Here is an 86815-nt window from a genome sequence, read left to right on the forward strand (position 1 = left end):
CGGACAACCCTACCAACCCACGTGCATGTCTATAAAAAACACCCTCCAGCCAAGTCAAAAGTTTTTGTTTCCACCTTGCCTCTAATAGACCCATTTCGATAGGAACTGTAGGCCAAAGGTCACCCACTTCAAAAATGTATGGCCTGCCAAATAAAAATTTATTGAACAAAGCAACTACTCCTGTAGACAAAGGCGTAGTCATGACATAACAAAGGTCAATCTTTCGATGTGAGAATGATTCTTTGGTAGCCAAAATCATAAATTTAATAAATGCTTTACTACGTGTACTGAAATTCATTTCATTGCTATAGGCCACAGGCAAATAGATCACATCAATTCCTTCTACAAGCTTTCTTGCACGATGCTTCTGATTATGCGCCGTAATCATAGTTACAGAAAAACCGTTGTCCACCAATTCCTTCGCCAGATAATAGGATCGCAAACTCCCTCCTTCTTCGGGCCTCCTAAAGTACTGATGAATATATAATACCCTCAATGAATGTTTATTTCCTTAAAGAATTTATTAAATTAGTCGCTACTGCTTGAATGTCTTCAACAAACTAAATTACTTCGTGTATGAGCGAAAAGCTAACTGTCAGATTAAAAACCCTACATTGTTATCAAAACGATGAAGAACAATTTGACGATATTTTCCTGAAGTTTAATGGAAAGAAAGTTTGGCCAAAGGACAAAAAACATGAAGACGTCAGAATCAATACCAAGCATGCATTAGAGGTAGACCTTCCTGATCTCACCCCAAACAAAGAGGTTGCCGTCGAAGTCTGGGATCATGATGTAATTTCCCCAAATGACCTTTTGGGAACGGCATTCTTTGTTCCTGACAAACCAGGTGGACCATATACAGTAGATATGCGTCCTATTAATGATAAAGAAACAGCACGATACAGTATAGATTGGGAAATTCTCAAATGAGAATAGCAGCATGCCCACAAATAGGATTTTAACTTTTTAAAGATAGCGCTTTGAAATTTATCTGCTTCTTAATAGTTCTTTGTGGTTCAATAACTATGTCTTTTGCACAACAAGATTGGCATAGTCTATACAACCAAAGCATTGAGGATTACAATAACTACAATCTAACAGCAGCAAAAACAAATTGTCTCCAGGCTTTAGATTTACTCACTCAAGCTGAATCCGTCAATCATCCAAATGTGGCACCTATTCTTAGGCAACTCGCCTTGATTTGTTATGATGAAGGAACTTTTGAAGAAGGGCTGAATTATGCTCAACAGGAAAAAGAACTGCTCATCAAACTGCAAAAAAATAAAGACAATAATTATGCAATTACGCTGTACAATATAGGATTACTGTATTCTGCCAATGGAGATTTTGAACTCGCTCAGGCGAATTTAAAAGAAGCAAAAGCACTGCTCCTGCAATTCCATACCAAAGAAGATTTAGAAATTGCGGAAGTAGATGGCAATCTGGCTATTACTCATTATTATTTGATGAATTGGGAGGCATGTGATCCTTTGTTCAAATCTGCGTTAGCCATCATGGAACGATCCGAACAGCAGTCTCCTGAATATGCCAACATATTGTATACCTACGGAGATTATTGCCTCGTCAGTGGACAGCCAAGTGAAGCGATTGAAGCTCTACTTCCTTTAGATGAAGCGTATAAGGATCAAGGGTCATCGGAACAGTTGGCAAGTATAGAAGTAAAAATTGCAACCGCCTATGAGGAAAACAGCGAGATGTCTCAAGCTGTAGGGTTCTATGAATCAGCGATTGCTATTTTTGAAAACTTAAGTGCTACAGACCATGAAGATTATTTGATTGCACTGAACAATCTCTCCCTACTTTATCAACGGGCCGGACAACTGAATAAAGCAGAGCAGTTAATGTCAGAAGTAGTTGCCAAAAACACTGATGCCCAAGACCCTGCGTACCTCATTGCCATGGCCAATCTGGGTAATATTTATTATATGAACCAGCGAACCAAACAGGCTCAATCTACCTATGATAAAATCATTGAGACGGCAGACCTCACGGCTCCTAATGCGATGAAGCCATACCTCCTCGCAATGACTGGGACCGCGCTCATCCAGATCGACCAAGGTTTATATACGGAAGCGCTAGAGACCAGTGAAAAAGCCATAAGTCAGGCAGGAAGCAACGCTCCTCAAATGGTTTCTTTGCTAAAATCTAAAGCCTCTGCACAAGTCGCATTGGGACAATACACTGAGGCCGAAACCACATTGAATCAGATTTTGCCTTTGACTTTACATCATCAGAATGAGAATAGCGATGTCAAAGCCAGATTGGCTTCTCTTTATACTATAATGAACCAATTACCAAAAGCCGAAAAATTATACACAGAAATAAAACCGTTTTATGAAAAGCAGGCTCTAACAGCTGAAATGGAGTATGTTTATTTTCTAGGAAACTACGCAGCTTTCTTGCAAGCCAATAGTGATTTTGTTTTGGCTGAAGAAATGCTGATTAAGGTATTAGATACCAAAAACAGGCTCTTTGGAGATCAAAGTCCAACTTATCTTTCTTCATTAGAGAACCTTGGTGTACTCTATCTTACATTAGGAAAATATTCTAAATCAAAAGACATTTTACAGGATGTCTATATAGCCAAATCAGCTTCTGGAGACATAGATGATGTATCAAAAGCTTATACGCTAAATAATCTTGGAATAATCAATAGAGCTATGGGTGATTTTGGAGTAGCAGAAGAGTTCTTCTTAAAGTCACTTTCCCTCTACGAATCTAGTTTAGGAACAGCACATATATACTTTGCCAATACTTCCAACGAGCTAGGGATGTTATATATGAAAATGGGAAATACAAAAGCTGCCCGAGTTTCCTTACAGACAGCGCTTTCGACTTTTGACAAAGCATATGGCAAGAATCACATTGATTATGTTTCGGCATTAGAAAATCTAGCTTCTTTGAATTATATGGAGGGAGATATCGAAACGAGCCAACAACAACTGGAAGAAGCGCTAGCTATAGACAAAATCATATTAGGCATAGAGCACCCGCTATATTCAAAAACGCTACACAATTTAGCTTCGATTCTTGAAGAACTAGAAGAGTATGAAAAAGCCTCCGAACTATATGAGGAGTCTCTGGATATTGCAGAAAGTAACTTCGGAAAAGAACACCCTTCGTACGCTAACACCCTTTACAATTTGGCTGTTCTAAAGCAAGAGCAAGAAAAATTCGAAGAGGCCAAAGGGCTTTTTCAGGAGGTCGTCGATCTAAGGTCTGCCCTACTCAATAGCAGCCATCCAGATATCGCCTATTCGCATTATGGACTCGCGTCAATCAAACAAAAAACTGAAGATTACATTGGAGCGCAAAGGGATTACCGCATTGCAATTCAATCTTTTCTGGAGAGCATTAACAATTATTTCCCGTCCTTAAGTGAAGAAGAGAAAAGTGCTTTTTATGCCAAAATAAAACCTGTATTCGAAGCATATCAGGATTTTGCTGTCGAATTTGTTTTTCACCAAAGAGGAGATCAGGAGGTTATGAATCAAATGTTGGCTGACCTTTATGATCTTCAACTTCAAACCAAGGCATTACTATTAAATGCGAGTAACAAGATTAGAAATACAATCATGAACAGCGGTGATGCCACGTTGATAGCAAAGTTCAATGAGTGGCAAGCAGCCAAAGAAGAATTAGTAAAAAGTTTAAACCTCACAAAAGACGAATTAGAAAGAAATAATATCGACATAGGCGCTTTGCAAGCAAATACCAATACACTTGAAAAGGAAATATCTAAAATGTCTACCGCTTTTGCTGGTGAGTATGATCAACAAAAAATCCAATGGACGGATGTACAGTCAAATGTAGGTGAAAAGGAAAAGGCCATAGAAATATTACGCATAAAGAAAAACACCAAAAACGATTCTATCTATTATGCAGCGCTTATTCTTTCAGGCGTAACCGGCACATATCCTCAATTGGTAGTTGTAGAAGATGGTGTAAATATGGAAGGCAAGTATTTCAAGCAATATAAAAACATGATCGTGTACAAGGTAGAAAACCCAAGATCTTATGGACAGTTCTGGGGAGCTATCGATGAACAACTATCTGATACCAAGCGGGCCTATCTTTCCTCTGATGGAGTATACAATAAGATAAATATCAACACACTTTATGACGTCAAAAAGAAAGAATATGTGTTTGACAAATATGCCATCGATTTATTAAGTAATACAAAGGAATTGACAGAACGTAGTAGTTCTAGTCAAGCCCCTCAAGCCAGTAGAGCTTCGATTTTTGGATTTCCTGACTATGAACTAGGTGGTGAAGCAGTGGCCAGCACTGGCTCTTCAGAAAGGGGTTTCGAATCTGGTATATCTGCGTTGCCAGGTACCCTTGAGGAAATCAACAATATCGTAAAAACACTTGATCAAAATTTTTGGAAATATGAAAAATTTGAGGCTGCTGAAGCCAATGAGGTCAACGTAAAAAAAGTCAACAATCCGAAACTATTACATATCGCTACTCACGGATTTTTCATGTCCGATATGACTATCAAAGCAGATGCAAATGAAGGCATTCAAACTCAGGAAGCTAGATACAACCCTCTGCTTCGGTCTGGCTTGTTGCTGGCCGGTGCATCCAAAACTTTTCAAGGCCTACCGTTGCCATATGACGAAGACGGGATTCTAACTGCCTATGAGGCCATGAACTTAAATTTAGATGAAACAGAGCTTGTTGTCATGTCAGCTTGTGAAACTGGCTTGGGTGAAGTGAAAAATGGTGAAGGAGTCTATGGATTACAGAGAGCCTTCATTGTGGCTGGCGCAGACAATTTGATCATGAGCCTCTGGAAAGTGAACGACGAAACAACCCAAAAATTAATGTCTAGATTTTATAGCAACTGGCTAGGAGGAGACACAAAAAAAGATGCTTTCAGACAGGCCATAAAATCGCTTAAAAAAGAATACAAACAGCCCTACTATTGGGGCGCATTTGTCATACTAGGGAACTAATGCTATGAGAATATTATTTACCCTTTGTTCGCTCTTGTTGTCGTATGGTTTGACAATACACGAGAGTTATGCTCAGGAATCCACACCCACTACCACAATTGACTCACTTGAATACTACAAAAGTACGAGTAAGATTGTGGGAAACATAAATAGTGAAGCCACTGAATACGCACCTTCTATTTCTGCAGATGGTAAGGTGATGATTTTTGAATCCAATCAGTCTGGACCCTATAAACTATACGAAGCCCTGCTGGATGAAGAAAGGCATTGGGGCAAGCCAATTCCAGTCGATAGCGTGAATAATTATGGAAACGACAATGATTTGATCGGCGGCCCAAACATTAGCTTCGATGGAAACACAATGTATTTTTTCAGCTCCTTTTCAGGTGGTGTTGGAGCAGATGACATATACTATTCTACAAGAGAAGAATTTGGCTGGTCAAGTCCCATCAATATTGGAGAGCCAATTAATACACCTGGATTCGATGGGTTTCCTTCTATTTCTTCCAATGGAAAGACACTTTATTTTGTAAGAGTAAATGATGCAGGGCCTCAAGATGAAGAGCTAAGAGAGCAAACCGAAGGACAAACCTGTTATTCAATTTACAAAAGTGAAAAAAATAAGGATGGAGAATGGTCTACTCCTTCAAAACTACCTTATCCTATCAATAAGGATTGTGAAAAAGCACCAAGAATAATGGCCGATAACCGGACATTAATTTTCTCTTCTAATCGACCAGGAGGGCTAGGCAAATACGACCTTTATCAATCATTCTTAGACGATGCCGGAGACTGGACTACACCTGTACCATTAGCTTATGTCAATTCAGATTTGAATGATCAATTTCCTTGTATTGCCGCACAAGGCGACAAGATGTACTATATCAACAATAATGATATCTACGAGGTTGACATTCCACCAAGCTATCAGCAGTTTAGAAATAACGTCATTCAAGGGTACGTAGAAAATGGTCAAACAAATGAAGGACTGGCCACAGAAATAATTGTACGAGATGCTTTCACATCAGAAGAACTTATGTTTTTAAATAGCAATGCCAAAGACGGAAAATTTAGTTTAGTCCTGGCGGTAGGTGGAAGTTACAACGTAGAATTTCGCAGAGAAGGCTTTACGACTTACGCCACACAATATGACCTCACCGCAATCGACGAGTATCGTGAAATCGATTACAACGTAAAGCTGTATGAAAGTGCCAAGCTCAACCTAAACATTTACGATGTAGAAATATTCGAACCAATATTAGCTTCTGTCAAAGTTAAAATCGAAGGTGAAAGAAGCATGCTTATGGACCTTGAGAGCGACCCTCTATCTGGGCAATTGGAATTGGAGCTTCCTTTGGGTAGTGTCTATGAGGTGATTATAGATAAAGAGAATTTTCAAAGTGAGTACTTTGTATTCGATGCGTCTGGCCTTATGATGTATCCGTCTTTTGAAAAGGATATTGAACTGATCCCTAAGAAGAAAGAACTTGCCATAAATGTTGCCGATTTAACTAATAACTCCAAAGTAAGATCACGGGTAAGAATTCGGAATAGGAATAGAGATGAAACGATCATCGTAGAAGGCAATGAGACTGTTGGTCTTCGTGTCGGTGACCGCTACGAGATAGAAGCCACCAGTGATCAGGGATATGCCTACAGCACCACCGTTCTGGATGTCACTGAAGATGGCATAGTCAACAGTGAAGGAGAAGCTGAAATTACAGCTGCCATTGACATGAAACTCCAACCTTTATTGGTTGGTGCAAATTTGACATTAAAGGATATTTTATTTGAGTCAAATTCTGATCAGTTAAGTGAGAATTCTTACGATGAACTACTCCGGGTGGTAGGGCTTATGTATGCCAACCCAACTATGGCCGTAGAAATTTCTGCTCATACAGATGATGTGGGATCTGCCAGCTACAACCAATTGTTGTCCAAAAGAAGAGCGAAAAGCGTGGTAGAATTCTTGCAGGAAAATGAAATTGAGGGAGAGCGTTTCACTCCTGTTGGATATGGGGAAGCACAGCCACTCGTAGCTAACGATACAGATGAAGGAAGAGCTAAGAATAGAAGAGTTGTTTTGAAAATATTGAAAATTTAAGCGGACTATGAAAAAGTTATTATTCTATTCTGTTTTGTCGATTTGCCTGTTGGGCCTCTATCATACTTCAGAAGCTCAAAAAAGGGTCAAGTATGAAGACTTATTGCCTGGCATCCTTAATAGTGAACCAGGCGTAGGTGTGGCCAACCTTGAAAATCTCGTAAAAGAAGACCCTGAAAATCCAAGTATGTATCTTCAGCTAGGTCTGATTTACTACAAACGCTTCGAAGAAAGTGATCCTATCACGGGGTATAAAAAAGCCATGGCGAACATTAAGTTGGCTAAAGATGCTTTTGATAATTGCGAAAGATTTATCACTGAAAAAGATGTAAAAAAGAACAAAGAAGAATATATCAATTTCGCTATGTATGATGACAGAGGAAAGTTTTCTGTCTCATTAGACTCTATCCGGAAAAACATATTGGAATCCCGGCAAGATATGGATGCATTTGAAGTTAATATGCCAGGCATCTATGAAGACTTTACCCGTAGCTATACGCATTATTCCAAAGCCAATAGAACATTCACTGGGATCATCAGTCAACACCGATCAATCAAAGACCTGTACTTATTATATGATGATCAAATGGCTCAAAGCTTCGAAGAAATCAAATCCAATTATTTAGAAAGTTTGAAGTTTTTCAACTCCTACAAAGAGAAGATTATTGGATATGACATTGGATATAATCAGCGCTTCAAAATTGATACCATCAGTATATATAAACTGGATGGTCTGGCCGTTGAAATTAACTTCTTAGAGCAAGAAGAAATTCCCATATGGGACTATGCCAAATGGGTGGACGATACAAAAGCTTACATTAATGAGCACATCTCAGCTCTAAGGCTAATGATGATTGAGAATGAAAAAATGACATCTAGCAAGATTAATAAAGTAGCTGAAGATGTAGCAAATGGCCATTTAGAACCTCTTCATATTGACAAAGAATTTTTGTTCACGCTCCGAAAATATGACCTCAATTCTGTAGTAGAACCACTCTTTTTGTACAATGAAAAAAAGCATGAACTGCTCATTCAGGAAGAGCTCAATAAATTTTCAGAAGAAACTATGAAGATTGCAGCTGAACGTCAAATCAGTCATTATGGGTATTTGCTAAGTTCTATTAGGAAGTCTGACACTCTCTTACAACATGTAGAAACCCGTAATACAGATTTTTCTTATCAAAAATATAAAGGATTCTTGGATGACTATTATTCCGGTATGTCTGGGCTCAACCTTATGATTGAGCGTGAAAAAACTACGAATCAAGAGCAATTCGAGGATTATTTGGCTAGTGTTCGAAAGTTATTGGAAGAAAAATATAAACCGGACTCTTTAGAGAACACTGTCAAATATCGAAGAATTTCTATTCCAAATTTTGTAAGTATTCCTAATCTGGATTCATTGAAACCCTCTGAACGAGTGACAATGCAAAAAACCATCAATTTGGATGGTTCGGCATACTTAGGCGGAGTATATATGAATAATAAATCGAATTTGATAACCGCATATGTTTGTAGAGTTGAGTCCAATAACTCTGTCCGATGGTACAAAGATTTTTCTTTGCAGATGGATAGTATAAAAGCGGATTCTCATACCGTTTTGTCAGCTATGGTAGGCGGACAAGCAGGTTGTACTTTCGTGCTTAACGGTACGCATCATGAAAATGGCGCTAAAATGAACACCCTATTCAGTTATAGCGAAGAAGGTGAACAACTCATGGTTAGAAATTTGATCATTGATGACTTCCCCAGAATCATTGAGTTTGAAGAGCAGACCAATACTTTTTTAATTGGATTTAATGGTCGTGACTTGGCCAAGGATAAATCCACTACCAGTCAAGTCGTTTTAGCCAATTACAATGTCATTGGAGACTTGCTCTGGAAATATTCGAAAGAGCTAGTCGGTGATTTGGTTGGAGTAGTGGCTCTAGAAGATGGTTACTTGATCAATGGAAATTATTCCAGATATCAAGACAACGCTGGAAAATTCTCTAGAGTAGAAAATGGCTACGCTTCCTACCTCATTAAAGTAAATAACTCTGGTCAATGGTCAAACGAAAGAATGCTCTCCACATCAATTCCCTATAATACGACTCATTTTCTGAAGTCAGGAGAACATTCTATTCACGTCATTGGAAGCAAAAATCTCTTCCAGGATCAATATGAATTGGAACATGATCGCCTGGTTCACTTTATAGTAAATCGGGATCTGGATATTGTGAGCGGCCCTTCTTTATAACTTCTATCTAATGAGTTCAAAACTGTGTGTCAAGTCAATCGCTGAATCAAGCGAAGCCGCCACACTACAGTAATTCTTAACAGCCAGATCAATGACTTTATCCGCTTCCTTTTCTGTTAAATCTGGGGAAGTGATTATATACTTGATGTGAATTTTGGTAAACTTTTTTGGGTGACTCTCCGCTCTTTCCCCTGTTGTTTCTGATTTCAGATCCACAAAAGTCCTTCGTTTCTTTTTAATCATTGAAACAATGTCTACTGCCGCACATCCTGCAACAGCCGAAAGTAAAAGATCCATAGGAGATTGATCTTTCTTTTCATCTTGAGGATACATATCCATAGCCACGGTGTTTCCGGCCTGATTAGTAGCTTCAAACTCGTTATCTGCTTTATATCTAAGTGAAGAAGTCATAATGATCTGTTTTTTTATAAAGGTAGTTAGAAACAAAAAAGGTTACCTTGGAACACTATTCAAATATTTCGAATTATGATGAGAATCAGCCCAAAAGGTGATCCAATACATCTTTGGCTTGTGCCGTTTCCAAACGTGGTCCAAATTGAGAAACTACTTTGGAAGAAGCCAAACTCGCTAATTTCCCCGCTTCAGCATAAGAATGTCCGTTGGTAATACCAAACATAAAAGCTCCAGCAAACATGTCACCTGCCCCATTAGTATCTATTGCATTGACTTCATAAGATTCAATATCAATGAAGGTATCTCCATCAAATATGGTTGCACCATTCTTACCTAACGTAATCGCAAATCTGTTCGCCACCTTTTTCAATGCCTCACGAGCTTCAAGCAGATTGTCGGTGTCTGTATAGAGCATAGCCTCTTCTTCATTGCAAAACAATAAATCCACTCCTTCTCCAACTACCTCTTCCATTTCCTTTTTGAAGAACTTGACCATACTTGGATCTGAAAATGAAAGCGCCACTTTCACTCCATTGGCTCTTGCAATTTCCATCCCTTTGAGCATAGCTTCTCTCCCAGAAGGTGAAGGGACCAAATAGCCCTCTGAGTAGATATATTCAGATTGTTTAATTGCCTCTTCGTCAATTTCAGCCACGGAAAAATCAGAAGTAATTCCCAAAAATGTATTCATCGTGCGCTCTGCATCAGGAGTAGTCATAACCAAGCACTTCCCAGTGATGCCATCAGGTGCCGTATCTTTCGTCAACTTAGTATCCACATCATTGGTTGCAAGATCTTTCAAGAAGAACTGTCCAAATTCATCATTAGACACTTTACAAGAATAGTAGCATTTACCACCAAACTGACTCGCAGCCACCACAGTATTGGCAGCAGATCCGCCACCCTTCATCATATTCTCATTGATGTCTATGGCACCAATTAGTTTGTTCTGGCGATCTTCTTCCACCAAAGTCATCAATCCTTTCTCTACATTGTGATCAAGTAGAAATTTCTCATCTACTTCAAACACCAAATCTACCAAGGCATTACCTATGCCATATACATCGTACTTCATATCAAATTGTTTCTAATTAAAGGGTGGAATTTGCTTGGCGCAAAGAGAATGAAAATTCAATTAATTGCACAGGAACTTAAAATACTTTTTTTTTGCGCTCTGCCTTCATTATCAGGCAATTATTGAATTAAAAATCAGAGAAACGTGAGTACGGAAAGACGAACCAAAGTATTAGAGGTTTTAAAATCGGCAGAAGTAGGAACTAGTCTACTTGTGAAAGGATGGGTAAGAACCAAAAGACAAAACAAGAATGTGGCATTTATTGCACTTAATGACGGTTCGACGATCAATAATTTGCAATTGGTGGCAGACCCTAATGAAATTTCAGAGGATCTACTCAAGCTTGTGACTACAGGAGCCTGTGTAGCAGCCAAAGGAGAAATCGTGGCTTCTCAAGGATCAGGGCAATCTGTTGAAATGCATGTAAAAGAGTTGGAAGTTTTGGGTGAAGCTGATCCTGAAAAATATCCACTCCAACCAAAAAAGCATTCTTTAGAATTTTTGAGAGAGATTGCCTATTTGCGCCCAAGGACAAACACCTTTGGGGCAGTCTATAGAATTCGACATGCGATGATTTTCGCAGTGCACAAATTCTTCAATGATAAAGGCTTCTTGAATATTCATACACCAATCATTACTGCTTCTGATGCCGAAGGAGCAGGGGAGACTTTTAGAGTGACTTCTTTGGATATGGATAATCTTCCAAAAACGGAAGAAGGTGCCATTGATTACAAGCAAGACTTCTTTGACAAAGAAACAAACTTGACGGTATCTGGTCAATTGGAAGGTGAGCTGGCTGCCATGGCCTTGGGACAAATTTATACTTTTGGTCCTACCTTCAGAGCAGAGAATTCAAATACGACTCGTCACTTGGCGGAGTTTTGGATGATCGAACCAGAGATGGCATTTTTCGATGCGGATGACAATGCTGATCTGGCTGAAGAGATGTTACAATATCTCGTTCAATACGCATTAGACAACTGTGGTGATGATTTGAAATTCTTGCATGACAGAGAAGTGGAAGAAAACAAAAACAAGAAAGAAATCGAACGTCCTGATTTGTATTTGATGGACCGGTTGAAATTTGTTGTTGATAATAAATTTGAGCGCGTTACTTATACTGAGGCGATTAACATCTTGAGAAACTCTAAACCAAACAAGAAGAAGAAATTTAAATACTTGATTGATGCCTGGGGCGCTGACTTACAGTCTGAGCATGAAAGATACTTGGTAGAAAAGCACTTCAAAAAGCCTGTAATTCTCACCGATTACCCTAAGGATATCAAGGCCTTCTACATGCGTCAAAACGACGATGGCAAGACAGTGGCGGCCATGGACATTTTATTCCCAGGAATTGGGGAGATCATTGGTGGTTCTCAGCGTGAAGAGCGGTTGGAAAAACTAGAACAACGCATGGACGAAATGGGTGTGCCGAAAGAAGAACTTTGGTGGTATCTAGATACACGAAAATTCGGCTCTGCGCCACATAGTGGATACGGATTAGGATTTGAAAGAATGATCCTTTTTGTGACGGGTATGACAAATATTAGAGATGTCATTCCTTTCCCAAGAACTCCTGGTAACGCGGAATTTTAAACATCCACTGATTAATTCTAGGCAGCTCCTAACAACAAGCAGCCTAGAATCTTAGTAACTTTAGAAGACATTTAACCCAAAACATCATGTCATTTCTATTTGAAGATTTCAAAGGCTGGAAGGCGCTTTGTGAAAAAGAGAATCTAGCATTGTTTGAACCTGTAATCAACTATGAAATTGATCAGAAGGGAGCTCAAGAAGATGCGATATGGACAGGATTGGCACAAGCCTATCAGGTAATGAAGGAAGCCGTGGAAACAGGTCTGACGGAAGATATGTCCTCACATTCGGGAATGATCAAGAATGGCGCGAAAAAGGTGGCTCAAAACAAAACGGTGGTTCTTTCTAAAGAATTTCAGACATTGATTTCGAGTGCATTAGCTGCCAAGGAAGTAAACTCTTGCATGGGTCGAGTAGTGGCAGCACCAACAGCAGGAGCCTCTGGTATTCTGCCCGGTGTGCTCACCACTATGCAAAAAATACATGGCATTGATGATCGTAAAATTCATGAAGCTTTGCTAATCAGCGCTGGAATTGCACTTATACTTGAACAAAAGGCTTCATTAGCGGGTGCTGTAGGGGGTTGCCAAGCAGAAACAGGAAGCGCTGCGGCTATGGCTTCAGGAAGTATTGTTTATTGTCTTGGAGGGAGCATAGATCAAGTGTTCAATGCTGTTGCTGTGACCTTGCAGTGCATGCTTGGGTTAGTATGCGATCCAGTAGCTGGACTGGTAGAAGTACCATGTGTAGTTCGAAACGCTAGTGCAGCAGCAATAGCTAATTCCTCCGCTCAGATTGCACTATCAGATGTGGATAGTGTCATACCTGTCGATGAATGTGCTGAAGCCATGGGTGAAGTAGGGCAGAGCATGGAAACTCGATATAAGGAAACCGCACTCGGTGGGCTTGCAGCCACAAGTACTGGGCAAGCCATATCTAAGAGAGTTTTGATCCAAGATATTGATATGCTGGACGAGGATTAGTTTCATCATACTCAAATCATAAAAAAGAGGCTGTCAAAAAAGCCTTAAATCCCATAGAGCTGTCACATTGAGGCTCTCGAAATGTCTGCTCAAGTTTAGCAGCAAGGCTTCGAGACCCTCAGCCTGACAGTTTAAAGGGGCTTTTGAAACAGCCTCTATTTTAACTATTTATCTATTAACCTCCCAGCACTTCATTCTCAGTAACTGGAGTAGGGAATGCATCAATTACATTATCTCCTGCTCGATCCAGTGGAATTTCATCCATTCTACCGAATCTTCTCAAGTCAACCCATCTATGGCCTTCACCAAAAAGAGAATATCTTCTTTGAATGAGCAGTTCATTTTCCAATGCAGCATCTGTAGTAGCACCAGCATAATCAGCTAATCCAGCAGCATTTCTTACTACATTAAGAGCCGAAACAGCTTCAGTATTATTTGTTCCAATATTTGCTTCAGCGTAAAGAAGAACCAATTCCTCGTTTCTCAACAGTGCCACGGGATCAGTATTACTAGAATATAATCTAACCTGATAATCAGCAGACAAACCATCAAATGTAACTGTGATTGGGTTGTCATCTGCATCCAAGAATAAACCGACTTTTGCGTCAATTCTTGTGTCCCCAGCTTCAGCTTGAGCTACCCAAGTATCATGTGCCATAAATTCGTTAGCACTTTGATTAGGGATGTAATACAGTTGATTCAGAATGTCATTACCAGTCGCTCCATAAATGTGGTAAACCCCTCTATTCAAATTTCCGGTAAGGTCAAGAAAAGAATTACCCAACAGCGTAAGGGCTAAAGATTTATTGCCTTGATAAATCGCAATTCTTGAAGCAATAGCTCTATTGAATCTAGCAAATCCTGAAGGTGTAAAAAATATGTCATCTGCAGGAATATCTTCATTTGAAGAATCTCCGTAACCAGAACTTAATGGAAAGGCAAAAGAAGTTCCAGCAGCTGCCAATTCATCATTCGCATCATTTAGCAAAGTCATAATAGACGCTAAAGCATCTGTATAAGATACTATAGGTCCTAAATTGGACTTATCTGAAACTTCCACACGGATTCCATTATCATATTGTCTATTCGCAACCATCAACAGAGCATAGGCTCTCAATGTTTGGGCAAAGCCAACATATCCACTGGCTTCGCTATCGGATAAACCTGCAGCAGAATTGATTGTCGCTTTCTCTAATAAATTGGTCGACTGAACAATCTTATACCATGCAGCATATGATCTTGTGGTTAAAAATCCATTGTTATCAAGAGGTCCTTTTAGTATTTCCTGAGTAAAACGTGGATCAATACCAGTTAAATCATAATAATCTCGGCCTAGTATGCTGGTGGTTTGGTAATGAAAATGCAAATCATTTCTCATCACCGCTTCTAATCCAACTGCCAATAAGTCTAAATCTGCTTTTGATGCGCCTTCTTCAAAGCTCTCAAATGTCGGTGCATTTGGGTTTGGTACTTCGTCAAGATTACACGAGACCGACCAAATCAATGCACTCAATATGAATAATCTATTTATTATTTTTTTCATGATTTTGTAGTCTTAATTTTAGAAGGTTACGTTCAAGTGGAAATTATAGAACCTTGATGCTGGATAGGGAGTCACCTCCACATTGTTTGCTAAAACATTATTTCCAAAGTTTGACGACTCAGGGTCATAACTGTTGTAGTCAAAAATGTTGATCAAGTTTCTTCCAGAGAAACCTACTTTTATTTTATTAATCTGCGGAATCAAGTTTTTTGGTAATGTATAGAACACACCTACTTCTCTCAATCTGAAGTAACCTGCATCTTCAATTACAGGAGCCGGATTAGCAAATGCTTGACTAGACCTATAATCTCCATTGTTCAAAATTCCTTCAGGGTCAAGTCCAGTGTCTTCATAATCCCATGTAGTTCCAGCTAAATCATAAAGCAATGTTGTCAAATTGATCGCATCGCCACCTTGTTTCCAATGTAATAAGAAAGTGAAGTCAAAATTCTTCCAACTTATTTGATTGAATAAAGACATTTGAAAATCAGCCTCGGCATCGCCATAAACAGCGAATCCATCACCATCTGGATCTATGGCCGCTATTTCATCAGCCGTTTTTCCATCAGTGATATATGTACCCACAATTTGAGTCGCCGACTTACCTTCCTGGATTCTCATCGTACCTAAAGAAGCTGCAAAACCTCCAGTGTTAAATGCAGGAACATCAAGTTTTGTCACTTTAGATCTATTTCTCCACCATTTTAAACTGGCATTCCAATTCAATTCGGATGACTGGATAATTGCAGCATCCAAACCAAGTTCTATTCCTTTATTCTCCAATTCAGCAGCATTATCTACTCTATTAGTAAATCCAGTAGAAGTAGGAACGTTTACTTGAAGAAGTACATCTTCCATTTTCTTGTTATAGAACGTTGCATCCAAACCAAACCTGTTATTGAATAATCCTAAATCAAGACCAAATTCAAGTTCCTTTTGTCTTTCTGGTCCTACTGCAGTATTACCTTCAAGGTTTGCTGGGCTAAGGCCAGAAACTCCGCCAATCAACTGTGGATTCATCAAAGTAAATCTGTCATTGAAATTCGCGAATCTTCCAGACTCTCCATAAGCAACACGAGGTTTGATATTACTAATCGCATCTACCGACCAAAAATCGAACTCATGAATGTTTAAAGCCAAACTTGCTTTTGGATAGTAATACATTTTATTGGCATCTCCATTATTCGTTGATTTATCACCTCTGATTCCAACTGTACCTATGATTTTATCATCAAAGTTTATTTCTTCCTGAACGAAAAATCCTTTATCCTGCTGTGGTCTAATAATTTGTTGAGTACCAACATTAGTAGACTGACCTAAATTTGTCTGAGATCCATTAAGTCCAGTAGAAGTAGTAATTACAGTATTTCTGTCAAAGTCCTGGACGAAAGCTCCTGCCTGAGTAGTAAAGCTTAAGCCATTATCCATATACAATGAATGAACTAAGGTAGAAGTCAAATTATAATTTGTATTGATCGTAGTACCTGATATGGAAGCTCCTCTCAATGAGGTAGGACTGCTGAAGTATGAAAGAGACTGTGGAAATATACTCGTCGTTCTCAAAGTATATTGATCAAGGCCTCCTTGAAGTACCAATTTCAATTGATTGTTCTTCTGAGACAACAACTTGATATTAGCGGTTGCACCGCCGATATATCTGTTTACTTCTTCTCTGTTTGTAGTAATTGCTATTGTTTCAAGAGCATTTGAACCAGCTCCTCCTGCAGGATATGCTCCATTTACCGGAGATAAATTCTCCCATGGGTAAGTGAAAGCTAAGGCATAGCCTACTGTCCTGTTTTGGTTACCATTATTAAAAAACCCTCTGTCTGAAGTAGAATTGATGTAGTTGTTGGTTAAATAAATATCCAACCAATCATTAAACTTCTGGCCAATATTCAACCTAAAAGATCCTTTCTCATAACCTGTGTTGTCAACCAAACCAGGTTCATTTTTATAGGTAACACCTGCGAAATAATCTGTATTCCCTTGGCCACCAGAAATTGAAAGTCGTGTGGTATTAGAAACTCTTGTGTTTCCAAAAATCTCCTTCTCATAATCTCTCAAAGTGCCATTTGTAACCGCATCAGCTGCTGCTTGCCCGCCTATGGCTCCGGCTGTAGCTGGAGTCCAGGCTCTAAGGCCCAATAGCTGAGTCGCCTGTCTCAAACCTACAGTTTGACTAAGGTTAACAACAGTTTTTCCCGCTTTACCTCTTTTAGTAGTAATGATAACCACACCACCTGCTGCTCTTGAACCATAAATGGCTGCGGCAGATGCTCCTTTTAGAATCTCGATGTTTTCAATATCCTCCGGATCAATATCAGCAATTCTGTTTGTTGCATCATCTTGGTTGGTAGATGGGTTTCCACCACCAGCAGCTTCACTTACAATATTGTTTCCCATCGAAACTGTCGAGTTATCAACGTACACACCATCCACGATAAACAGAGGTTGTTGATCTCCAAATATGGAAGTTACCCCTCTTAGTCTCATAGATATACCTCCTCCTGGAGCACCAGAATTAGCACGGATATCAGCGCCTTTAAACTTACCATAAAGCGCACCATCCATATTAGACTGATTTGTAATTCCAGTCAAAGTTTTAGCAGATACTGTTGCCACAGAACTTGCCAAATTGGACCGCTTTACAGAAGTAGCCAATCCCGTTACAACCACCTCATCAAGGCTAGTCACATCTTCAGTAAGTGATACATCAATGGTACTGGCCGTTCCAATCGTAGCCTCTGTTGTACTATATCCAACAAACGAAAACATCAATATTGATCCTTCACTTGCTTCAAGACGGTAATTCCCGTCCAAGTCGGTCAATGCACCTATGGCAGATCCCTTAACTATTACATTCACCCCCACGAGTGGCTCGCCGGATGAACCGTCTGTTACTGTACCCGAAACTGTTTTTTGGGCAAAAGCAACAGAAACCGATAACATTAACATTATGGTTAATGCAGAGTAAACTTTTTTCATAAAGTTTGGTTTTAGAGTTTAAAAAAATTCCCAACTAACGTCTGTTAGCTATTGAAAAACAACCACTCTATATCTAGCCACTAACTCTATGAGGGTCAACTGCCTGAATTGTCTTTTATAGACTTTTTAGGTAGAATTGATGAAAAAAATAGAAATAAGTATAAGGGTATCCTATACTTGAGTAATAGAATTATATTTTGCCATTTTGGCTTTTGCAAATATAATATGCTGTATTTATTGAAATTTTATGCTAAATCTGGCTGATATCGTAGTTCCTAAATAGCCAAATTGATTGACCTCCCAAGCATACTTAAACCGCCCGCCTAAATTGGTAATTGGATCACCCTTTGGGTCGACTTCATCGGGATAAACATTAAATAGATTATTTATTGTAAGGCCAAAAGTTGCTGAATTACTTAGCCGATAATTCACATTCAAATCAGTAACAATCTTTGCAGAAAAAATCTGATCTTTGGATTCATCCTCAGCATGTCTCCAAATGACTTCACCAAATCTTGAAAACTGAAGGCCAGTAGAAAACTTCCCTAATCTATAATCCAATCCCAAATGAAATTTACTTGCTGGACGAGCAGATATAATTCGGGCCTGCTCTTTCCTATTAAATATTTCATTACCTGCTTCAGCTATCGGTTTTGGTGTCCTAATAGCACTTTCTATTGCAGTTGAATTTAGGTTGGCAGCCAAACTGATATCCAACATTCCTTGACCAACTAAAATTTCTCTAAGCGTCGCTACTCCATCAATACCTCTTGTTCTGGTATCCGCGGCATTAATGAAAAATTTCAGACTAGTCACCTGGTAAGAACTCAGCGTATCTTCGAGTGCAGTCAACGTATTAGGGTCTCCATCAGAGCCGATTTCATTTGTAAATAATATCCGATTATTGACACGAATATCATAGTAGTCTAATGTCACATCCAATTTAGAAATAGGTTGAAATGCTACTCCAATAGAAAAATTTAGTGAATTCTCTTCGGTCAAATTTGGGACTTCAAGTTCTCGAATGACAGGGCTATTATTGCTAAATGTTCCTTGATTGGATATGGTTCCATCTGAAACCAAGGTTTGCACATTACTAAGATAAATCTGATGTAATGATGGCGCACGAAAACCTGTACTTGCTGATGCTCTCAATGCTACCAAATCTCCAAAAGGCTTAAATCTAGAATTTATTTTCCAAGTAAAATTCTTTCCAAAGTCGTCATAATTTTCAAATCTCGCAGCTCCTCCAATGAGGAATACTTCATTGTCATATTCTAGATCTGTATAGACCCCAACATTGTACCGATTTTCATCAACTTCATCTGTCGGTCTAATTCCTGGAAATGAAATAGAACCATTTCCCGCATAAGATGCTGATTCACCTGCAAATGCCTGAAACCTTTCCGTTCGAAACTCAGAGCCAAATCCAATATTCCAGTTATTCATTCGCTTGAATAAATCTATATTATTTACAAAATTTTTAAAATCATAACCGCCAGCTTCAAAACGTGTAGGACTTTGCCGTCCCAAAGCAGGGTTCATGGTTTGACCAATATGATAAGCAACGGTATTGGCTCCAGAAACAGCACTAATATCCACAGCCCAATCCCGAATTTTACTTCGGACTCCTAATCCAAAGGTATGGTCCTTAATGTCAGTTTCGAAAGTTGGATGAAATCCGTTATAAACCTCATCATCTTTATGAAATATATGGTCTGGATCGGGTTCCCAATAAGGCGTTCTATACAACGCGAAACTTGTCCCTTTCCTCAATGTTATTCCTCCAAAAGAATAAAGATTAGAGTTGTCGTTTATAGGAATATCAGCATTGTAAAACACATCAAAAGTAGACATATCAGGCTGTCCAACAATCATTCCTAAATCTGGATTGTCAGCTACCCAGTCTTCAAAATTCTCATCATTCAAAAACTCATCCTTGCCTGGTTTGCCTGCTCTGTTCGTATATTCTTGTTCTTTGAAAGAAGTCGTAACATTCAAAAAGCCCTTACCAAACAAGTCGAAACCGGTATTCGCACTCAACCCATAGTGCAAACCATCGCCTTGGGTTGTGATCCCGGAAAAAGCATTGATGCTTGTCTCTTCTGTATCTTCTTTTAAGATAATATTAATGACTCCAGCAATAGCATCTGAACCATACTGCGCAGAAGCCCCATCCCTTAAAATTTCTACACGCTCCACCGCTCCAATTGGAATACTCTGCATGTCAACTCCCACTTCACCCTTACCTGGTGTATCATTGATATAAACCAACGCGCTAGGATTCTTCCGTTTGCCATTAATGAGGACAAGTGTACGCGATGGGCCCAAGCCTCTCAGATCTGCCGGGTTGAAATGAGCCGTCGCATCAGAGATTGTCTGTTGAGAGGCATTGAAGGACTGCATCTTGAAGTTGATCATTTGATCCAGAGTAAGTTGCCCTGTGGCTTCTAATTCCTGACCTGAAATGTTGTCAATGGGCACTGGGGAATCTAAAACCGATCTCGGGTTAAACCTGGTACCCACTACTACAACATCATTTAGACTTTGAAGATCCGTCTTCATCCCAACGGTCAGCTTATTCATGGTAGGTTCTACATCGACCTTGATGGTCTCAAATCCAACATATGATATTAACAATTTGGCTGTTTGACCCGGAATGGTCAACTCAAAATCACCCTCTATGTCCGAAATGATACCAATATTGGAACCACTGACTCTAATGGAGACTCCTGCAAGTGGCGAACCATCTTCTTCATTTAAAATTTGACCTGCTACCTTAAAATGTCGCAATGTTCCACTTGGAACAGCTCCATGATTTGAATTTTTGTAGACATTGATTGTATTGTTGATTTGCTTGAATTTGAGCTGACTTTTTTCGGAAATCTTCAGGAGAAGCTCCGAAAGTGGTATGTTTTTCTCGAGGTTGCTAATTTTTACATCGGGGTCGATATCTCTCTGATCAAAAGCAAACCGAAAATCAGTGCTTTTTTCAATGAGTTGGAATGCTTGCTCAATAGAAACCTCCTTCAGAATTATACTGACTTTGGTCTTTTTGATATTATCGTACTTGCTTCCATCGCCAGGTGCGCCAAATACAGAGTAAGAAAATACCAAACCAAGAAAGACAATTCTAGTAAAGGTTTTTATCATAGGCTGGGTTTTACTTGAACATGATTTCTACCTTTTTTTGCTCCATTCTATAATCAAAGTTTTTGGTTAGCTTCATTCCTTCTAAAATCATCTCAAGGGACTGATTTTCAAATGACCCAGTATACTTCCATTCTTTTGAGGGATTTACATTACTCACAATGTTAACGCCAAACCATCGTTCCAGTCTGCTTTTCACTTCCTGATAATTTGCATCCTGAAACTTGATTAGGCCGTTTTTCCACCCTACTATTTCATCGGAGTCAAAGGTTGATTTTGAAATACTTTTCGATTCTGAAGAATAGTGGAGTTGCTCCCCTGGAGACAGAAAAAATTCCTTTTCTAATCCTGTTGAGGTCACTTTGACTTTTCCTTCAGCGAGTGCAACACCAAGCTCCTTCTCATTAGCGTAAGCACGAACATTAAAAGCTGTACCAATTGCAGTGGTCGACAGTCCTTTGGAATTAACCACAAATGGTTTTTCCGGATTTTTTGTCACTTCGAAATACGCCTCACCTTTCAAATCAATAATTCGCTTGCTCCCTTTGAATTCTCGAACATAACTAATGGAGCTTTCAGCATTCAAATAAACTTTACTTCCATCTGGCAGAAAATGAGTTGACTTCTGGCCACTTGGATTGATTTTCACAATTCGTTGAGGTTGGTTTAGGGTTTGCAATTCGGGGAAAATCAAATAGGTCAATCCTGCAAAAACAACAAGAAGAGCAATAGCTGCCGCTAATTTTGTAAAGAAATGGCTCCTAGATTCCTGAGCCCTTTCTTCTCCAGTTTCAGCTTTAATTTCAGTAAGTATCGACTCTAGCCTGGTCTCATCTGTAGCCTCTTTAGCATCCAGATAATTCCAATCATTTTCAATATCTCCCAAAATTTTTTCTTCCCCTTCTTTAGAATTCATCCATGCCACAAACTCCTCAGCTTCTTCCTGAGATAGTTGGCCCGCTTTAAAAGCTCGATACTTGTTTAAAAAATCCAATCGCTTGATAGTTTACATATTTAATACAGACAAGCCCTCAACAGCACCTATTCTGTATTCAATTTTTTATGAAAATTTTGAAAGGTTGGTTTTTAAGGATTTGATGGCCTTATTCATTTGATTTTCTACTGTGCTTTCAGCAATTCCTAACTTTTGCGCAATCTCCTTTACAGTCATACCTGAATCTCTTCTCAATAGAAAAATTTGTTTTCTCTTCGGTGGCAAGTCTTCTATCTTACTTTTAGCTATTTGTTCTAAATCTGCAAAAATGACCTTGCTCTCCGTTTCATTAGTTATAAGCTCAGAATGTTCGATTTGATTACGATATTGTTTTCGGCTGGCTTCTTTTTTTATTCTATTGAAAATATGATTTTTTGCAATAGTGATCAAAAAAGCATTGAACGAAAGTTTCGGGTTTATCGTATCTCGTTTATTCCATATTTTCAAAAAAACTTCTTGTACGATTTCTTCAGATTCGGCATGCGACTGGGTGTATTTGTATGAAAAGTTATACAGCTTTTTAGCATACAAATGGAAGAGTGTAGTAAAGGATTGGTGACAACCTCCCTTTAGTTTTTTTACCAGTTTTTGTTCTCCTAGGATGGGCACAGCCTATCAATTTTTTGGGTTAGCCCCGCAAAATAGAGAATTTTTTGTTAAACAAAATGTATTATTGATGAATTTGCCTCAGTAGCCACTATACAGCAGCTGCCCGGAATCACTCATATAATCCAACTTACTTTTCAGGATAATTAATGCCGTACCACTTGCTAAGCTTCTTCTTTGGCACTTCTTCTACCTCTATCGTTAAGTAAAGGTTCTCAATAGGTTTTTCGCGAATCGTCTTGGTTTCAGCAATTTTATCGATCACATCAAAACCCTCTACCACCTGACCAAAAACTGTGTAGGTATCGTCTAAATGTGGAGCACCGCCGATCTTGGTGTAAGCATCTATTCGGTCTTGGCTAATATCTTTCCTTACAGATAAACCCAGCTCCGACTCCACCAACGAAGCTTTGCTCATGACCAGTTTGTTCATGCCATCAAAGTCTCTTTTCTCTTGTAGGGCAATGAGTTCTTCTCGTAGCGCAAGATGCTTATCGTTTTGTAACATCTTTCCTATTCCAGCATTCAGTTTTTGCTGATCTAGCGTCAGCTCATTCTTCGTCCATTTTTTGCCCTGCACAATGTAGAACTGGCACCAACTCGATGCTTTTTCTGGATTTACTCTATCCCCTTGTCGGGCAGCTGCTAAAGCGCCTTTTACATGAAACAATCTGGAATCAAACTCTGCAGGAATTCTGTCGGTCTTCTTAGGAGCATTCGGCTTCATATCGATTCCTCCTCCCTGAATCATAAATTCTTTGATCACGCGATGCCAGGTAGTACTATCGTATGCACCTTCTCTGATCAACTTCAGAAAATTGTCTCTATGCAAAGGTGTTTCGTCATAAAGCACAGCTTTCATATCACCGAGGGACGTATGAATGGTTACTAAAAAGTCCTTCTTGCCTTCCGTTTTTGTGTATTTCTTGACAGTAAAAGCCGGTTGATCCTGAGCGCATGCACCTAGAACCATGGCAATCGTAAGCACAAATATTAAGTGTCTTTTTAAAATCATTTTATTCCGCTTGATGTTTTCTAATATCGTTTAAAATCTCTTGACCGCCGTTTTCTAAAATATACTCTCCCAGTGTCTCTCCTACTTTTAGTGCAGCATTAGTGGTGGAACAGCAAGATTTTTCTACTGTAGTTTTTCCGTCCAAACTGATAATACCACCGGAAAGCGTGAGCACGTTATCTTGAATTGTCGCAAGACCAAATACAGGGATACTACAGCCCCCGTCCATTTTTTTTAGAAAAGATCGCTCGGCTATCAAGCATTTCTCACTTGGTTCGTGATTCACTGCTTGACGAACGATATCCTTTTTCTCTTGATCTAATGATTCATTCACTTCTATGGCTATACTGCCTTGTCCAACAGCAGGAACGAACTTCTCTGGGTCAAATTCATGCACAATCATTTCGTCGAACTCCATACGATGTGCGCCAGCATAAGCCAGCCACAGTGCATCACATGCCCCGTCCTTCATCTTCTGAACCCTCGTCTGAAGATTGCCGCGTACAGGCACTGTTTTGACGTGAGGATAAAATTTTTGCAGGAAGGCCAATCTTCGAGTAGAAGAAGTTCCAAGTACCAAGTCTTTTTGCTCCAAGTCGATGGATTTGTGACTGACCAGGACATCGTGCGATTTTTCGCGTTCGCCAAAAGCTATCAGTTCAAACCCGTCCGGTAATGTAGACTGCATGTCCTTCGCACTATGAACGGCAATGTCTATTCGACCATCTCTGAGTTGTTCTTCAATCTCCTCAGTGAATACGCCTTTACTTCCGATTTTAGCTATGGTGACATCCAGAATTTTATCACCTTTAGTTTCTATAGTAATAATCTCTGAATCTACGCCTTGCTTCTTCAGCAAGTCCTGGACATGATAGGCCTGCCACAAAGCCAACTTACTTCCCCTCGTTCCGATCTTTATTTTCATGCTGCTGTCATGATTCTGCCGACTGTAAGCGACAGGTCCAAAAATAATATTTTCACATTAGCGTTGCGCTCCAGGTGATAATGCGCTTTGCTAAATTCTTCACTAATTTTCTCAAGTTTTTGGGTCGTAAGGGCTTTGCCAAATTTTACGGCAAAATCTTTTTCCGAATCGTTCAGTTTTTCCTTTTCATCTACCAAATACTCAGACACGACTGCCTGTCGCATCATATTCAGTGCGTATTGTAGAAAAAGCTTCTGGGCTGTTTTGCTTAGCTTATTGAAAGAATCATTCGTACTATTCAATGAAGTGAAATCTTTCACCCAACACTGACGCATCCAATCCCGAAACATGACATGTGCATCGTCTTCTGTACTATCAATGTTTTCTACTGCTGCTTGTAAGCTTCCCTCTGCCAATGCAGCAATTTTCTTTGCCTTTCCTGCTTCTACTCCTTTCTTCTCAATCAGATACTGCTCCAACTCATCGTCACTAAAAGAAGGTACCTTAAACAATTGGCATCTTGAAAGAATTGTAGTGAGTAGTCTTTCATATTCACAAGTGACCAATAGAAATAGTGTCTTTTCAGCAGGTTCTTCCAAAATTTTAAGAATCCCGTTGGCTGCAGACACATTCATGTACTCAGGCAACCAGATGATCATGACCTTATACTCCGCCTCAAATGACTTTAGAGTTAAGGACTTAATAATATTTCTACTTTCTTCTTTGGAGATATTGGCCTGCTTGTTTTCTGCACCATAGTGCTCGCTCCAATCCACCAGACTTCCATACTTATTGGCACTCAAAAAAGCCCGCCATTCTTTGAGGTAACTTGAACTGACAACGTTTTTTCCTGTGACGCTCTTGGTAGAACTCACCGGAAATACAAATTGCAAATCAGGATGAACCAGCTTGTCCATTTTAGTGCACGATTCACATGTTCCACAGGAATCATTGTCAGAAGGATTTTTGCAATTTATGTACGTCGCATAGGCCAAGGCTAAAGCCAAATTCGCCGAACCTTCTTGCCCATAAAAGAGCTGGGCATGCGCCACATGGTTACCTTTGATAGCATGTATCAATTGCTGTTTGGCTTCGCTAAGTCCGGGAATATCTGCAAATCTCATGACTATTTTTTGGTCGAGCGGTCAAAGATAGTTTTTAATATCTTTTCGTCCTCGTTGGTCTCTTTGATATTCTTTCGTGCCCAAACTTTTCTAGCTGTTTCTATCGCTTTTTCAAATTTGTGAGTCACCAATTTCTCTCCTCCACCCCACGAAAACGAAGGAACATAAGTTGGCGGAAATCCACTTCCAAATACATTCGAACAAACCCCAATGGTAGTGCCGGTATTCAGCGCAGTATTAATGGCTGTCTTTGAATGATCTCCTATAAACAGACCGCAAAATTGAAGACCCGTTTTCATCAATGCATTAGTTTCAAAATCATAGGCCTTTACCTCTTCATAGTTGTTTTTGAGGTTGGAATTATTCGTGTCTGCACCGAGGTTACACCATTCGCCAACTACTGCATTGCCCAGATAGCCATCATGGGCCTTATTGGAGTTGCCATAAACAATAGAATTTGACACTTCTCCACCAATCTTACAATTGGGCCCAATAGTTACCCCTTCTCGAATCTTGGCGTTCATGTTTATTCTGGAGTTTTCACCCAGGCCAAATGGCCCTCTGATAGTAGCTCCTTCTTGTACAATACTATTTTTAGCCAAATAGATCGGCCCCTCCTCCGCATTCAGAACTGCTGCCTTTATATCTACCCCTTCTTCTAAGAACACCTGATCACCATACACAATGGTATGCTTATCGTTTATTTTTTGAGATGCTCTTCCTTTGGTCAGCAATTCAAAATCATTTCTCAATTGTTCCTTATTACTTGAGAAAAGATCCCAACTTCTATTAATTACGGTGAAAGACTTTTGGTACTCCACTGGATGATACCCTTTCACGTTGATTGCAGGGTCAATAGGGTCAAAAGAACCTTTTGCTGCTATGAATATATCGCCGTTTTTTAGAAGTTCGTTTTTCTTGAGTGAACGAATAGCATCCATCAAAACTAAATCTGGGCAAACCGCTCCATTAATAATCAACTGAATTTCTTCTGACGGCTTTGGGTACTTCCCCGTCAGTTCTGTGACAGCCAGAAATGTTACGGATTGATCAAAATGCTTTTCCCACTTTTCACGGATCGTTAAGATACCGACACGTAAATCCGCAACTGGACGCGTAAGTGTAAATGGGAATAGCTTAGTCCTATGCTCGGATAGGTCTGCTAAGGCGATGTTCATGGGCTAGAAATAAAAAAGTCTTCAGGAACAAATATCCTGAAGACTTCAATCTTTTTACCCGAAAGGGGAAATTATTTTTTCTTGTATCTTTTGTTGAATTTCTCAACTCTACCGGCAGTATCCACAAATAGTTTCTTACCAGTGTAGAATGGGTGTGAGGCAGAACTAACTTCAATCTTTACGACTGGGTACTCATTGCCATCTTCCCATTTGATTGTTTCATCAGAGCCCATAGTAGACTTGGTGATGAATTTAAAATCACTTGAAGTGTCCCAAAAAACTACTTCTTTGTATTCTGGATGAATATCTTTTTTCATGTTTTTATCATTTGTGCGCCATGGTTTTTGCCATAGTGCTTTTCTGTTAAAATTTTCGCCTATTAACGAAAAGGATTGCAAAATTAGCAATAAATATATTACTTACAAAACAGACCCAAAACAAGTTATACGGCCACGATTATCTGAAAATTATTCCATGAGGCACTTGCTTATCCCTCTCTTACTTATTCAGCCATTTAATCCTCCCACATCTGCACAGACCTTGGATACGGCCAAGCTGGATTCGTTCATGGTGTATATGAACAAGCAATACAGTAATACTGAGCTATTCGATCATTATACCGATTCTATCTACCAACTTCTGCAAGGGAGTCCTTACCAAAAACAAAAGGCAGCTGCGGCCAAATTTAGAGGTATGTCGTTTTATGCACGCACCTTGTACGACAGTAGTTTGGCCTACTTCCAGGAGGGGCTTCAACTCAATCGTCAAATGAGGGATTCGCTCGAAGCTGCCAAATGCTTGATTAACATCGCAGGCGCTTATTCGAGCTTGTACCAATTTGAAGACGGCATAACCTATGCGCTAGAAGCACGAAGTATTTTTGAACTCATTCAAGATGACAAGGGCATCAATCATGTCAATAATCTGCTTGGTTCTTTTCACTATTATAAAAAAGAATACAAAGAAGCTTTACAATATTTCAAAACCAACTACACCAACAATACACTCAGAGGAGACACCGCAGAAATAGTGGTAGCACTCAATAACATGGGTGCCACCTATGAGATATTGGAGCAACCCGACTCTACCATATATTGCGCCAAGCAAGTGCTGAATCTAGGAGAAACCTTTAAACTAATAAACCCTGGCTATACTTATCAAACGCTGGGACTGGCCTATTACAAAAATGAAAACTTTCATGAAGCCATTGAGCATTTTGAACGAGCCAAATCACTATACGAAGAAAAGGACAAAACCTTCCTTGTAGCAGATATTTACTACTATCTGGCACGTAGCTATCAAGCCACTGCCCAATGGACAAAAGCCAAGCCCCTTTTGCAAAAAAGTATTGCTCATGCACAGCAAACTAATAATTTAAACGCCGAAAAGGAAGCACTCAAAGTGTTGTCCGAAATCCAGCACCAAACGGGACAGTCGGGATTGGCCTATGAAAACCTGGAGCGATATCTCGTGCTCAACGACTCGGTACTCAACGAGGCCAATCAGCGCAACATCACCGAAATGCGAACCAAGTACGAAACAGAATCTAAGGATCGGCAGCTCAAGCTCCAAGACTTGGAAATTCGTGAGCAAACGGCAGTATTACAAAACAGAAAATTGACCATTGGGGTGATGACCATTGGGCTAACGCTTTTGGTGCTGGGTGGCTATATGTTAATCTACAAACAAAGGAAAAACCAACAGATACAGCTGCAGGAGCAAGCGCTTACCTTTAGCGAGGAAAAACTGCATTCAGTCATCCACTCTCAAGAGCAAGAGCGAAAAAGGTTTGCCAAAGACCTCCACGATGGATTCGGACAGGTGATATCGATTTTAAAAATGAATGTGGCTAAAATCAACAGCTCGGAACTAGAAAAAAGAAACGAGGTCTATGAGCAAACCAAATCTATGCTCGACGAGATGTACGACGAACTTCGGGGCATTTGTTTCGATCTGATGCCTCAAACACTGGTAGAGCAAGGCCTAATATCAGCCATCAGAGAATTTGCTAGCAGACTCAATATCGCCGGAAAAATAACGGTCGATGTGCATGAGTTTGGGATGGAGGACAGACTAGAAGAATTGCAAGAAACCGCCCTCTACAGAATCGTGCAAGAATGGACCAACAACATTATGAAGTATGGATCGGCAGACCGCATTACGATACAACTCACCAAAGACCAAACCGAACTTACCCTGACCATAGAAGACAACGGCCAGGGATTTGACACCTCCGAATTAACAAATAGCAAAGGCAATGGATGGCGAAATATGCAATCTAGGGCCAGGCTGATCGAAGGAGAAATAGAAATCGATTCGAGGCCTGAAATGCAGGGAACCACCCTGTTTATGAATGTACCCATATTGGCCAATGTGCCTGTTCCTCAGGGCTAGCACGGAGACATATTTACTGATATACCGGCATGGATTGAGAAGTAGGCGACCTTTAGTTTTACAAAATGAGGTTTTCGTCTTATTTTAAGTCCACTATTCAAAAAACAAAATACAAAATGAGAGTATTTTTAGTGGACGACCATCAAATGATGCTAGACGGCGTCGCCAACCTGGTTCGCGAAAAAGAGGATTGTGAGCTGGTTGGCAGTGCTGTGACTATGCAAGAAGCTTTAGATCAAATATTGGCTATAGAGGTCGATCTGCTCATTTCTGATTATAACTTGCCTGATGGAGATGGACTGACACTCTTGCATCGACTAAAAAAGGTAAAACCCGACATGAAAGTCATTATGCTGAGTATGCATGACGAAGCACACCTGGTCAAAGAAATACTCAAAGAAGGCGTAGATGGCTATGTGCTGAAAAGAGATTCTCATACAGACTTGACACAAGCCATATCAGCCGTGGCGCAAGGCAAAAAATACATGAGCGACGAAATCAACCAAATGCTGATCAATCATTTGCATCAGCCAGATGATATCAAATTGCTCACGGATAGGGAAAGGGAGGTGCTGAAACTAATCGCCCAGGAATACTCCAACAAAATGATAGCCGAGGCCTTATTTATCAGCGAGCGCACCGTGGAAACCCATCGAAAAAATATTTTCAGAAAGACACAAACCTCCTCACTTGTAGGCTTGATCAAGTTTGCCTATGCCAACAATTTGATTTAGAAAACAAATCTTATACGTGCCAGTACGGATAACAATTCACGAGTAGATCGGTATTTACATCGATCACGCCCAATGCTAGCTTTGAATCATCAATCAAGGTTAGTACTACTATGCACAAACATATCTTTAGTTTAATACTCGGGCTTGCATTTTTGACTACTACTCATGCACAACAGGTCAAGTTCCCCATCAAACCCGTTCTCAAGGATGCGCCTAAGAAAGTCCTCATCACCAAGACTTATGATGCGCAGCCAGACAGCTACAATGACGTAGACAAATTCCAGAAGAAAACAGAATGGACTTTCAAAGACAAGTACAACTATACTTGCTCTGAAACTTATGATAAGAACTACATCTCTGGACCAGCTTACAACCAGTTCAAAAGATCTTCCTATTATACCCAGTCTATGATGTATGCATCTGGTTCTTTGACCAACTACTACCTCGAGTATCAATCTGCCATTAAAGAGGCCGATGATCAGGAATCAACAGATTCGAAGACATTCATAGAAATCAAACAGTCATCCAATGGATACAATTATATCCGTCAGGTTGGGCTGCCAGATCCATACTATGACGAAGGCACCGATATGCCCATGTTCGCAGAGGTCAATGAAGACATTAACATGGAAGCCAAATTCTTCAACATGTCTCAAGATTTCATCGATCCACTGGATTTTGTATACGCTGCACAGCCTAATGGTCGTCCAATACAAATCATGGGCACTGCGATCCCTGAAAAACCAGGGATGTATTATCAAAAGGTTTTTGATGTGACCAAATATTTGGTGGTCGAAAAATCAGCTGGCGGAAGTAGCGATTTGCCTGATGATTGGTGGAATTCGTACTACGGTTCGCAAAGTGAATATTGGGATGATTTGGATTTCAACCCTGACCGTCTTGCGAAAAACAAAAAGGACTATCTATCAAAAAACGCAGCCTCCTTTATTGTCAAAAAGGCCTTGGCTTTCGCCAGAAAAGGAAACTACCTCGCCTGGCAAGTTGCCCCGCAAAATGTGCCTGTCACGGGCTCTATGAGTGATCCATTCAATGATATTTCTACAGTTGGCATCACCTATGTCTGGAACAAGAGTATTTCGGCTCATATCGTGATCAATGACTACTCCATCGCACTGATTGACCCTGCTAGTGGCAAGGAACTATACGCCACGGATGTGGACAACAAAACTGGTCTAATAAACAGATCATTGACAGACGGCCTGTTGGATCACTTGATAGCTAACGAAAACACCATCATCCAGCACATAGAACAAGCCAAAAAACGTCAGACCGTCACCAAGACCGATGACCATGGCAACTGGGTAGAAGCCGTCTTGACAGAAGAAGGTGGCCAGCCGGTTCAGATCAAAAGAACAATTACATACTAAATATTGAAAGGCTTAAACAGGCCAAAAACATAAATCAAGAAACCATGAAAAAACTATTTTATTTGATAATAGTCATAGGCTTATCCCACATGACATGGGCACAAAGCGGAATCGAAAAACACAGCCAATGGCTGGCCATGTCTGCATCCGAAAGAGAGCAAAACATCAACCTGGTGCAAGAAGCCATCGATGAAGTGAAGAACGACGCGAACATAAGCGATCTCAAAAAAGGGGAGATCTATACAGATCTGGCCGTGTACACCTATCAAAACAAAAGCCAAGAGGAAGGTTTGGCTATAGCTAAAAAAGCAACTGATTTGGGCTATGCGAGATTTTACTCCATCATGGCAGGGCAGGCTTCCTCTACTGAGGAAAGGAAAAACTGGTTCGAAAAAGGGCTGCCTTTAGCGCAAGCAGATCCATTTTATCACTACATCTACGCACAGTTTTTGCTCAATGAAGCCGACGACGCACGAGGCTCACTCGCTCAAATGCAGCAAGGATTTGATCAGTTGACCAAAAGATTTACGATCGACTGGGAGAACCTTACCATCAGCAACACACCGTTTGAATCCTCCTTTGAGGAAATGACACAGCAAAACGTGAAAGTCGCCACTTTGGCATTCCTGATCCAAATGTTGGATGCAGTAAATGAAGGCAATAAGTACGACCAAATCCTCGAAAGGCTAGTGGCTCACTGCTTTGAGAGTCGTATGGACGAAGCACAACTATACAAAGTGTGCATTACCACATTTTTGAAAGTAAGCACCATGGACAAGCTCGAACGCCATGTGAACAGGTACTTGGGAAGAATGGCTGCTCAAAACAGAAGCGACGAGGCGCTCGTTAGGCGTACGCTGCTGTGGTATTATTTCGACCAATCACAATACAACATGCTCGAAGATCTGGCTCGCGAAGCCATCAATGCCAATGCAGATTTACCAGAAGGCGTTTTGACCTACAGAGACATGAAATATCACGCAGAATACTACTGGTTTGCTGGCGTGGCGCTCTATGCAGCTGAACGGCCTGAAAGTGAGTATTTAGAAAAATTCAAAACAGCCTACCAGCTGGCCAAAGAATATGGCAATTCAGATTGTGTAGATTTGGTAAAACAGGTAGTCCCTGATATCGAAAGTAGAATCTAGACTTATGTCAGGCCAAAAGGCACACCTACAAATCACCTATCCAACGCTGAACAAAATAGAAAGAAGTAAAATCAAACTGGGGCTATATGTGGTCCCAGTTTTTGCTATTTTGATCGCCGGACTCATCGCTTTCATGGCTAGTCTATCCAATGGCAGTGTATGGTTCATCGTCCTCTTAGTGCTGGGTTTCGAAGGCTACATGGTCTATCTGATCAGATGCATTCGAAGGGACCTGAAGGACAATGAGAAAAAAGTGACCTCCGCCCTGCTCACAGACAAGAAAATCATCCGACGCTACAAAAGCTACGATACCTACATCTGGTACTTTGGCAAAAAACGCAGACACGTATGGCAGCATCAGTATTACGTGGCTCGAAAAGGAGATCAAGTAGAAATTCATGAAGCCAAGCGTGTTCCCAATATGGTTTTTGAAATCAAGGTAACTAAAGCCGAAGCCCCGAGCGATCCATTTTTTGATTACTAAGTGAATTGTAGTTTTTTTAGCTTTCAAGCTAGCAGGGCTCACGTTACAAATTAGTAATTAACTTCTCTAAAAGAAATGGTGCCATTATCTAATAGAACAGCACTAGAACATCTACTATCGCTCGAAACATGTATGTTTAAGCTGGTGCTAATGAATTATAACTCGGGAGCTTAGTTGAATGGTTGGTGGCAAATCAAATTTAATATCCCAATCAGAAGGTCGTACTGTCATCAACCGAATAAACAGAAATCAGCGCGGCTGATCGTTCAATTATTTCCCATTCAATACAAATGGTGCCCAAATGACTGGAAGGGCAAACTGTGCTCCCGCCTGACCTGAGAGCATGTAGCGTTTGGCATTGTTGAGTGCATCTTCTACCGACTGTCCCTGGTCTAGGTTCTGATACAGCTCTGTCATCAGCAGCATGGTACCGGCATCGCTCACTGGCCAAAGACTTAGTAGTGAATTGTTGGCACCAGCCGTTAGTAGGGCAGCGTTGAGGCCATTCACTCCTTCACCATTGTACACTTTGCCGAGCGCGGTTTCGCAGGCACTTAGCACTACTAGGTCAGCTTTGATGTCCAGTTGGGCCAACTCATGAGCCAATAGATAAGTATCTTCGTTGCCATCGCCACCAGTAGGCTGAGTCATCATCACACCAGAAACATCGGGCACCAAATCCAGTGCAAAACCATGCGTAGCAATATGCAGCCACTTATATCGTGCCAATTCGCCCTGCTTGTCCAGCGCTTTGATGTTGGATTCTCTCATCTGCTGATCGATCAATAGGCGAGCATTTGGTACTATCGCCTTCAGGTTATTTACTTCCTCCAGTGTGCCTGGTAGATAATTAGCCCCCCCAAACCCCAAAGCCGAGAGTTCAGTCTTGAGGTTGTTTCCATATTGGATTTTAGTCTTAATGTCTTTTTTCAAATCCAAGATCATCTCCATGCTTCGGGCACCTCCTCCGCCACCACCTGGCGATTGATAAGTAGCACCCCCCATAGCCAACAAATCTTTTCTATCGAGCGGATAATGCCGCTGATTGATCATACCCCAAACCGTGGCAGAAGGCACATAGCGCACATCAAATCGCTGAAGCAGATACTGATTTTGATCATTCAAGAATGCTTCAAAGGGCAAATAGTTGAGTACGCCTTCGCCGCTAATAATTAGTGTTTTCTTATCAGCAATCAAATCTTCTACAGGCTCGATCAGAAACTGATACCACATCTTTAGAAACTGATTTCTCAGATCAGTATGCGCATCGCTATAAGACTGTAAAAGTCTTCTTGAGTAAGAGGTAAACGTATCAAAGTCTTTGGCCGTAAAGGCCGCCTCCTTATGTTTTATTTTCTTGATCTGGCCATCCACTATTTCTTCGTCCCAGGCCAAAGTCTTCCCGTTGATTTGCGAAGGCACTTTGTTGATTCTATTGATGAATTCTTTTTGGGTTACAAGCCATTGCTGTATAGGAAAGTTGTAACGCAGCTGGGCCTGATCCTTGGTGACCACGGTCACCACCATCTCGCCGGGCGAGAGTAGCGAATAGTAGAGCAGCACTTCGTCCGACTGAAGCAGCTTTTTGGTTTCGCTTAGGGTAATCTGTTGAGAATAATGGCTGAATTTTTCTCGAAGAATCCGGCTCCTATTCATGTCCTGTGCCTCAAAAACGCCCCCCACGTCATTAAGCCCCTGATAGCTCATGATCAATCCGGTATAGCTACTCGAATGCTCAGACATCATAATGAGCTGTTGCTGCTCGGTCAAGTCGAGTCTGTGCTTTTCGGTCAGATCCACGGCTTTCGAAAACATTTCGGCGGCACTGGTATATACCTTGGCGTTCAGATACATGTAGCCCAGATTGTTGGCCACGAGCTGAGCGCCTAGTACATCACCGTTGTCGATTTTCTGCTGATAACTATTGCGTAGTACGCGGGCGGCCTCTTGTGTGTTGCCTTTCTTCCACAGCGCTACGGCATAGTTGTCCATGATCTCGCTCAGGAGTACCTGATCATTTAGCGCTTTGGTGAGCGCATAGGCACGTTCGAGATATTGGATACCGAGGGCCGGCTCGTCGCTATACATCAGCTTGCCTCCCGCACGCGCCAGTCCTTGTGCCAGCCAGAAGTCTGATTGGAGTCGTTCGGCTTCGTCCACGAGTGCCATCAATGCCGCCTGTGCTTCCTGCTCCTGGCCCAGCCTAGACGCCGCAGCCGCTTTAGAATTATACAACGCGCACCTTACAAACAAGGGGCTCTCGAATCCCTCCAAGCGTTTGATCCCATCTACAGACTCGAGATATGCTTTTTCAAATGAGAAACTTTCATGCCACTGAGCAGATATAGTCTGACGAGCCTTGGCCTGAAAAAAAGACATGGATTCGCTTCCGCTGTCGCTTAGAAATTGGTTGAAAAACTTAACCGCCTTTTGCTGATGACCCAGTTGAAAAGCCATTTGCCCTTTAAAAAATGTTAAAAATGGTTTGATCTGATCATTGCGAGGTGACAGCGATTGAAAATAGGCCAATACCTCTTGTTCATCCGTACACGTGCTGTTTTGTGCCCAGGCCTGTTGACACAGCATCATTTGTTGCATCCAGTAAGGAGAATCGGGATATTGGGCATCTATGGTGCTGGCCGCTTGGCGTAGTGGCGCAAAATCCATAGACCAAAACTGCGCCAGATAGGTAATGTCTTTCTGCACATCGTTGATCAGGCCTGGGGAAGTTTTCACTTGAAAGGCAAAGTGTAAATATTTTTTGGCCTGAGTCATGTCCTGATCCAAAAAAGCCAAATATGCCTGCGTGGCATAATTGGCTTGATCTACGGGCGACAAGGCCAAGGCCTCGGCCGCCAATTGGCGAGCAGTCGCCTGATCCTTTTGACCTAACTTCCCGAGCGCCTTAAACAGATATCCTGCATAATTTTCGGGCTGTTGTAAAATCAGCTGGTTGGCATTTTTGACTACGCCAGATGGATCGTGGGATTCGTAAGCCTGGACAGTGGCCTGAAAAGACTGCATAAAATCCTGAGCCGCCAAACGGTCTCCCAGCGCACAAATCGAAATAATTACCAGAATTTTTTTCATCACTTTATTATTCATCACAGTTGCCTTGTACTTGCCAAGATTCTACTTGATTGGTGGCTACCGTCGTGTTTTTACAATCAAAGAAATAGGAGGTGCCATCAGTGCTCAGCTTGAATATTCCTTTCACCGACACGCTGCCGTTATCTTTTTGTGTGTAGGCCACGGAGTTTCTTTCCACTTCCACGCCATATTTGTCAGTGGTAAGCAGGATAAAATCAATCTGCTCCAAATAGGCGCTCCTCACGTCCCTACTCATGAGCAGGAAGGTGTATTTTTCTTTCCCTTTGGCGACCAAACCAATAGCCGCATAGCTACTGCCTCCCATAGGGAAATATCTTCTGGTCATTTTCAAATTGGACACATTCCTACCCTGCAAAGTGTTATAGTCGAGCACATAGCCATTGGGCATTTGAGAAAAATTGATTTTGAATTCTTCAAAGTCATTCGCAATCAGCTTGCCCACTCTTCTGGCTTCGGCTTGCGAATATTCCTCGATTTTGGCCAGATAATCTTGGGCTTCTGGTATGAGTTTTTCGTAGCGTGTACCAGAGGCCATGGAGATAAATTTTTCGAATCCCTGCGTCATAGCCTCGTGCTGATATTTCCACTCATCGCTGGCCGTGTTGTAGTAATATTTATACCTCGCGGCATTGCCATAAAAATACCAGGCGGGATGAGGATTTTCTCCATATTCAAAAGCGAGGTCGATTTTCTTTCGGGCACTTTTATGATCAAAATTGAACCAATCGTCGTACCCCAAAACGAAAAGTGCATCTGCATTTTTTTTGTTTCTGCCATAGGCAATTTCGGCTTCGTCAAGGGCCGAATAATACTGCTCCTGATCGAAGTACGCCATGGCCAGTTTCCCTGAAATCAACGAATGCCTATCAGCTATTTGATTTCCTTCTTTTAAGATACTCAATGCCTTCTGATCATAAACCTTCAACCCCTGCTTCTTCATGTACGCATCTATATATGCTTCTTCAGCCCAAGCCAAATCAACGTCACCCACCTGATCATTAGTGTTTTCTCCTGACAGCATCAATTCTTGGAAGCGAACATAACTTGACAGTTCTTTGTCCAAATTTCCTTTTCTCAGTTCATATCTTCCTTGTAAATAATAAAGGTGAGCATTTTGAGGCTCAGCGCTCAGGAACTGATCCAGTAGCATCTTCGCCCTGGGCAGGTCCTTTTGTTTGTACATCGCCAGATAGATCAGATAGTATTTGGGCCAGTAATAGTCAGGCGTGATTTGTAGTGTCTTTTCGAAATCTTGTTGTGCCGCCTTGGTCAATTTTTCATTATTGGCTATCCTGTAGGTTCTTCTTCCGCGTTTGTGATAGGCCTTAGCTTGCGCTTCGGGATCCTTCTTGGCGTACTTTATGGCTTTAGTAAGGTATTCAATGGCTTTTTCATTGCCAGATTGATTATTGGGTAGTTCATTTGCTTTGGCTAAGCAGTCCTCCAAGCCTTTGCAGTTTTGTGCTTGAGCTGGTAGCAGACTTACGACGCCAATGATTGCCAACAAATAAAATCCTTGTTTCATAACCGATACTTTTGTTTACACAAAACTGCCCATCAAAAGGAAGAACTGAAATACCTACTCAAAGGTGTATCTATGTCCGTAGTACCACGGATAGCACAATACACCTTACTCATCGAAAATCTGATCGCGATTAGTCAAATATTTCTAATATTGCGAGACACAAATACGTGCGATGAATAAATTTATATTGCTTTTAGCGCTGATAGTCTCAGCTACCCATAGCTCTGCCCAGAGCATATATGCGCCTTTGAATGCCGACTACTATCATCTGATAGACCGCACGGATGTACTCAACAAAGCTTTTAGCGAAAGTGTACACACCAGCTATAAGCCATATCGAGCTATAGATGTTGTCGCTACTATAGACTCTTCCAACTTTTTGACATCAAAGCAAGATCAATTCAACGCCCAGTTCATCAAAACAGATCACTGGGAATATTGGGGAGAAGATTCAGCGCAGAGCAAAAAACCATTCTTAAAGAAAATCTATAGATCAAAAGCTGACTTTCTGCATGTCAACACCAAAGATTTTAAACTAAGAGTAAACCCTATATTGTATTTAAGTGCCGGTAGAGACACAAATAGTAAGTCAACACCTTATATGAACACACGTGGTGCGCAGATCAGAGGGTCGATAGATGACAAGGTCGGTTTTTATTCAACAATCGAAGAGACACAAGCAGTATTCCCAAAGTATGTGCAAGATTATACCGCTGACAGGGGTGTAGTCCCTAATGAAGCTTTTTGGAAAAAATACAAAGAAAATGGAGTGGATTTCTTCACGGCTCGTGGTTATTTCACTTTCAACGCAACAAAGCATATCGGATTCCAATTTGGGTTTGATAAAAATTTCGTGGGAAATGGTTATCGTTCGTTACTACTGTCTGACTTTAGTGCACCTAGCACTTTCCTAAAAATTCAAACAAAAGTATGGCGGATACAATACACTAACTTGTTCACTGAAATGGTAGCGGATGCCCCATTCAGTTCTTTTGGCTCAAATGGAACCAAACAGTTTCCTAAGAAGTTTTTGACTTCTCATCATCTGAGTATCAACATCACTGATAATTTCAACGTGGGCATTTTCGAAGCCATCATATTTAATAGAGGAGATAGTACAGGCTCGGCATTTGAGTGGAACTATTTAAATCCTATTATTTTCTACCGATCCATTGAGCAATTTACTGGAAGCCCAGACAACGCATTGTTTGGTATGGACTGGAAATGGAATATCGCAAAAGGTGTACAATTCTATGGCCAAGGTCTATTGGATGAAATGGTGATCAGTGAGTTGAAAGCTGGCAATAGCTGGTGGGGAAACAAATTTTCTGTACAACTTGGAAGCAAATACTATAATGCTTTTGGAGTTAACAATCTGGATCTCCAATTAGAATATAATGTTTCCAGACCTTTCACTTATTCTCATGAATCCATTTTCACCAATTACGCGCATTATCGACAACCTCTAGCACATCCTTTAGGGGCAAATTTCAATGAAATAGTTTTCATTGGTCGATATCAACCGATACCAAAACTATTCCTGAGTGGTAAATTCATTTGGAGTCAATACGGTACAGATCCAGCAAATGAAAACTATGGAGGAGATGTATTGAAAGATTATAATACAAGGACACTAGAATACGGAAATGAGATTGGTCAAGGTGTTTCAAATGATCAGCTCTACATCGACCTTACGGCGAGCTATATGCTCAAGCACAACCTATTTATAGATGTCAAACACATATATAGAAACCGAGACAGTGCGGACCCACTGTTATCTTCCACCACCAACTTCAGCTCTATTGCCATCCGGCTTAATGTCGCTGCAAGAGATCATAGTTTTTGATATTTTAAGCCTTTTCTTCTTGAAGAGCGCTTTTTACAATATTGGCTAAGTGATCAGGACTCATGATAGGCTTAGTTACAAATTTAGTAGCACCAGCTTTGAGCAACTCTCTTTCATGTTCGTAATGTGAAGAAACCATAATAATAATTGGTTTATGCTCTAACGCGTCGATTGTTGTAAATCCACTTATCTCCGGCATATCGACATCCAAAAATAAGATGTCTGGTTTCAATTTATCTATAGCCATGACTCCCTCTATAGGATTGCTGTAAGCTCCTATAAATTCAAGAAAGTCTAGACGCTTGATATATTGTTCAAGAATTTCATTGAACATTTTATCATCATCTATGCAAACGCAGCTATATTTCATTTTTGCCATTTTGATTTGTCAGATAAAGTTAATCCCAATTAAGGAAACATGTAAACCGAGAATTGATCTTAATAGAAAATAACAATGATTCTTATTGTCTGATAAAATGATCAATTTTGCCCAAAGCCAAAAAATTGATGAAGGTATATCTAGACAATTCTGCCACCACACCTATGGACCCCGAAGTTTTCGAAGCGATGAAGCCCTACTTCATGGAAAACTTTGGCAATCCATCTTCTATTCACTCTCATGGAAGACAGGCTCGTTCTACTATTGAGAAATGCAGGAAGCAGATTGCTGACTTGCTCAACACTTCACCAGCTGAGATATTCTTTACTTCTGGTGGAACTGAGGCAGATAATACCGCCATTTGCAGTTCAATAGAAAGTCTCGGTGTAAAAAAGGCGATTACTTCTAAATTGGAGCACCATGCGGTACTACATACCTTAGAATATTTGGCCAAAGAAAAGGGGGTTGACTTAAAATTTGTAGACATAGATGCGGAAGGTCGAATTGATATGAATCATTTGGAGTCCTTGCTACAAAATACGCCTTCCTTTGTCAGCCTTATGCACGCCAATAATGAAATTGGAAACTTGAACGACATCAAAGTCATAGGCGAAATGGTAAAAGTCAACAATGGCTACTTTCATTCGGATACTGTGCAGGCCATGGGCAAGTACGTACATGATCTGAGCGAAATCAAAGCAGATTTTATCGTTGGGGCAGCTCACAAAATCTATGGCCCCAAGGGCTGTGGTTTTCTTTATATCAATCACGAAACCAAGATAGAGCCCTTCATTCATGGCGGAGCTCAAGAACGAAATATGCGTGGGGGTACAGAAAACGTGGCTGGTATTGTTGGGCTCGCCAAATCCCTGGAGATCTCTTATCGAGACATGGATGCCAATCGAAAGCACATTTCTTCTTTGAAAGAAAGGATGATAACCAGTATTAAGGATAAAATATCTGGAGCTAGCTTCAATGGTCAATCCGGTAGCATGGACGAAAGTCTATATTCTGTCATCAATGTGGGCCTTCCTGCCACTGATGAAAACGATATGCTGCTATTCAACCTGGATATCAAAGGCGTATCTGCCAGCGGAGGCAGTGCGTGTGCCAGTGGATCGAACATAGGTTCACACGTGTTGACTGCACTCGGTGTAGACCCAGATCGAGGAGCGATCCGGTTTTCTTTCTCCAAATACACCAAGCCTGAAGAAGTGGATTATGCCGTGGATGCGCTAGCTGATTTGATGAACTAGTTTTTAGCTAAATCACACACACAGTCCACCCAGATAGGATGAACGTTCAGGCTTTCTACTAAGTCCCAGCGTTCGCCACCCAGTTCAATAAATTCTTCCTTGTAGGTTTCACCTACCTCGAGCGTTGTTTCCAAACAATCAGCAACAAAGGCAGGAGAAAAGGCAAGCACCTTTTTAATTCCTTTGTTCGCTAATTCTTTTAATGTGTCTTCTGTATAAGGCTGAATCCATGGATCCTTGCCCAAGCGAGACTGAAAAGTCGTGGACACTTTGTCTTCAGGAAGATTTAGTTCTTTCATGAGCAGACGCGTGGTTTCAAAGCACTGTGCACGATAGCAATAGTGATTTTTTACATCACACGTGTTGCAACAGTCGCCTAGCTCACAGGCATCAATCTTTGCTTTATAAATTTGCCTTTCAGGCAAACCATGATAGCTAAATAGAAAATGGTCATAATCATGGTCCTTCATCCAAACCTTAGCATTTTCAACAAATGTCTGGATAAGTTTTGGGTGATTGTAAAAAGGCCCTTCAAAATCAATCTTTGGAATCACTTGGTCTCCTTTGATGATATCCATCACTTTTTCAATCACAGACCCGCTGGTAGCAGAAGCATATTGTGGGAATAAAGGAATGACTTTAATCTCGGTTACACCTTTGGCTTGTAAGTTTCTCAGCCCATTTTCAATGGATGGACTTTGATATCTCATCCCAAGCTCTACTTCATAGTCGTTGCCTAGTTTCTTTTGAACTTCGGTAGTTAAGTCTTCACTATAAAACTTCAAAGGAGATCCTCTGTCCTCCCACAGTTTTTGATATTCTTTGGCAGACTTAGGGCCTCGAAAAGTTGTGATAATCAGATTTACCAAGAGCCATCGTGAGACAAATGGAATGTCGATGACTCGACCGTCCATCAAGAATTCCCTCAAATATTTTCTAACATCTTTTACAGAAGGGCTGTCTGGTGTACCCAGGTTGACAAGAAGAATTCCTTTTTTCGCCATGTTCATTTTTTGATTGACGCAAAGAAAGAGGAGAATGCCGATACAGCCAAATAATAAAAAAAGCTCCAGATGGAGAACATCTGGAGCCAGCAGCATTTTGAGAAAAATTAATTATTATGTACTGGCTAAAGTAGTAGGAGGCGATTTTCAAATCTTGCCAGATGTTTTAAACATCCTGCCAAAAGCTGCCTATTTAATATAATTTGAAGAAAAGACTACTCTGAAGGTTTGTAAACTGAAGAAACAATTGACTTATATTGGTCCAATCTGTTTTTCAATTTTTCTTCACTTTTGTCTGTGTCTAAATGAAGCTTTTCGCCATTGTCCAATCTGATGTAGGCCTTGAACAATTTGTTTTTTAGATCAAACTTCGCTCCCGTTCGAGTGGTTGCTTGCGCTTGTTCTGTTACTTGATTGATGTAAAACTTATCAATGAAATTGAACGATGCAGGCTTTCCAAATTCCAAGCCCAATAGCAGTGTATATACAGTGTAAGTTTTGTTGTTTGGATCTACCCTCAATGCATAGCGAGCAAAAATCATAGATGCGCCAAGTAGAATGACCAAAAGAGTTATAACAACTCTTAATGCTGAAATGGAAGGCGCATTTACCAAAGAAGCGATGGAGCCGAAAATTAAGATAACTCCAAATATCTTGAAATTCTGAGGGAAGTATGATTCTTGTTTAACGTCGAGAATTTGCATAAGTAAGTTTATAACAAAAAAGGCAGTCTTTTTTCAAAAACTGCCTTTTACTTGCTCCTCTTGTTGGACTCGAACCAACGACCCTCTGATTAACAGTCAGATGCTCTAACCAACTGAGCTAAAGAGGAATATTTATGTTTTAATTAACCGCTTTTGGCTAACTCCCTGATTTTGGGACTGCAATATTAGTGGCTTCTTTTTAATTCTACAATACAAGTATTCAAAAAAGTTTTAACAATTATTTTCTCGCTGCAAAGAACTCTCCCGTTTCAAGAGACATGCCAGCTCTTTTTGATCAAAGCAGACAATTTGTCTGAATTATTTTCATTAAAATGAATTATTCAGCCATATTGGCATTAAAATGAAAAGAAAAAGCTGATGGCATACAAATAGCAATAAGGCTTCATGAATTTATTGTTCAACAAAAAATTAAAATAAAATGTCATTGATTAAGTATAACCCAAGAACCCTAAGAACATTCACTACAAACAATTTGTTTGATGACTTGTTCAACGATCGTTTTTTCAACAACGATGTAACTGTCGGAAAATCATTTACCCCTCAGGTAGATATTTCTGAAACAGAAAAAGCATTTGAATTGAGCTTTGCTATTCCAGGCATCAAGAAGAATGAAGTCAGCATCGACTTAAATGAAGGTCAGTTGATCGTAAGTGGCGAAAGAAAGTTTGAAGAGAAAAAAGAAGAGAAGAACTTCCATTCTGTAGAAACCAGATACGGTTCTTTCAGCAGGTCTTTCCACTTGCCGGACAACATTGATGCAAACAAAGTCGAAGCAAAATATGAAGATGGACTTTTGAATATCACCATCCCTAAGGATGAGCAAAAGATTCAAAAGAAGACCATTGCCATCAAATAGTAGTTAGTAAGTTGAGGTTGGTTTTAACCCCGACTCCCGATGGAAATCGGGACGTCGGGGTTTTTTGTTAAATGTTGTTAACATTTTTATCCATTAAATTTATATACCGTTAATTGGTCAAAAGAAAAGCAAGAAATATGAATAACAGACAGTTTTTTATCAGAATGGTATTCGCCTCTATGCTGGGAGGAGGGATCGCACTTGGCGGCTATCAGTTAGTTAAAGACGAGCCCGTCAAAGTGATTCAGGCAGAGAGCCAGCCCGTAAGGTTCTCCAACTATGACCTGGACTCCTCAGCCATGATAGTTCCCGAAGGACTCAACTTCATTTACGCCGCTAAGGTGGTTACGCCAGGTGTGGTTCATATTAGGAGTACATTTGAAGGGTCTAGCCGATCCGGACAAGGTTCAAATCAGTTTGATGAATATTTCAGACAGTTTTTTGGTGACCCGCATGGTGGTCAGCCACAACAACGCCAATCCATGGGCTCTGGTAGTGGGGTGATCATTAGTCAAGACGGCTACATCGCTACCAACAATCACGTGATAGAAAATGCGAGTGAAATAGAAGTCTTACTAAATGACAACAGAACCTACAAAGCTGAAATTGTGGGAACTGACCCGACCACAGACTTGGCCCTGTTAAAAATAGAGGCATCCGGTCTGCCATTTGTAAAAGTTGGAAACTCTGATCAAGTCCAGATCGGCGAATGGGTATTGGCTGTGGGCAATCCATTTGAGTTTAGATCTACAGTCACGGCAGGTATCATCAGCGCCAAAGGGAGAAACATTAACATTCTTAGAAATAGAAATAATCTTCAAATTGAATCATTTCTACAAACCGATGCCGCGGTGAACCCAGGCAACTCTGGAGGTGCATTGGTGAATTTGAGAGGAGAGTTAGTTGGAATAAACACAGCCATAGCAACTCCTACCGGGACTTATGCCGGTTACTCGTTCGCAGTCCCTGCGAATTTGGTAGACAAGGTTTTAGCTGACTTAAAAGAATTTGGTGTGGTTCAAAGAGCCTTACTCGGAATAAACATAAGAGATGTAAATGCTCAACTGGCCGAAGACGAAGACTTGAATGTACTCGAAGGCGTCTATGTAATCAATGTAAACCCTAACAGTGGTGCAGACGAAGCTGGGATTGAAAATGGTGATGTAATCATCGCTGTACAAGGGGAGAAAGTCACCAAAACTTCAGAATTGCAAGAGAAAGTAGCACTCAACCGACCTGGAGATAAAGTAAAAGTGACCTTAATTAGAAACGGTAAAGAAAAAAACGTAACGGCTACGTTGAAGAACACCTTAGGTACCACAACAACGATCGCCTCATCTAATAACATGACGATCCAGGGAGGAACTTTTGCAGATCTATCCAAGGAAGAAAAAGAAGAACTGAAAGTAGAAGGCGGAGCCAAGCTACTCAAAGTAGAAGAGGGCAAGTTTAGAGAAGTTGGTATCAAAGAAGGCTTTATCGTGACTGCCATAGACAAAAGGCCTATCCTTTCTGTAGAAGATTTGTCTCGTGCACTTTCGAGAGCCAACGGAGGATCCGGACTCTTAATCGAAGGAATGTATGAAGACGGAGAGAAAGCCTATTACGGAATTGGCTGGTAAATAGTCACTCCTCTGATACGATATTAACATAATCCCCGCTCGTTCGGGGATTTTTTATGTATCAATCCTATTAATCAGTAGGATCATCTATTTTTGCGCAAACTCTAATTAACACAGAAATGGCAGACAAATTCGGCATAGAGCAAGCACTAAAAAACCTCGGTATAGAGGAACTAAACATGGGATCAAGCACTGGTTCTAATTGGATCAAATCCAACGGTGCAGTTATAGAATCTTATTCTCCGGCAGACGGAAAATTGATTGGTAAAGTGACTTCCGGAACGGAAGAAACTTATGAAGAAATTATCAAAACAGCTTCTGAAGCTTTCAAATCCTGGAGATTGGTACCAGGTCCAAAAAGAGGTGAAATCGTTCGTCAGGTAGGCGAAGCTTTACGTGAGCATAAAGAAGACCTAGGTAAATTGGTTTCTTACGAAATGGGTAAGTCTTACCAAGAAGGTCTAGGCGAAGTACAAGAGATGATCGACATCTGTGACTTTGCGGTAGGCTTGTCTCGGCAGATGTATGGATTAACCATGCACTCAGAAAGACCAAGTCACAGAATGTACGAACAGTACCATCCATTAGGCATTGTGGGTATCATTTCTGCCTTCAACTTTCCGGTAGCGGTTTGGGCTTGGAATAGTGCCTTGGCTTGGGTATGTGGAGATGTTTGTCTTTGGAAACCAAGTGAAAAAACACCAATCACAGCAATTGCTTGTCAGCACATTACTGATAAAGTGTTCAGAGCAAACGGTGTAGCAGAGGGAGTAAACAACCTCATTATTGGCGACGCTAAAATTGGTCAGTTGATGTCTAATGACAAACGTGTGCCATTGGTATCTGCCACTGGTTCGACTAGAATGGGTAAAGCTGTCGGTGAAGCAGTAGGAGCAAGGTTAGGAAGAGCTTTATTAGAATTAGGCGGCAACAACGCCATCATCATATCTAAACATGCAGATTTGGATATGTCTTTGATTGGCGCTGTTTTTGGTGCGGTAGGTACTTGCGGTCAGCGTTGTACTTCTACCCGTAGACTAATTATCCACGAAGACATCTATGAGGATGTGAAGAAGAAATTGCAAAGCGCCTATGGCCAATTGAAGATTGGAAATCCCTTGGATGAATCCAATCACGTAGGGCCGTTAATCGATACTTTGGCAGTAGATATGTATAGCGAAGCGATCAAGAAAGGAAAAGCTGAAGGCGCCAAAACTGTGGTAGATGGTGAAGTGCTTTCTGGAGATGGCTATGAATCTGGATGCTATGTGAAGCCAGCTATATTCGAAGTAGAGAATCATTTCGAGATTGTGCAGCACGAGACTTTCGCACCAATTTTGTATTTGATCAAATACAGCAACATCGAAGATGCGATTGCTATCCAAAACGATGTGCCTCAGGGCTTGTCTTCTGCAATTATGACGAACAACATGAGAGAGTCAGAAATGTTCTTGTCACATGGCGGATCTGACTGTGGTATCGCCAATGTAAACATTGGAACTTCCGGTGCTGAGATTGGTGGAGCTTTCGGAGGTGAAAAAGAAACTGGCGGTGGGCGTGAGTCTGGGTCAGATGCCTGGAAAGTGTACATGAGACGTCAGACAAATACGATCAACTTTGGTACTGACTTGCCTTTGGCTCAGGGTATCAAGTTTGAGTTTTAATTCCTGATGTGACTAAAAAATGAATGAGGTTGTCTCAATAGCCTAAAATCTCTAAGAGCTGTCAGGCTTCGAGAACCGCAGCCTGACAGTTCGTTGGGCTCTTGAGACACCCTCATTTTTTTGTCCTTGTTCGTTTTCATTTTTCTTATCTTTAGAAAATGAAAACATTAACCTACATCTTATCTCTCGGTGTCCTTTTGGCATGCGAGCCAACAAATCAAAACTCCCAACCTGAAGTAGTACCTCAGTACACCCTGCCCTCTACTCACAAGCACAATAAATGGAGTAGAACCATTGCTCCGGTGCTGTCTGTACCTAGCGGAGCCATCGTGGAAGCATTTACCGAAGAAGCCACGGATGCCCAATTGAATGTAAATTCCACTCTTGAGGACATGGCCAATGTGTCATTCGACCCTATTCATCCTTTGACCGGACCTATCTATGTGGAAGAAGCCCAACCTGGAGATGTGTTGGCCGTGACCATGCACAAAATAGAAGTGGGCAACTGGGGCTGGTCAGCCATTTTTCCAGGTTTTGGATATCTGGCGGATACTTACACCGAACCCAAGCTCAAAATCTTTGAGATCGATAGTACGGACAAAATCATCCATTTCTCAGACAAGATCAAAATCCCAGCAAGGCCTTTTGCCGGAGTCATGGGTGTAGCCCCAGATACGGATTCTCTTCTATCTACAATTCCTCCTCGAGCCAATGGCGGCAATATGGATGACCCTAATATGGTGGAAGGAACCACTGTTTATTTTCCTGTTTTTGTAGATGGGGCACTGTTTTCTATCGGGGATGCGCATGCGGTTCAGGGCATGGGTGAAGTGTCAGGCACTGCAGTGGAATCTCCCATGCGATTTGTGTTTGAGCTAAAACTGCTCAAAGGTCAAAAGTCTTACCTCAGCGAACCGCAGTATGAAACAGATGATTATTATGCGGTAACCGCCTTTGGCACTACCATCGATGAGGCTACCAAAAAAGCTGTTCAATTTATGATTGAATACTTAGTCAATGAGCATGACCTGACCGAAGAGGACGCTTATATTTTATGTTCTTTAGCAGGGGATCTCAAAATCGCTGAAGTAGTGGATGTGCCTAATATGCTCGTGACTATGCATATCTCTAAAGAGGTATTGGGGGTGAAGTGATCACTCCCTCTTGGAGAAGATTGAAAAGAATTTATAAAAACCTATGAGGTGTATCCAGTAAATCCCCCTAACCCCCTTTTTCTAAGGGGGAATTAGTTTTACCCATTAATCGCCTCTACCTCTTTCACTTCAGGTACCATTCTCTTCAAAAGATTTTCAATACCTGCTTTAAGTGTAAGCGTAGAAGAAGGACAACCACTACAAGCGCCTTGAAGAACCACTTTTACTTTGCCATCTTCGAAAGAGTGGAAATCAATCGCACCACCGTCCTGCTCTACTGCTGGGCGGATGTACTCGTCTAAGATGCCTTTGATGTTTTCGTCTAGATCAGAAACTGGTGCTTTTGGTGCCGCATCTTCTGTTTTAGGTTCGGCATACGGCTGAGACAAGTTCACCGCCAATTTGCCAGACTCTAAATAACCTTTGATGTGTTCTTTGATGCCGTCGCGAACTTCTTCCCATTCCGTAGCTTCGTCTTTCGATACCGTGATAAAGTTACTCATCACAAATACACCTTTCACGAATGGAAAAGTGAATAGCTCTTGTGCCAATTCAGAGTTTGTTGCTCTTTCAGGAGACGGGTAGTCGAAATTGGTACCTTCAGGAACCAACATAAAGTTCACCACAAACTTCAAGGTATTTGGGTTCGGGTTCGATTCGAAATATATATTTACCGGGGTATTTGCTACTGCTTCAGCCATCTTTTTTTCTTCTTATATGAGATTACAAAGATACGAAACACTGTGGTTCTTTGTTTGGTTCAGGGGGCTAGAATATTAATTATGCTTGGGCGCATCTGTGATGCGTTCGTAATCTATTATGGCATTTCAAATGCCAAGGGAAAATCAGCACGCTTTGCAAAAGCACTAGAAGACTACTACTTTGGGAAAAAATGCTTCAAAATCCCAGACAACCCAATAATTATAAAAAATACAGCAACAAAAAATAACCTTGCGTCTGAAGTATCTTGACTGCCATTTTTTGATTTGACATAAATGACTACTCCAATTATTCCTATAAATATTAAAAGGATATCTAAGATCATCTCAATACTTACTCAACTCTCCTTCACTCTTAGCGATCAAAGTTGATACGGTAGCATCACCAGTTACATTCACTACTGTACGGCACATATCCAGGATACGATCTACCGGGAAGATGATCGCCACCCAAGCTGGGTTGAGGCCTACGGATTGTAGCACAATGATCATCATCACTAATCCGGCGCTCGGGGTAGCCGCAGCACCAATAGAAGCCAAAGTGGCGGTTAGTACTATGGTCAATTGCTGAGCGACCGTAAGATCTACCATGTGAAGCTGAGCCAAGAAAACTACCGCCACCGCTTGATACAAACTGGTGCCGTCCATGTTGACGGTAGCACCGACTGGCAGCACGAAGCTGGCGATGTTGTTGGACACGCCCATGTTGTCTTCTACACACTCCATAGTGACAGGCAGCGTGGCTGCACTAGAACTCGTAGAAAAGGCCAGAAACTGTGCCGGGCTGATGTTTTTAAAGAACTCTTTGTAGCTAAGCTTAGGTACAAAGAGTTTCATGATCAAAGGATAGAAAACAAATACCAGGAAGAACAATCCTGCTACTAATGTCAGTGAGTAAGAGCCTAGTCCCAAGAAAATTTCAAACACTTCGGCTGGAGTATCTGCCATCTTTGCGATGACGCCTGCCAGCAAAGCAAAAACAAAGAATGGAGCCGCAGCCATTACCATATTTACCATTTTTAGGAATACTTCATTCATACTTTGAATAAAGTCTACCACGGGTTTCTTTTTATCTTCAGGTACCATTACCAGTGTAATCCCAAAAAATATGGAGAAGAAAATAACCTGAAGCATCAACCCATTATTGGAAATAGAGAAAATAACATTTTCAGGCACCATCTCCACGATAAACATCAATGGGCTAGCTTCTTTTTGCTTTTTGGCCGACTCCATTTTATCAGCCACCTTTTGCTGATCTTCTTCCGACAGTTGATTGGCCTTTTGTGCGTCTGTGATCAGATGCTGATAAGCTGGGTCATTGAGATAGGAATCTCCATCCTGCGGCACCCCCATGTTCTGATCTTGCAGCCAAAGCTCGAATGAGATTCTGTTTTTAATTCGTTGATCTTTTTCTACGAAGTCTCCCGGTTTCACCAGATTCACCAGAAGCAAACCAATTCCAACGGCAGCTACTGTAGTCACCATATAGGCGCCAAGAGTTTTCCCACCGAGACGACCCAGCTTCGACACATCACTCAATCCAGAAACACCACTAATAATAGAAAATAGTACCAAAGGCACCGCAATAAACTTGAGCAATCGAATGAAAATGACACCAAAAGGATCAATCCAGGTAATAGTGAAATCATTCCATCCTAATGCACTGGAAACAAAGGCCCAGATTACACCAAGAATTAGTCCTATAACTATTTTGACGTGTAGGGGTAAACTTTTCATTCTACGAATTAATTGTTGTACTAATTAATTCGCCAAGATACTAAGCTTTTAATACTGTTGATTGGTTGAGTAGATAAAAATCCAAAATAGTCAATGCCGACATAGCCTCCACGATAGGCACCGCTCTTGGTACCACACAGGGATCGTGTCGGCCCTTTCCTGAAACGGTGATCTCATTGCCATCTTGATCTACAGACTCCTGATCTCTCATAATCGTCGCTACTGGTTTGAAAGCGACGTTGAAATAAATGTCTTCACCATTGGAGATGCCACCCTGAATCCCGCCTGAGAGATTGGTTCGGGTTTTTACCCGATCCCCGTCTTTTTCGATGATGTCATTGTGCTCAGAGCCCTTCATTTTGGCCCCTTCAAATCCACTACCGTATTCAAAGCCTTTCACAGCATTGATGCCTAGCATAGCAGCGCCTAATCTAGCATGAAGCTTGTCAAAAACTGGCTCGCCTAATCCAACCGGTGTACCAGTAATGACACCTGTGACGACTCCTCCTACTGTATCTCCATTTTTGCGTACGCCGTCAATGAAGGTGATCATATCTTCAGCAATGGTTTCATCTGGACATCTTACGATGTTGTTTTCTGTTTTTGAAAGATCTAGCTGCAAGTAAGACTTTTCAGTTTTCAAATCGCCTACTTGAGACACATAAGCGAAGACTTCAATCCCTAATTGTCGCAAGGCAAGCTTGGCCAAGGCACCAGCTGCTACCCTAGCGGCTGTTTCGCGAGCAGAACTTCTGCCTCCGCCTCGATAATCTCTAATACCATATTTTTCTTGGTAAGTGAAATCGGCATGTGAAGGTCTATAGGACTTAGCAATATGGGCGTAATCTTTACTCTTTTGATCCGTATTGTGAATGACCATGGCAATAGGAGTGCCGGTGGTTTTTCCTTCGAATATTCCAGATAAAATCTCGAAGCTGTCTGGCTCTTTTCTTTGCGTAGTAATCTTAGACTGACCTGGTTTTCTTCTTTCCAGCTCCGACTGGATAAAGGCTTCATCTACTTCGACTCCTGCCGGACAGCCATCGATAGTTACACCTATCGCTTTGCCATGTGATTCTCCAAATGTGGTGATCTTGAATAAAGATCCGAATGAATTACTCATATTAGATTACTCGAATAAAAAAGAGATTGCTTCGCTACCCGTTCGCAATGACTGATAGAATTGAAGTCAAATGTATTAATTATCAAAATTAACTGAAATTCGCTTCTGATGTGCGAAATTATTAACAGGAAGTGCTACTTTTTGAACATTACTAAAGCCACAAGCCCCATCAGTACGAATATGGCAATGTTCGCCATACTGCGCAACCGATCCTGAGCGTCTAGTGCCATGAGCTTGTTGCTCTGAATGTCCATAGCATCATAAAACGAACCCATGTCATTAGATAGAATATACTCGTTCTTTTTGCTCTCTCCGGTTACACTCAAAATCAGATCGGACCGAAGTGTATCATAGCTATCAGTTTTCACATTGAAGTAGATAAATTGAAGGTAATCACCCAATGTATATTCGCCTGGTTCATTAGGTATACCATAATAACTGAATGACTTGGTGCCTCTCACTTTTCCATGACCACGGCTGATCTCCTGACGGATATTAGGGGAATAAATATCAAAGTTTTCATCTTCATTTAATCTTGGTTCACCAATAGCAGAAATGTTGCCTTCACCTGTGATATTAAAGGAATAGTTGAAACTTTCTCCAGTTCTTAAAGATTGACTAGAAATTTTTTCTTTGAGTCTGTAGTTACCTACAGTCACGCTTTCCTTCAATGGATGAGGGGGCAATTCCTTGATAGTGACCTTTTTTGCTTTAGTATAAAATTTCACTATTTCTTCTTGCTTGTTGCGACCAAAGAAAGTTGGATTCTTAGCCACTTTATATTTGATTAACTCCAACCCTACTTTTGGGAATTCAATTGTCTCATCGTTCAATGGGTAATATGCGGCTTGATAAATTTTGAACTGCGTGTAACTCTCTCCATTTATTTCTACAGGCTCACCCGTAATGTTGTCAATATTGAAATTCTCTTCCCAGCAGTTGGCTGGCTTGATCTTTTTCATAATTTCGGGAATCTGCTTACTCAGTTCATAAAACCTCATGTCTGCACGGTTGTTGCTAGCTACATAGAAGGCTAAAGTCAGCGTAAATCCCTCGCCTGGATAAACGGAAGATTTATCCGTGGTTAATGCCAAAAAAGCATCGGCTTTCACATCCACAAATTCTTGTGGAGCCTCTTGTCGGCCAAAAAAATCTTGAAATGGATCGCTGCCAAAAGGGTCGTTGCGTTGACGGCGTTGGGCGGGCGGGCCCACTTTTATTTTTTTCCCTTTTACTCGATAGGTCTGTTCATTGACTTTCATTACAAACGAATTGAGCGTGAATTCACCTTCTGCTGTGGCCACATAATTTTGAATGACACTTTGAGAAGAACTTCTTCTTCCGTTGATGAAGTTGGTAGAAGAAGAAGATGAAGTGCCCCGCTTTACAAATCCTGGAATTTCGGGAAACGAGGAATAATTCTCTAATCGTTCGTTGTGAATAGTAAGCGTAATGGTAAAGGCCTGATTGCTTGCAATCTCGTCTGGCCCTAAGTCAATACTCACTTGCTGCCCGTATGATTTAACACCGGTTAACAATAAAATTATTATGAATAAAAACCCTACTTTCCGCATGACCGTTTAGAAGAATAAAATTGCTAATCTAAATGATATTTCTTATTTTCAGGTGCAATTTGATGGGTGGCAAACGTGTCACCAGGTTTATTTAATAAATTTTAACAAACCACTTAATCCATGCTGGAATATTCTAAAACAATTCTGTCAAAAGTCAGTTTTGATAAAAATTTGTTTGACAAAGAACTAGCAAAAGCAATCAGGCTAGTTGGAAGGGAGCTAGAAGCTCTAAAAAAATGGTGTTACGATAAATTCGGCCATTTGTACCTCAGTATTCTAAATAAACATTTTAAATTGAATTAATATTTAGCTCCGAAATTCGGAGCTTTTCTTTTTTAGACGATTAGCCTTTTTCATTCTTTCTTCAGATGCTTTCAACGAAATATTTCCAGATCGTTCTTGTGATGATCCTAATTAGCAATGCCCCATTACTCCATGCTCAAACCAACGCCAGTCTAAAAAGGATTCCATACAAAAGTGAAGTGGATAAATCCGACAGGGAGTACCTTTTGTATTTGCCGAAAGGCTATGGTGATGACCCCAACAAAAAATGGCCGGTCATGATGTTTTTGCACGGCAATGGAGAAAGAGGAGATGGAACGTCTGAATTGGACTTCGTATTGGTACATGGTCCGCTATACGAAGCCTGGATCCAAAAGCGCGATTTGCCATTTATTATCATCGCGCCTCAGCTTCACATGTTTGGCATGGATGAGAAAAAGAAATATATAGCTGACCGAACCTTAGATCAATTGCCCAAAAGGCTTGAAAACGGGACACCTCCTCGTGAACCCAAGTGGAAAATTGATACGCTCATGCAGGGCAGCTTATCTGATGCTAATTATCCATATAAAAACTATGGTCCTCCCATGGGCTGGGAGCAAGTAGAAGAAGACTTACTCAACATGCTTGACCATGTCTCTTCCAACTATCAAACCGATCAAGCAAGGGTTTACTTAACTGGGCTAAGTTATGGCGGATTTGGCACCTGGTATATGGGAAGCAAGCACCCCGAACTTTTTGCTGCCATCAGTCCTGTCGTTGGCTGGGGGCATAAAGACTTGATGAAATCATTGGCAGATCATAAGATGCCCATCTGGTGCTTTGCTGGTGGCAGAGATTTGGTCATTAAGGAGCAATACTTTTATCCCGGCCTCAATGAACTAGAAAAACTGGGTCATGAGGGGAGGTTTACGATAGAATCGGACATGGGACACGATACGTGGAAGCGTGTATATGCAGGCGAAGATCTCTACACTTGGTTTTTGACTCAACGGAAATAACTTTGTCTTCCAAATAAGTTTGTTATGAGAAATATTTTCATCTGTCTTTTCATCGTATGTTGTCAGTCATTATTGGCCAATCCCAATGATACAATCACCAGTAGACTTGAAACACCCTATCTAGCACTTAATACTTTCGTAACCAACGTTGCGCCAGAAACTAAAAACCTGAAGGCTGCATCCATTTTGTTCAACAGTCCAAAGATGAGTGTTGAGGAAAAAGTAAAATATGTGAAGAAACTAGAGCAGGTCTTAGATGGTGCCGGCATTTTTATTTTCTTTGACAAAGTACCCACCTATCCGGACTATTTTGATTCTTTGCACAATGAGCATGTCTATGTGATCAATAGCAGGTACCCGGAAATCTACCTACAAAAAAAACGAGGACGTTGGCAATTTCAATCTGAGGTTATGAAATCCATCGATCAAATTCATGAAGAACTATTCAAATTCGATCCGAAAAATTTGATGGGGTTGGAAATGGAAAAGACAAGCCTAAGTACTTATTTCCTTGGCTTGAAAATATGGCAGTGGATAGGTATTGCCCTTCTATTTGCATTATGCTTTCTTGTACGATACATCTTCTCCATCATCTTCGAGCGGATTTTTATTCGGTTGCTGGATAGGATTGGTCAAAGGCATATTGGGAGTAGGTATATACTGCCCGTCGCAAGACCTGCCGGTATGCTGATGGTTTTCTTTTTTATTGGAGCCCTATACCCAAGCCTTGAATTGCCTCGATTAGTGGGTTACTATGTTGTACTTGCATTGAAAGGTTTGATTCCGCTATACGGCATGATTGCGCTTTATCAATTAACCAACGTGATTGACGTCTACTTGACTCGTTTGGTCAATAGTACTGAAAGCACATTAGATGATCAGCTTATTCCAATTATCAGAAAAGTGCTAAGGATTGGTGTGGTTGTAATCGGCGGTTTGGTCATACTAGATAGTCTGGATGTGCCCATTCTACCACTGCTGACCGGTCTATCTATAGGTGGCTTGGCCTTTGCCTTAGCTGCTCAGGATACCATCAAGAATTTTTTTGGTTCGTTCATGATATTTGTAGACAAGCCCTTTCAAATTGGAGACTGGATTGTTTCAGGAGATATAGATGGTATGGTAGAAGAAGTGGGGTTTCGATCTACACGGATACGTACTTTCAGAAACTCGGTAGTCTCCGTCCCCAATGGACAATTGGCTGATCGAACGATAGATAACAATGGCTTGAGGCGAATGAGAAGGTTTAAAACCACCATTCAAATCAAATATGACACTCCACCTAGTCTCATAGAAACATTTGTCAAAGGACTAAATAGAATCGTCAAAGAGCATCCTCAAACCAATGATGAAAAGTACGAGATTCACTTTAATGACCTTGGTGCCCACTCTTTGGATATCTTGTTTTACATATTTTTTGAGGCTGCTTCATGGACAGAAGAGTTGAAATTCAGACAGGAAGTATTGTTGGATGTACTGAAATTGGCCGAACATCTGGGTGTCGAATTTGCTTATCCTACTCAGACCTTGCATGTCGAAAACATGCCAGGTCATGAATTCTTCGATCCTAAATACATTAAAGATCAAAAAATGCTTGACAGCAAATTGGATGAGTATTTCAAGTCTTAGGTTTTAGAATATAAAATAATCCAAATATTCCGGCTATACTGAGTACAACAAATAGCCCAAGGTAATCATTGGTTTGAACTGCTTCTATGAGAATTGGAGCTTGTGCCCCTAACCAAATAAAGAAAAGCGTACGAGGTAACATTCCTATGAGACCTCCTAAAAAGAAAGGCCCAAATCTGACTCCCGAAACCGCAAGAACTACATTCATCAATCCAAAGGGTAGTGCAGGTGAGATTCGTGCTAAAAACGTAGTCATCCATTGCCTTCTCTCAACATTGGAAAATATAGGAGCCGACTTTGGGAATTTTTGCTCTACCCAGACCAGCGTATGATTATCCATTTTTTGTGCTAAGCCATACCCAACCAATGAAGCCAACTGATAACTCAAGATTACTGGAACAATTGCATAATAGCTTAAAAAATAACCGCACACTAAAGAAATAAAAGTGGTAGGTGTAATGGCCAGTCCCATGCTCATCACACTCATGCTAAAGAAACACATCCACTGAAGAGAAGTAAAAGATCTAATCAATTCTTCGTATTGAAGTGCTAAAAAAGAGAGCGTTAAGGTAGAAAACCATGGCATCAGAGTCATCCAAGCCATCAGCAAAAATATGCCAGTTCTATTATTGAAAAATGAAGAATTTCTATGGTTATTCAAGTATGAAAATAGTCTAATCAAAAAAACATGGCGAATATGTGATATTGATTACATTTGTCGCTCAAAATCACAAGAGAATTACTTAAATTAAAGTGGAGCAAAGCGAAGTTACTTGCTTTCCTAACAAAGCATCACTGCATTAAAATAAGAAATTATGAAATTTGGTACCAAGGCCATTCATGCCGGAGTAGAGCCGGATCCAAGTACAGGAGCCATTATGACTCCGATCTATCAAACTTCTACCTATGTGCAACCGTCACCTGGTCAGCACAAAGGTTATGAATACTCAAGAACCCAAAACCCAACAAGAGACGCCCTTCAGAATAATCTGGCAGCACTAGAAAATGCACAACATGGACTTTGTTTTGCGTCTGGCTTGGCTGCAACTGATGCTATTTTGAAATTATTGAAGCCAGGAGATGAAGTTTTGGCTTCTAATGATCTGTACGGTGGGACCTATAGGATTTTTACTAAGATCTATCAGGATTTTGGAATCAAGTTCAAGTTCATCGATATGAGAGATCTGAATAGAATTTCAGAACACTTCTCAAATAAAATCAAAATGGTCTGGGCTGAAACTCCATCGAACCCAATGATGAACATTATCGATATCAAAGGGCTTTCTGGTGTATGTAAAAAATTTGGAGCCATGTTTTGTGTTGACAATACATTTGCCACTCCATATTTACAAAACCCATTGGATCTGGGTGCTGATGTAGTTTTGCATTCTGTAACCAAATATTTGGCCGGTCACTCAGACGTAGTAATGGGTTGTTTGATGACTAATCATGATGTGCTCAAAGAAAAATTAGCTTTCATTCAAAACTCAAGTGGAGCGGTTACCGGCCCACAAGATTGTTTCTTAGCTTTACGAGGAATAAAAACTTTGCATATCAGAATGCAACGTCACTGCGAAAATGGAAGACGCGTAGCTCACTTTCTCAAATCGCATCCAAAAGTAGGTGAGGTTTATTGGCCTGGATTTGAGGAGCACAAGAATCACGACATTGCTAAAAAACAAATGCGAGATTTTGGGGGCATGATTTCTTTCGTCTTAAAAAATGATAAAATCGATGATGCCATTAAAGTGATGGAAAAACTTAAACTTTTTGCTTTAGCCGAATCTCTAGGAGGAGTAGAATCACTTTGTGGTCACCCTGCAAGTATGACACATGCTGCTATTCCAAGGGAAGAGCGAATCAAAGCTGGGCTTAAAGATTCACTAATCAGACTTAGTGTTGGGATCGAAGATGTAGAAGATTTGATTGCTGACTTAGAAAAAGCACTTGTTTAAAAGCAATTTTTAAAAGAATCTAAGCCTGATAACATATCGTTTTCAGGCTTTTTTTTATTTCTGATCCTCAAATTTGCGAGACAAGTATTGATATTTCATCGCTATTGCACTTTCGGGAATGGATTTTTCATATGCCAGATTATAAAATTTAGCAGCTAGCTCCTTTTGATCGAGATATTCATAAACCTCTCCCAAAGATCCATGCAGATCTGCTGAACCAGGATGTATGGTAAGCCCATACTTCAGAAGCTTTATTGCTTCTTCTGGTTTGCTTGGAAATAAAATGCCAGCCGATTCTCCAATCGCTCCAACTGGAATTTTCACCTGAAAATCATAGGCATTGTCTAAGGAAGCGTAATAACCTTTGATGTCTTCGACACCTTTCAACACAACAGAATCAGGGATATAAAAATCATTGAACACAAATTTTAACCCCCGATATATTCCCTCACCAAGTACATCCACATGAGAGGAGAAAGGCATCAATTCAAATTTCCATTTCAAACTTTTGGGACTTAGGCTATCCACAAGATGCTCATATTTTTTAAGACCTACCCCTCTAGGCCCTGAGCCTTCCGTTCCAGCATAGAGGTAGCGGTTTTTATAATTGTGCTTGCCCAATTCTCTGGATAAAAATGCTGCTGTTTTTGAACCGACACCCGTTCCTGACTGGATGTGCGCATCGAAAAGATCCGGTTTATTTGCCAAAAATTGAAAATTAATATTGGATGCCGAAGACCAGCCATATAAGAGATCAAATCCATTGGTTCTATAAACAGAATCAATGAAGGGTTTCAATTCTGATTCAATAAACCCTAAAAAATTCTGATAGCTACCTTTTCCATCTCGAGTAATGTGCATGTCTCGTAGTCTATCGATATTTGGTATGCCTACAACAATAAGTGGAGGTATATATCCAAAAGCATTAGATAAAAAACTCACAGCTCCTACTGCGTAATCATAAGCATACTCCCCGTCTAACACATAAAGCACCCCATAGCTATCTGAAGTTTCACTATACCCCTTCGGAAGCTGAATATTGATCTGTCTATCCTCAGCCAATGCCTTGGACTGGATCAAATGTGTGGTTTGCCCCAAACCAGCTAGGGAACAACAGGAAAAAGTGATTAATGAAAATAGCAGCTTCATAATATGGGTGATTAATTATGAGAACTAATCTAATTAGTCAAAATTGTTCCAACAACCACTTACTGATAGATAGACAACTGCTCAGACCAAAACACTTAATTTTAGTATTTGCCACCGCGGTCAGAAAGCACCTCATTCATATCGATGATTACTTCATCAATCTCTCTGGCTGACTGTCGTATGAATTCTGCTATTTCTTCTCGTTCAGATGGAATTTCAGTATTTAGTATATCCACTAAACCTAGCAATCTGGCTACTGGGGCTCGGGTTCGATGTGAGTTGTGATAAGCTGCTGCTTTTATTTTTTCACTTTGCTCGACTACCTTTTTGGTCCTTCTTTCGATCTCACTTTCCAGACTGTGATTCATTTGCTCCAATTTGTCTCTGAACTTCTTTTGGGTACGATGGAGTCGATAAAAATTGAATGCGAGTAAGCCAATACTTAAAAGCAACAATCCAAGTAGCCAATTGATAATGATGTTTTGACGGTTTTTGGAGTCCAACAGTTGAATTCGTTCTTCTGCCTGTGACAAATCATTTTCTGCTTTAGACAAATCAAAATTGATCTGTGCAATAGACTTATGAATTTCATTAATGGCCTCATACTGCTCATTTAATGATTCGAATGCAGCCTCTAAATTTCCAGTAGACGCATAATATCTCTGCGCCACATCAATGAAAATTTGGTGGATGTACTTGTTCTTTAAATATTTCGAATAATGTTCCGCTTTTTTGATATGATAGGATGCACTGTCCTTCATGCCTAACTGTAAATAGGAGTCCGCCAATACAGTATGCAATCCTCCTACACTCTCGACACTATTTTTTTCGATCGAATAGGATAAGTCCTCCAACGCGAGAGGAATCATCTTTTGATATTCTTGGTTGAGATAATACAGATAGGAAAGATTTCCTGTGGTATTGTAGTAGGCATGTTCATCTCTTTTTTCTTTAGCTAGGTTTATGACGTGCTGCAAAACTTTCAGGGCGGAAGCTATGCTATCTCGATGCAAATTTGAAATAGTAGTCCACAGTGTAGCCTTATGATTCCAAAGTGTCATTTCAAACTTTTCGAATTGATGTTTCTCTTTAAAGACATTAGGATTTATAGCGCTAAACAAGTATTCCATTTCATCAAACCCCTTTTCATATTGACCCCATGATATATAATTTCGAACCTTGTACATTCTAGAGATCAATGCCATAGCATCATTTTGATTTTCTTCAAATTTTTCGATGGATTGATGAGTCAATAAATCAGCCTTGCCATTTTTACCCAAATATTGATAAAGGTTGGCTTCAGCGAGTTCCAAATAGTGCTTGTATTTCTTCAGACTTTCTTCTTTTGAAAACCAAGTCTTAGCGCCTATCAGTTCTTGAGTTGCTGTCGGAATGTCACTGATCGAAAGCCGAAGGGATTTAGCCAAATGACTAAAAAATATATCTTGAGGTTTTTTATTAACACTTAGAATAGAATCGTAATAGGCTACCGAATACTTGTTGTTTGAATCCTCTGCCGTATTTAGGAAGATGTTTATGATTGCTTCATCCTCTATTGTAAGACGCTCACCAAAGCCCTCATGAAAGGTTAGGAAAACAATAAATACGATTAGGCAAAAGATTTTCATAAATAATTACTCGTCTCTAAAAATAGTAAAATATGATCAATTAATTTGATAGGCTTTCTGTATTACCCGTGGTGCGTCTTCTGGATTAAGAAAGTGCACCAGCTGCCACTTCTGACTTGTAGTGGCTTGCTTGCTGATTGGCTGATCCCAAGGGGGATAAACACGAAAACCTCTTTTGCCTTCTTTCTTGTCAGAAGTTATAATTCCCTTCTCAATTAGCACTGATTTCGGAAAGATGAATTGCCCTAGTTGATCGTCATGTTTAACATTAATAATCAACAGATCGAAGTCATCAAAAGCTTCGAAGGGTATTGTAATCCCTTCGGCTGATCTCTTCCAAACCGTTACAAATTGCCCTATCTTTTTTGGGGTGACCTTGGCGTTTCGACTGATAACTTTTTTACCATTAATTTCAAACCGACAGGCACCATACTCCTGGCTTTCAGCCTCCTGAATAAAGGAAGAAATTTTTAGTTCAAAAGCGTCGAACCAATTTGTTCTGAGTAGGGAAAGTAAATGGCTCATTCGTCAGTCGAAGCTATTAATAATAGGCACAAAATGAGCAAGACGCTGTACTCTGCTCCACCAGAACTATAACCGACAACAAACCAGCCATTATTGATATGAACAAGAAGAATACCAGCAATAAGAATTGCTATAAACCCAATGCAAATCACTCTATGAAAGTAACCAAGTGCTAATAAGGCTCCTCCTAATAGTTCAAATACTGTTATACTCCATGCTATGGCGGTACCTAGGAAAAATCCTTTTGCATTCAAAAACTCTCCAAACCCTCCAACTGTTCCAGCATAAAGCCGGATGCCACCATGTGCCATGAGCATCAGGCTGACGGCAATACGAATTACATTTAAATATTGTGATGTAATTAGGAAGGGAAATGATTTCATGTTCGTAATCTATAGGGTGAAAGATAACAAAACAAGCGAATCACATCATTACACTACTATAGACAAAAAAACCCCAATACCTAAACCACTGGCACTGGGGTTGAAGGTCATATTCGCTCCTAAGTCATTTCTACTATTACAAGCGTTTCAATCATTTATACCCACAGAAACTAAATTTTGAGACACCGCTGCTAAAAAGGCTCTATACATCGTTTCATCACAATCTTCTTCCGTAAGCCTGCAATCTAAGTCTACTCCCAAATAAACTAGATTATTATCAAGGGACAAGAAACCTACAATGTTTTGGTTTGGAGCATAAAAACTTTTTAATTGTGCACCCGAATTATCATGAAAGTAAATATCTGTTGAACTAAGTAGAACAAATCCTCCAGGAACCTCAATGAAATTACTCCAGGAAGTATCAGCAATTTCAGTAAATGACTTTCCCGAGCCATCAATTATACCCCCAACATTTCTCGCGTTCAGCATAAAAGCTCCATTGTCCAGTGGGCGAATTTTATAACGGGTAGGCAGCGCATACTGAGACCACTGAGAACTTACTTCCTCAACATTTTCAAGAAGGTCTTCTTTTAATTTAATATCGAGGTCATCATCTAATTGAAGAAACACTGGAACAAGCGTGATGTCATTGCTTTCCTCAATTTGCTTCATTCCGATTGAATAAATCTTATTGTTTGATTCAATCATTGACCCAAATATACCATCTGGGAAAATTTCGTATTCCTTTTCTTCCAGAACCACATCATTTAAAGATCTTATCTGAATTGTCGGAACAAAAACGCCTTCCTTTCTTATAGCCCCATAAAACAAGTTGTTACCGTTATAACTCAATTTGCCCAACCATACTCCTGCTCTCTCAGAATCTTCAAGGAGTTTAAGCTCCGAATCAAGGAGATATTCGATTGTATTGTTCGACCTAGTATTTACTGCATAGACTTTGTAGTTTCCATTTTCAAGTCTACTCATGTAGGTAACATTAGTATGGTTATCTACTGGGAGTATGGTTTTTTGGTCATTTTCAAATTTTGAATTAAGAGAGTTTATTTCTAAAAAGAGACTGCCAGTAGAATATTGAAGGGTGTAAAAATATTTTCCATCTATTTTTTCAAAATTTAAGGCTTCTGTCCCGAACCAACTCCTATCTAAAATTTTATACTTTGGGTCTTCGACAATAATTTTCTGGACATCTGTTGCCCCAGCCCCATTTTCTGATGTGACTGTGAGTGTAACAGTATATTCACCTCCAGAACGGAAGGAGCACTTAGGGTTTTCTTCAGTGCTAGTGCTAGGGGAACCGTTTGCAAAATTATATTGGTAGTTATCCGCTCCTACTGAGCAATTTGTAAACTGAATCTCTTCTCCTACTTTAGCCGAGCTTGTGTTTGTTGTAAAGCAGGCTGTAAGGTTTTCACCGTCATCCTCTTGACAAGCAAGGAGAACAAGAACAAGGGCGAATTGAGTTAATATTCGGGTGACAAAATTGAAGGTTAAGGCTTTGTTAAACATATTATATTTTAAGTTATTATTGATATGATTTTCAAAAATATACTATTAATTAAAATATATTGTGACATAGTGATTTTTTTGTTTGTTCTGGTCCGCTCATTGATTTAAACAAAAAAACCCCGATACCCAAACCACTGGTACCGAGGTTTTATCCAACAAATGACTTCCGACTAGGTTGAAGCCCTTACCAACTTCTATATGAGAAAACTACTTAGCATACTCTTTAGATTTACCATTTTATTTGGTTAAGAACTTGTTGACTGAATACGCTGCCTTACGACCTTCACTGATGGCCCAAACCACAAGGGACTGACCTCTGCGACAATCGCCGGCTGCAAAAACATTTTCTTTATTTGTGCGATACATTTCGTCTTGAATGTTGCCTCGCTCATTAGTTTCGATGCCTAGCTCTTCTAGCAATCCTTCTTTTTGTGGATGCATAAATCCGATGGCCAAATAAGCACGCTCACATGGCAATACTCTTTCCGACCCTTCCACTTCTTCGAATTTGAAGGCAGCTTTGTCCGTCCATTCTACGTCTACTACTCGCAGACCTGTCACTTGTCCTTTATCGTCTCCAATAAACTCTTTGGTCAACACAGACCAATTTCTTTCACAACCTTCTTTTTGAGAAGTAGAAGTCCTCAAAATCATTGGCCATTCAGGCCAAGGGTTAGACTCTGCTCGGCCTTCAGAAGGTTTGTCCAGCAGTTCGATCTGAGTTACACTTTCAGCCCCTTGACGGATAGAAGTACCCACGCAGTCGGATCCAGTATCCCCTCCTCCGATCACAATGACATTCTTGCCTTTGGCGTTCATTTCAGCTACAATTTCTACATCTTCACCAGAAACCACCTTATTTGAGTTCTTCAAGAATTTCATCGCTAGGTGAATTCCATTCAACTCTCGACCTGATATAGGCAAGTCTCTCGCTACTGTACTACCTGTACAAATGGCAATAGCGTCGAATTTAGTTTCGATTTCTTTGGCAGTGATGTCTTTGCCAATTTCTACTCCACATTCAAACTTTACTCCTGATTCCTTCATCAAATTCACTCGCCTTTCGACGACAGTCTTTTCCAATTTGAAATCAGGAATTCCGAATCTCAACAATCCGCCTGGTTGCGTGTCTCTTTCGAATACGGTTACGTCATGTCCTTGCTTGCATAGCTGATCAGCGGCAGCCAATCCAGCTGGTCCAGAACCAATCACAGCTACAGACTTACCAGATTTAATGGCCACATTGTGCGAGGTCTCCCACCCCTGAGCAAATGCTTCTTCAGCAATTGTCTTTTCGATATGCTCAATGCTCACCGGGTCGTTGTTGAGACCCAATACACAAGAGCCTTCGCAAGGTGCCGGACAAATTCTTCCGGTGAATTCAGGGAAGTTGTTGGTGCTTTTGAGAATACCCCAAGCTTCTTTGAACTCATTTCTATAGACCGCATCATTGAAATCTGGAATCTTATTACCCAGTGGACAACCACTGTGGCAAAACGGAATCCCGCAATCCATACATCGAGCAGCTTGCTCATTGGTCTCTTCTGCTGAAACAGGCTTTACAAATTCTTTGTAATGCTTCGTTCTTTTTTCCACTTCCTCATATTGGAGGCTGTGTCTTTTATAAGTCAAAAATCCATCTACCTGTCCCATATTATGCGATCTTTTCTTGTTCTAACTTTTTCTTTTCCAATATCTGCTTGTACTCGGTTGGTATCACCTTCACAAACTTGTTTTTAGCAGTCTCCCACTGATCCAGGATATTGAATGCTTTATTACTCTTCGTATATCTCGAATGTTTGTTGATCTGATTTTGGATATACTCAAAATCTTCGGCACTTGGAGATTCCAGTTCTACCAGCTCCATGTTGCATTTCGAAGCAAAATCGAAGTCTTCCACGTAGATGTAAGCAATACCTCCACTCATACCTGCAGCGAAGTTTTTTCCTGTTTCTCCAAGTACAATCACTCGTCCACCAGTCATATATTCACAACCGTGATCACCAAGTCCTTCCGTGACCGCTTGAGCCCCCGAGTTTCTTACTGCGAACCTTTCTCCTGCCTTTCCATTTACATAAAGTTCACCAGATGTGGCTCCATACAGACAAACATTACCTACCAGGATATTGTCCTCTGGTACGATGTCAGATTTAGTATGTGGATAACAAACTACTTTTCCGCCAGACAGGCCTTTGCCTACATAGTCATTGGCTTCTCCTTCGAGATTAAAAGTGATTCCTTTGGCCAAGAATGCTGCAAAACTCTGTCCTGCTGACCCAGTGAATTTCACTTTGATGGTGTTTCTATCCAATCCTACTGGTCCATGAGCTTGTGCCAATTCTCCAGAAAGCATAGCACCCACAGTTCTGTTTTGGCTATTGATTGGAACGTCTATTCTTACTTTTTCCTTCTTGCCTAATGCTGGCTGTGCTTCTTCAATCAAGGTTCTGTCCAAGACTTGCGTCAATTCGTGATCTTGATTTTCAAGCTTGCATGACAAGTGATCTTTTGGTTTGAATGGATTTTGAAGCAAAGCTTCTAAATCGATGTTTCCAGCGTGATTCTTAGCTTTCTTTCTATCGAAAGTCAAAAGGTCAGTTCTGCCTACAAGCTCTGCTACGGTTTTCACACCTAGCTCAGCCATGATTTCTCTAAGCTCTTCAGCCAGAAAGTTGAAGAAGTTGACAATATGCTCGACTTTGCCAGAGAATAGTTTTCTCAATTCAGGATTCTGAGTAGCTACACCTACCGGACAAGTATTGAGGTGACATTTTCTCATCATGATACAGCCTTCTACTACCAGCACTGCCGTAGATACGCCCCATTCTTCGGCACCTAAAATTGCCGCTATGGCCAAATCTCTACCCGTACGCATCTGACCGTCTGCCTGAAGTTTCACCTTCTTTCTTAGGTCGTTTTTTTCAAGCGTTTGGTGCGTTTCTGCCAGGCCTATTTCCCAGGGGATACCCGCATGATGCACAGAGCTAATTGGCGATGCCCCTGTACCTCCATCATGACCAGCAATCAGGATATTGTCAGCCTTGGCCTTGGCTACACCGGCTGCAATCGTACCCACACCAGCCTCGGCTACCAATTTTACATTGATATCCGCTTTCTCGTTGGTGTTTTTCAAGTCATAAATCAATTGCGCCAAATCCTCAATCGAATAAATATCATGGTGAGGAGGAGGAGAGATCAGTGACACACCTGGTGTGGAGTGTCTGATTCGACCAATGGTTTCATCAACCTTTTTCCCGGGTAACTGACCGCCTTCTCCTGGCTTTGCTCCTTGCGCTATTTTTATTTGAATTTCGTCTGCGTTCACTAAGTAGTGTGCTGTTACGCCAAACCTACCTGATGCTACCTGCTTGATCGCTGATCTCGACAAAGTACCATCTGGGTTCGGCGAGTACCTGATAGCATCTTCGCCGCCCTCACCACTGTTGGATTTACCTCCTATCAAGTTCATCGCTTTCGCAATAGTAGTATGCGCCTCCTCAGAAATAGATCCAAAAGACATCGCACCTGTGGCGAATCTTTTCATGATCTCAGAAGCAGGCTCTACCTCATCCAATGGAATAGACTTTTTACCATTGAATTCGAACATACTACGAAGTGTAATGTTCTTTTCTGCCTGATCGTTGATGGCTTGACTGTAAGTTTTGAACAACTCATAGTTGCCACTTCTGGTAGACTTTTGCAGTGAGTGAATCACCTCTGGAGTAAACAAATGGCGCACACCATCTCTTTTCCATTGGTATAATCCACCAGTTTCTAAATCAGCTTTTTCATTGGCAGGAATGAATGCTGCCTTGTGATTCTCTAAAATCTCTTTTTCGATTTGCTCGAATCCTTTGCCAGATATTCTAGAAGGTGTTCCTCGGAAACATAGATCAGTTACCTCAAGGTCCAAACCGATGATCTCAAAAATCTGAGCCGATTCGTAAGACTGAATGGTTGAGATTCCCATTTTAGAAAGAATCTTTCTCAATCCGTAGCCTATTGATTTTCTGTATTGCTCGAATAGCTCATTGCCTGATTGGCTCAATGAAGCGCCTTGGTGAAGAATTGTCTCCACAGTCAGGTATGGGTATACTGCCGTAGCTCCAAAACCGACAAGCGTAGCAATGTGGTGTGTCTCTACCACATCTCCGCCTTCTATGACTAAGCTAGTCTTCGCTCTTAGTTTTTTCTTTAGTAAATACTGGTGAACAGCTCCCGTAGCCAATAAACTTGGAATTCGAACGCGATCAACAGATACTTCTTTGTTGGAAAGGATAAGAATGTTGGCGCCACCTTCCACTGCTTTTGCGGCTTTTTTGGCCAACTCTTTTAAAGCTGCTTGTAGATCATTGTCTTTTGGATCGTAGGTAGCATCTACCACCTCTGATGCAAATCCGCTAAACTTTACATTTCTGATGAACTCAAATTCATGAGCAGATAGCAATGGATTTTCTATTCTAATCTTTTGCGCATGCTCTGCTTTGTGTTCTAAAACATTTTCACTGTTGCCCAGATAGTTAATCAATGACATCACAGAACGCTCTCTGATTGGGTCAATCGGTGGGTTACTTACCTGCGCAAATATTTGCTTTACATATTGTGCAAGGTGCGTAGGGTTTTCTCTAAACACAGCCAATGCCGTATCGTTACCCATAGAACCCAATGGCTCTGTACCATTCTTCATCATAGGCTCCAAGATGAACTTGATATCCTCTTGTGTGAAACCGTTGGCAATTTGCTTTTGCAGCAAGTCGTCTGCCTGAATTGATTGATCTAACGGCTTGTCTTTGATGAAATCAGATAAGTGAATGAGGTTCTCTTCAACCCACTTTTGATAGGGCTGGTCATTGGCTAGCTTGCTCTTAATCTCTTTATTGAATGAAATGGTGGAAGTTGTAAGATCCACCATGATCATTTGACCTGGCCCGAGTCTTTCGTTTTTCTTGATGAGTTCTGGAGCTATTTCTACTGCCCCTACTTCTGAACTCAAGATTAGACGATCATCTTTAGTAGCAATAATACGCGAAGGTCTCAACCCATTTCTATCCAAACTAGCCCCAATCGTGTATCCATCTGTATAAACCAAAGAAGCTGGTCCATCCCAGGGCTCGAATATAGTAGAGTGGAATTCATAGAAAGCTCTTTTTTCTGGGCTAATGTCCGTTTCTTCCTGCCACGCTTCTGGCACTAACATAGCCATGGTATGTTGCAGGCTTCTTCCTCCCATAATCAACAATTCTAAGATTCCATCCAAGTTGGCTGAATCAGAGAACTGCATGTTACAGATTGGAGTTAATACGGCTATTTCTTCTTCGGTAAAATCTGTTGAAGCTAATAATGCTTCTCTGGACACCATTTTGTTGATATTACCTTTAATGGTATTGATCTCTCCATTGTGAGCGAGGAATCGGAATGGCTGCGCCAATCTCCACTCTGGGAAGGTGTTTGTGGAGAATCTTGAGTGAACCATCGCTGTAGCCGAGGTGTATCTCTCATCATTCAAATCCAGGTAGTACTGGTTCACTTGCCAGGTTCTCAACTCGCCTTTGTAAGTGATGGTAGAACATGAAAAAGAGGCAATATAAAAGTCAGACACTGGATAGACCTCTCTTACTTTGTGTTCGATGTACTTTCTTAGTACATACAATTTTCTGTTCAGCTCTTTGCCTTCATACTCACCTTTCTTTACAAATAGGTGGTAAATAGATGGCTCTGATTGCTTGGCAATTCTTCCAATCTTTTTAGAATCAACTGGCACTCTTCTGAGCCAGATTTTATCAAAACTCAAGGCTTCAATTGATTCCTCAACGATTTCTAAGATTCCTTTCTTGTCATGGCCTTTAGGAACAAACAAAGTTCCTACACCATATTTACCTTTAGCAGGTAAGTTAATTTTATTTTCTTTGGCTACTTCATTGAAGAAGTCGTAAGGAAGTTGGGTCAACACGCCCGCTCCATCTCCAGTTTCTCCATCTGCTGCTACGCCACCTCGATGCTCCATTTTTTCGAGCATGGTCAATCCGTCCTGCACAATTTGGTGAGAAGGCTGGTTTTTTATCTGAGCGATAAATCCAATCCCACAAGAGTCGCGCTCAAAGTCCGGAGAGTATAATCCCGTTGTTTTCTGGTAATTTTCCATATAGATCAAATGCTTACTAGGAGAACCTCTTTCATTTTGGGGAAATTGTTGCTTGGGTTGCTAACAAGAGGTTTTCCGATATTGAGGAGTAAAACTAAATTTTTTATATATTGCAAAAACTAAGTATCCAGAAATGATATGAAGTTCAACATTAACCCAATAATGTATAATGAATTGATTGTCAAACTTTTACATACTTAGAAAATACAATGGCCAAAACTTCACACGCACAGCCACTTTTTCAATTGATCCATGCTTTGACCAAATCGGAGAAGCGAAGTTTCAAATTATACGCAGGCAAAGTAAGCGACCCCGCAGAAGCCAAATTTGTAAAATTGTTCGATATCCTTGAGGGGATGGAGGCCTACGACGAAGATCAAATCTTCAAGAAAATGCCAGACCTCAAACGATCACAATTGGCAAATATGAAGTCGCACCTTTTTAAGCAGGTACTGATGGTGCTACGCCAGAGTCAGATCAAAACTGATGTAGACATCATGCTACGTGAGAATCTGGATTATGTCCGACTGCTTTTCAAAAAGGGGCTGTATGAGCAGAGTATGAAAATGCTTCAGAAAACCAAAGCCACTGCGAATAACTATAAGAAGAACATTTTCAAACTGGCTTTGCTCAATTACGAAAAGAATATTGAGAATCAGCAGATGCTCTCCCTGGATCAAACAACTTGCCTGAAGCTCGACAAAGACACTAAGAGTCTCTTGCGCAAGATCAATGTAGCTCAGGCCTTCTTCTCCTTGGCGCTTCGCATGAAGGCACACTTCCTAAGAAGCGGTATGGCTCGAAATGAAGATGAATTAGAAAAAATCAATAAGATCTTTTATGGAAATCTTCCAGAGCATGATAAGACCCATTTGTCCTTTAGTGAGCAGTACAACATGTGCCGGGCCTATTATTGGTTTTCATATCTGACTCAAGATTTTACTTCGTGTGTGAAATACACGGAGATTTGGGTAAGCATATTTAAAGAAAGCAATCTCACTCATCTACGTCATGCAGAATTTTTGAGAGGTCTAAACCGACTATTGCAGTCACTTTTCCGAATTAATGATGTGGACAGATTCAGCATCTATTATGAAGAGTTGCTTGAGTTTGAAAAGCTCTATGCCAAAGCCATTGATGGCAATAGTAAACAGTTATTAGTGAGATGCCTGACCATACAAACATTGAACAAGTGTTTTCTCGAAGGAGATTTCAAGCAGTATGGACCAAAGCTCGAACGATATCTAGGCAAACTAGAGGAGTCTCTAGAATATGTAGATAGCAACAACCAGTTGGTGGTATTCTATAAAGCGGCTATTCTTTACTTCGGACTAGGCAAGTATGAAAAGAGTCTGGCCTATCTAGACCGGGTCATAGATAATAAAAATGACCAGCTGCGTGAGGACCTGAAGAGCTTTGCCTACATCCTCTATCTGATTGTACTCTACGATATGCGAGATTTGGAAAACCTGAAAACCATGAGAAATCGTGCCTTTGTCTATTTGCGCCAGCGCAATATTCTTGGCCAATTCCATCATATCATATTGCAGTTCTTGAAAAAGACTGAGGATATTATGCCGTTGGACCTGAAAGGAGAGTTGATCACATTGAGAACAAGTCTGCAAGGATTACTTGAAGATAAATTTGAAGCCAAGCCTTTGTTGTACTTCGACATCATGAGTTGGCTAGAAAGTAAAATTACGAGCCGCCCATTTCATGAAGTAGTAAAGGAATTGGCCGAGAGTAAGCATTAAAATAATAAGTCAAGTGGTCAGACGAATTGGAATACCTGATTTATTAGCATATGATCCGGCCGATTGGAGTCCCTTTCAGCTTTGTTGTTTTGGAATTCGTCAGACCACTGAGTTCTAAAAGCAAAAAGCCATTTCGAACAATCGAAATGGCTTTTTAAGTAGTGGGCGCTGAGGGATTATTTTATGATCCCAAAAGCTAAAATGTGTGATCAATCCTCAAGCCTCACGCGCTCCGCTCACTAGGTCTTTTATTTTTTTCCTCAAGTGCATACGAGTACAACTTTCCGAAAAAAATAAAAGCCGCATATCGTTTGATATGCGGCTTTCGGTTGTGGGCGCTGAGGGATTCGAACCCCCGACCCCCTCGGTGTAAACGAGGTGCTCTGAACCAGCTGAGCTAAGCGCCCTTTATTTGGGTGTGCAAAAATAGATTATGATTTTATATTACCAAATCTTTTCAGAATTATTTTTAACTAATTGCTTCTTTTAAATATTTGTTGAACTCATGTGCCTTTTTGTAGGTCGAAATCAGGTCTTCAAAAAAGCCCTCTGACGTTAGCTCTTTATTCGAAAATTCCTTGATCACATAGAAACTTTTCAACCTTAAAAGTTCAATGTTTGGGTGATCTTTAGGGTATCCTTTTGGAGCGGTCTTCAACTTGTCACCTTTTATATCTACAAAGGTGTTTTTGAAGTCTTTGGAAGCCAAGAGCTTCTTCAAACCCTCAGGATTATAATCGATTTCCTGTCGGATAGCAGCTAATGTTTCTGGTGGTGGCATATAAATACCTCCTCCAGCAAAGTTTTGTCCTGGTGCCAGGTGCATATAAAAACCAGTGCCCTCTGTTTTCTTTCCATTGGCACCCATCAAGGCTCCAAAATTCGTTTTGTAGGGGGTTTTGTCCTTACTGAATCGAATGTCTCTATTGATTCTAAAAACACATTTTTTGGGATCAACACCCGTCAACTCAGGGTCGAATTTGGCCAGTTCTTCTATGATGTTACCAACGAAAGCCAGGAACTCCTTGCGACAGGCTTCATAGGTTTTTCGATTGGTGTCAAACCATTCCTTATTGTTGTTGGTCGAAAGGTCTTTAAGAAAATTTACAGTGGGTTTTAAATCCATAAGTCATTACGTTCGGTAAGCTGCTCCATTCGCATGCCCCTAGATCCTTTGATCAACACAGTAGCTGCCGAAAGCGGATTCTTTTGAAGCAATGAAATCAACTCGTCTATCTTTTCAAAAACAATGGAGTCTGAATGATTATGCGCTTGCTTAAAGTCATTCCCTACCAAATACACTTCATTGAGGGCTAAGGTTTCAGCATAATCAATTATTTTTTTATGCTCCTCTATCGAATACTCACCAAGCTCCTTCATATCTCCCAGAATAGCCACTTTTTGATCGCTATCAATCACAGCTAAATTGTCCAGCGCTACTCGAATGGAATCAGGGTTTGCATTGTAGGCATCCAACACCACAGTGTTTGAGTTTAACTCTATCAACTGAGATCGGTTGTTTTCTGGCATATAGCCATCGATAGCGCGGTACGGCTCCTCCACCCCAAAATAGTTGCCTACGGTTACGGCTGCAGCAATGTTTGAAAAATTATACGCGCCAATCATCTCGGTAACATGCGTTTCGCCATGAACATCCTCATAATGAACAAATGGCTTGGCAGATTTTAGAGCACATAGCTCATTGGGGAAAGTTATTGCATTAGGAAAACGCTTGGACATATTTTTCAGCACCCGGTCATCCATATTGATGAAAGCAATTCCATCTGTCTTTCTTAGATAATCAAATAACTCACTTTTCGCTCTAATGATAGCTTCTTGCCCCCCAAACTCTCCAATATGCGCAGTGCCTATATTGGTAATTAGCCCATGCGTAGGTTTTGCCATTTCACACAATGCGGCAATTTCTCCAATATGATTCGCGCCCATTTCTATGATAGCAAATTCTGTCTCAGGCTCAATACTGAGCAAAGTAAGCGGCACACCGATGTGGTTATTCAGATTGCCACGCGTATAGTGAACTGTGCGATCCGAACCCATTACTCTTGCGGTCAACTCTTTGGTAGAAGTTTTACCATTGGAACCTGTGATGCCAAAAAATGGAATGTCTAATTGATCTCTATGGTGACTGGCCAATTGTTGCAGACTCTCGAGAACATTGTCCACAAGCAACAACTTTTCATTCACGATATCCTGAGGTTCATCGATTACGGCCATTAATGCGCCGTTTTCTAAAGCTTTGGAGGCGTAAGCATTACCATTGAAATTGTCGCCTTTCAGCGCAAAAAAGATTTGATTCTTTTGAAGCGAACGCGTGTCTGTGCAGACTCCGTCACTTTCTAAAAATTTTTCGTAAAGGAAAGAAATGGTTTGATCCAAATTTGTTGTTATTTGTATGGCAGCGCACAAATATATTGAGCAGCACCCAATAATTTTGATTATTGTCTGTTTGATTGTCGATGCATGCCGTGGTGCCGAATGATTATGATCCGAATATCCCTCTTCTTATTTATTCAATTGACCCTACTGGAGGCTCTTCTGGCTCAAGTGGAGCTTGAATTCATTCAGCCCATAGTCACTCAAAACGGAAGTGAACTTGAGTTGGCTTTTGCCGGCGGCATCAACAGCGCGCAATATCAAACCATAGACTTAGATGGGGATAACGATCTGGATTTAGTGCTATTCGACCGTTCTTCAGATAAAATAAATGGGTTTGAAAATACTGGTGACAGCTATATTTACCAGCCTCACTTTGAGTTTCTATTCCCAGATAACATTCAACACTGGATGGTTCTTAAAGATTATGATTGTGACGGACGCAAAGATTTATTCACTTATACTGGGCAGGGTATACGGGTGTTTAGAAATGTCTCATTAGAAAATTCTATAAGTTGGGAAGAAGTAGCCAATCCACTGAAAACCCAAGGTTCCAGCTCATTGATCAATTTGTTTTTCAACCCCACCGACATTCCATCCATTGCCGATCTTGATGGAGATGGAGATTTAGATATACTGGTGTTTGATTTTGCCTCCAGTAGTCAAATAGAATTTCACAAAAATGAATCAATAGAAAACACCGGGTCTTGTGGATTGGATTTCGTTCGTGCCACGCGTACTTATGGGGATATATTGGACTGTGGTTGCGATGCTTTCACTGTCAATGATCCTTGCTCTTCTTCCAGTAGAATATTTCACGCTGGAGGTAAAGCACTTTTTTCTATAGACTTAGATTCTAATGGCCCAGTGGATTTGGTACTTAGCCAAGAGGGTTGTGAAAACCTTAATTACACAAAGAATATTGGAACTATAAGCAAAAGCTCATTCGCTCCATTCGACAATACATTTCCTACGTTGACGACTCCCTTAGGCTTTGTCTCTTTCCCAGCTGCATTTTTTGAAGATGTAACATTTGATGGCATTAAAGACATCCTAATTTCAAGCAATGAAAGATCAAATAAACTTCAAAATATTGATTTCAAATCCTCTAGTTTGGTGTTTGAGAATGTAGGGGCGTCATCTGAAAATCAGTTCAAAAATTCAAGTATTTTCCTTCAGGATCAAATGATCGATGTAGGAGAGTTTGCCTACCCAGCTATAGTAGACATTAACGGAGATGGGTTAAACGATTTGCTTATTGGTAATGCCGGAAGTTTGGCAGCAGACAAATACGTCTCGTCCATCTCTTATTATAAAGCAAACGCAACCGGACTCGATTGGCAGACAGATGACATGCATGGGCTGTCAGTTTTGGGCTTTACAGAAATCAAACCACAATATATTGACCTCAATAATGACGGTAAATTAGATTTGGTTTTTTCTGCTCTGACTGATGCCTTAGAAGTACGATTGGCGTATATCGTAAACCAGAGTGAAACACTAGAATCTCTTGATCTTTCTCAAATACAATTTCTAAATACAGAGATTTCAAGGCTTGATGACTTCTTTTTTGATGATGTGGATAATGATGGATTGACCGATTTATTAGTAGGGCTATCCAATGGACAACTCAATTATTACCGAAATTCAGGAACTCAAGAAAATCCGTCATTCGCTTTGGAAACCGAAGGCTTTCTTGGGATAGGAGCGGATAATAACAGAAGCAATTTATCTCTGGCTATAGGAGACTTGGATGGTGATAATCGATCAGAACTCATAACCACAGATCGCACCGGGAAAATAAATGTCTACTCAGATTATCAATCTGAAATGAGCGCGGGACAGGAATCTTTAGTTAAAATTCCAAGCTCGGATATCTTACTTCCCACCCAACTGGGAAGAATTTCTAAACCTACTTCAAATGAATTACTAGGTCGCCATGTGATTGTTATTGGTAGCATTCAAGGTGGGCTCCGGCTTTTGGCTACAGCTAGTTCGACTGGTGAGAATCCCTTACTCTTTACGGCTTTCCCCGTTCCAAGCGCAAGCGATAAAAGAGTAAGTTTTCAATCCAACTTATCAAACACACATGTTGAGATTTATTCACTGACCGGAAACAAAATCACTGAATTTGACCTTACCGTCTTTAACACAGAACCCGTTGATCTGAGTTACCTCAAAGATGGCATGTATCTAGCCAAAGCTAGTAGCGGAGGGCAGCATAGTACTATTAAAATTGTATTAGGTGAAGGAAGCTAGAGTTTAATTTCAAACTCATCACTATCAGCAACAAATGGATACTTAGTTCTAAACTCGTCCTGTTTTGTCTTACTAAGCTTTTGAATAATAATGCCTTCTCTATCCTCCTGGAAATCAATGGTCTCACCCAAATAATTATACACGCCACTATGGCCTACATAAGCATAACCATTTCCATCTTCTCCAATTCTATTACAGCCAATGGTATAACTTTGATTTTCAATAGCACGTGCCTTGAGTAGCGTATCCCACGCACTGATTCGAGGTTTTGGCCAGCTCGCAACATAGAGCAGCAAATCATAATCAAACGATTGATTGGATGTGTCAAACTTGTTTTTGGCCCAAGCTGGAAAGCGAAGGTCATAGCAAACCAACGGGCAGATTTTCCATCCTTTGTATTCGACAATGAGTCTTTCTGTCCCACCTTTAAAGAACATCTCCTCCTTTGCTAAGGAAAATAAATGGCGTTTGTCATAAGTCTGAAAAGTACCATCAGGAAATGCCATAAAGAAACGATTGAAGTAATCTGTTCCTTCTTGAACGATGTAACTTCCTCCAACCAATGACTTTTTTTGATTAGCCATTTGGAGCAACCACTTATGCGTTTTCAAACCAGGAACCTCCGCCAATTTTTCCGGAGTCATAGAAAATCCGGTGTTGAACATTTCGGGAAGCACAATGAAGTCTACCGACTCATTGATACTCCATATTTGCTCTTCAAACATGGCCAGATTGGCGTCCACATGCTCCCAATGAAGATTGGACTGAAGGATGGCTACTGTTAAATCTGACATAGTTTCAAAGCAGCTTGTTTGAGTGTTTCTTCACTTTTTGCAAAGCAAAGGCGTATTTGTTTGTTGTCTGAGTGATCTGTATAAAATGGAGACAATGGAATTGAAGCCACGCCATGATTACGAGTGATCCATTCGGCCATTTCTCTATCCGGTTTGTCACTAATATCAGCATAAGAAAAACTCTGAAAGTAAGTGCCTTTGCAAGTCACTGGCTCAAATCTTGAGCCTTCCATTAAGCTTAGCAATAGATCTCTTTTCTCCTGAAAAAAATCTGGCAGGTAATTATAGTGCCTTGGTTCTTTCAAGTAGTCAGCCAATGCCCATTGGGTAGCTGTACTTACGCTAAACACTAGAAATTGATGTACTTTTCTGATCTCATCAGTCAGAAAGTCAGGAGCCACGGTATAACCCATTTTCCAGCCTGTAGCGTGAAATGTTTTTCCGAAGGAATATATGGCCACACTCTTTTTTCTCAATTCTTCGTTTTTCAACACCGAACAATGGGTTTCTCCATCGAAAATCAAGTGCTCATATACTTCATCGCTGATCACAATGATATCTTTATCACGAGTCAATTTGGCTAACTCCTTAATGTCATCCTCTCTTAAAATCGCACCACTTGGATTGTGAGGTGTATTGATGATGATGAGTTTGGTCTTAGCATTAATTTTACTTTCTACTTCGTCCCAAGGAATGGAAAAGTCATCTTTATCCAAATTAATATTGACTGGCACTCCTCCGCACAATTGTATCGTGGGTAGATAACAATCATAAGCAGGGTCAAAAAAAAATCACTTCGTCCCCAGCATGTACAATCGCTGTGATAGAAGCGAATAAAGCTTGGGTAGCCCCTGCAGTTACTGTTACTTCATCAGGTGAAATAGCAACTCCATAAGTACGATCAATTTTATTGGCAATGGCCTCTCTTAGCACTGGTACACCCGGCATAGGTGCATACTGATTCATTCCTTTTTGCATATAATGGTGAATACCATCTATTAACTCAGGAGCCACATCAAAATCAGGAAATCCTTGTGCCAAATTGATCGCCCCACATTCATTGGCCATTTTCGTCATCACAGCGAAAATGGAAGTTTGGGCGTTGGGCAGTTTGGATATCATCTTATTTTTTAGTCGGAATTTTTATTTTGTAATCGGCGTCACACTTGCCTTTGGAGATATTGTTAAGTTTTCCTTTTAATACACGCTTTTTAAATGGGCTCAAATAATCTGTAAATAAAACTCCATCAATATGATCATATTCATGCTGAATGATTCTGGCTTTCATTCCATCAAATTCCTCCTCATGCTCGACAAAATTTTCATCCAGATAGTTGATTCTCAATTTGGCATGTCGAGAAATTTCCTCTCTGATACCTGGAATACTTAAACACCCTTCTTCAAAATTCCATTTGTCCCCTTCTTCCCAAACAATCTCCGGGTTGATGAATACCTTTTTGAAATCTTCCATTCCATCTTCTTCCAAAGGACTGCCATCTACAATAAACATCCGAATAGATTTGCCAATCTGTGGCGCTGCTAAACCAATGCCACTGGCCTCATACATGGTTTCAAACATATCGTCTTTAAGTTTGACCACGTCAATGCTACCTTCTTCAATCTCGTCCGCTTCCCGTTTCAACACCGGGTCTCCATAAACTACAATGGGATAAATCATAATCTTGACTCTAAATATGACTGCAAAATGATCGCTGCACTTAGTTTGTCAACGTTCTCTTTTTTTCGTCGGTCTTTCTTTTTCATTCCTCCTGCTATCATTGCATCCATCGCTATTTTACTTGTAAACCGTTCGTCTACTTGTTGGATTTTATGATCAGGGAAATTTTTCTTCAGCAAATTTATAAAAGACCTAACAGATGCCGTACTGTCTGTGTCCTTATTCATCAAATCCTTCGGCATTCCAATGACAAATTCTTCAATGCCTTCCGATTGCTGATAGTTTTTTAGGAAGTCTATAACCTGAAAGGTACGTACAGTTTCTAGTGGTGAAGCAATAATTTGTAGAGGATCTGTCACGGCTAGCCCTGTTCTTTTGGTGCCAAAATCTATGGCCAAGATCCTACCCATTTAGTTTTGACTAAAGGTGTGAGAAAGTTTTTGTCTGGCTTCCTTTTCCAGCATGAGTGCCTTTGGAAAAAGAATGTTGTTCTCTATATGTGCATGAACTGAAAGTTCCTTGTCAAAAGCTTGTAACTCTTTGAACACTACCTTCAACTGAATATCCTCAATATTTGAAGTTTGATACTCGCTGGTAATTCCTCGAATACCTTTCATTTCGTCATCAGAATCACCATGGTGCAAAGCAAATTCCTGAATAGAAAAAGATTCAATCTTAGCCGTCATTTTCTCCGCAGTCACTTTTCCCATGAGAAAGCACTCCAAATCTTTGATATAAGCAAACAATCGATCTTCCTCCTCATAGATATGATGTATAAAATCATCCACAAATAGTGGCAATACCGTTTTTAGATCATGGATAAGTTCTTTGTCTACAGGTGCCTCAATAGCGTTGATTTGCTTCAGTATAAAGGGCAAACGATCCTTTATGAATAATTCATGGGAATGTTTGAGATAGCCAATAATTAGTCGTGCAGGGTAATTCTTGAGCTCTGAAGATTCGAAGTCAGATTGCTTATCCGCTCCCTCCATGATATCAAGTAATTGGCTTTTATCTATCTTATACTCATCACATACCTCCTGAAGTGTTTTGTTCTTCGTCTTATAATATTCTACACCGAAATAGTCTAACACTTTAGCGTAGACAAAATTTTCATTTACGAGTACTTCGATCGATTTATGTTCCATGGGATGAATATGCTTTCACAAATATAAAAAATTTGTAAGAGAGCTTGATGCCCAACAACGAATTCGAAGCGGATTTATTTACAGAATGCTGTTGATGATATTGCTAATAGATACTCCCTCAGCTTCAGCCTTAAAATTTCTTACAATTCTATGTCTTAAAATAGGCTCAGCTACTGCTTGAACGTCTTCTATATCTGGGGAATATTTGCCCCCGAGCAGCGCATTGCATTTGGCTCCTTTGATCAAAAATTGGGAAGCCCTCGGACCGGCACCCCATTCCAAGTAAGATTTTGATATATCAGCCGCTCTCTCGGAATCAGGTCTCGTTTTATGCACAAGATTCACAGCATATTCAATCACATTGTCAGCCACTGGCACTTTATCGACTAGTTTCTGAAACTCGATAATTTGTTCGGCACTCAAAACTGCTTTCACTTCGTTAATAGCCCCAGCAGCTTCATTTTTCACTATGTCGATTTCGGATTCATAAGAAGGGTAATCCAAATTGATCATAAACATGAACCGGTCAAGCTGCGCTTCAGGTAATGGATACGTTCCCTCTTGTTCGATTGGGTTTTGGGTGGCCATCACAAAAAATGGTTCTTCCAACTTCCAGTGCTTACCCGCCACTGTCACAGAGTATTCCTGCATGGATTCGAGCAATGCAGCTTGAGTCTTGGGAGGCGTACGGTTTATCTCATCTGCCAAAATGATATTTGAAAAAATTGGCCCTTTGATGAATTGAAAATTCCTGTCCTTATCTAAAGTTTCAGCACCAATAATATCAGACGGCATTAAATCAGGAGTAAACTGGATTCTATTAAAATCTAAATGCAACGCAGAAGAAATTGTTCTTATCAGAAGTGTTTTGGCTAAGCCTGGCACGCCTACTAATAGCGCATGCCCCTGACAAAATATAGACGTAATCAATAGTTTTACTACGTCGTCCTGGCCTACGATTACTTTTGATATTTCTTCTTTTAATTGGGTATAAGCCTGATGTAAGGCATCAGCAGCTTCTACTTCGGTCGCATGTTCACTCATAGACATTAATTTACCAATATTCGGCAGTTTTCATACTCAGGGTCCACATGAATATATACTTCCCCTTGAGCATCTTTAAACCATTTTGACATTATTTTGTTTCGTTTGTCAGCTACAGTTGCCGCTCTAATTTTCTGGTAATCCTGAAGCAAATTGGCCTGATGAGGTGCGACCTTCTCTTTATACATCAATATTCGAACTGCATCCGTGCCATCACCCATTCTATATTCCATCGGTCTTGTAATACTTCCAACCGCCATCGTATCAATAGTAAAAAATAAAGTAGGGTCTATTTCTTCAACAGACACTTTCATAGCTCCAGTCGCATCACTAAAAAACCCTCCATTTCCGGCTGTAAGCTGGTCATCGGAATGTTCCTTCGCCAATACTTCGAACCTTACACTGTCGTCTATTACTGCCGACCTTAAACTGTCCAAAAAGTCTTTTGCTTCTTGTACATCACTTTCCGTTGACTGAGGAATAATTAAAATATGTCTTGAGTTATAGGTATTCCCTCGTCTTTCTATCAATTGAATCAAATGAAACCCAAACTGCGACTCGACAGGTCTTGAAATTTCTCCTGGCTTCATGCTTAAAGCGGCAGCTTCATATTCAGGGGCCAACTCACCTCTCTTAAAAAACCCCAACTCACCACCGCCTGGTCCTGAACCCGGGTCTTGAGAATATTTTTTCGCCAATTGTCCAAAGTCTTCTCCACTTTCTATTCGCCTTTTCAAATCAAGCATTTGTTTTCGAATTTCTCCTTTTCGATTATCATTCACTTCAGGAATTTTTACAATCTGCCCAATGGTTACTTCTGTAGAAAAATAGGGTAAACTATCTGCTGGAATTTTGCTAAAGAATTTTTTGACCTCACCAGGTGTTACGGATACATCCTGGCCAATAGTGCCCTGCATTTTTTGCACGATCATTTGCTCTTTTATTTGATCAAATAATTCTTCCTTGAATTCTTCAATTGATTTATTATAAATCTCTTCTAACCGCTCTTCTGAACCAATTTGCTGAATAAAATAAGACATTCTCCGATCAAGGTTACTTTCTACTTCGGCATCCAGTACGTAAAACAGAATCAATTTCTGCTTTTGCTACCATCATTTTATTGATCACTAAAGATTCTAAAATCTGACACTTGGCATTACCTTGAGATAATTCGCCCCTTGACAAAAATTCTAAATACGCTCGATCTAATTCTGATTTGAGCACGATATAGTCATCCACTTTAGCTATGAATTCTATCAATCACAACTCCCTTATCGTCAGATTGAGCATGAACATTGCCTACTATTCCAATCAATAGCGCAACTATACCCAGTTTAATATATTTCAAATTCATTATTTTCCTTGGCTACTTTGTAAACCTCTTCTTCTAATTCCTTCCTTAATTCTACTTTTTTCTTGTTGATCAGAATACTCTCTATATCATCTTTTATATAGGTCAACGGTGCAATTTGATCCGAAATTTTATAATCTAACACACGAATGAAATAGTAATAACTTGAGTCAGACGTTTCAACGAAACTGTTGTTTTTTAAGAATTCCGACTTCTCCTGAACACTTATCAAAGGTGTATTACTTATTACCTCATCAAAATTGATCCAAAGCTCAGTCTCCCAGTGAAGACTTCGAAGCGAAGCGGTAGCAATATGATTGTATTTCTTCCAAGTTAGCATCAGGATAGGACCTGATCAGTTTTCTGAAGTTTTCTATTTGCGGAGCTTCCACCGGCACCATGGCAAACAGGCATCTCATAATATTCTGGCGAAGCACAAAATTTTCAAACTTCTCATTGTAGTACTTTTCTATTTCTTCTTCGGAAGTTTCTTTATCAAGCCGCTGATTAATGTAGTGCATTTCAAATTCATGTACCATCAAAGCATATCGGTAGTCAAGTATTTTACGCTCAATCTTTGCTTCATCAAAATCCAACTCTGTAGATGCTCTAGCAATGGTCAATTGTTTTTTAACCCAGGAATCAACATACTTGGAAACAATCATGCTGCTATCACCTTGATTTCCCCGGGGCACTAAACTGCTGATATCTTCATCATAGAGGTATATATCATTTACACGAGCTATTTTAAACCCGATCATCCACCTCTTCAGTAGTGTCTACTTGGTATAGCTGCTCACAAGACATCATCAAGATTGCCAGTATTCCCGCTATGTATGATCTAATTTTCAAACTCTTCTATATATGATTTCAATACCTGCTTATTCAGTTTCATTGGGTATTTCTTACTCAATGCCTTCAACCAATCCCTTTTCTAATTCATTTTGATAATCTGATATCACCAAACCTTTAATTTCAGCTAATGGTTTGTACCCGTCCGGTTGAACTGACACTACAGACCAAAGCGTCAAAAAGTTTTTTTCCTTTTGAATAGAAGTTCCTACTTCCCAATGATCGTCGAGCCAGTCGTTCTTTCCTTTCTCAATTTTTTCTTCAAAAGTTCGCAAAGTTAATGGTTCTTGGCTATTGAATATGCTATCCAATTCGGAATTTGATTTTTCCAACTGATCACTAACACTTTGAAGCACAGTAGAATCCTTTGATACAAACCTTCTTACCACTACATGTTCTGCCAATTTATAGTTCTTCCTTTTATTTTTCTGGTAAAACTCCTCAAGGCCTGTACTATCCACCATGGCTTTATTCCAAACTTCTTTCTCCATAAGGTTGAATAACAAAATGCCACTTCGGTATTCGTCTAGTACCATTTGATAGTCATAGTTGTTTGCTTCTATGAGTTTAAGCTCTTCATCAAAAATGCCTTTTTTCTTCGAATTGGTTGTACAGTTGATCTACATACACTGTCAGCGAAGTCAGCCTACGTTTTTTTTGTTTTTCTTGTACAAAATTGAAAAAATCATTCACGGTGTATGAAACGTTATTGGTTGTAAATAATATTTGTTTCAAATCCGCATTTGTATCTGCAAAAGTCCAATTAGCTTCAAGCAATGTAGAATCAAAATAATTGACCAACTGCTGGCGAACAGAAGAAAAAGCTTTAAAATTTTGAGATCCTTTCAGCTTTGATATTGTGGTAGACTTTTTGTCAGCAGCTCTTGTATCCCTAGATATTTTGCTTTCAAGATCAGCTCTCACCTCATCCAATGGAGGGACTCCTTTTTTGTCTATCAATTGGATGATATGCCATCCAAATCGAGTTTGAATAGGAGTTGATATATCTCCAGGTTTTCTCAAGGCAAAAGCAGCGCTTTCAAATGCTGGCACTAAATTTCCAGTACCGAACCACTGCAGTTGGCCACCTTTTTTTTTGGTGCGAACATCATCAGAATAGAGCATACACTGTTCGTTCCAATCGGCTCCAGCTTTCAAATTTTCGTATATGGATTTTGCTTTGTTCTTCGCTATCCGAATAGACATACTATCGGCATTAGATCGAATCATGATGTGAGCAGTCAATACTTCTCCTCTGGCCTCTCTCTTCTCCTTTACTTCAATAATGTAGTCCCAGTGTTGCTAATGTTGGTTGATTATATATTGAGAAGATAGGAGTTTCGTCTCACAACTAGTATGGAAGACTTAAAAATCTATTCAGAAGTTTAAAAGCTGGGAGAAGTGAACATGCAACAAGAATAAAAATTGTATCATAGCCAGGGACACATTTGCATTTACTTTGAAAGACTCAATAAATATATTAGAGTTAAGAACATCATTCAAAAGAATATATTTTAAACTTTCCATTAATATATTGAACAGTATAAATCTCTTTAAAAATAAAGATCTAGAAAGCAATTAACCATAATGATGATAGGTCTGAAGTAAGAAGAACCTGTCAACCTCCAACTGTAGTAAAAGATCAAAGAACCTAACAGAGCCTAACTGAATACAGAAATTTTTCACAACAAGTAGATTTGACCTAACTTTAATTTTGAGGCCACATCACTTGGTCCTGTCATTGGAAAATTCCTTTAGTCATTAATGGTATAATAGATCGGTAAAATTAAATCAACATGTAACATATCAGCTACATCGCTGATTAAAATCTATATGTGAACTAAATTGGATTATAAATTTCATTCGAAATCATGATAAAGTTTATTAAGTTTATTTAAGTTTATTAATATATTTTATTCAGTTTTATAATAAAATAAGTTTATATTAATTTTGATGCACACATCAAACAGCAAAAAACAATGACAGAAAATGCTGAATAAAAAGCTAAAGGGGGAACAGATTGATGTCTACCAATCTCCAATGTAAGTCTTATATAAGTCTTATAATGTGATCCATGTTTCAACATATCTGATCGAAGTCAATCTACATTAAATCAACTAAGTTCTCATATCTGATCAAAGTTGACCTAAATAAAATTAAATGGCACCCACAGGTTACATCAAGTTTATATTGTCTGTGTGTGCTTTCCATAGACCTAAAAGCATAAGGTAGGGTGGAATAACCAGGAGAATTTGGGCATTCCCAGTTCATATAATGGAAGGGAAAAGGGACACGTTTCATGACTACTAATTCCTAAAAATATATCATTCATGGAGGAAGAATGATATATAAGTTTAAGGTATTTTATAAAGGAGACAGGTGTGGAAACAATGCAAAACACATCTTAAGATGTTCAGATTGGCAACCTATGTTGAAAAATTAAAGATATGAAACTACGGAGAAATTATTTAATTTTGCAGTTATTCACTAGAAGGGCATGAAATGACCTATAAAAATACTTATGTAGGAATTTGCAAATCCAAGTTAACTTTTAGGTAAATTATTCCAAAATAGTAATTTGACTGCAAGGAAATGCAAGCAGACCAACTCATCCTATATATCTCTCCCCCAAGCGATATATAATTATGGATCTGAAACAGACTCATGTATGCAAACACACAGAAACACTTGTTGTAAGTTTTTTTTATTAGTTTTGTTTTATTAAAGTTTCATTTTCTATTTATCAAGAACCTATAGAATCGCTGGAAAGAAACTGACTGTTATCGTTTATGTGTATTAAAGTTTCATTACAATTATTGATTAAATACTCACTTTAATTATTATATGTGGTTATTGTCCAACTGAATTTAATAATGGTCCAGGGAGATGAACTTGTAAACATGAAATAATTATTTGCTTTTATGTCATGCAAATCACCAGATTCAGCAGAAATAGTAATGCAAGCAAAGAAAGTAGGCCTATACCATATCTACTACTGACCACATATCGTTAAAAAATGAATATTTTAAATGTGACAAATAATGAGTAAATTCACCTTACTGGACACTGCTTTACAAGTGTATTTTAGAATTACCATATGGTCTCTTGGTTTGTTTTTTATTTAATAGTTTTTAATGGTTTTATTTAATAGTTTTAGATATATGTGATACTTGTGGTTGTAAAGGATTATAATCCAGCAACTTCTGATTAAAAAAATTATGCTATGCACCTGATTTAAAAATGAATTTACCATGGGACTTTTTTCAAATCTCTTTTTCTCTCTGTCTCTTATTGCTCTCTCTCTCTCTGTCTCTTTCTCTTTCTCTCTCAGAAATTATTCTATTCTCTATCTCTGATCCAGCAACTTCTGTTTAAAAATTATACTATGAGTAAACTTTGAAGGAATGTCACTGCAGGACACTGAAATATTTTTCTTTATTTAGCACAATGACTCAGCTTCATAAAATAAGGAAATATTCAGTATTTTTAAGCATGGATGATTCTGTGTCTTGCTGGAGAGGTTATAATTTTGTGAGTTGGTTTTAATATTACAAATGGAACTTTCTATGAGATATTGCAGTTGTATGCTGTGCAGCCTTTATGGCATCTATATATAAAACACTATTATATATGTTTTAGCAAAAGTTTAACTTAGATATTGAAATTCATCACAGTTTCCTGGATAAAATTATTATATAATTTCTTGCAACTATTTTTCCTTTCAAACAAAGTGAAAGAATAAACAGCAAATCGACCTTTACTTAGTAAACTACTGGTTTGCTAAAACAGGGAAATCAAACAACAGGACTGTTTATGGTTAAGGAAAGGATATTATGATTATACTAACGGAGTAGATATCAAAATTACCAGCAGTTTTGATTATTGAGGAAAATAAAACTTCCCTTTTGTGATAAACATAATTACTCATAATTATTATAACTCAATATGGTGTCATTTT

The 86815-nt window shown here is 40.1% G+C and carries 66 protein-coding genes and 2 tRNA genes (1 of these 68 cut by a window edge); 22 read left to right on the plus strand and 46 right to left on the minus strand.

Features of this window, described 5'->3' with window-relative positions; all coding sequences use genetic code 11:
• A protein-coding gene (locus tag ACOQO5_RS02645) for a glycosyltransferase family 4 protein (RefSeq protein WP_420580126.1) crosses the window boundary here: on the minus strand, window positions 1–496 show its 5' end (the start). 677 nt of this gene lie to the left of the window's left edge; 496 of the gene's 1173 nt are visible here — the first part of the coding sequence; its start codon is at window positions 494–496; the stop codon falls past the left edge of the window.
• 80 nt (window positions 497–576) lie between these two features.
• Here ACOQO5_RS02645 and ACOQO5_RS02650 point away from each other — a divergent pair, with 80 nt between their 5' ends.
• The 4 genes from ACOQO5_RS02650 to ACOQO5_RS02665 all read left to right on the plus strand — a co-directional run bounded on the left by ACOQO5_RS02650 (window position 577) and on the right by ACOQO5_RS02665 (window position 9328).
• A complete protein-coding gene (locus tag ACOQO5_RS02650; protein WP_420580127.1) occupies window positions 577–933 on the plus strand; it encodes a hypothetical protein in 357 nt (118 codons plus the stop codon).
• Between the two features lie 95 nt (window positions 934–1028).
• Window positions 1029–4985, plus strand: a complete 3957-nt coding sequence (locus tag ACOQO5_RS02655; RefSeq protein WP_420580128.1) for a tetratricopeptide repeat protein — start codon at window positions 1029–1031, stop codon at window positions 4983–4985.
• 4 nt (window positions 4986–4989) lie between these two features.
• Window positions 4990–7089, plus strand: coding sequence for an OmpA family protein (locus tag ACOQO5_RS02660; RefSeq protein ID WP_420580129.1), 2100 nt, complete (start codon window positions 4990–4992; stop codon window positions 7087–7089).
• Window positions 7090–7096: 7 nt separating this feature from the next.
• On the plus strand, window positions 7097–9328 hold the full coding sequence (locus ACOQO5_RS02665) for a hypothetical protein (protein WP_420580130.1): 2232 nt from the start codon (window positions 7097–7099) through the stop codon (window positions 9326–9328).
• Window positions 9329–9331: 3 nt separating this feature from the next.
• On the opposite strand, the gene ACOQO5_RS02670 is transcribed toward ACOQO5_RS02665, so the two are convergent.
• Both ACOQO5_RS02670 and ACOQO5_RS02675 read right to left on the minus strand, forming a co-directional pair.
• Window positions 9332–9739 (minus strand): OsmC family protein, encoded by a 408-nt coding sequence (locus ACOQO5_RS02670; RefSeq protein WP_420580131.1) that lies wholly within the window; start codon window positions 9737–9739, stop codon window positions 9332–9334.
• Window positions 9740–9824: 85 nt separating this feature from the next.
• Entirely contained in the window at window positions 9825–10817 is a 993-nt protein-coding gene (locus tag ACOQO5_RS02675; RefSeq protein ID WP_420580132.1) for an adenosine kinase, read from the minus strand.
• A gap of 144 nt (window positions 10818–10961) precedes the next feature.
• On the opposite strand from ACOQO5_RS02675, the gene asnS reads away from it, so the two are divergent.
• Together asnS and sdaAA are read left to right on the plus strand one after the other, a co-directional pair.
• Window positions 10962–12413 carry an asparagine--tRNA ligase gene (asnS, locus tag ACOQO5_RS02680; protein ID WP_420580133.1) on the plus strand — a complete coding sequence of 484 codons (1452 nt, stop codon included), beginning with the start codon at window positions 10962–10964 and terminating at the stop codon, window positions 12411–12413.
• An 86-nt stretch (window positions 12414–12499) separates the two neighbouring features.
• Window positions 12500–13396, plus strand: a complete 897-nt coding sequence (gene sdaAA, locus ACOQO5_RS02685) for an L-serine ammonia-lyase, iron-sulfur-dependent, subunit alpha (RefSeq protein ID WP_420580134.1) — start codon at window positions 12500–12502, stop codon at window positions 13394–13396.
• Between the two features lie 175 nt (window positions 13397–13571).
• Here sdaAA and ACOQO5_RS02690 read toward each other — a convergent pair whose 3' ends face one another.
• The 10 genes from ACOQO5_RS02690 to ACOQO5_RS02735 form a co-directional block, all read right to left on the minus strand.
• On the minus strand, window positions 13572–14939 hold the full coding sequence (locus tag ACOQO5_RS02690; protein WP_420580135.1) for a RagB/SusD family nutrient uptake outer membrane protein: 1368 nt from the start codon (window positions 14937–14939) through the stop codon (window positions 13572–13574).
• An 18-nt stretch (window positions 14940–14957) separates the two neighbouring features.
• A complete protein-coding gene (locus ACOQO5_RS02695) occupies window positions 14958–17927 on the minus strand; it encodes a SusC/RagA family TonB-linked outer membrane protein (protein WP_420580136.1) in 2970 nt (989 codons plus the stop codon).
• A 234-nt stretch (window positions 17928–18161) separates the two neighbouring features.
• Window positions 18162–21080: a TonB-dependent receptor gene (locus ACOQO5_RS02700; RefSeq protein WP_420580137.1), complete on the minus strand. Its 2919-nt coding sequence runs from the start codon at window positions 21078–21080 to the stop codon at window positions 18162–18164.
• A 10-nt stretch (window positions 21081–21090) separates the two neighbouring features.
• On the minus strand, window positions 21091–22071 hold the full coding sequence (locus tag ACOQO5_RS02705) for a FecR family protein (protein ID WP_420580138.1): 981 nt from the start codon (window positions 22069–22071) through the stop codon (window positions 21091–21093).
• A gap of 66 nt (window positions 22072–22137) precedes the next feature.
• On the minus strand, window positions 22138–22680 hold the full coding sequence (locus ACOQO5_RS02710; protein WP_420580139.1) for an RNA polymerase sigma factor: 543 nt from the start codon (window positions 22678–22680) through the stop codon (window positions 22138–22140).
• 127 nt (window positions 22681–22807) lie between these two features.
• On the minus strand, window positions 22808–23692 hold the full coding sequence (locus ACOQO5_RS02715; protein ID WP_420580140.1) for a peptidylprolyl isomerase: 885 nt from the start codon (window positions 23690–23692) through the stop codon (window positions 22808–22810).
• Window position 23693: 1 nt separating this feature from the next.
• Window positions 23694–24617: a hydroxymethylbilane synthase gene (hemC, locus tag ACOQO5_RS02720; RefSeq protein ID WP_420580141.1), complete on the minus strand. Its 924-nt coding sequence runs from the start codon at window positions 24615–24617 to the stop codon at window positions 23694–23696.
• Entirely contained in the window at window positions 24614–25741 is a 1128-nt protein-coding gene (locus ACOQO5_RS02725) for an ATP-binding protein (RefSeq protein ID WP_420580142.1), read from the minus strand. The genes hemC and ACOQO5_RS02725 overlap by 4 nt, the downstream gene beginning before the upstream one ends.
• A 2-nt stretch (window positions 25742–25743) precedes the next feature.
• Entirely contained in the window at window positions 25744–26919 is a 1176-nt protein-coding gene (locus tag ACOQO5_RS02730) for a GlmU family protein (protein ID WP_420580143.1), read from the minus strand.
• A 71-nt stretch (window positions 26920–26990) separates the two neighbouring features.
• Window positions 26991–27236: a type B 50S ribosomal protein L31 gene (locus ACOQO5_RS02735; RefSeq protein ID WP_420580144.1), complete on the minus strand. Its 246-nt coding sequence runs from the start codon at window positions 27234–27236 to the stop codon at window positions 26991–26993.
• 157 nt (window positions 27237–27393) lie between these two features.
• Here ACOQO5_RS02735 and ACOQO5_RS02740 point away from each other — a divergent pair, with 157 nt between their 5' ends.
• The 5 genes from ACOQO5_RS02740 to ACOQO5_RS02760 all read left to right on the plus strand — a co-directional run bounded on the left by ACOQO5_RS02740 (window position 27394) and on the right by ACOQO5_RS02760 (window position 33067).
• Window positions 27394–29313: a tetratricopeptide repeat-containing sensor histidine kinase gene (locus ACOQO5_RS02740; RefSeq protein ID WP_420580145.1), complete on the plus strand. Its 1920-nt coding sequence runs from the start codon at window positions 27394–27396 to the stop codon at window positions 29311–29313.
• 116 nt (window positions 29314–29429) lie between these two features.
• Window positions 29430–30047, plus strand: a complete 618-nt coding sequence (locus ACOQO5_RS02745) for a response regulator (protein WP_420580146.1) — start codon at window positions 29430–29432, stop codon at window positions 30045–30047.
• A gap of 110 nt (window positions 30048–30157) precedes the next feature.
• Window positions 30158–31435, plus strand: coding sequence for a hypothetical protein (locus tag ACOQO5_RS02750; protein ID WP_420580147.1), 1278 nt, complete (start codon window positions 30158–30160; stop codon window positions 31433–31435).
• Window positions 31436–31479: 44 nt separating this feature from the next.
• Window positions 31480–32583 carry a hypothetical protein gene (locus ACOQO5_RS02755; RefSeq protein WP_420580148.1) on the plus strand — a complete coding sequence of 368 codons (1104 nt, stop codon included), beginning with the start codon at window positions 31480–31482 and terminating at the stop codon, window positions 32581–32583.
• Between the two features lie 4 nt (window positions 32584–32587).
• Window positions 32588–33067, plus strand: coding sequence for a hypothetical protein (locus ACOQO5_RS02760; protein WP_420580149.1), 480 nt, complete (start codon window positions 32588–32590; stop codon window positions 33065–33067).
• Window positions 33068–33337: 270 nt separating this feature from the next.
• On the opposite strand, the gene ACOQO5_RS02765 is transcribed toward ACOQO5_RS02760, so the two are convergent.
• Window positions 33338–36157: a CHAT domain-containing protein gene (locus ACOQO5_RS02765; protein ID WP_420580150.1), complete on the minus strand. Its 2820-nt coding sequence runs from the start codon at window positions 36155–36157 to the stop codon at window positions 33338–33340.
• Window positions 36158–36164: 7 nt separating this feature from the next.
• The gene (locus tag ACOQO5_RS02770; RefSeq protein WP_420580151.1) at window positions 36165–37703 is read right to left on the minus strand and encodes a tetratricopeptide repeat protein; all 1539 of its coding nucleotides are present in this window, start codon (window positions 37701–37703) and stop codon (window positions 36165–36167) included.
• 172 nt (window positions 37704–37875) lie between these two features.
• Here ACOQO5_RS02770 and ACOQO5_RS02775 point away from each other — a divergent pair, with 172 nt between their 5' ends.
• On the plus strand, window positions 37876–39549 hold the full coding sequence (locus ACOQO5_RS02775; RefSeq protein WP_420580152.1) for a hypothetical protein: 1674 nt from the start codon (window positions 37876–37878) through the stop codon (window positions 39547–39549).
• 4 nt (window positions 39550–39553) lie between these two features.
• Here the strand turns inward: ACOQO5_RS02775 and ACOQO5_RS02780 are convergent, their stop codons facing one another.
• The gene (locus ACOQO5_RS02780; protein ID WP_420580153.1) at window positions 39554–39919 is read right to left on the minus strand and encodes a response regulator; all 366 of its coding nucleotides are present in this window, start codon (window positions 39917–39919) and stop codon (window positions 39554–39556) included.
• A 137-nt stretch (window positions 39920–40056) separates the two neighbouring features.
• On the opposite strand from ACOQO5_RS02780, the gene ACOQO5_RS02785 reads away from it, so the two are divergent.
• Window positions 40057–41184 (plus strand): cysteine desulfurase family protein, encoded by a 1128-nt coding sequence (locus ACOQO5_RS02785; RefSeq protein ID WP_420580154.1) that lies wholly within the window; start codon window positions 40057–40059, stop codon window positions 41182–41184.
• Here ACOQO5_RS02785 and hemH read toward each other — a convergent pair.
• The 3 genes from hemH to ACOQO5_RS02800 all read right to left on the minus strand — a co-directional run bounded on the left by hemH (window position 41181) and on the right by ACOQO5_RS02800 (window position 43020).
• Window positions 41181–42188 (minus strand): ferrochelatase, encoded by a 1008-nt coding sequence (gene hemH / locus ACOQO5_RS02790; protein ID WP_420580155.1) that lies wholly within the window; start codon window positions 42186–42188, stop codon window positions 41181–41183. The two genes, ACOQO5_RS02785 and hemH, sit on opposite strands and share 4 nt — an antisense overlap.
• Window positions 42189–42403: 215 nt before the next feature.
• On the minus strand, window positions 42404–42892 hold the full coding sequence (locus tag ACOQO5_RS02795) for a hypothetical protein (protein ID WP_420580156.1): 489 nt from the start codon (window positions 42890–42892) through the stop codon (window positions 42404–42406).
• A 54-nt stretch (window positions 42893–42946) separates the two neighbouring features.
• Window positions 42947–43020, minus strand: a tRNA-Asn gene (locus ACOQO5_RS02800).
• A 311-nt stretch (window positions 43021–43331) separates the two neighbouring features.
• Here ACOQO5_RS02800 and ACOQO5_RS02805 point away from each other — a divergent pair.
• From ACOQO5_RS02805 to ACOQO5_RS02820, 4 genes are all read left to right on the plus strand, one after another.
• Window positions 43332–43769 (plus strand): Hsp20/alpha crystallin family protein, encoded by a 438-nt coding sequence (locus tag ACOQO5_RS02805; RefSeq protein WP_420580157.1) that lies wholly within the window; start codon window positions 43332–43334, stop codon window positions 43767–43769.
• 137 nt (window positions 43770–43906) lie between these two features.
• Window positions 43907–45391: a Do family serine endopeptidase gene (locus ACOQO5_RS02810; RefSeq protein WP_420580158.1), complete on the plus strand. Its 1485-nt coding sequence runs from the start codon at window positions 43907–43909 to the stop codon at window positions 45389–45391.
• Between the two features lie 119 nt (window positions 45392–45510).
• Entirely contained in the window at window positions 45511–47055 is a 1545-nt protein-coding gene (locus tag ACOQO5_RS02815; protein ID WP_420580159.1) for an aldehyde dehydrogenase family protein, read from the plus strand.
• 158 nt (window positions 47056–47213) lie between these two features.
• Window positions 47214–48209: an acetamidase/formamidase family protein gene (locus ACOQO5_RS02820; protein WP_420580160.1), complete on the plus strand. Its 996-nt coding sequence runs from the start codon at window positions 47214–47216 to the stop codon at window positions 48207–48209.
• Window positions 48210–48307: 98 nt separating this feature from the next.
• On the opposite strand, the gene ACOQO5_RS02825 is transcribed toward ACOQO5_RS02820, so the two are convergent.
• The 4 genes from ACOQO5_RS02825 to ACOQO5_RS02840 form a co-directional block, all read right to left on the minus strand.
• The gene (locus ACOQO5_RS02825) at window positions 48308–48910 is read right to left on the minus strand and encodes a NifU family protein (RefSeq protein WP_420580161.1); all 603 of its coding nucleotides are present in this window, start codon (window positions 48908–48910) and stop codon (window positions 48308–48310) included.
• A gap of 345 nt (window positions 48911–49255) precedes the next feature.
• Complete coding sequence (locus tag ACOQO5_RS02830) at window positions 49256–50665, minus strand: dicarboxylate/amino acid:cation symporter (protein WP_420580162.1); 1410 nt, start codon at window positions 50663–50665, stop codon at window positions 49256–49258.
• A 40-nt stretch (window positions 50666–50705) separates the two neighbouring features.
• Window positions 50706–51788 carry a chorismate synthase gene (aroC, locus tag ACOQO5_RS02835; protein WP_420580163.1) on the minus strand — a complete coding sequence of 361 codons (1083 nt, stop codon included), beginning with the start codon at window positions 51786–51788 and terminating at the stop codon, window positions 50706–50708.
• 134 nt (window positions 51789–51922) lie between these two features.
• The gene (locus tag ACOQO5_RS02840) at window positions 51923–53293 is read right to left on the minus strand and encodes a BatD family protein (RefSeq protein WP_420580164.1); all 1371 of its coding nucleotides are present in this window, start codon (window positions 53291–53293) and stop codon (window positions 51923–51925) included.
• A gap of 473 nt (window positions 53294–53766) precedes the next feature.
• On the opposite strand from ACOQO5_RS02840, the gene ACOQO5_RS02845 reads away from it, so the two are divergent.
• Together ACOQO5_RS02845 and ACOQO5_RS02850 are read left to right on the plus strand one after the other, a co-directional pair.
• On the plus strand, window positions 53767–54645 hold the full coding sequence (locus tag ACOQO5_RS02845; protein WP_420580165.1) for an alpha/beta hydrolase-fold protein: 879 nt from the start codon (window positions 53767–53769) through the stop codon (window positions 54643–54645).
• Window positions 54646–54669: 24 nt separating this feature from the next.
• Window positions 54670–56274, plus strand: coding sequence for a mechanosensitive ion channel family protein (locus ACOQO5_RS02850; protein ID WP_420580166.1), 1605 nt, complete (start codon window positions 54670–54672; stop codon window positions 56272–56274).
• Here the strand turns inward: ACOQO5_RS02850 and ACOQO5_RS02855 are convergent.
• Window positions 56264–56935, minus strand: a complete 672-nt coding sequence (locus ACOQO5_RS02855; protein ID WP_420580167.1) for a TVP38/TMEM64 family protein — start codon at window positions 56933–56935, stop codon at window positions 56264–56266. The genes ACOQO5_RS02850 and ACOQO5_RS02855 overlap by 11 nt on opposite strands.
• 154 nt (window positions 56936–57089) lie before the next feature.
• Between ACOQO5_RS02855 and ACOQO5_RS02860 the strand changes: the two genes are divergently transcribed.
• Complete coding sequence (locus tag ACOQO5_RS02860; protein ID WP_420580168.1) at window positions 57090–58229, plus strand: trans-sulfuration enzyme family protein; 1140 nt, start codon at window positions 57090–57092, stop codon at window positions 58227–58229.
• Window positions 58230–58283: 54 nt separating this feature from the next.
• Here ACOQO5_RS02860 and ACOQO5_RS02865 read toward each other — a convergent pair whose 3' ends face one another.
• From ACOQO5_RS02865 to gltB, 7 genes are all read right to left on the minus strand, one after another.
• Window positions 58284–59378 carry an alpha/beta hydrolase-fold protein gene (locus tag ACOQO5_RS02865; protein ID WP_420580169.1) on the minus strand — a complete coding sequence of 365 codons (1095 nt, stop codon included), beginning with the start codon at window positions 59376–59378 and terminating at the stop codon, window positions 58284–58286.
• 101 nt (window positions 59379–59479) lie between these two features.
• On the minus strand, window positions 59480–61006 hold the full coding sequence (locus ACOQO5_RS02870; RefSeq protein ID WP_420580170.1) for a hypothetical protein: 1527 nt from the start codon (window positions 61004–61006) through the stop codon (window positions 59480–59482).
• Between the two features lie 36 nt (window positions 61007–61042).
• Complete coding sequence (locus ACOQO5_RS02875) at window positions 61043–61531, minus strand: MepB family protein (protein ID WP_420580171.1); 489 nt, start codon at window positions 61529–61531, stop codon at window positions 61043–61045.
• On the minus strand, window positions 61528–61914 hold the full coding sequence (locus tag ACOQO5_RS02880) for a DoxX family membrane protein (protein WP_420580172.1): 387 nt from the start codon (window positions 61912–61914) through the stop codon (window positions 61528–61530). Before ACOQO5_RS02880 ends, ACOQO5_RS02875 begins: the two co-directional genes overlap by 4 nt.
• Window positions 61915–62061: 147 nt before the next feature.
• Window positions 62062–63441 carry a PKD domain-containing protein gene (locus tag ACOQO5_RS02885; RefSeq protein WP_420580173.1) on the minus strand — a complete coding sequence of 460 codons (1380 nt, stop codon included), beginning with the start codon at window positions 63439–63441 and terminating at the stop codon, window positions 62062–62064.
• Between the two features lie 237 nt (window positions 63442–63678).
• A complete protein-coding gene (locus ACOQO5_RS02890) occupies window positions 63679–65094 on the minus strand; it encodes a glutamate synthase subunit beta (protein WP_420580174.1) in 1416 nt (471 codons plus the stop codon).
• A gap of 1 nt (window position 65095) precedes the next feature.
• A complete protein-coding gene (gene gltB, locus ACOQO5_RS02895) occupies window positions 65096–69583 on the minus strand; it encodes a glutamate synthase large subunit (RefSeq protein WP_420580175.1) in 4488 nt (1495 codons plus the stop codon).
• 209 nt (window positions 69584–69792) lie between these two features.
• Here gltB and ACOQO5_RS02900 point away from each other — a divergent pair, with 209 nt between their 5' ends.
• The gene (locus ACOQO5_RS02900) at window positions 69793–71337 is read left to right on the plus strand and encodes a hypothetical protein (RefSeq protein WP_420580176.1); all 1545 of its coding nucleotides are present in this window, start codon (window positions 69793–69795) and stop codon (window positions 71335–71337) included.
• 332 nt (window positions 71338–71669) lie between these two features.
• On the opposite strand, the gene ACOQO5_RS02905 is transcribed toward ACOQO5_RS02900, so the two are convergent.
• The 3 genes from ACOQO5_RS02905 to ACOQO5_RS02915 form a co-directional block, all read right to left on the minus strand.
• Window positions 71670–71744, minus strand: a tRNA-Val gene (locus ACOQO5_RS02905).
• Between the two features lie 62 nt (window positions 71745–71806).
• Window positions 71807–72463 carry a DUF2461 domain-containing protein gene (locus ACOQO5_RS02910; protein ID WP_420580177.1) on the minus strand — a complete coding sequence of 219 codons (657 nt, stop codon included), beginning with the start codon at window positions 72461–72463 and terminating at the stop codon, window positions 71807–71809.
• Complete coding sequence (locus tag ACOQO5_RS02915; RefSeq protein ID WP_420580178.1) at window positions 72454–73734, minus strand: UDP-N-acetylmuramoyl-tripeptide--D-alanyl-D-alanine ligase; 1281 nt, start codon at window positions 73732–73734, stop codon at window positions 72454–72456. The genes ACOQO5_RS02910 and ACOQO5_RS02915 overlap by 10 nt, the downstream gene beginning before the upstream one ends.
• A 105-nt stretch (window positions 73735–73839) precedes the next feature.
• On the opposite strand from ACOQO5_RS02915, the gene ACOQO5_RS02920 reads away from it, so the two are divergent.
• On the plus strand, window positions 73840–75990 hold the full coding sequence (locus ACOQO5_RS02920; protein WP_420580179.1) for a T9SS type A sorting domain-containing protein: 2151 nt from the start codon (window positions 73840–73842) through the stop codon (window positions 75988–75990).
• Here the strand turns inward: ACOQO5_RS02920 and ACOQO5_RS02925 are convergent.
• The 12 genes from ACOQO5_RS02925 to ACOQO5_RS02980 all read right to left on the minus strand — a co-directional run bounded on the left by ACOQO5_RS02925 (window position 75987) and on the right by ACOQO5_RS02980 (window position 84144).
• Entirely contained in the window at window positions 75987–76784 is a 798-nt protein-coding gene (locus ACOQO5_RS02925; protein WP_420580180.1) for an amidohydrolase, read from the minus strand. The genes ACOQO5_RS02920 and ACOQO5_RS02925 overlap by 4 nt on opposite strands.
• On the minus strand, window positions 76772–77518 hold the full coding sequence (locus ACOQO5_RS02930) for an aminotransferase class I/II-fold pyridoxal phosphate-dependent enzyme (RefSeq protein ID WP_420580181.1): 747 nt from the start codon (window positions 77516–77518) through the stop codon (window positions 76772–76774). The genes ACOQO5_RS02925 and ACOQO5_RS02930 overlap by 13 nt, the downstream gene beginning before the upstream one ends.
• A 46-nt stretch (window positions 77519–77564) precedes the next feature.
• Complete coding sequence (locus tag ACOQO5_RS02935; protein ID WP_420580182.1) at window positions 77565–77906, minus strand: aminotransferase class I/II-fold pyridoxal phosphate-dependent enzyme; 342 nt, start codon at window positions 77904–77906, stop codon at window positions 77565–77567.
• 1 nt (window position 77907) lies between these two features.
• Complete coding sequence (def, locus tag ACOQO5_RS02940; RefSeq protein WP_420580183.1) at window positions 77908–78462, minus strand: peptide deformylase; 555 nt, start codon at window positions 78460–78462, stop codon at window positions 77908–77910.
• Window positions 78459–78872, minus strand: coding sequence for a Holliday junction resolvase RuvX (gene ruvX / locus ACOQO5_RS02945; protein ID WP_420580184.1), 414 nt, complete (start codon window positions 78870–78872; stop codon window positions 78459–78461). Before ruvX ends, def begins: the two co-directional genes overlap by 4 nt.
• Window positions 78873–79610: an iron-sulfur cluster repair di-iron protein gene (locus tag ACOQO5_RS02950; protein WP_420580185.1), complete on the minus strand. Its 738-nt coding sequence runs from the start codon at window positions 79608–79610 to the stop codon at window positions 78873–78875.
• Window positions 79611–79688: 78 nt separating this feature from the next.
• Window positions 79689–80654 (minus strand): AAA family ATPase, encoded by a 966-nt coding sequence (locus ACOQO5_RS02955; RefSeq protein WP_420580186.1) that lies wholly within the window; start codon window positions 80652–80654, stop codon window positions 79689–79691.
• Window positions 80655–80659: 5 nt separating this feature from the next.
• The gene (locus ACOQO5_RS02960; RefSeq protein WP_420580187.1) at window positions 80660–81748 is read right to left on the minus strand and encodes a peptidylprolyl isomerase; all 1089 of its coding nucleotides are present in this window, start codon (window positions 81746–81748) and stop codon (window positions 80660–80662) included.
• A gap of 240 nt (window positions 81749–81988) precedes the next feature.
• Entirely contained in the window at window positions 81989–82345 is a 357-nt protein-coding gene (locus ACOQO5_RS02965) for a hypothetical protein (protein ID WP_420580188.1), read from the minus strand.
• Window positions 82278–82766 carry a hypothetical protein gene (locus tag ACOQO5_RS02970; protein ID WP_420580189.1) on the minus strand — a complete coding sequence of 163 codons (489 nt, stop codon included), beginning with the start codon at window positions 82764–82766 and terminating at the stop codon, window positions 82278–82280. Before ACOQO5_RS02970 ends, ACOQO5_RS02965 begins: the two co-directional genes overlap by 68 nt.
• A gap of 144 nt (window positions 82767–82910) precedes the next feature.
• The gene (locus tag ACOQO5_RS02975) at window positions 82911–83393 is read right to left on the minus strand and encodes a hypothetical protein (RefSeq protein WP_420580190.1); all 483 of its coding nucleotides are present in this window, start codon (window positions 83391–83393) and stop codon (window positions 82911–82913) included.
• Between the two features lie 43 nt (window positions 83394–83436).
• Window positions 83437–84144: a peptidylprolyl isomerase gene (locus ACOQO5_RS02980; RefSeq protein WP_420580195.1), complete on the minus strand. Its 708-nt coding sequence runs from the start codon at window positions 84142–84144 to the stop codon at window positions 83437–83439.
• Window positions 84145–86815: the final 2671 nt, after the last annotated feature.

It is taken from the genome of Reichenbachiella sp. (genome assembly GCF_965223055.1).
In the GTDB taxonomy this organism is placed as follows: Bacteria; Bacteroidota; Bacteroidia; order Cytophagales; family Cyclobacteriaceae; genus Reichenbachiella.

What these genes read in the sequence shown, in the direction of transcription:
- ACOQO5_RS02650 (WP_420580127.1), top strand. Translation starts at nt 577, where the DNA reads ATGAGCGAAAAGCTAACTGTCAGATTAAAAACCCTACATTGTTATCAA.
- ACOQO5_RS02655 (WP_420580128.1), top strand. Translation starts at nt 1,029, where the DNA reads ATGTCTTTTGCACAACAAGATTGGCATAGTCTATACAACCAAAGCATT.
- ACOQO5_RS02660 (WP_420580129.1), top strand. Translation starts at nt 4,990, where the DNA reads ATGAGAATATTATTTACCCTTTGTTCGCTCTTGTTGTCGTATGGTTTG.
- ACOQO5_RS02665 (WP_420580130.1), top strand. Translation starts at nt 7,097, where the DNA reads ATGAAAAAGTTATTATTCTATTCTGTTTTGTCGATTTGCCTGTTGGGC.
- ACOQO5_RS02670 (WP_420580131.1), bottom strand. Translation starts at nt 9,739, where the DNA reads ATGACTTCTTCACTTAGATATAAAGCAGATAACGAGTTTGAAGCTACT.
- ACOQO5_RS02675 (WP_420580132.1), bottom strand. Translation starts at nt 10,817, where the DNA reads ATGAAGTACGATGTATATGGCATAGGTAATGCCTTGGTAGATTTGGTG.
- sdaAA (WP_420580134.1), top strand. Translation starts at nt 12,500, where the DNA reads ATGTCATTTCTATTTGAAGATTTCAAAGGCTGGAAGGCGCTTTGTGAA.
- ACOQO5_RS02690 (WP_420580135.1), bottom strand. Translation starts at nt 14,939, where the DNA reads ATGAAAAAAATAATAAATAGATTATTCATATTGAGTGCATTGATTTGG.
- ACOQO5_RS02695 (WP_420580136.1), bottom strand. Translation starts at nt 17,927, where the DNA reads ATGAAAAAAGTTTACTCTGCATTAACCATAATGTTAATGTTATCGGTT.
- ACOQO5_RS02700 (WP_420580137.1), bottom strand. Translation starts at nt 21,080, where the DNA reads ATGATAAAAACCTTTACTAGAATTGTCTTTCTTGGTTTGGTATTTTCT.
- ACOQO5_RS02715 (WP_420580140.1), bottom strand. Translation starts at nt 23,692, where the DNA reads ATGATTTTAAAAAGACACTTAATATTTGTGCTTACGATTGCCATGGTT.
- hemC (WP_420580141.1), bottom strand. Translation starts at nt 24,617, where the DNA reads ATGAAAATAAAGATCGGAACGAGGGGAAGTAAGTTGGCTTTGTGGCAG.
- ACOQO5_RS02725 (WP_420580142.1), bottom strand. Translation starts at nt 25,741, where the DNA reads ATGAGATTTGCAGATATTCCCGGACTTAGCGAAGCCAAACAGCAATTG.
- ACOQO5_RS02730 (WP_420580143.1), bottom strand. Translation starts at nt 26,919, where the DNA reads ATGAACATCGCCTTAGCAGACCTATCCGAGCATAGGACTAAGCTATTC.
- ACOQO5_RS02735 (WP_420580144.1), bottom strand. Translation starts at nt 27,236, where the DNA reads ATGAAAAAAGATATTCATCCAGAATACAAAGAAGTAGTTTTTTGGGAC.
- ACOQO5_RS02740 (WP_420580145.1), top strand. Translation starts at nt 27,394, where the DNA reads ATGAGGCACTTGCTTATCCCTCTCTTACTTATTCAGCCATTTAATCCT.
- ACOQO5_RS02745 (WP_420580146.1), top strand. Translation starts at nt 29,430, where the DNA reads ATGAGAGTATTTTTAGTGGACGACCATCAAATGATGCTAGACGGCGTC.
- ACOQO5_RS02750 (WP_420580147.1), top strand. Translation starts at nt 30,158, where the DNA reads ATGCACAAACATATCTTTAGTTTAATACTCGGGCTTGCATTTTTGACT.
- ACOQO5_RS02755 (WP_420580148.1), top strand. Translation starts at nt 31,480, where the DNA reads ATGAAAAAACTATTTTATTTGATAATAGTCATAGGCTTATCCCACATG.
- ACOQO5_RS02760 (WP_420580149.1), top strand. Translation starts at nt 32,588, where the DNA reads ATGTCAGGCCAAAAGGCACACCTACAAATCACCTATCCAACGCTGAAC.
- ACOQO5_RS02765 (WP_420580150.1), bottom strand. Translation starts at nt 36,157, where the DNA reads ATGAAAAAAATTCTGGTAATTATTTCGATTTGTGCGCTGGGAGACCGT.
- ACOQO5_RS02770 (WP_420580151.1), bottom strand. Translation starts at nt 37,703, where the DNA reads ATGAAACAAGGATTTTATTTGTTGGCAATCATTGGCGTCGTAAGTCTG.
- ACOQO5_RS02775 (WP_420580152.1), top strand. Translation starts at nt 37,876, where the DNA reads ATGAATAAATTTATATTGCTTTTAGCGCTGATAGTCTCAGCTACCCAT.
- ACOQO5_RS02780 (WP_420580153.1), bottom strand. Translation starts at nt 39,919, where the DNA reads ATGAAATATAGCTGCGTTTGCATAGATGATGATAAAATGTTCAATGAA.
- ACOQO5_RS02785 (WP_420580154.1), top strand. Translation starts at nt 40,057, where the DNA reads ATGAAGGTATATCTAGACAATTCTGCCACCACACCTATGGACCCCGAA.
- hemH (WP_420580155.1), bottom strand. Translation starts at nt 42,188, where the DNA reads ATGGCGAAAAAAGGAATTCTTCTTGTCAACCTGGGTACACCAGACAGC.
- ACOQO5_RS02795 (WP_420580156.1), bottom strand. Translation starts at nt 42,892, where the DNA reads ATGCAAATTCTCGACGTTAAACAAGAATCATACTTCCCTCAGAATTTC.
- ACOQO5_RS02805 (WP_420580157.1), top strand. Translation starts at nt 43,332, where the DNA reads ATGTCATTGATTAAGTATAACCCAAGAACCCTAAGAACATTCACTACA.
- ACOQO5_RS02810 (WP_420580158.1), top strand. Translation starts at nt 43,907, where the DNA reads ATGAATAACAGACAGTTTTTTATCAGAATGGTATTCGCCTCTATGCTG.
- ACOQO5_RS02815 (WP_420580159.1), top strand. Translation starts at nt 45,511, where the DNA reads ATGGCAGACAAATTCGGCATAGAGCAAGCACTAAAAAACCTCGGTATA.
- ACOQO5_RS02820 (WP_420580160.1), top strand. Translation starts at nt 47,214, where the DNA reads ATGAAAACATTAACCTACATCTTATCTCTCGGTGTCCTTTTGGCATGC.
- ACOQO5_RS02825 (WP_420580161.1), bottom strand. Translation starts at nt 48,910, where the DNA reads ATGGCTGAAGCAGTAGCAAATACCCCGGTAAATATATATTTCGAATCG.
- ACOQO5_RS02830 (WP_420580162.1), bottom strand. Translation starts at nt 50,665, where the DNA reads ATGAAAAGTTTACCCCTACACGTCAAAATAGTTATAGGACTAATTCTT.
- aroC (WP_420580163.1), bottom strand. Translation starts at nt 51,788, where the DNA reads ATGAGTAATTCATTCGGATCTTTATTCAAGATCACCACATTTGGAGAA.
- ACOQO5_RS02845 (WP_420580165.1), top strand. Translation starts at nt 53,767, where the DNA reads ATGATCCTAATTAGCAATGCCCCATTACTCCATGCTCAAACCAACGCC.
- ACOQO5_RS02850 (WP_420580166.1), top strand. Translation starts at nt 54,670, where the DNA reads ATGAGAAATATTTTCATCTGTCTTTTCATCGTATGTTGTCAGTCATTA.
- ACOQO5_RS02860 (WP_420580168.1), top strand. Translation starts at nt 57,090, where the DNA reads ATGAAATTTGGTACCAAGGCCATTCATGCCGGAGTAGAGCCGGATCCA.
- ACOQO5_RS02865 (WP_420580169.1), bottom strand. Translation starts at nt 59,378, where the DNA reads ATGAAGCTGCTATTTTCATTAATCACTTTTTCCTGTTGTTCCCTAGCT.
- ACOQO5_RS02870 (WP_420580170.1), bottom strand. Translation starts at nt 61,006, where the DNA reads ATGAAAATCTTTTGCCTAATCGTATTTATTGTTTTCCTAACCTTTCAT.
- ACOQO5_RS02875 (WP_420580171.1), bottom strand. Translation starts at nt 61,531, where the DNA reads ATGAGCCATTTACTTTCCCTACTCAGAACAAATTGGTTCGACGCTTTT.
- ACOQO5_RS02880 (WP_420580172.1), bottom strand. Translation starts at nt 61,914, where the DNA reads ATGAAATCATTTCCCTTCCTAATTACATCACAATATTTAAATGTAATT.
- ACOQO5_RS02885 (WP_420580173.1), bottom strand. Translation starts at nt 63,441, where the DNA reads ATGTTTAACAAAGCCTTAACCTTCAATTTTGTCACCCGAATATTAACT.
- ACOQO5_RS02890 (WP_420580174.1), bottom strand. Translation starts at nt 65,094, where the DNA reads ATGGGACAGGTAGATGGATTTTTGACTTATAAAAGACACAGCCTCCAA.
- gltB (WP_420580175.1), bottom strand. Translation starts at nt 69,583, where the DNA reads ATGGAAAATTACCAGAAAACAACGGGATTATACTCTCCGGACTTTGAG.
- ACOQO5_RS02900 (WP_420580176.1), top strand. Translation starts at nt 69,793, where the DNA reads ATGGCCAAAACTTCACACGCACAGCCACTTTTTCAATTGATCCATGCT.
- ACOQO5_RS02910 (WP_420580177.1), bottom strand. Translation starts at nt 72,463, where the DNA reads ATGGATTTAAAACCCACTGTAAATTTTCTTAAAGACCTTTCGACCAAC.
- ACOQO5_RS02920 (WP_420580179.1), top strand. Translation starts at nt 73,840, where the DNA reads ATGATCCGAATATCCCTCTTCTTATTTATTCAATTGACCCTACTGGAG.
- ACOQO5_RS02925 (WP_420580180.1), bottom strand. Translation starts at nt 76,784, where the DNA reads ATGTCAGATTTAACAGTAGCCATCCTTCAGTCCAATCTTCATTGGGAG.
- ACOQO5_RS02935 (WP_420580182.1), bottom strand. Translation starts at nt 77,906, where the DNA reads ATGATATCCAAACTGCCCAACGCCCAAACTTCCATTTTCGCTGTGATG.
- def (WP_420580183.1), bottom strand. Translation starts at nt 78,462, where the DNA reads ATGATTTATCCCATTGTAGTTTATGGAGACCCGGTGTTGAAACGGGAA.
- ruvX (WP_420580184.1), bottom strand. Translation starts at nt 78,872, where the DNA reads ATGGGTAGGATCTTGGCCATAGATTTTGGCACCAAAAGAACAGGGCTA.
- ACOQO5_RS02950 (WP_420580185.1), bottom strand. Translation starts at nt 79,610, where the DNA reads ATGGAACATAAATCGATCGAAGTACTCGTAAATGAAAATTTTGTCTAC.
- ACOQO5_RS02955 (WP_420580186.1), bottom strand. Translation starts at nt 80,654, where the DNA reads ATGAGTGAACATGCGACCGAAGTAGAAGCTGCTGATGCCTTACATCAG.
- ACOQO5_RS02965 (WP_420580188.1), bottom strand. Translation starts at nt 82,345, where the DNA reads ATGCTAACTTGGAAGAAATACAATCATATTGCTACCGCTTCGCTTCGA.
- ACOQO5_RS02970 (WP_420580189.1), bottom strand. Translation starts at nt 82,766, where the DNA reads ATGATCGGGTTTAAAATAGCTCGTGTAAATGATATATACCTCTATGAT.
- ACOQO5_RS02975 (WP_420580190.1), bottom strand. Translation starts at nt 83,393, where the DNA reads ATGGTACTAGACGAATACCGAAGTGGCATTTTGTTATTCAACCTTATG.